At 62.5% G+C, this 84,674-nt stretch carries 77 protein-coding genes and 2 tRNA genes; 40 read left to right on the top strand and 39 right to left on the bottom strand.

All coding sequences use genetic code 11. The annotated features are described in order from the left end of the window. Nucleotides 1-102: 102 nt before the first annotated feature. The 3 genes from MSKU9_RS04945 to MSKU9_RS04935 form a co-directional block, all read right to left on the bottom strand. A complete protein-coding gene (locus MSKU9_RS04945; RefSeq protein ID WP_141260216.1) occupies nt 103-990 on the bottom strand; it encodes a polyprenyl synthetase family protein in 888 nt (295 codons plus the stop codon). A 56-nt stretch (nt 991-1,046) separates the two neighbouring features. After that, on the bottom strand, nt 1,047-1,277 hold the full coding sequence (locus tag MSKU9_RS04940) for an exodeoxyribonuclease VII small subunit (RefSeq protein WP_025438679.1): 231 nt from the start codon (nt 1,275-1,277) through the stop codon (nt 1,047-1,049). 100 nt (nt 1,278-1,377) lie between these two features. Beyond that, the gene (locus MSKU9_RS04935) at nt 1,378-1,644 is read right to left on the bottom strand and encodes a sulfurtransferase TusA family protein (RefSeq protein ID WP_141260215.1); all 267 of its coding nucleotides are present in this window, start codon (nt 1,642-1,644) and stop codon (nt 1,378-1,380) included. A 123-nt stretch (nt 1,645-1,767) separates the two neighbouring features. Here MSKU9_RS04935 and MSKU9_RS04930 point away from each other — a divergent pair, with 123 nt between their 5' ends. Next, nucleotides 1,768-2,676, top strand: a complete 909-nt coding sequence (locus MSKU9_RS04930) for an ROK family protein (protein WP_141260213.1) — start codon at nt 1,768-1,770, stop codon at nt 2,674-2,676. 30 nt (nt 2,677-2,706) lie between these two features. On the opposite strand, the gene MSKU9_RS04925 is transcribed toward MSKU9_RS04930, so the two are convergent. Together MSKU9_RS04925 and MSKU9_RS04920 are read right to left on the bottom strand one after the other, a co-directional pair. Then, nucleotides 2,707-3,471: an RlmE family RNA methyltransferase gene (locus MSKU9_RS04925; RefSeq protein ID WP_141260212.1), complete on the bottom strand. Its 765-nt coding sequence runs from the start codon at nt 3,469-3,471 to the stop codon at nt 2,707-2,709. A gap of 12 nt (nt 3,472-3,483) precedes the next feature. Next, entirely contained in the window at nt 3,484-4,614 is a 1,131-nt protein-coding gene (locus tag MSKU9_RS04920) for a Ppx/GppA phosphatase family protein (RefSeq protein ID WP_141260210.1), read from the bottom strand. Between the two features lie 165 nt (nt 4,615-4,779). Here MSKU9_RS04920 and MSKU9_RS04915 point away from each other — a divergent pair. Beyond that, nucleotides 4,780-4,853 (top strand) — tRNA-Gln (locus MSKU9_RS04915). Nucleotides 4,854-5,227: 374 nt separating this feature from the next. Here the strand turns inward: MSKU9_RS04915 and MSKU9_RS04910 are convergent. After that, complete coding sequence (locus tag MSKU9_RS04910) at nt 5,228-5,956, bottom strand: SDR family oxidoreductase (protein WP_141260209.1); 729 nt, start codon at nt 5,954-5,956, stop codon at nt 5,228-5,230. 226 nt (nt 5,957-6,182) lie between these two features. Between MSKU9_RS04910 and rpmI the strand changes: the two genes are divergently transcribed. From rpmI to lpxB, 6 genes are all read left to right on the top strand, one after another. After that, nucleotides 6,183-6,386, top strand: coding sequence for a 50S ribosomal protein L35 (gene rpmI, locus MSKU9_RS04905; RefSeq protein WP_007400447.1), 204 nt, complete (start codon nt 6,183-6,185; stop codon nt 6,384-6,386). Between the two features lie 14 nt (nt 6,387-6,400). Beyond that, nucleotides 6,401-6,757 carry a 50S ribosomal protein L20 gene (gene rplT, locus MSKU9_RS04900; protein ID WP_010507784.1) on the top strand — a complete coding sequence of 119 codons (357 nt, stop codon included), beginning with the start codon at nt 6,401-6,403 and terminating at the stop codon, nt 6,755-6,757. 190 nt (nt 6,758-6,947) lie between these two features. Beyond that, nucleotides 6,948-8,018 (top strand): phenylalanine--tRNA ligase subunit alpha, encoded by a 1,071-nt coding sequence (pheS, locus tag MSKU9_RS04895; RefSeq protein ID WP_141260208.1) that lies wholly within the window; start codon nt 6,948-6,950, stop codon nt 8,016-8,018. Nucleotides 8,019-8,021: 3 nt separating this feature from the next. Then, a complete protein-coding gene (pheT, locus tag MSKU9_RS04890; protein WP_141260207.1) occupies nt 8,022-10,484 on the top strand; it encodes a phenylalanine--tRNA ligase subunit beta in 2,463 nt (820 codons plus the stop codon). Continuing rightward, a complete protein-coding gene (gene pstS / locus MSKU9_RS04885; protein ID WP_141260225.1) occupies nt 10,465-11,496 on the top strand; it encodes a phosphate ABC transporter substrate-binding protein PstS in 1,032 nt (343 codons plus the stop codon). The genes pheT and pstS overlap by 20 nt, the downstream gene beginning before the upstream one ends. Before the next feature lie 313 nt (nt 11,497-11,809). Next, a complete protein-coding gene (lpxB, locus tag MSKU9_RS04880) occupies nt 11,810-13,039 on the top strand; it encodes a lipid-A-disaccharide synthase (RefSeq protein WP_141260205.1) in 1,230 nt (409 codons plus the stop codon). On the opposite strand, the gene MSKU9_RS04875 is transcribed toward lpxB, so the two are convergent. Genes MSKU9_RS04875 through ygfZ form a run of 3 tightly spaced genes read right to left on the bottom strand, consistent with a single transcriptional unit; the run spans nt 12,978 to nt 14,493 of the window. After that, a complete protein-coding gene (locus MSKU9_RS04875) occupies nt 12,978-13,220 on the bottom strand; it encodes a hypothetical protein (RefSeq protein ID WP_141260204.1) in 243 nt (80 codons plus the stop codon). The two genes, lpxB and MSKU9_RS04875, sit on opposite strands and share 62 nt — an antisense overlap. Beyond that, a complete protein-coding gene (hisI, locus tag MSKU9_RS04870) occupies nt 13,207-13,623 on the bottom strand; it encodes a phosphoribosyl-AMP cyclohydrolase (protein ID WP_141260203.1) in 417 nt (138 codons plus the stop codon). Before hisI ends, MSKU9_RS04875 begins: the two co-directional genes overlap by 14 nt. Nucleotides 13,624-13,662: 39 nt before the next feature. Further along, complete coding sequence (gene ygfZ / locus MSKU9_RS04865) at nt 13,663-14,493, bottom strand: CAF17-like 4Fe-4S cluster assembly/insertion protein YgfZ (protein WP_141260201.1); 831 nt, start codon at nt 14,491-14,493, stop codon at nt 13,663-13,665. A gap of 85 nt (nt 14,494-14,578) precedes the next feature. Here ygfZ and MSKU9_RS04860 point away from each other — a divergent pair, with 85 nt between their 5' ends. From MSKU9_RS04860 to MSKU9_RS04840, 5 genes are all read left to right on the top strand, one after another. Next, nucleotides 14,579-15,493, top strand: coding sequence for a glycosyltransferase family 9 protein (locus tag MSKU9_RS04860; protein WP_141260200.1), 915 nt, complete (start codon nt 14,579-14,581; stop codon nt 15,491-15,493). A 212-nt stretch (nt 15,494-15,705) separates the two neighbouring features. Beyond that, the gene (locus MSKU9_RS04855) at nt 15,706-16,401 is read left to right on the top strand and encodes a hypothetical protein (protein ID WP_141260199.1); all 696 of its coding nucleotides are present in this window, start codon (nt 15,706-15,708) and stop codon (nt 16,399-16,401) included. Nucleotides 16,402-16,441: 40 nt separating this feature from the next. Further along, nucleotides 16,442-17,815, top strand: a complete 1,374-nt coding sequence (locus tag MSKU9_RS04850) for a PQQ-like beta-propeller repeat protein (RefSeq protein WP_141260197.1) — start codon at nt 16,442-16,444, stop codon at nt 17,813-17,815. A 16-nt stretch (nt 17,816-17,831) separates the two neighbouring features. After that, the gene (der, locus tag MSKU9_RS04845; protein ID WP_141260196.1) at nt 17,832-19,253 is read left to right on the top strand and encodes a ribosome biogenesis GTPase Der; all 1,422 of its coding nucleotides are present in this window, start codon (nt 17,832-17,834) and stop codon (nt 19,251-19,253) included. Between the two features lie 218 nt (nt 19,254-19,471). Next, on the top strand, nt 19,472-20,068 hold the full coding sequence (locus MSKU9_RS04840) for a nicotinamidase (protein ID WP_141260195.1): 597 nt from the start codon (nt 19,472-19,474) through the stop codon (nt 20,066-20,068). Nucleotides 20,069-20,206: 138 nt separating this feature from the next. Here the strand turns inward: MSKU9_RS04840 and MSKU9_RS04835 are convergent, their stop codons facing one another. Further along, complete coding sequence (locus MSKU9_RS04835) at nt 20,207-21,550, bottom strand: GntT/GntP/DsdX family permease (RefSeq protein ID WP_141260194.1); 1,344 nt, start codon at nt 21,548-21,550, stop codon at nt 20,207-20,209. A gap of 207 nt (nt 21,551-21,757) precedes the next feature. Between MSKU9_RS04835 and MSKU9_RS04830 the strand changes: the two genes are divergently transcribed. Then, nucleotides 21,758-22,507: a dienelactone hydrolase family protein gene (locus tag MSKU9_RS04830; protein ID WP_141260193.1), complete on the top strand. Its 750-nt coding sequence runs from the start codon at nt 21,758-21,760 to the stop codon at nt 22,505-22,507. Here MSKU9_RS04830 and ubiA read toward each other — a convergent pair. Continuing rightward, nucleotides 22,497-23,414, bottom strand: coding sequence for a 4-hydroxybenzoate octaprenyltransferase (ubiA, locus tag MSKU9_RS04825; RefSeq protein ID WP_141260192.1), 918 nt, complete (start codon nt 23,412-23,414; stop codon nt 22,497-22,499). The two genes, MSKU9_RS04830 and ubiA, sit on opposite strands and share 11 nt — an antisense overlap. 158 nt (nt 23,415-23,572) lie before the next feature. On the opposite strand from ubiA, the gene MSKU9_RS04820 reads away from it, so the two are divergent. From MSKU9_RS04820 to MSKU9_RS04805, 4 genes are all read left to right on the top strand, one after another. After that, a complete protein-coding gene (locus tag MSKU9_RS04820) occupies nt 23,573-24,298 on the top strand; it encodes a 16S rRNA (uracil(1498)-N(3))-methyltransferase (RefSeq protein ID WP_141260191.1) in 726 nt (241 codons plus the stop codon). Nucleotides 24,299-24,392: 94 nt separating this feature from the next. Continuing rightward, a complete protein-coding gene (locus tag MSKU9_RS04815) occupies nt 24,393-25,805 on the top strand; it encodes a glutamate--cysteine ligase (RefSeq protein WP_141260190.1) in 1,413 nt (470 codons plus the stop codon). A 147-nt stretch (nt 25,806-25,952) separates the two neighbouring features. Continuing rightward, a complete protein-coding gene (gene mbfA / locus MSKU9_RS04810; RefSeq protein WP_141260189.1) occupies nt 25,953-26,909 on the top strand; it encodes an iron exporter MbfA in 957 nt (318 codons plus the stop codon). A gap of 74 nt (nt 26,910-26,983) precedes the next feature. Then, complete coding sequence (locus MSKU9_RS04805; protein WP_141260188.1) at nt 26,984-27,628, top strand: LolA family protein; 645 nt, start codon at nt 26,984-26,986, stop codon at nt 27,626-27,628. Between the two features lie 147 nt (nt 27,629-27,775). Here MSKU9_RS04805 and rsmI read toward each other — a convergent pair whose 3' ends face one another. Then, nucleotides 27,776-28,765 (bottom strand): 16S rRNA (cytidine(1402)-2'-O)-methyltransferase, encoded by a 990-nt coding sequence (rsmI, locus tag MSKU9_RS04800; RefSeq protein WP_227002377.1) that lies wholly within the window; start codon nt 28,763-28,765, stop codon nt 27,776-27,778. Here rsmI and MSKU9_RS04795 point away from each other — a divergent pair. Next, complete coding sequence (locus MSKU9_RS04795) at nt 28,750-30,087, top strand: penicillin-binding protein activator (protein ID WP_227000802.1); 1,338 nt, start codon at nt 28,750-28,752, stop codon at nt 30,085-30,087. The genes rsmI and MSKU9_RS04795 overlap by 16 nt on opposite strands. 32 nt (nt 30,088-30,119) lie before the next feature. Here the strand turns inward: MSKU9_RS04795 and MSKU9_RS04790 are convergent, their stop codons facing one another. From MSKU9_RS04790 to pdxH, 12 genes are all read right to left on the bottom strand, one after another. Beyond that, nucleotides 30,120-30,470, bottom strand: a complete 351-nt coding sequence (locus MSKU9_RS04790) for a hypothetical protein (protein WP_141260186.1) — start codon at nt 30,468-30,470, stop codon at nt 30,120-30,122. A 160-nt stretch (nt 30,471-30,630) separates the two neighbouring features. Beyond that, nucleotides 30,631-31,566, bottom strand: a complete 936-nt coding sequence (locus MSKU9_RS04785) for an LpxL/LpxP family acyltransferase (protein ID WP_141260185.1) — start codon at nt 31,564-31,566, stop codon at nt 30,631-30,633. Continuing rightward, nucleotides 31,563-32,549 carry a tetraacyldisaccharide 4'-kinase gene (lpxK, locus tag MSKU9_RS04780; protein ID WP_141260223.1) on the bottom strand — a complete coding sequence of 329 codons (987 nt, stop codon included), beginning with the start codon at nt 32,547-32,549 and terminating at the stop codon, nt 31,563-31,565. The genes MSKU9_RS04785 and lpxK overlap by 4 nt, the downstream gene beginning before the upstream one ends. Next, nucleotides 32,549-33,847, bottom strand: coding sequence for a 3-deoxy-D-manno-octulosonic acid transferase (locus MSKU9_RS04775; RefSeq protein WP_141260184.1), 1,299 nt, complete (start codon nt 33,845-33,847; stop codon nt 32,549-32,551). The genes lpxK and MSKU9_RS04775 overlap by 1 nt, the downstream gene beginning before the upstream one ends. A gap of 97 nt (nt 33,848-33,944) precedes the next feature. Beyond that, entirely contained in the window at nt 33,945-34,436 is a 492-nt protein-coding gene (locus MSKU9_RS04770; protein WP_141260183.1) for a DUF934 domain-containing protein, read from the bottom strand. Further along, nucleotides 34,423-36,111, bottom strand: a complete 1,689-nt coding sequence (locus tag MSKU9_RS04765) for a nitrite/sulfite reductase (protein ID WP_141260182.1) — start codon at nt 36,109-36,111, stop codon at nt 34,423-34,425. The genes MSKU9_RS04770 and MSKU9_RS04765 overlap by 14 nt, the downstream gene beginning before the upstream one ends. Beyond that, the gene (locus MSKU9_RS04760; RefSeq protein WP_141260181.1) at nt 36,101-36,430 is read right to left on the bottom strand and encodes a DUF2849 domain-containing protein; all 330 of its coding nucleotides are present in this window, start codon (nt 36,428-36,430) and stop codon (nt 36,101-36,103) included. Before MSKU9_RS04760 ends, MSKU9_RS04765 begins: the two co-directional genes overlap by 11 nt. A 145-nt stretch (nt 36,431-36,575) precedes the next feature. Continuing rightward, complete coding sequence (gene cysC / locus MSKU9_RS04755; RefSeq protein ID WP_141260180.1) at nt 36,576-38,462, bottom strand: adenylyl-sulfate kinase; 1,887 nt, start codon at nt 38,460-38,462, stop codon at nt 36,576-36,578. A gap of 25 nt (nt 38,463-38,487) precedes the next feature. Then, complete coding sequence (gene cysD / locus MSKU9_RS04750; protein ID WP_141260179.1) at nt 38,488-39,282, bottom strand: sulfate adenylyltransferase subunit CysD; 795 nt, start codon at nt 39,280-39,282, stop codon at nt 38,488-38,490. Nucleotides 39,283-39,362: 80 nt separating this feature from the next. After that, nucleotides 39,363-40,055, bottom strand: coding sequence for a phosphoadenylyl-sulfate reductase (locus MSKU9_RS04745; RefSeq protein ID WP_141260178.1), 693 nt, complete (start codon nt 40,053-40,055; stop codon nt 39,363-39,365). Between the two features lie 168 nt (nt 40,056-40,223). Next, the gene (locus MSKU9_RS04740) at nt 40,224-41,069 is read right to left on the bottom strand and encodes a universal stress protein (RefSeq protein ID WP_141260222.1); all 846 of its coding nucleotides are present in this window, start codon (nt 41,067-41,069) and stop codon (nt 40,224-40,226) included. Nucleotides 41,070-41,199: 130 nt separating this feature from the next. Beyond that, entirely contained in the window at nt 41,200-41,805 is a 606-nt protein-coding gene (pdxH, locus tag MSKU9_RS04735; protein WP_141260177.1) for a pyridoxamine 5'-phosphate oxidase, read from the bottom strand. A 209-nt stretch (nt 41,806-42,014) separates the two neighbouring features. On the opposite strand from pdxH, the gene fabI reads away from it, so the two are divergent. Together fabI and aroC are read left to right on the top strand one after the other, a co-directional pair. After that, the gene (gene fabI, locus MSKU9_RS04730) at nt 42,015-42,854 is read left to right on the top strand and encodes an enoyl-ACP reductase FabI (RefSeq protein ID WP_141260176.1); all 840 of its coding nucleotides are present in this window, start codon (nt 42,015-42,017) and stop codon (nt 42,852-42,854) included. A 19-nt stretch (nt 42,855-42,873) separates the two neighbouring features. Continuing rightward, nucleotides 42,874-43,965, top strand: coding sequence for a chorismate synthase (gene aroC, locus MSKU9_RS04725; protein ID WP_141260175.1), 1,092 nt, complete (start codon nt 42,874-42,876; stop codon nt 43,963-43,965). Between the two features lie 120 nt (nt 43,966-44,085). Here aroC and MSKU9_RS04720 read toward each other — a convergent pair whose 3' ends face one another. Continuing rightward, nucleotides 44,086-44,517: an OsmC family protein gene (locus MSKU9_RS04720; protein WP_141260174.1), complete on the bottom strand. Its 432-nt coding sequence runs from the start codon at nt 44,515-44,517 to the stop codon at nt 44,086-44,088. A 275-nt stretch (nt 44,518-44,792) separates the two neighbouring features. On the opposite strand from MSKU9_RS04720, the gene rpsB reads away from it, so the two are divergent. From rpsB to parC, 4 genes are all read left to right on the top strand, one after another. Beyond that, on the top strand, nt 44,793-45,578 hold the full coding sequence (rpsB, locus tag MSKU9_RS04715; protein ID WP_061271752.1) for a 30S ribosomal protein S2: 786 nt from the start codon (nt 44,793-44,795) through the stop codon (nt 45,576-45,578). A gap of 109 nt (nt 45,579-45,687) precedes the next feature. Then, nucleotides 45,688-46,593 (top strand): translation elongation factor Ts, encoded by a 906-nt coding sequence (tsf, locus tag MSKU9_RS04710; protein WP_141260173.1) that lies wholly within the window; start codon nt 45,688-45,690, stop codon nt 46,591-46,593. A 49-nt stretch (nt 46,594-46,642) separates the two neighbouring features. Then, nucleotides 46,643-47,434 carry a DNA repair protein RecO gene (gene recO, locus MSKU9_RS04705; protein WP_141260172.1) on the top strand — a complete coding sequence of 264 codons (792 nt, stop codon included), beginning with the start codon at nt 46,643-46,645 and terminating at the stop codon, nt 47,432-47,434. Between the two features lie 61 nt (nt 47,435-47,495). Further along, entirely contained in the window at nt 47,496-49,712 is a 2,217-nt protein-coding gene (parC, locus tag MSKU9_RS04700) for a DNA topoisomerase IV subunit A (RefSeq protein WP_141260171.1), read from the top strand. Nucleotides 49,713-49,716: 4 nt separating this feature from the next. On the opposite strand, the gene MSKU9_RS04695 is transcribed toward parC, so the two are convergent. The 3 genes from MSKU9_RS04695 to MSKU9_RS04685 all read right to left on the bottom strand — a co-directional run bounded on the left by MSKU9_RS04695 (nt 49,717) and on the right by MSKU9_RS04685 (nt 53,188). After that, a complete protein-coding gene (locus MSKU9_RS04695; RefSeq protein WP_141260170.1) occupies nt 49,717-50,499 on the bottom strand; it encodes an arginyltransferase in 783 nt (260 codons plus the stop codon). Between the two features lie 140 nt (nt 50,500-50,639). Further along, nucleotides 50,640-51,632 carry a porphobilinogen synthase gene (hemB, locus tag MSKU9_RS04690; protein WP_141260169.1) on the bottom strand — a complete coding sequence of 331 codons (993 nt, stop codon included), beginning with the start codon at nt 51,630-51,632 and terminating at the stop codon, nt 50,640-50,642. Between the two features lie 86 nt (nt 51,633-51,718). Further along, complete coding sequence (locus MSKU9_RS04685; protein ID WP_193557633.1) at nt 51,719-53,188, bottom strand: amino acid permease; 1,470 nt, start codon at nt 53,186-53,188, stop codon at nt 51,719-51,721. Between the two features lie 201 nt (nt 53,189-53,389). Between MSKU9_RS04685 and glyA the strand changes: the two genes are divergently transcribed. Further along, nucleotides 53,390-54,679 (top strand): serine hydroxymethyltransferase, encoded by a 1,290-nt coding sequence (gene glyA, locus MSKU9_RS04680; protein ID WP_305067308.1) that lies wholly within the window; start codon nt 53,390-53,392, stop codon nt 54,677-54,679. A gap of 25 nt (nt 54,680-54,704) precedes the next feature. Here the strand turns inward: glyA and MSKU9_RS04675 are convergent, their stop codons facing one another. Together MSKU9_RS04675 and MSKU9_RS04670 are read right to left on the bottom strand one after the other, a co-directional pair. Further along, the gene (locus MSKU9_RS04675; protein WP_141260167.1) at nt 54,705-55,742 is read right to left on the bottom strand and encodes a M14 family metallopeptidase; all 1,038 of its coding nucleotides are present in this window, start codon (nt 55,740-55,742) and stop codon (nt 54,705-54,707) included. A 160-nt stretch (nt 55,743-55,902) separates the two neighbouring features. Next, entirely contained in the window at nt 55,903-57,006 is a 1,104-nt protein-coding gene (locus MSKU9_RS04670; RefSeq protein ID WP_141260220.1) for a DEAD/DEAH box helicase, read from the bottom strand. 111 nt (nt 57,007-57,117) lie between these two features. Between MSKU9_RS04670 and MSKU9_RS04665 the strand changes: the two genes are divergently transcribed. The 3 genes from MSKU9_RS04665 to MSKU9_RS04655 all read left to right on the top strand — a co-directional run bounded on the left by MSKU9_RS04665 (nt 57,118) and on the right by MSKU9_RS04655 (nt 60,540). Beyond that, nucleotides 57,118-58,083, top strand: coding sequence for a mitochondrial fission ELM1 family protein (locus tag MSKU9_RS04665; protein WP_141260166.1), 966 nt, complete (start codon nt 57,118-57,120; stop codon nt 58,081-58,083). A 38-nt stretch (nt 58,084-58,121) separates the two neighbouring features. After that, complete coding sequence (locus MSKU9_RS04660; RefSeq protein WP_141260165.1) at nt 58,122-60,011, top strand: hypothetical protein; 1,890 nt, start codon at nt 58,122-58,124, stop codon at nt 60,009-60,011. Nucleotides 60,012-60,156: 145 nt separating this feature from the next. Beyond that, nucleotides 60,157-60,540, top strand: a complete 384-nt coding sequence (locus tag MSKU9_RS04655; protein ID WP_141260164.1) for a hypothetical protein — start codon at nt 60,157-60,159, stop codon at nt 60,538-60,540. Between the two features lie 460 nt (nt 60,541-61,000). Here MSKU9_RS04655 and MSKU9_RS04650 read toward each other — a convergent pair. From MSKU9_RS04650 to MSKU9_RS04635, 4 genes are all read right to left on the bottom strand, one after another. Continuing rightward, nucleotides 61,001-61,075, bottom strand: a tRNA-Val gene (locus MSKU9_RS04650). Between the two features lie 69 nt (nt 61,076-61,144). Then, nucleotides 61,145-62,656, bottom strand: coding sequence for a YifB family Mg chelatase-like AAA ATPase (locus MSKU9_RS04645; RefSeq protein ID WP_141260163.1), 1,512 nt, complete (start codon nt 62,654-62,656; stop codon nt 61,145-61,147). 404 nt (nt 62,657-63,060) lie between these two features. Then, nucleotides 63,061-64,578: a replicative DNA helicase gene (locus MSKU9_RS04640; protein ID WP_141260162.1), complete on the bottom strand. Its 1,518-nt coding sequence runs from the start codon at nt 64,576-64,578 to the stop codon at nt 63,061-63,063. Between the two features lie 71 nt (nt 64,579-64,649). Next, nucleotides 64,650-65,750, bottom strand: a complete 1,101-nt coding sequence (locus MSKU9_RS04635) for a glycosyltransferase family 4 protein (protein ID WP_141260161.1) — start codon at nt 65,748-65,750, stop codon at nt 64,650-64,652. Nucleotides 65,751-66,008: 258 nt separating this feature from the next. Here MSKU9_RS04635 and MSKU9_RS04630 point away from each other — a divergent pair, with 258 nt between their 5' ends. The 5 genes from MSKU9_RS04630 (at nt 66,009) to MSKU9_RS04610 (ending at nt 74,536) form a co-directional block, all read left to right on the top strand. After that, complete coding sequence (locus MSKU9_RS04630; protein ID WP_141260160.1) at nt 66,009-67,490, top strand: mannitol dehydrogenase family protein; 1,482 nt, start codon at nt 66,009-66,011, stop codon at nt 67,488-67,490. A 138-nt stretch (nt 67,491-67,628) separates the two neighbouring features. Beyond that, entirely contained in the window at nt 67,629-70,016 is a 2,388-nt protein-coding gene (locus tag MSKU9_RS04625) for a glucose/quinate/shikimate family membrane-bound PQQ-dependent dehydrogenase (protein ID WP_141260159.1), read from the top strand. A 382-nt stretch (nt 70,017-70,398) separates the two neighbouring features. Then, entirely contained in the window at nt 70,399-71,727 is a 1,329-nt protein-coding gene (locus tag MSKU9_RS04620; protein WP_141260158.1) for a cytochrome c, read from the top strand. 21 nt (nt 71,728-71,748) lie between these two features. Next, nucleotides 71,749-72,222 carry a (2Fe-2S)-binding protein gene (locus MSKU9_RS04615; RefSeq protein ID WP_010507850.1) on the top strand — a complete coding sequence of 158 codons (474 nt, stop codon included), beginning with the start codon at nt 71,749-71,751 and terminating at the stop codon, nt 72,220-72,222. Further along, a complete protein-coding gene (locus MSKU9_RS04610; protein ID WP_141260157.1) occupies nt 72,215-74,536 on the top strand; it encodes a xanthine dehydrogenase family protein molybdopterin-binding subunit in 2,322 nt (773 codons plus the stop codon). Before MSKU9_RS04615 ends, MSKU9_RS04610 begins: the two co-directional genes overlap by 8 nt. Before the next feature lie 167 nt (nt 74,537-74,703). Here MSKU9_RS04610 and MSKU9_RS04605 read toward each other — a convergent pair whose 3' ends face one another. Then, nucleotides 74,704-75,186, bottom strand: a complete 483-nt coding sequence (locus MSKU9_RS04605; RefSeq protein ID WP_141260156.1) for a DUF3429 domain-containing protein — start codon at nt 75,184-75,186, stop codon at nt 74,704-74,706. Nucleotides 75,187-75,323: 137 nt separating this feature from the next. On the opposite strand from MSKU9_RS04605, the gene eno reads away from it, so the two are divergent. Together eno and MSKU9_RS04595 are read left to right on the top strand one after the other, a co-directional pair. Beyond that, nucleotides 75,324-76,604 carry a phosphopyruvate hydratase gene (gene eno / locus MSKU9_RS04600; RefSeq protein WP_141260155.1) on the top strand — a complete coding sequence of 427 codons (1,281 nt, stop codon included), beginning with the start codon at nt 75,324-75,326 and terminating at the stop codon, nt 76,602-76,604. A 60-nt stretch (nt 76,605-76,664) separates the two neighbouring features. Next, nucleotides 76,665-76,994 carry an FtsB family cell division protein gene (locus MSKU9_RS04595; protein ID WP_141260218.1) on the top strand — a complete coding sequence of 110 codons (330 nt, stop codon included), beginning with the start codon at nt 76,665-76,667 and terminating at the stop codon, nt 76,992-76,994. 73 nt (nt 76,995-77,067) lie between these two features. Here the strand turns inward: MSKU9_RS04595 and rpmG are convergent, their stop codons facing one another. Beyond that, nucleotides 77,068-77,235, bottom strand: a complete 168-nt coding sequence (rpmG, locus tag MSKU9_RS04590) for a 50S ribosomal protein L33 (RefSeq protein WP_003620129.1) — start codon at nt 77,233-77,235, stop codon at nt 77,068-77,070. Nucleotides 77,236-77,393: 158 nt separating this feature from the next. On the opposite strand from rpmG, the gene MSKU9_RS04585 reads away from it, so the two are divergent. Both MSKU9_RS04585 and lexA read left to right on the top strand, forming a co-directional pair. Further along, a complete protein-coding gene (locus tag MSKU9_RS04585) occupies nt 77,394-78,602 on the top strand; it encodes a molybdopterin molybdotransferase MoeA (protein ID WP_141260154.1) in 1,209 nt (402 codons plus the stop codon). 118 nt (nt 78,603-78,720) lie between these two features. Further along, nucleotides 78,721-79,395 (top strand): transcriptional repressor LexA, encoded by a 675-nt coding sequence (gene lexA, locus MSKU9_RS04580; RefSeq protein ID WP_141260153.1) that lies wholly within the window; start codon nt 78,721-78,723, stop codon nt 79,393-79,395. Between the two features lie 82 nt (nt 79,396-79,477). Here lexA and bioD read toward each other — a convergent pair whose 3' ends face one another. Genes bioD through MSKU9_RS04565 form a run of 3 tightly spaced genes read right to left on the bottom strand, consistent with a single transcriptional unit; the run spans nt 79,478 to nt 82,742 of the window. Then, a complete protein-coding gene (bioD, locus tag MSKU9_RS04575; RefSeq protein WP_141260152.1) occupies nt 79,478-80,887 on the bottom strand; it encodes a dethiobiotin synthase in 1,410 nt (469 codons plus the stop codon). Beyond that, complete coding sequence (locus tag MSKU9_RS04570; protein ID WP_141260151.1) at nt 80,884-81,552, bottom strand: alpha/beta fold hydrolase; 669 nt, start codon at nt 81,550-81,552, stop codon at nt 80,884-80,886. The genes bioD and MSKU9_RS04570 overlap by 4 nt, the downstream gene beginning before the upstream one ends. Next, complete coding sequence (locus MSKU9_RS04565; protein WP_141260150.1) at nt 81,549-82,742, bottom strand: aminotransferase class I/II-fold pyridoxal phosphate-dependent enzyme; 1,194 nt, start codon at nt 82,740-82,742, stop codon at nt 81,549-81,551. The genes MSKU9_RS04570 and MSKU9_RS04565 overlap by 4 nt, the downstream gene beginning before the upstream one ends. Nucleotides 82,743-82,803: 61 nt before the next feature. Here MSKU9_RS04565 and MSKU9_RS04560 point away from each other — a divergent pair, with 61 nt between their 5' ends. After that, nucleotides 82,804-84,069: an adenosylmethionine--8-amino-7-oxononanoate transaminase gene (locus MSKU9_RS04560; RefSeq protein ID WP_141260217.1), complete on the top strand. Its 1,266-nt coding sequence runs from the start codon at nt 82,804-82,806 to the stop codon at nt 84,067-84,069. Nucleotides 84,070-84,122: 53 nt separating this feature from the next. Beyond that, a complete protein-coding gene (locus MSKU9_RS04555) occupies nt 84,123-84,380 on the top strand; it encodes a hypothetical protein (protein WP_141260149.1) in 258 nt (85 codons plus the stop codon). Nucleotides 84,381-84,674: the final 294 nt, after the last annotated feature.

The raw sequence follows: 84,674 nt of genomic DNA, 5'->3' as shown, positions 1-84,674 counted from the left end.
CCGAAAGGTTGCGCATGTCATGCGGCGCGCGCACCCGGTCAAGCTGGGGGTAACGCCCAAGGGTCGGAATCGCGGGCGGGGTCTTGGTGTCGGTCATGTCACTCAGTTCCTGCGCTCGACCACGTAGTGGACCAGATCGCGCAGGCGATCAGCCTCGGGGCCAAAAATATCGATATGGGATTCGGCCTGTTCCGCCACGCGCCGGGCCTCCTTCGCCGCACCGTCCACGCCCAGCAGGGCGACATAGGTGGACTTGCCGGCGGCCTCGTCCTTGCCCGCGGTCTTGCCCAGTTCCTCGGCGCTTGCGGTGGCGTCCAGCACGTCATCGGCAATCTGGAAGGCGGCGCCAAGGTCGCGCCCATAGGCGGAAATGCGCTTGCGCACGTCATCGCTGGCCTGGCCCAGGATGGCCCCGGCTTCTGCCGAATAACGGATCAGGCAACCGGTTTTCAGCGCATGCAGGCGGGCGACTTCTTCCAGCGACAGCGCGCGGCCTTCGCCTTCCATGTCGATCATCTGGCCACCGACCATGCCTGCCGCACCGGACGCATCGGCCAGTGCGCGGACAAGGTTGATGCGCACGTCCGCGCTGTCATGCGTCAGCGGGCTGGCAAGGATGTCGAACGACATGGTCTGCAGCGCGTCACCGGCAAGGATGGCTGTCGCCTCGTCAAACTTGCGGTGGGTGGAGGGCTGGCCACGGCGCAGGTCGTCATCGTCCATTGCGGGCAGGTCGTCATGCACCAGCGAGTAGGCGTGCAGCATCTCGACCGAGGCCGCGACACGGTCGGCCGCTTCCGCGCCAGCCCTGAACAGGCTGGCGACTTCGGCCACCAGATAGCCGCGCAGGCGCTTGCCGCCTCCCAGTGTTGCATAGCGCATGGCGTCGATCAGGCGGGCCTCGCCTCCTTCAACGCGGGGGAGGAGACGGTCGATCATTCCCTCGATCGCCCTGGCGCGCGCGGACATGGATGCACGCAGACGGACCATGCGATCCGTACCGTCTGTTTGGGACGAGGTTGCTGTTGTTTGGCTCATCTGGTGCATCAATCCATCGGTTTTGCATCCAGCGCGCCATCCGCACGCTGGACAATCGCCTGAACGCGGGCCTCGGCCTCGTCCAGTTTTTTCTGGCAGTACTGTCGCAGGGCGGCACCACGTTCATAGGACGTAATCGCGTCCTCCAGCCTGAGCTGGCCGACCTCGAGCTGCCGCACGATGGCTTCAAGTTCGGCCAGTGCGTCCTCGAAGGAAAGGTTGGTCAGGTCGTCGGTCATCTGCTGGTGGTGCTTCCTGAAATAACTTGGCTGGCGCAGGCATTACATCCTTGGGGGGCATCCTGCCAAGGGGACAACTGGTTTTACGCTATTTTGGCACCTATGCGGGGTGCGTGGTGCCTGTGGGCGTCGTGTCGGGATCGGGCCTGCGGCGGATGACAAAGGACAGCGTGCCCCCTTCTTCCCCGAATGCGATCAGGGCATGACCCGTTTCGCGGCAGAAAGCCTGAAAATCCGCAACGGACGCCCGATCGGTCGCAATCACGCGCAGCCGCGCGCCCGGCGGCAGGCCGCGCAGCATGCGGTTGGCCTTGAGCACGGGCAGGGGACATGTCAGGCCGCGCGCGTCTAGCAGGATCTCACTCATGGATGGCCATGTCTCCTTGGTGGTGGGCAGCTATGCTTGTGCATCAGGGTTTGCTGTTGCGTGCAGGTACGATCATAAAAGAAAATGCGCCACTGATAAAACCTGATGAAAGAAAGACTCTGGATGGCCACCTATCGTATTGGAATTGATTTTGGGGGCACCAAGATCGAAATCGCAGCCCTGGCAAAAGATGGGGCCGAACGCGTGCGTCGGCGCATTTCCAACCCCGGCAACTATCCCGCCGCCATCGGGGCCATGTGCGAACTGATCCATGGGGTGGACCAGGAGCTGGGCGGTACCGGCACGGTGGGAATCGGCATTCCCGGTTCCATCAGCCCCGATACGGGCGTCATCAAGAATGCGAATGCGACGTGGCTGAACAACCAGCCGCTGATCCGTGACATGACGGCGGCACTGGGCCGCGATGTCCGGATCGAGAACGACGCGAACTGTTTTGCCCTGTCTGAAGCGATCGACGGCGCGGGTGCCGACCATCACAGCGTGTTTGGCGTGATTATTGGCACCGGCATGGGGGCCGGGATCGTGATCGACAGGAAACTGCTGATCGGCCACAATCATATTGCCGGTGAATGGGGCCATGTGCCGCTACCGTGGCCAAGGCTTGAGGAATTTCCCATGCCCAAATGTTTCTGCGGGAACGAAGGGTGCATGGAACGATTCCTCAGCGGTTCGGCGCTGGCGCAGGACTGGAAAGGGCCAGGCCACCGAAGCGCGGCCCACATCGAACAGGAAGCCGAGGCAGGCGACCTGACCGCCATCGGTGCGCTGGACCGTTACATGGACCGCATGGCGCGCGCCTGCGCCATGGCGATCAACTTTATGGATCCCGACGTGATCGTGCTGGGTGGCGGGGTGTCCAATCTTGAATCGATCTATGAACGCGTGCCGCGCCTGATGCGCCGCTACGTCATCACTCCCAACTGCACCACGCCGATCGTGCGCAACCGCCATGGTGACAGTTCGGGCGTGCGCGGGGCGGCATGGCTGTGGGACGACCATCACGTTGACTGACCCCACGGGGCCAGTCGGCGCGGCCTGTGGTCAGCCTTCGTCGCTGTCCAGGCCGCGGAAGCCCGTGGCCACTACGTAAAGCTCGCTCGATTCCTTGCGGCTGGCCGGGGGCTTGGCGTGGCGGACCTGCGTGAACATGCGTTTGAGATCTGCCAGCATCTGCTTTTCCGATCCGCCTTGGAACACCTTGGCTACGAACGTGCCATCAGGGGCAAGGATGCGGGTGGCGAAATCCAGCGCCAGTTCTGCCAGCCCGATAATACGCAGATGATCGGTTGGCGCATGGCCGGTCGTGTTAGGGGCCATGTCCGACATCACGACATCCGCGCGCCCGCCCAGCAGGCCGGTCAGGCGGTCGGGCATGTCGGGGTCATTGAAATCCCCTTCGATAATGGTGGCGCCCGGCACCGGGTCGACCGGCAGCAGGTCGACGCCGACCACTTCAGCTGCTCCGCGCTTGACCGCGACCTGCGTCCAGCCACCGGGGGCAGCGCCCAGGTCAACCACCCGCGCGCCCGGCTTTATCATGTGGAAGCGGTCATCAAGTTCGATCAGCTTGAATGCTGCGCGGGAACGCCAGCCCTGTTTCTGGGCAGCCTGCACATACGGGTCGTTAAGCTGGCGCTGCAGCCAGCGGTGCTGGGCAGTGGTGCGGCCGCGCGCCTTCTTGACCGTGATGGTCTTGGTGCGGTTGGCCTGTGCGGCGCGTCCGTCCGTGCTGCTGTCACCGGTGCCGGGTGTCAGACTGCTGGTACGGGCCTTGCCCGGTATGCGGGTAGAAGAACGCTGTTTCATGACGGGACGCGGTCAGGTAATGACCCGGTGCTCCATACGATTATGCAGGGGGAAGGAAGGCGGCGGGGCGGAAAGGCCGCCATGTCGCCTGCGGTCCCCAATCATGCGTAAAAGCAGTCCGTCACGCAATCCCCGGTCGGCCACCGTGACTTCGGCCATGGGCCATGTGGTGACGATGGCTTCGAATATGGCGCAGCCGGGCAGCATGTAGCGCGCGCGCTCCGTGCCGATCAGGGGAGTGCGCGCAAGCCCGTCCATGCCTGACCGGCGCAGGCTGTCCACCAGGGCCAGCGCATGGGGCACCGACAGGCTGCTGCCATCAATCCCGGCACGTTCGTAGCGGTCCTGTCCCTGTGCCAGGCTGGCCAGTGTGGTAACGGTGCCGCTGGTGCCCAGCAGCATGACATTGTCGCGCGCGATTTCACGGGTAATGCAGTGTATGTCATCAAACCCGCTCAGCATGTCGCTGATTTCACTGACCACGGCGCGATAGCCGCGGTCGGTAAAGATATCCGCCCCGTGGCGTTCGCCCACGGTCATGATTCCGGTTGGCAGGCTGACATAGCCCGACAGGTCATGCCGTCCGGCAGCGCGGTCGATTCGCGCCCATGCGATTTCGGTTGATCCCCCGCCGATGTCGAACAGCAGTCCGCGCCCGGTGGCGTGGTGGTGGGTCTGTAGCAGGGAATTGCAGGCCGCAAGCGCCAGTTCGGCTTCCTCTCGTGCGGAAATGACTGAAATGTCCAGCCCGGTTTCGTGCAGGACGCGGGCAATGAAATCCATGCCGTTACCCGCGCGGCGGCAGGCCTCGGTCGCGATGGCGCGGTGGCTGTGCAGGTCATACAGCCCCATGCGCGCGACACAGGTGCGCAGGGCGCTGATGGTGCGTTCCATTGCGGCTTCGGCCAGTTGTCCGGAATGGTGCAGCCCTTCGCCCAGGCGTACGGCGCGACTGAAGCTGTCGATGACACGCAGGCCCTGTTCCCCCGCGCGGGCGACCAGCAGGCGGCAGTTATGGGTACCAAGATCAATGGCGGCATAAAGCGGTGCACGCAGGGCACGGCGATTCATCGCGGATGCAAGGGGAGGGATGTTCCCCTGCCGGCGTGTCTTTGCGCTGAGCGTCTGCTGGACCATGTTCATCCAAACCCGTTGACGGCCAAGGTATTACCTATTGTGTTAAGTGTTCTGCGTGAAACGCAAGTCAAAAGAGAAAAATCGCAAAAAAGACAATGTGGGGGTTGCGCCCCAAACGGCTGGCGGCTATATGCCTGATCACCGCAGCGCATCGCGCCGCTTTCTCCTTGCTGGGGGATAGTTTAGCGGTAGAACTACCGGCTCTGACCCGGTCAGCCCTGGTTCGAATCCAGGTCCCCCAGCCACTATTTCCCATAAATATTCAAAATTATTTGTGGAGCCAGTTCATATTCTGGTTCCTGTGCAGGGCACCTTCATACGGTGTCCCGTTTTGTATGCGCGCAGGTCAGGTTATGGGGTGGCCGCTTTTTGGATTGTGGATGCCTGGCGGGACTGGTCCCGGATACATGTTGGGGACACAGGTTGAATGGCGGTGCGGGGCACCCTTGCTGTCCTCATATTCCGTTCACATTTCATCTGGCTGGAGTGCGTGGTTGTGTGAGTAGCCGGAATTTCATGGCCTGATCATGCCATGGGCGGGCGGGCATTTTTTACGACAGATGGCGTCGTGGCCAATGCGCGAGAGACGTGCATTAGCCTCCCGCGCGCATCCGCCCGGTCAGGCGGCCAGGCCGCCATCCGTTGTCAGGGCAGAGCCGGTGATGAAGCTGGCTGCGGGGCTGGCGAGGAATGAGACGACGGAGGCGATATCGCTGACCTTGCCGTATTCCTTGTGGCACATGAAGCTGCGCAGCATGTCGGCGGCGGTGCCGGTGGCGGGGTTCATGTCCGTGTCGATCGGGCCGGGCTGGACCACATTGATGGTGATCCCGCGCGGGCCAAGGTCACGCGCCGCCCCACGGGCAAAACCGTTCAGCGCCGATTTGGACGCCGAATACAGTGAAATGCCGGGGAAGGGGGAGCGGTCGGCAAAGGTCGAGCCGATCAGGATGATCCGGCCGCCCTGTGTCATGTGGCGCGCGGCCTCGATGGTTTCGATCATGACGGCACGGACATTCAGGCCCAGTACCGCATCGACCTGTTCGTCCGTCATTTCGGCCACGTCGCCATAGGGGTAGATGCCGGCATTGCACACCAGCGCGTCGATCCGGCCCATTTCCTTGACCACACGCTGGATGGCCGCGCGGTTGCCATTGCCTTCGCCATCGCAGCGGATGGCCATGCCCCGGCGGCCCAGCGCGTGGACCTCTTCAATCGTCTTCTGTGCCGCCTGTTCGTTGCGGGCGTATGAAATGGCGATGTCATAACCATCCTTCGCCAGTGATTTCGCAATGGCGGCGCCAATGCCGCGGCTGCCGCCGGTAATGTAGGCAACGCGTTGTGTCATTGTGTTTTCTCCTGTTTCCAACCTGTCTTTTCCCCACTACAGCACCGCGCGCATGGGGGAAAGCATGACCGGGCGTGCGAAGGGGCTTGATCGCGGGGTGCGGGTTGTCTATAGCCTGCCTGTTCGCGCGTCCGGGCCTGTAGGGCATGCCCGGCCGCAATGGAGTGTTTATGTCTGCCTCAAACGGCGGACAGAAACACGGGCACTAGACATTCAGGAGAAGAAAATGCCCAAGATGAAGACCAAGTCATCGGTCAAGAAGCGGTTCAAGATCACCGCCACCGGCAAGGTGCTGGCAGGTCCGGGTAACAAGCGCCATGGCCTGATCAACCGCTCGCAGAAGATGAAGCGCACGAACCGTGGTTCGCAGGTGCTGACGGAAATGGACGGCCGCACTGTGAAGCAGTGGGCTCCCTACGGTCTGGCATAAGGAGCACCTGAGATATGGCACGTGTGAAACGCGGCGTAACCACCCACGCCCGCCACAAGAAGGTTCTTGAACTCTCCAAGGGGTTCCGGGGCCGTTCCTCCACCAATTACCGCATCGCGCTGGAACGTCTGGAAAAGTCACTCCAGTACGCCTACCGCGATCGCCGCAACAAGAAGCGTGAATTCCGCGCCCTGTGGATTCAGCGCATCAATGCGGCCGTGCGTGAACATGGCCTGACCTACAGCCGTTTCATCAACGGTCTGGACAAGGCTGGCATCGAGATCGACCGCAAGGTCCTCGCCGCCATTGCTTTTGACGATGCAGCAACCTTCGCTGAAATCGTGAAGAAGGCGCAGGCCGCTCTGGCCTGAACCCTGTCCCACGCCCGCGTGGCGACAGGTCCACGAAACGGGTCGTCCCATCGGGCGGCCCGTTTTGTTTTTAATGCAATGCCCGTGCCGCACCCATTGCCGGTGGCGGGCACAATTTCATGCGCCGGGTCTGGCCCGCCGGTAGATATCCCTTTGCCAGCCCGCCCGACGTGAGCCTGTGCGAGGTGCTATGAGTGACGATCTCGAAACCCTGAGGGAACAGACAGTTCAGGCACTCGCTGCCGCGACCGACCAGCGCGAATGGGATGCTGTGCGCGTCGGCACGCTGGGCAAGTCGGGCAAGCTGACAGCACTTCTTAAGCAGCTCGGTCGCATGACACCGGATGAGCGGCGCACGCGGGGTGCGGCCCTGAACCGGCTACGCGACGAACTGACCCGCCTGATCGAGGCGCGTGGGCAGGAGCTTGAGGCGGCCGCACTGAACGCCCGCCTGGCTGCCGAGCGCGTGGACGTGACACTGCCCTGCGCGCCGGAAGCGGAAGGCGCGCTGCACCCCATCACCCGCACGATCGAGGAAATGGCCGCCATTTTCGGTGCGATGGGGTTCCAGATTGCCGAAGGTCCGGATATCGAAAGCGACTGGCACAACTTTTCGGCCCTGAATACGCCGTCCCACCACCCCGCCCGCACGGATCAGGACACGTTCTACCTGCCGCCCGAAGCCGAGGGCCAGCCGGAACGCGTGTTGCGTACCCAGACATCGGGCGTGCAGATCCGCACCATGCTGGGACATGAACCGCCCATCCGCATCATTGCCCCCGGACGCACCTATCGCGCGGATCATGATGCCACCCATTCGCCCATGTTCCATCAGTGTGAGGGACTGGTAATCGAAAAGGGAATCACGCTGGGCCATCTGAAAGGGTGCCTTTCGGATTTCCTGCGCGCGTTTTTCCAGATGCCGGACCTGCCGGTGCGCTTCCGCGCGTCCTATTTCCCCTTTACCGAACCGTCGATGGAAATTGACATCGGCTGGTCACGTAAAACCGGGCAGATCGGTGCGGGTGACGACTGGCTGGAAGTACTGGGTGCCGGCATGGTCCATCCCCGCGTGCTGGCCAATTGCGGGCTGGATGCACGGGAATGGCAGGGTTTTGCCTTTGGCATGGGGATCGAGCGTCTGACCATGCTGCGCCACGGCATTCCCGACCTGCGGTCGTTTTACGAAAGCGATGTCCGCTGGCTGCGCCATTACGGCACCAATCCCCTGTCTCCCGCCCTGCTGCACGAAGGTCTGTGATCGATGAAATTTTCCCTGTCATGGCTGCGCGCGCATCTTGAGACCACGGCGACGGTGGAAGAAATCTGCGCTACGCTGAATACTATCGGGCTGGAAGTCGAAGGTGCTGAAGATCCCGGCGCGTCCCTTGCGTCCTTCCGCACCGCCCGCATCATCGAAGCGGCCCAGCACCCCAATGCCGACCGCCTGCGCGTGTGCCAGGTCGATGCGGGCGAGGGGTTCGAACGCGTGCAGGTCGTCTGTGGCGCGCCGAATGCGCGTGCGGGCCTGCATGTGATTTTTGCCCCACCCGGCACCTTCATTCCCGCCAGCGGCATTACCATCAAGGCTGGTAAGCTGCGGGGCGAGGCCAGTGGCGGCATGTTGTGTTCGCTGCGTGAACTGGGACTGGGCGAGGAAACCGATGGCATTGCCGAACTGCCCGAAGGCACGGAACCGGGACAGTCCTATCCGCAGTTCGCCAGGCTGGATGATCCGGTCATCGATATCGCGATCACGCCCAACCGTGGCGACGCGCTGGCGGTGCGTGGCATTGCGCGTGACCTTGCCGCGGCGGGACTTGGCAAACTGAAACCGTGGCTTGCGGAAACGGTCGAAGGGCGTTTTGACACCCCCATCAACTGGCGCATCACGTTCCCCGAAGCCTGCCCGTGGGTGCTGGGGCGCGTCATTCGCGGCGTGAAGAACGGTCCCAGCCCGGAATGGTTGAAGCGGCGGCTGGAATCCGTGGGTCTGCGCCCGGTCTCGGCCCTGGTGGACATCACCAATTTCTTTGCCTTTGACCTTGGCCGTCCGCTGCACGTGTTCGACGTGGACAGGCTGATGGGCAATGAACTGACCATCTGCCGGGGGGCGGGCGAGACCTTTACCGCGCTGGATGGCAGCGAACACGTCATGACGCCCGATGACTGCGTGATTGCCGATGGGCGCGGCGTGCAGTCGCTGGCCGGCATCATGGGCGGGGCGGACAGCGGTGTCAGTGACGACACCACGGACGTGTTCGTGGAATGCGCGCTGTTTGATCCCGTGACCATCGCCCTGTCGGGGCGGCGGCACAACCTGCATTCCGATGCCCGCCAGCGGTTCGAGCGCGGCGTGGATCAGGCCCTGCCGCCCGCAGCACTGGAGGCCGCGACGCGCATGATCGTTGATCTGTGCGGCGGGGAAGCGGGCAGCGTGGTCTCCGCCGGGACGGAACCGGCATGGCAGCGGCAGGCGCATCTGGAATTCGCCCGTCTGGAAACGCTGGGCGGACTGGTGGAAGAACCTGACCATGCCGTGCATCTGCTTGAAGGCCTCGGCTTTAAGGTGCGCGAATGCGATGCGCGGCATGTAGTGGTCGATGTGCCCTCATGGCGCAATGACATCGCAACGCCCATGCTGCTGGACCAGCAGCCCGATCTGCCGTCCGCCCGCGCGCAGGCGGCTGCTGAAGGGGCAGCGGTGATTGATCCGGAAGTGGACCTGATCGAGGAAGTGCTGCGACTGCGCGGACTGGACAGCGTGCCTGCGGTGTCCCTGCCGGTGGGTAACGCCGTGCCGGTGCCGGCTTTCACCCCGCGCCAGAGTCGTGTCGCCAGCCTGCGTCGCCAGCTTGCCGCGCGCGGGTTGCTGGAAACGGTGGGCTTTTCGTTTGTTGCGCTGGACCAGGCAGCCGAATTTGGCGAAACGCCCACGGACCTGCACCTGCTCAACCCCATCGCGGCCGATCTGGACCAGATGCGGCCCACGCCGCTGGTCAACCTGCTGGCTGCGGTAAAGAGCAACGCGGCGCGTGGCTATCCCGATCTTGGCCTGTTTGAAGTTGGCCCCGGTTTTGGCCCAGACGGGCAGAAACTGGTGGCCGCCGGTATCCGTAGCGGTCATTCCACCCGTCTGCCCGGACAGGCGGCACAGCCGGTCGATCTGTGGCAGGCCAAGGCCGATGCGCTGGCAGGACTGGCCGCGGCAGGTGCGGCGATGGAAGGCCTGGGCATCACCGCGGATGCGCCGTCCTATTATCATCCGGGGCGTTCGGGCGTGATCCGGCAGGGGCCGAAGCTGGTGCTGGGCCATTTTGGGCAGTTGCATCCCGCCCTGCTGGCCGCGCGTGGCATCGATGTACCGGTCTGTGCGTTCACGCTATATCCCGATGCGGTGCCCGAACCCAAGCGCAAGCGCAAGGCGCCGCCCGCATTGTCGACCCTCCAGCCGCTCAGGCGTGATTTCGCATTTGTGGTGGCGACCGACATCCCTGCGGAAAAGCTGCTGAAGGCCATCAGGGGGGCCGAGCGCAACCTGATTGTGGCCGTCAGCCTGTTTGATGTTTATGAAGGCGACAAGATCCCGGCGGGGCACAAGTCGCTGGGCGTGGAGATAACCCTTCAGCCAATGGACAGGACCCTGACCGATGCGGAAATTGAAGCTGTCTGTGATCGGGTTGTCGCTGCCGCGCAGAAAAGCTGCAATGCCGTACTGCGTGGCTGATCGGTACCGGGTGCATGGCATCGGGCTGGGGACGGCACTTGTGCTGGGCCTGGCGTGCGGTCATGCCCATGCCACGGAAATCACCGGGGCCGGGTCCAGCTTTGGCGCGCCCATTTATGGGGCGTGGGGGGAAGAAGCCGCGCATGCGACGGATATCCGCCTGAATTACCAGACCATCGGGTCGGGTGCGGGGCAGAATCAGGTAAAGGCCCGCACGGTGGATTTCGGTGCATCCGACGCGCCGATGACAGCCGCGCAACTGACGCAATTCCACCTGATCCAGTTTCCAACGGTCATGGGGGCGATCGTGCCGGTGGTGAACCTGCCCGGTGTGGATACCAGTCACCTGCACCTGACGGGGGAACTGCTGGCGCGGCTGTATGCGGGGGACATCACCATGTGGAATGATCCCCGCATTATTGCGGAAAACCCGGATCTGTCCCTGCCTGCCATCCCGGTGGCCCCGGTGCGGCGCGCGGACGGATCGGGCACGACATTCGTGTTTACGTCCTATCTTGGCCGTGTTTCACCCCGATGGGCGAAGGAACAGGGCAGCGGGACATCCATCGAATGGCCGGTGGGCGAAGGCGCGCGGGGCAATGACGGCATCGCGGCTGCCGTGCGCAATACCGAAGGCAGCATCGGCTATCTGGAATATGCCTATGCGGCGGGCAACCACATGGCAATCGCCGAAATGCGCAATCGCCATGGCGATCTGGTCACCGCCGGACCGGACAGTTTCGCACAGGCCGTAACCACCGCACGCTGGGTGTCTGATGACAGTCATTCCGCTGATGTTCTGGATGGCGATGGTCCGGGCGCATGGCCTATCATGGCCGCGACCTATGCGCTGATCCCGGCCGACCGGGCTGACACGCCACAGGGCAGGGCGGTGCGCACGTTCTTTGACTGGAGCATGCAGCACGGCAATGATGCCGCCCTTGCGCTGCGTTATGTCCCGCTGCCGGATGATATCCGCGTCACCATACGCGACCTGCTTAAAACGCGCTGACATGATGGCGGAAAATGCTACGGCAGGTCATTGCCGTGGTATGGTTGCCTGTCAGGCAGATGGCCGGTTGCATTTGCGAAATACCCTGAAAGGGCAGGCAGAAGTTTTTTGATGACGCTTTCATTACTTCTTTAATTGATGGATCTGTCTGAAATGGTTCATGATGGGAAAAACTGACGTATATAGGTTCTGTTCCCTGTCGACATTATCGGCCCGGTCATCCGCTGGTCTGCATAACGGTGCGGGCAACCGGACTGCAATTTTCACAACAGGCATTTGCGCTGCCTGACACGACACGATAAGCCGGTCAGGCATGACTGACACTTCCCTTACGCACGCATCTTCCACGACGGTTCCATCCGGTCCCACCATCTGGATCATGGCGGGGGAGGCGAGTGGCGATGTGCTGGGCGGTCGCCTTATGGCGGCGCTGCGCATGCTGTGCCCGGGTGTGCGGTTTGCCGGAATTGGCGGGGAACGCATGCACGCACAGGGGCTGCATACGCTGTTTCCGTTGCGTGACCTGGCCGTCATGGGCTTGATGGAAGTGCTGCCCAAAATCCGGCATCTGTCCCGCAGGCTGGATCAGGCAGTGGCGGATATTACCAACCGGCGACCTGATCTGGTCATTACCATAGACAGTCCCGGTTTTACCCTGCGGCTGCTGCGCAGGATCGCGCCGCTGTCCATTCCGCGCCTGCATTACGTGGCGCCACAGGTCTGGGCGTGGCGTGAACACAGGGTGCGCGAATTCCCCGGCCTGTGGGAACGCATGCTGTGCCTGCTGCCGTTCGAGCCTGAATTCTTTGCCCGTCACGGGATCGAGGCGCGTTTTGTCGGCCACCCCGTCCTGCAGTCCGGTGCGGATGGTGGGTCTGGCCCCACCTTTCGCGCCCGCCACGGTATTGCCGCGGATGCGCCCGTGCTGGTGCTGATGCCCGGCAGTCGCCGGTCCGAAGCGCCGCGTCTGTTGCCGGTATTCGGGCGCATGCTGGCAATCCTGCAACAGCGGGTGCCCGGTATCGTGCCCGTGGTACCGGTTTCCCCGGTCATTGCGGATATCGTGCGCAGGGGGGTTGCGAAATGGCCGGTGCAGCCCGTTATCGTGACGGATGTGAATGACAAGCATGATGCATTTGCCGCAGCCGATGCGGCACTGACCAAATCGGGCACATCCACGCTGGAACTGGCCATCGCCAATGTGCCCATGGCGGTGACCTACCGCGTCAATCCGCTGACGGCCGCCATGGCGCGGCGGCTGATCCGGGTGCCATATGTGGCCATGGTCAACCTGCTGTCAGGCCACCGGCTGGTGCCTGAACTGCTGCAGGAACGCTGTACGCCTCAACTGCTGGCAAACACCGTTGAACGCCTGCTGGCGGATCAGCAGAGCCGTCGTTTGCAGCGCGCGGGGTTTGGTCATATCCGCGCCGCCCTGCGCGGGCCCGGAGCGGACCCGGCGTCTGCCGCAGCGGCCGAGATCATGGATTTACTGGGGGCTGGCCCGATGAAGGGACCGCAGGCGGGACAGCGCCCGGCGTAGCAGGGGCCGCGGCACCGGGGGGCAGGGGTTCGTTTTCCGTTATCAGGGCATGCAGTTCGGCACGCAGCATGAATATGCCCATGATGATGGTGCCCAGCACGGTAATCCCGATCCAGACCAGCTTGCTGATCTGCTCACGCTTTTCCTCGTCATTCACTACTGTTCTGTCAGGCTTTGCCATAGAGGGTCTCCGCCGCGACTTCCGGTTGGGTTGTTTCAACGATCCCTTCGGGGCGTAGCGCGTTATAGAAGCAGCTGCGTCGCCCCGTGTGGCAGGCAACGCCCTTCTGGTCCACCAGCAGCAGCACGGCGTCACGGTCGCAATCAAGGCGGGCGTCAACCAATGTCTGCACCTGTCCGGATGTTTCCCCCTTGCGCCACAGGCTACGGCGGCTGCGTGAATAATAGCACACATGGCCCGTGCGCAGCGTTTCATCCAGCGCGTCCGCGTTCATCCATGCCAGCATCAGCACCTCGCCACTGTCATGCTGCTGGGCAATGGCTGTGATCAGGCCGTCTTCATTGAACTTGACCCGGTCGATCATGGCCGCGCGAACGGTCTGGTCTGGGGGAATATGGGACATGTCTCTTTACAACCTTGAAAAAACGGGGTGGGCGTATTGCTATTCCGCCTTGGTGGGCAGGGTAAACCACCGGGGTACGTGCACGCGCAGCGCGTGCCCCCCTATGGTCAGGTTCGTATCGTTGATATGTTCGTTGCGGATCATCGCCATGCCCACCTTGTCGCGGGATGAGCGCATCTCCCCCACCGTGGCCGTACCGGACAGGATGAGCGTACCGGGGGCAGGCAGTTCATGGTGCGACGTTACCGGCAGCAGGTGACGGCGCACCAGTCCGCGGTAGCGGGTGCGTGCGGTCAGTTCCTGACCCATGTAGCACCCTTTGGTCCATGAAATGCCGTTCAGCTGGTCGAAATTGGCTTCCAGCAGCAGGGTCTTGCCACTTTCGCAGTCGCGTGCGCCGTCGGGCAGCCCGAGCGACAGGCGCAGATGGTCATAATCGGCATCATCCGCCGAAGGGCTGGCGACGGGATGCCCCATCAGGAACCGCCATCCCGCCTGCGGCAGGCGGGGGTCCGGGGCGGCCGGATAACCTTCGGGTGCAGTGAAGTCTTCCCCCCATGCGGCGTGGACGGCGTATCCGGTCTCACTGATCTCCACATCGGCGCGCAGGCGATAGCGCGACAGGCGCTGGCGCAGCATGTCGGCCTGGTCCGCGTCACAATCGACCAGCAGGCGCACGCCCTCGGGGTCAGCGAAAACAAAGAAATCAGCCAGCCATTTGCCCTGTGCCGACAGGAAAGCGGTCCACACGGCATGGCCGGGCGCGACTGCCGTCATGTCATTGGACACCAGCCCCTGCAGGAAGGAGACACGATCCGCACCCGATATGCTGAGTACGGCGCGATCGGGAAGATGAGCAATTCTGGCCATATGCGCAATCTGGCCATGCCTGTGCCCGCAGGCAAGGGGTAAAGAGAGGTTGGCACATAAGCAAAACCTGACTAGCACCGGGAAAATGCATATCCTGTTCATCACATCCACCCGGCTGGGGGACGCCATCCTGTCCACCGGGCTGCTGGACACCCTGCTGCGGCGTTACCCGCAGGCGGATTTCACCATTGCCTGCGGGCCGGTGGCGGCCGGGCTGTTCGCCCACATGCCGCGCCGCGTACGCACCATCGAAATGGTCAAGCAGCCATGGGACCGTCACTGGCTGGAACTGTGGCGGCAGTGCCGCGGCACGAAATGGGACCTGTGCGTGGACCTGCGCGGGTCGGTCGTCAGCTATTTCCTGCGCGTGGGCAAACGTCATGTCATGCGTGGCGGACGCAGGCCGGGGCGGCGCATTACCCACATCGGCAACCTGCTGGACCTTGATCCGGCACCCCTGCCGGTTGTGTGGACCAGTGCCGCCGAACGCGCGCAGGCGGCGGAAATGCTGCCTGACGGGCCGCACTGGATCGCCCTTGGTCCCACCGCCAACTGGGATGGCAAGATCTGGCCTGCCGAGCGGTTTGTCGCGGTGTTCAGGGCGCTTCATGAAGATGATCCATCCCTGCGTTCCGTCATCCTGTACGGACCGGGTCATGCCGAGCGCGAGCGTGCGCAGACCGTGCTGGAGCAGTTGCCCGGCGCGCTGGATACAGGCGGCAACCTGTCGGTAACACAGGTGGCGGCATTGCTGGGGCGGTGCCGACTGTTCATTGGCAATGATTCGGGCCTCATGCATCTTGCCGCGGCGTGCGGGATTCCCACGCTGGGCCTGTTCGGGCGCAGCCGGGCGTCGGAATACGCCCCATCCGGTCCGTGGGCACGGGTGGCCATGGCCCCCGGCCCGGTGGGCAATGCCCCGATGGAAGGGCTGGATGTGGCGCAGGTCGTCACCACCGCCAGGGCGCTGCTGCGCGACAGGTGGGGGACGAAAGGGTGAAAAACCCGAACTTTTTGCATTTCCACCATGCTTACGGCTGGCGGTGGAAAACGGGCCGGTCTATGTGATCGGACAGGCAGTATGGCCGATAATGGCGCAACCACCCCGACATGGTGGTTTGCCGTGCCGTTTCAGGGCGGATATGGTGGGGCCGACAATCACGACGCGCCGTGCGCATGGCGCCGCGCAAGCGAGCAGGGAACGACAGGAACGTGGCTGACGACATCTTCACGGAAGTCGATGAGGAAATCCGTGCCGAACGCATCCGGGCGCTGGCGCGCCGCTATCTGGTTGTCGCGGGCGCCGTGGTCGCGGTGGTGTGCATCGGAGCCGGGGGATGGCAGTATTCCGTCTCCCGCGCGCATAAGGCGGATGCGGCGGTCTCGGCAGCATATTTCACCGCGATGCAGGATACCGCCCGCGCGCCCGACAGCACAGGCATGGATGGAACGCTGACCGCGCGCCAGAAAACCGGACTGCAGGAACTCGCGGCGCTGGATGGTCGGGCACGGCCGCCGCTGCGCATCCTTGCCCGGATGGAACGCGCGGCCCTGCTGGCCAATAGCGGGAGCCTGCCTGCGGCCCTTGCTTTGTGGGACGGGGTAGCGCAGGAACACGCCACCGATCCGGTCATTGCCTCACTCGCCAGCCTGCTGTGGGTCCAGCACCAGATTGACAGCGGTGATCCCGCCACCCTGCGTTCACGTCTTGCGGTGCTGGATGGGGCAGGCCAGCCATGGCGCGCCCAGGCCATTGAGGCCGAGGCCATGCTTGACCTGCGCACCGGCAGGGAAGCGGATGCCCGTGCACGGCTGGAACGCCTGACCATGGACATGTCCGTAACCGACGGCGTGCGCAACCGCGCCGAAGCCATGCTGCAGACCATGGGGGCGGACGCAGGTGGCTAGCCCGACCCATGACACCCCCATGCCCACAGACAGGAAGACCATGAAACCAGCCCTGAGCCGCCGCCACGCGTTACTTGGTGCCGGGGCCGCGCTGCTGCCCGCCCTGGCTGCCTGTTCCAGTGCGCAGAAAAAGAAGCCGCTGCTGATCGGCCACCGTTCCGACGTGCTGCAGACCAAGGCCGGCCTGACCGTTGACCCCGATGAAACGCAGGTCGTGACCGTGCCTGCCCCCACGGCGCTGAACGCATGGCCGCAATCGGGCGTCAATCCCGACCATGTGGGCATGGACATTGCCTGGCGCGGGGCCATGCGGCATGAATGGACGCATGACATCGGTGCCGGCATTTCCGAACCGGAACCGCTGTATTACGTTGCTCTGGGCAATAGCGGGCGCGGCATTATCCAGGCGCCGCCAGTGGTCCAGAACGGTCGCATTTTCGTAATGGATGCACAGGGCGTGATCCGGGCCTATCGCTGGCCCGCCATGCACAAGCTGTGGGAATACAACCCCAAGCCGCGCAAGATGCGTTCGGACAATCTGGGCGGCGGGATCAGTGTTGATGGCGATACGCTGTATGTCGTTGACGGCATAGGCCAGGCGCTGGCTCTGGACGCCGCGACGGGCAAGCTGAAATGGCGCGTCAATATCCAGACCCCCGGCCGGTCCGCGCCCACCGTTGTCAATGGCCGCCTGTTCCTTGGCACCATTGATGAGCACCTGTACTGCCTTGATGCCGAAAATGGCAACGTGCTGTGGACATACGCCGCAACCGCCGCCGATACCGTCATATATGGCCAGCCTGCCCCGGCCGTGGCCGATGGCGTCGTGCTGGCCGGTTTCGGTTCGGGCGACCTTGTGGCGCTGCGTGCGGAAGGTGGTGAGGTAGTGTGGGCCGACACGCTGGGCAGCACCAACGGGCAGCAGGCGCTGATCGACTTTTCGTGCGTGCATGGCATGCCGGTCATCGCCGATGGCACGGCCTATGCCATAAGCACAGGTGCGGTGCTGGTGGCCATTGACATGCGTTCGGGCCGCAGGCTGTGGGAACGTGGCATTTCGGGGCAGAACACGCCGCTGGTGATCGGGGACTGGATCTTCATCATCTCCATGGACCAGCAGGTGGCCTGCCTTGACCGGCTTTCGGGTCATGTCCGCTGGATCACGCAACTGCGCCAGTACGAAAATTCTGACAAGCAGAAGCGCGGCATCGTATGGAACGGCCCGCTTCTGGCGGGGGGCAAGCTGGTGTTTGTTTCCAGCTTCCCCGAAAACGGGGTCGCCATCATCGATCCGGCGCAGGGGCATATCGAATCCCTGCACAAACTGCCCGGTCAGGTGACGACCGCGCCCATTGTGGTCGATAATCTGCTGTTGCTGCTGGACAATAACGGCTACCTTATCGCCTATAGTTAAAAAGAAAGTTGCCGCAGTGAGTTCATCTTTTCCATCCGCGCCAGTGGATGCGCTGCCGGTTGTCGTGATCGCGGGCAGGCCAAATGTCGGCAAGTCGACCATTTTCAACCGGCTGGTCGGTCGCAGGCAGGCGCTTGTGGCCGACACCCCCGGCGTAACCCGCGACCGTAAGGAAGGGCAGGCCACGGTCCGTGGCCGCGCCATTCGCATAATTGATACGGCGGGGCTGGAAGAAGCGGCTCCCGATACGCTGTACGGGCGTATGCGGGCATCTTCCGAATCCGCGGTGGCGGATGCGGACCTTGTGCTGTTCTGCATTGACGCGCGCAGCGGCCTGACGCCTGCGGATGAGCATTTCGCCAACTGGCTGCGTCGGCAGGGCCGTCCCGTGCTGCTGGTCGCCAACAAGGCGGAAGGGCGGCAGGGGGCTGCCGCCGCCATGGAAGCGTTCTCGCTGGGTCTTGGTACGCCACTGGCCATCTCTGCCGAGCATGGGGAAGGCGTGGCCGACCTCATGTCCGAAATCGCCGACCGCCTGCCCCCCACCGATCTGCCGCCCGTGCAGAAGGCCACGCGCCGCACCCGGCGTGAACAGGCGGAAGGCGAGGAGGAGGATGTCCGGCCCCCCGGTCCGCTGCGCCTTGCCATTGTCGGTCGTCCCAATGCGGGCAAGTCCACGCTGCTGAACCGCCTGCTGGGCGAAGAACGGATGATTACCGGCCCGGAACCGGGGCTTACGCGCGATTCCATTGCCGTCATGCTGCATGACGATCAGGGCCCGATCCAACTGGTTGATACCGCGGGCCTGCGCCGCAAGGCGCGGATTGACGAAACGCTGGAGAAGATGTCCGTTTCCGCCTCGATCGAGGCGCTGAAGATGGCGGAGGTCGTCATCCTCGTGCTTGATGCGACGCTGGGCGTGCATGAACAGGACCTGCAGATCGCCCGCCTGATCGAGCGTGAAGGCCGGTGCTGCGTACTGGCGCTGAACAAATGGGACGCGGTGGAGGACCGGGCCGCGACCCGGCAGGCCATCAAGGACCGTATCGAGACGTCGCTGGCACAGATGCGCGGCATACCCGTTGTCGCGTTTTCCGCCATGACCGGGGCAGGGATCAACAAGCTGCTGCCGACCGTGCGCCGGGCCTATGACATCTGGAACCGTCGTGTTGCGACCGGCGCGCTTAACCGGTGGTTCGAGATGATGATCGAACGGCATCCGCCACCGCTGGTTGATGGCCGCAGACTCAAGCTGCGCTACGTCACGCAGGCCAAGGCGCGCCCGCCCACGTTTATCGTGTTCGGCACCCGCACGGACCAGCTGCCTGAAGATTATCAGCGTTATCTGGTCAATGGCCTGCGTGAGACGTTTGACCTGCCCGGCACGCCGATCCGGCTGCTGCTGCGGGCATCAAGCAACCCCTACGCCAAAAGCTGACTATGATGATCCGGGCGGTTCTTCCGTCCGGATTTTCTGTTTTTGGTAGCCGTCATGGTAACCGCACAAATTATAGAAAGTTTTTGGTAAAGCTTTTTTCGGACAGCTCTGGAAAACGTTGCCCTTTTTCAAAACATCGCCATCCAAAAACTTTTATTTTCTAGTAGTTTTCAAGCGGGCATCGTGCTGTCTCGATAAAAGATAAGGAAAGACGGATCATGTCCCCGCGTATAACTGCCACGGATGCCCTGCTGATTATTGACATGCAGGTCGATTTCATGCCTGGCGGTTCCCTTGGCGTACCGGGGGCGGATAGGCTGCCCACCCTGATCAATCCGTTATGCGACCTGCCATTTGGCGTGATTGTCGCAACGCAGGACTGGCACCCGGCGGGGCATGTATCCTTTGTCGGGCAGGGAGGTCCATGGCCGGTGCATTGTGTGGCGGGCACGCCGGGGGCAGACCTTTTGCCCACATTGGCGCAGGCGCATATCGGCGTGGTGCTGCGCAAGGGACTGAATCCCGATATCGACAGCTATTCCGCATTTGAAGACAACGACCACGCCAGCCGCACCGGGTTGGATGACCTGCTGAAGGGCAGGGGGATTACCCGCGTATTCGTAGTGGGTGTGGCACTGGATTACTGCGTGGCAGCCACTGCACGCGACGCGGTCCGGGCAGGGTTTGCAACCTTCATCCTGCCCGATGCCTGCTGCGGCGTGCGGCAGGCCCCTGCGTCAGTGCTGGCCGCGCTGGGTATGGAAGGGGTGGATCAGGCGCGGGCGGCAGACGTGCTGGCAGATAACCACGATTGAACGATATGCTGAAAATCAAAAGTTTCTGGTGAAGATTTTTTCAAAAAGCATTCGAAGAATGCAGCCTTTTTTTTAAAAAAACAGGATCAGAAACGCACGTGATTTTTATCAATCGGTTATTCTCAAACAGGCTTCAGGTTATCCGATCACCAGCGAGATCATCATCGCGAATGCCAGTCCCAGCACGGCAATCAGGGTTTCGATCACCGACCATGTCTTTATGGTCTGACCAACCGACAGGCCAAGGTATTCCTTGATCTGCCAGAAACCTGCGTCATTCAGCGGCCCCAGCGCCACGGACCCTGCCCCGGTCACGATCACCATCAGTTCGGGGGACGCCGCATGGGTGCGCAGCAGAATCGGGCCAACAATACCGGCCGCCGTACTCATGGCCACAGTGGCGGACCCGGTTGCCACGCGCACCACCACCGCCAGCAGCCACGCCAGCACCAGCAGCGGCACATGCGCGCCCACCGCAAGGTCGGTAATGGCCGACGACACGCCGCTATCGACCAGTTCCTGACCAAAACCACCGCCCGCGCCGACCAGCAGCATGATCAGGGCGGTAGGGGCCAGGCAGTCATTGGTGAATTTCAGGATGGTTTCACGGCTGAACCCGCGGGCTGCGCCAAAGACCTGAAATGACAGCAGCGTCGCCAGTGCCAGCGCAATGTCGGTATTGCCGATGAAATGCAGCGCATTGTTCAGTGGCGTATGCGCTGTCGCCACCAGGTCCGCCATTGATCCCACCAGCATCAGGATGACGGGGGAAAGGATGGTCATGACCGTAATGCCGAAGCCAGGCATGTTTTCGGGCATGTCGTGGTTGACGAACTGTGCTTCCAGCGCAGACGGCAGGACAGGCCCGATCCGCCCGGCGATGAAGCGCGCGTAAATCGGCCCGGCAAGGGCCGCCACCGGCGTGCCGATCACGATCCCCCACAGGATCGCACGCCCGATATCCGCATGATAGGCCGACAGCGCCAGCAGTGTTGCGGGGTGGGGCGGGATCATGGCGTGCGTAACCGACAGCGCCGCACCCATGGGCAGCGCCAGCAGCAGCAATGGCGTATTGGTCCGCCGCGCCAGCGTGAAAGCCAGGGGGATGAGCAGGACGAACCCGACCTCGAAAAACACTGGCAGACCCACCAGCAGGCCGATCACCATCATGGCCCAACTGACGCGCTTTTTACCCGCAAGGCTGGTGATCGTGACCGCGATCCGGTCAGCCCCGCCCGATTCCGCCAGCATCTTGCCCAGCATGGTACCCAGCGCGATGACGGTCGCGACATGTCCCAGCACGCGTCCCGCACCGGCTTCGAACGATGCGATGGCCTTCTGTGGTGGCATGCCCGCTCCCAGCGCCAGCGCAAGCGAGACCGCGAACAGCACGATGAACGGATTGATCTTGAAGCGTGCGATCAGAACCACGACGGCTACGATCGCCAGCGACGCGAGGGAGAGGGCGAACAGGGATGACATTATGGTTTCTGTAATGAATTCATGCCCTATACAGGCCGGGGATGTGATTGAATGTCAACGCTGGAAGCTTTTTTTGCGCAATATTTGAACAAAAACACCCCATTTCCCTGATCTGATATTACACGAATGTGAGGGTGCCCGACCCCTCGGTGGGGGATGCGTATGCTGCTATCATGACCTTTTGCCCTATGGAGCACGTATATTGCCATGATTATCCTTTCAGACGAAACGGCAGACATCCCGACACCATCAGGCATGATGCGGATGCATGTTTTCCGTCCGGCCATTGCGGGACGCTTTCCCGGCATTGTCCTTTTTTCGGAAATCTACCAGGTGACGGGCCCCATCCGCAGGCTTGCGGCCATGATGGCGGGGCTGGGGCATGTGGTCTGCGTGCCTGAGGTCTATCATGAATATGAACCGGCGGGCACCGTTCTGGCCTATGACAAACCGGGTACTGACCGGGGCAATTTCCTGAAACACGAAAAACCGCTTGCGGCCTATGATCATGATGCGCGCGCGGCGCTGGACTGGCTGGAAACCTACCCGCACTGTACCGGTGCCATGGCCACGATGGGCGTGTGCCTTGGCGGGCATCTGGCGTTTCGTGCGGCCCTTGATCCGCGCGTAAGGGCGGCTGTGTGTTTCTATGCCACCGATATCCATGCCCACAGCCTTGGCCATGGGAAATGCGACGATACGCTTGTGCGCGTGGGCGAGATGAAGGGTGAGGCGTTTCTGGTCTGGGGGCGGCAGGACCCGCATGTGCCCTTTGCCGGTCGGCAGATGATCCGCGAGGCGCTGGAACATGCGGGCACCCGTTACGAATGGCATGAATTCAATGCCCAGCACGCATTCCTGCGTGATGAAGGGCATCGTTACGATTCCGCCCTGTTCCTGCAATGCATGGACATGGCCCGCACTTTTCTGGGCCGCACAATGCATCTTAACGCGTAAGCATACCCGTCAGCATGGCCAGTGCGATGACCAGGCCGGTTTCGCGGTTGAAGCGGAACAGGCGCAGGCACCCGGCCGGATCACGCGCGTCCAGGCGGCTGACCTGCCATGCCAGCAGCATGGCAGGCAGGGGCAGCGTCAGCCAGAACCCGTAACCCGTATGGGCAAGCCACCCTGCCGCCGCCAGTCCGGCAACCGTCAGCGCGTAGCATATGCCCACAAACAGCCGCGCATGCCCGGCCATCAGGCGCGACGTTGACCGCACGCCAATGCGGGCGTCATCTTCCATGTCCTGAAAGCCGTAGATCGTATCAAATCCAAGCTGCCAGACGATGGTGGCGGCATACAGCGCGAACAGGGCGGGTTCGATCCGGTCCGCCGCCGCAGTGTAGCCCAGCGGCGCGCCAAAGCCGAACGTGAACCCCATGACCAGCTGCGGCCACCATGTCACCCGTTTGGCGAGCGGGTACAGCCCGACAAGGATAAGCGAGGACGCGCCCAGCACCTGTGACAGGGTATTGAGGCTCATGAGGATATTGAACCCGATCAGCAGCAGGGCCGCGAGGAACAGCGCTGCCTCCCGCATCGACAGCGCGCCAGATGCCAGCGGGCGGCCTGCGGTGCGTGCGACCTGCCGGTCAATGTCACGGTCCCACATGTCATTGACCACACAGCCGGCACCACGCATCACGACGCTGCCGATACCGAACAGCACGATCAGGAAAATACGGTGCGCCACCGGCACGCCCGCCGGTAACAGGATACCCCACACGCCCGGCAGAAACAGCAGCCACGTGCCAATGGGCCGGTCCAGGCGCGCCAGCAGCGCATAGGGACGCAGGCGCACGGGCAGACGGCCGATCCAGCCATCCACCCGGATGTCTGTATGGGGTACAGGCTGGTCCACGGGGCAACTCCTTCGGGCTTGGCAGCGCCAGCGGGGCAGGGTTTGCCGATGACGGATCGCCCCGTGGCTGCTAATGGCGAAACAGATGGGCCGGAAGACCCCGCCGGGTCAAGACCGGCCCCGGCGTTATGATTAAGTGCGAAAGGTTACCGTCAGGCATGAGGGATTGCCCGCGACTGTTCATTGCCCCCGAAACGATTGCCCCGATGGCGCGTGACGCCATGCTGGATCTGGAAGCGGGACAGGCCCACTATCTCGGCACCGTCCTGCGCCGGCAGGTGGGGGCGGAGGTTGCGCTCTTCAATGTACGCGATGGGGAATGGCATGGTGTCATCGACCACCTGCGCCGGGATCGCTGCCGCATCCAACTGGTAGGGCAGACTCGCGCGCCTGTGGCGACACGGGGGGTATGCCTGCTGTTTGCGCCGCTCAAGCGCGATGCGACCGAAACGGTCATCCGCATGGGTACCGAACTGGGGGTCACACGTTTTCGCCCCGTGGCTAGCGAACGCACCAACACCCACCGTATCAATACCGTCCGTCTGGAAAGTATCGCGGTCGAGGCCGCCGAACAGTGCGAGCGCCTTGATGTGCCCGGCATCGACCCGCTGGCGGACCTGCCGATGGTGCTGTCCCGATGGCCTGATGATGTCAGTCTTTTTGCCGCCCTTGAACGTAGCAATGCTCCGGCTGCTCCCGTCGTGGCGCGATCCGGGGACTGCGTGCTGATCGGCCCCGAAGGTGGTTTTTCCCCGCGTGAACATGACATGCTGCGTGCACGGTCGTTCGTACGGCCACTGTCGCTTGGGGATCTTGTGCTGCGTGCGGATACGGCGGCGGCGGCGGCGCTGGCTCTTGTCGGGGCTGGCCTCAAGGCCTTATGAGGGATGGGTCAATAAACACCTGCCCCCTCCGGCATGCGCGTTCAGCCTGTCGCCGGCGTTAATCTGACTGTCATTTGAGGATATTGCCCCCGCCATGTCGAATCCCGGCGCGCATAATTCAACCGTAATCGAAACATTTGACCAGATGGTCGCAATTCTGGCGGCAGGTGCCCGACCCCGGTCCGAATGGCGGATCGGCACGGAACATGAAAAATTCGGTTTTGTCCGGCCCGACACTGCAGCTCCGGGACGCAGGGCCTGGTCCTCGCCCCCTTACGCACCGCAGGGGATCGAGGATCTGCTGCGCGGGCTGGCGGCGGAAGCGGGCGGCAGGCGGTGGGAAGAAATCATCGACCGCGATGCGCTGATCGGCCTGAAGGGGCAGGCGGATGCAAAAGGTGGTTCGATTTCGCTGGAGCCGGGCGGGCAGTTTGAACTGTCCGGCGCGCCGCTGGTTTCCCTGCATGAGACCGAGTCCGAAATGGACCACCATTTTGCCGCCATCCGCCCGATCTGCGACAGGCTGGGTATCGGTTTCGCCCCCCTGGGGTTCCACCCCACCGCAAGACGGTCCGATATACCGTGGATGCCCAAAAGCCGTTACGCCATCATGCGCAACTACATGCCCAAGGTGGGCACGCTGGGGCTGGACATGATGCTGCGGACCTGCACCGTGCAGGTCAATCTTGATTTCGGGTCGGAAGCGGACATGGCGCGCAAGATGCGGGTCTCGCTTGCGTTGCAGCCTGTGGCAACGGCGCTGTTCGCCAGTTCCCCGTTTTATGAAGGCCATCCCAATGGGTTCCTGTCCAACCGTGCGCGTGTCTGGACCGATACCGATAATGCACGTGCGGGCATGCCGCGCCGTTTCATGGAAGAAGGCTTCAGCTTTGCCACTTATGTGGACTGGCTGCTGGATGTGCCGATGTATTTCGTCACCCGCGATGACCGGCTGATTGATGTCGCGGGCAGTTCATTCCGGGACTGGGTGGCGGGACGCTGCCCGCCTGGACTGGAGGGGGAGCGTCCGACGATCGGCGATTTCGAGGATCATATGACTACCGCCTTCCCTGATGTGCGGCTCAAGCAGTTTCTGGAAATGCGGGGGGCCGATGCCGGATCGCCCGCCATGATGCTGGCGCAGTCCGCGCTGTGGACCGGGCTGCTATATGATGACGCCACCGTGCATGCTGCTGAAAAGCTGGTGCTGGAACATGGGTGGGATGACTATATCGCCATTCGTGCCGCGGTGCCGCGCAGCGGTCTGGACACGCCATGGGGGCACGGTACGTTGCGCCCGCTTGTCGCGCGGATGATCGAACTGGCGACCGACGGGTTGCGGGCGCGTAATATCAGGGACGCGCAGGGACGTGACGAGACCCGGCACCTTGCCCCCCTGCATGAAATCGCAGCCGGTGGCCCCACGCAGGCGGAAGCGTGGCTTGCGGCCTACCATGGTCGGTGGAAGCGCGATGTCACCCATATCTTTGCCGAGGCCGCTGTCTGACGACGGGGGCTGTCAGAATGTATTTCCAGTAAATGTAATCGAGAAGCATAATCAGTTTCGATTATTACTTTGGAAATACAACTGATAATTATTTTTAACTTTACAATATTCTTGAGGTGATGAAAGAATTTATGCATAGACTGGATAATGCGTAAATTCTCGTCCCTGACCGATCAGGAAATCCTCGCGCTGGCCATCTCCAATGAGGAGGAAGACGGGCGCATCTATTCCGACTTCGCCTATGCATTGCGGGAAAAATATCCCGATACATCCAAGATATTTACCGACATGTCGGTGGAAGAAGACAGTCACCGCCGCGACCTGATCGACCTGTACGCCAGCCGCTTCGGCCCCCATATCCCGCTCATCCGCCGTCAGGACATTGCGGATTTCATGGTGCGCAAGCCCGCATGGCAGGTCCAGACGCAGGGGATCGAGGCCGTGCGCCAGCATGCCCGGCAGATGGAAATGGACGCCGCGCGCTTCTACCGTCAGGCCGCCCTGCGCACCACGGATGCGGCCACGCGCAAGCTGCTGGGTGACCTGGCCCATGCCGAGGACCAGCATGAACAGGCCGCCAACGCCATAGAACTGGACCGTCTGCCCACCAGCAAGCGCGAAAGCGAGGACGAGGACGCCCGCCGCCGCTTCGTGCTGCAGGTTATCCAGCCCGGCCTTGTGGGGCTGATGGACGGGTCGGTGTCTACGCTGGCCCCGGTTTTTGCTGCGGCGTTCGCCACACACCAGCCATGGAATGCCTTTCTTGTCGGCATGGCGGCGTCGGTGGGGGCAGGGATTTCCATGGGCTTTGCCGAAGCCCTGTCCGATGATGGCAAGCTGTCGGGCCGTGGCGCGCCGCTGCTGCGTGGGCTGATATGCGGGCTTATGACCACGGCGGGGGGGATCGGCCATACGCTGCCGTTCCTGATCGACAATTTTTCCACGGCCATGATCGCCGCCGTGATCGTGGTGGTGATCGAACTGTTCGTGATTTCATGGATACGCTGGCGGTATCAGGAAACGCCGTTCGGTTCGGCCATCGTGCAGATTGTCATTGGCGGGTTGCTGGTATTTGTGGCCGGTGTGCTGATTGGCAGTTCCTGATCCACCCGCCTTGATATTACCCCCGTGATGGGGCACCAGTGGGCGGGTACTCCCCGTATGGATCGTCCCGTATCATGAGATTTGCCCCTACCATCGCCGCCTGCGGACTGGCCTGCCTGCTTGCTGGTGGAGACCTTGTGTCCACCGCCCATGCGCAGGAACAGATGGCCGTTGGCGCATCGGATCAGGATCATGCCCTGCTGGAACGCGTTGAGCGGCACCTGGATGCGATCAGCCTGCTGAAAGCCCGTTTCCGTCAGACAGCACCCGACGGCAAGCAGAGCACCGGGACTGCGTGGATCGACCGGACGAATCGTCGCATGCGCTTCCAGTATGACCCGCCCAGCCCGCTGCTGCTGGTGGCCAATCACGATCAGGTCGTGTTCAACGACAGCCAGCTTGATCAGACCACCACCATGCCCATGGACAAGACGCCACTGGGCCTGCTTTTGCGCCCGCATCTGCAACTGTCGGGGGATGTGACGGTCACCGGCCTGACGCATGAGGGCAATGTGCTGGAGATCACGGTGGTGCGTACCGATTCTCCCGGTGACGGCAGCATGACGCTGATTTTTCATGACAGCCCGCTGCTGCTGCGTGGCTGGATCATTCAGGACGCCCAGCAGGAAACCACCCGTGTCGATCTGCTTGATGCCTCGACCGGAGGTTCCATGCCACCGGATTCCCTGTTCAGCACCGACCTGCCGGAACAGCACTGAACCTGCTCTTGCCCCACAGGGCCGTATAATAAGAAAGTTTTTTGGTGACGCTTTTTTCAAAAAAGCGTTGAAGAATATCGCCTTTTAAAAAAAGGTAGTGCCTAAAAACGTTTATTTTGTATCAATCAGTTGTTTTTAAATTGTTCCTTATGTTTCGCGCGCCAGTTCCAGCGCGCGGGCATAGACGGTGCGCCGGGGCAGGCTGGTAATGCCCGCCACAAGGGCGGCCGCATCCTTGACCGACAGGGTGCGCAGGGCCTCACGTAACTGCGTGTCCAGATCCGTGGCCGTGCTGTCATCCTGCAATGGTGGCCCGATTACTACGGTAATTTCACCACGGGCCGGGTTGTCCGCGTAATGGGCAGCCAGTTCGGTCACCGTGCCCCGGCGTACTTCCTCAAATCGCTTGGTCAGTTCGCGCGCCACGGCGGCGGGACGGTCACTCCCCATGACATCGGCCAGTGTCGCCAGCATTTCCGCCAGCCGGTGCGGGGCTTCATGCCAGATCAATGTGGCGGACAGGCCCGCGCATTCTGCCGCGTGCAACTGCGCCAGTACCTCACGTCGTGCAGCCTCACGCGGGGGCAGGAAGCCTGAAAACATGAACGGATGCGGGGGCAGGCCGGACAGGGTCAGCGCCATGACCGCTGCGTTGGGACCGGGCACGGCGGTGACATGGCCGCCCGCCGCCACGACTGCGCGCACCAGGCGGTAGCCGGGATCGGACATGAGTGGCGTGCCCGCGTCCGAAATCACCGCAATGCGCTGCCCCGTGCCCAGTGCGTCCAGCAGGGCGGGGATCTGCCGGTCCTCGTTATGGTCATGCAGCGGGCGGGTGCGGGTGTGGATACCGTATTCCCGCAGCAGGCGCGCGCTGGTACGGGTATCTTCACACAGGATCAGGTCAACGGTTTCCAGTGTCGCCACTGCGCGGTGGCTCATATCCCCCAGATTGCCAATGGGTGTGGAAACAAGGACAAGTTCTCCCGGCCGGTGCACAACCGGAATGGATTCATCCGCGTTCCCTGCATGACGGAGGGGCGTTTCTCCGCTATGAACCGTTTCTGGGGGAATGTCCGTCGGATGTTCCGCGGCATGTTGAGATTTTGAAGGCGAGGAAGATGAGGCGTCAGACATTCGGAACCCAGATGCAAGGACAGGATGTTGATTCTGCCTCTTCGCGCCTTGCATGCAAGCGCTTATTGTTTGCCGGGCTGGCGCTGTCGGCCCTTACGGCATGCGCCAGCGGTGGTGGCCACCACCACGCCCCCAAGGCCGGGCGCAACGTGGGTGTCCTGCTGCCCCTGACCGGCGCGAATGCCCGGCTGGGCCAGGAAATGCTGACAGCTACCCGTATGGCCATGAACACCCCCACCGCGCCGCCGCTGGATGTGCATGACACCGCAGCCCCGGGCAGCACCGCCGCCACTGCGGCGCAGGCCGCGGTTACGGCAGGCGACGGGTTGATCCTCGGGCCGCTGACCACGGATGATACAGCCGCAGCCGCCCCCGTTGCCACGGCGGCGCATGTTCCCATGCTGGCCTTCACCAGTGACATGTCCGTGGCCCAGCCCGGCGTATGGACGCTGGGCATTGCTCCTGAACAGCAGGTGCGCCGCATGGTGCTGGCCGCCCGGCAGCAGGGACGTCAGCATTTTGCCGCCTTCCTGCCTGAAAACCGTCTGGGTCATGCGTTGGGACAGGCGCTTCAGCAGGTGTGTGCGGAAAACGGGCTGCAATCCCCGCAGATCGTGTATCATGAAAGCCTGCAGGCATCCGTTACGGCGGGCCTGAAAACCCTGTCCGCCTATGAAACCCGCGCCGCTGCCGTGCCGCAGCCAGATGCCCAGGCCGAATTGCCGCAGACCGATACGGCCGTCGATCCCGCAAACCCCGATGGTGCCCCCCCGGCGGCGGCATCCGACCAGCCCCCCGCAGTACCTGCCGCCACACCGGATTTTCCGGCACCGCCGTTTGATGCCCTGCTGCTGGGCGATACGGGGCTGCAACTGGGTATGGTCATCAACGCTCTGGCCGAGACGCATGTGGACAGCACGCATGTGCAGATCATGGGGCCGGGCCTGTGGGGCGCTTTCGTCTCCAAGCTGTCGGCATTGCAGGGCGCGTGGTACGCAGCACCTGATCCGGCAAGCCGTCAGGCCTTCGTGCAGCAGTTCATGGCGCGGTACCACCATATGCCGACGCCGCTGGCGGACCTGACCTATGATTCAGCGGCATTGGTCAAGGCACTGGACCAGAACCGCCCCGCAGGCAGCACCAATGGCTATTCCGTGCAGGCACTGACCCGACCGGAAGGTTTTGGCGGGGTGGATGGTGCCTTCGGTTTTCTTGAAGATGGCAAGACGCGGCGTGATCTTGCTGTGTTCCAGATCCTGCCATCCGGTGGCAGCAGGATTGTCATACCCCCCGCAGGCAAGCTGCGCCGCAGCGCCAATTAGGCGCGAAGGGGGATGATACGTGTCGCGGTCGTTCAGGCCGCGACAGTCGCCCCGCAGGACAGCACCGGACGGATCGCATGAAGTGCGGCTTCAAAGCTGCGGTAGGTTGCCAGCGGGCGTTCGTGAATCTGGTCGATCAGCACCCAGCCCATTCCTTTGCCATCGGGGCGAACCATGTAGGCGGGGTTTGCGTTCTCACGTACCCAGACCAGAACGTGTTCCATGTCGATTTCATCATTTTCGTCGCGGTCAGTAATGTCCGCGTCACATAGGCCCATGCAGGCACCGGCCTGCAGCCAGCGCATCAGGTATTCGCGGTGACGGGGCAGCAAGCCCTGCCGCAGGGAAACAACATTGGTGGCATACGCCTGCTGATCCATCATGTGCATTCCGTTGGCCCTCTGACTGTCGTGGTGTGACAATGTAGGAACAACGCTATTCCTGCATGGCTGCTTTGCCAAATTGAATTTGGGAATGAAAGCCGCAGAAACAGGCAGAAACCTCACCCTGTGATAAAAAAGCAATAATATGTTGCAAAGATGGTTATTTTTTAGGCTTCTTTTTGGGCAAATGCACATTCCATCGGCGGTGAAGCCATAGCCAACTGCCGGGATGCGGGCGAATGGTGCCTTCAATCCAGTCATTCACCATCTGGGTCAGGTCCATCTGGTCCTGACTCCGGTTGCCGCTATCGGGCAGGTCAAGCGGGGGATGGACATGAATCCGCAACCGTGCCGGACCCAGCCGTTCGACATAGCCGGGAATGACCGGACAGCGCAGCTTGACCGCCATGGCCGCCATGGCCCCTGCCGTCATGGCGGGCAGGCCGAAAAACCGGGCGGCGACGCCATCATTCATTTTCTGGTCCACCAGCATGCCCAGATGGCCGCCTTTCAGGATGTGGCCCAGCGCGCTGCGAGCCCCCTTCGCCCCCTTGGCAAACAGGGGAACCGGCTGCCCCATGGCCGCATCACGCAGGTCACACAGGATACGGTCCACCAGCGGGTTGTTTGGCGCACGGTAGAACGATGAAAAAGGCAGGCCGTACCGCGCCACGGCGGGCGGCAGCATTTCCCAGTTACCGATATGCCCGGATACGAAAATGGTCGGGCCGCCGCGCTCCGCCTGTGCGGTCAGGTATTCTTCGCCCACTACGTCCCATCCCGGGCCGCTGCCCGGATTGCGGGGCAGGGTGGCGAGGTGGGGGAACTCGCCAGCGTTGCGGCCGATATTATCCCACATGTCCACTATCACGCGGCGGCGCATGGTGGCGTCCAGTTCGGGCATGGCCATGCGCAGGTTGGCGTCCGCAATGCGGGACACCGGCAGGCGTGGCCCCACCATGCGGCACAGGAAACCACCCAGGTTGGAGGCCCTTACCGGGCCAATACGGCGGAATATGGCCAGTAGTCCACGCACGAAAGCGGCTTCCAGATGCATCTGCCGGGTGGCGGGGCGTGTGGAGGGTGCTGCTGTCATGCGTCTGTCCTGCCCAGCCATTGGTCAAGTATGTGTTCGGGCATGGCTGGCGTACCCCATGCCAGTTGCACCCCGGCGGTCATGACCTGCGCCCGCATGGCGGGGGGCAGGCGTACGGCGTCCTTTTCCGTGGTGACAAGGCACGCATTCAGTTGCGCAGCCAGTGCCAGCATGGCGCAGCATTCCGTCCGGGTATAGGGATGGTGGTCGGCAAATGCCACGCAGCGCAGGGGGGGAAATCCCGCCCTGGCAAGTCCGTCAAAGAACTTCGCGGGCCGTCCGATCCCGGCAAAGGCGATAAGGGGCCTGTCACGCGGCAGATTGCCCACATCCTGTTGCAGCATGGCTGTAAAACAGGGCGGCCTGTTTTTCATGCCGGCCAGAATGCCCTGCCGGTCAGCACCGATCATGACCATGCCCCCCGCACGCGCCAGACCGGCATGGACCGGTTCGCGCAGCGGCCCTGCGGGCAGGACCCGTCCATTGCCGAAACCGACCGTGCCATCCACCACCACCAGGGCGAGATCCTGATGCAGCGTGGGATTCTGGAACCCGTCATCCATCAACAGGCAGTCGGCCCCGTCCCGTATGGCCTGCCGGGCTGAAACCGCCCGGTCCGCGCCGATATAGCAGGGTGCGATACGGGCCAGCAGCAGCGGTTCATCCCCAGCTTCGCGCGCCGTATGCTGGTCCGGGTCAACCCGTGTACCCGCAGGCAGGTTTCCACCATACCCCCGCGATAGAAAGGCCGGGCGATGCCCACGGGCAATGGCGCGTTGTGCAAGGTCAAGCCCAAGTGGCGTCTTGCCCGTGCCGCCTACCCCGATATTCCCGCAACACAGCACGGGTACTGGCGCGCGCCATCCGCTGCGTCCGACCCGACGGGCCGTCGCCTTCGCGTACAGATACGACAGGGGGGATAGCAGGCGGGCGGCCCACCCCGGATGGGCAGGTGCAGTCCACCAGAAGGCCGGAGCGCGCATCATCGTTGCCCCAATGCCAGAATCGCAAGGGCAACCTGCCGGGCCATGTCAGGATTGGAGGGGGCAGTGTCAGGGGATGTCCCACTACCCCTGTCGGGATGCCGCAGTTGCGTGATGACCCATCGGGCGATGTCCCGCGTGGTGTGCACGTTGTGGACGCGGTCCCCCAACCGGGCATAGGCCTGACGAAAATTGCCAGTTTTCGGGCCGGCCGCAATCGGGCATCCCGCCCGTGCCGGTTCAACGGGATTATGGCCGCCACCTGTGCAACCGGACAGGCTGTTACCCATGAACACCGGTGCGCCAAGGGCATAGAACAGTCCCGTTTCCCCCAATGTATCGCATATCCATATCCTGTCCCGCGTGGTGGGGAACCGCCCTGCCGCCCGGCGGGGGGGATAATCCGCCAGTGCCGCGATATCCGCCCCGCGTTCGGGGTGGCGGGGAATGATGATGGTCAGCACGTCAGGCACGGCCTGGCGGATGATGGCGCTGGCGGCAATGATTTCGGCTTCTTCCCCGGGATGGGTGGAGGCCGCCACCCAGACCGGGCGCCCACCAAGATGGCGACGGATCAGCTCAAGCTGTGCCGGGTCGCAAGGCAGCGGAGTGGCAGCCTCCTTCAGGTCGGCGATCAGGTCGATCCGCCTTGCACCGCCCTGTCGCAGGCGGCGGGCATCTTCCGGGCTGCGCGCCATGACCCATGTAAAAGTGGACAGCATGCGCGCCAGCAGGCAACGCGCCTTGCCCCACCGGGACAGTGACCGGTCCGACAGGCGTCCGTTAAGCAGCGCCAGCGGGATGCGCCGCCGCCTGCAGGTCGCGAACAGGTTGGGCCAGAGTTCACTTTCCACCAACGCTGCCGCATCAGGACGCCAGAAATCGACAAACCGCGTAACCCAGTGTGGCACATCCAGCGGCGCGAACTGATGCAGGACCCGCTCATGCCCATCCATGCCCGGCAGGCGCGCGTGCAGGATTTCGGCACCCGTAACGGTTCCGGTTGTTATCAGGATATGATGGAAAGGACGGGCGGCAAGAAGCTGGCTGATAACCGGCAGCACCGCAATACTTTCACCAACGCTTGCGGCATGCAGCCAGACCAGCGGACCATGCGGGCGGCTCATACCGGCAATGCCACGGCGTTGCGGCAGGCTGGCCGGTATTTCCCTGCCGCGTTTCAGGCGACGCGACAGGTTCAGGCGCAGGACGGGCGGCAGCAGGCTGGCGACACCCCACCATCCTGCCGCAAGGACGGCACCGCACAGGCGCGCGCCCGTCATGTCCCGGCGCTTCATGTCTGTATCAGTCCAAAAGCACGGTGGTTGCGCATGCCCTGCGGTAACACGCCCTGTCAGATGGGAAAAGGATACAGAACCTTTTCCCATCGCATGGTCAGGACAGGAAGCGGCGCAGCCCCAGCCCCTGCGTGCGTTCATGCAGGACGGAGGGCTGATAGGCGACGGAAATGATTTCGTGCGCCTGCTGCCATACGCTTATGTCTTCCGCGCGTTCGGTCTGCACGGTGGTGATGCCGCAGCGCAACATGAATTCGTACTGGTCCGGCAGCGGCTTGCCCGTCGCCCGGATTTCGCCAGAAAACGACAGATGTTCGCGCAGCGCACGGGCCTGCGTGAAGGCGCGCCCGTCACGGAAGGTGGTGAACGTGACTGCCACCAGACCAAGCCGCGGCAGGGCAGGGCGCAGCAGGGCTGCATCCACATCCGGCCCGATGGCGACACCCAGCGGCGCATCACCAGCGCGCGCCAGTCCTTCTTCCAGCCGTGCGAAGGGCACGATCACGGCACCCGTCGCGGGAAGGGGCGCATCTTCGGCTATCGTGACCCAGGTGTCATCCTTGATGTGGCCATTCTCAAGCAGGGGCATAGACGGCATCCTTGAAGCTGGCGGCGCCAAGACGCCGGTAGGTATCGATAAACTGCTCATCGCCCTGACGCAGCACCAGATAGGTATCAATCAGGCGTGCGATGGCATCGACCGTCTCGTCTTCAGGTAGCGCCGGGCCGATGATCTGGCCAATGGCCACGTCATTGGCCGCCGAGCCACCAAGGGTCAGCTGGAAGAATTCCTCGCCGCGCTTGTCTACGCCAAGGATGCCGATATGGCCCGCATGGTGGTGTCCGCAGGCATTGATGCAGCCCGAGATGTTGATATGCAGCCTGCCGATGCGTTCCTGCAGTTCCGGATCGGCGAAGCGGGCGCTGAGCTTCTGTGCGATGGGAATGGACCGCGCATTGGCCAGTGAGCAGTAATCCAGTCCAGGGCAGGCAATGATATCGCCCACCAGCCCGATATTGGGCGTGCCCAGACCAGCCGCGACCAGCCTGGTCCACAGTTCGCGCAGGCGGTCCTTGCGTATATGGCCCAGCACCACGTTCTGCATATGGGTCACGCGGATTTCACCAAACGACCAGCCATCGGCCAGATCGGCGATCAGATCCATCTGGTCTGCCGTGATATCGCCGGGGATGCCGCCGTCGGGCTTGATGGAAACAACGGCGCTTATGAAACCGTCATTGCGGTGGGGATGGGTGTTGGTGCGCACCCAGCGGTCAAAGGCGGGATCGGCCTTGCGGTCGGCAGCAAGCTTCTGCGCCGCATCAGCAGGGGCCACCAGCTCTGGAATGCCGAAACGCGCACGGATGCCATCGACAATGGCGGGATCAAGGCGGTAGTCCGCGCGGTTCATCAATGCGAATTCCGCATCGACCTTTTCACGGAACAGGTCAACGCCCAGTGCCTGCACAAGGATCTTGATACGGGCCTTGTACATGTTATCGCGACGGCCATAGGCGTTGTACACGCGCACGATGGCCTCAAGGTAGGCTACGAGGTCTTCTTCCGGCAGGTTGTCGCGCAGCTGCACGCCAATGATTGGCGTGCGGCCAAGCCCACCGCCCACGAACACGTCAAACACCGGACGCCCCTGCGGCCCGGGACGGGCGACCAGACCGATGTCATGGAAGCGGGCCGCGACGCGGTCATGCGGGCTGCCGCTGATCGCGATCTTGAACTTGCGCGGCAGGAACGAGAATTCCGGGTGCAGCGTGGACCACTGGCGCAGGATCTCGGCATGGATGCGCGGGTCCAGCAGTTCATCGGCGGCAGCGCCTGCAAACTCGTCACACGTCACGTTGCGGATGCAGTTGCCACTGGTCTGGATGGCATGCATGTTCACGCCCGCCAAGTGTTCAAGGATATCGGGCGTATCCTCCAGCCGGATCCAGTTGAACTGGATGTTCTGGCGCGTGGTGAAGTGCCCGTAATCACGGTCATACGTGCGCGCGATACGGGCCAGCGCACGCATCTGGTCGGACCCCATCATGCCATAGGGCACAGCCACGCGCAGCATGTAGGCATGCAACTGTAGGTACAGGCCGTTCATCAGGCGGAGCGGCTTGAATTCATCCTCGCTCAGGTCACCCGCAATCCGGCGGTTTACCTGTTCGCGGAACTGCGCCACGCGCTGGGACAGGAAGGTACGGTCCACCTGGTCATAGGCATACCGGCCAACCGGCAGGGTTGCGGTGTCAGTGGACATTGGATGTCTCCACAGGGGCAAAATCAGGGTGGACGCTCGGCCCGAACGCACGGATGCGTTCACGCACCGTAAGCGGGGACAGGCCGGTAGCCGACGGGTCAAGCTGCACGCCATAGATACCTACCAGCTTGCGGGCATCCGGCGTGGCCTTGGCCTGCTTTATCGCGCCTTCGATATCCGCATTGTCGAAAACACGGGCATGGCCGATATGTTCCGACCACCCCTGCTGTGTCAGCCAGACAATGCGGCCATCAAGCAGGCGGTTGGCGGTAATGACGCTGGCACCGGTCGTATCCCGGCGGTTGTTCCTGACATCCACTTGTGAACCGATCCTTTTCCAGACAACAGGCAATCTGCCGTGACTGGTACAAAAAGGCGCCAGACATGTAAACTGGTGCCCGTAACCTAAATCCGGTCCTGTGTGGGGTCAGGCGGCCACGGCTGGCGGCCTGACCCCGCTGGTATCAGGACTTCTGGCGCCGGGTCGCCCCGTCAAGGCGGGTTTCCTCGCCAATGAAGGCGGCGAGGCGCGCTGCGGTCTCATCGCTCGACGCATGGGCCGTTTCCAGCCGCAGGTCGGGCTTCACGGGTGCTTCATACGGTGCGTCGATGCCGGTGAAGCCTTCGATCTTGCCCGCGCGCGCAGCGGCATACAGGCCCTTGGGATCACGCTGTTCACACGTGGCCTGCGGCGTGTCGATGAAGATTTCATGGAAACCTTCACCCACGATCTGGCGTGCCAGTTCGCGGTCTGCAATGGTGGGCGAAATCAGGGCGACGATTACAACCTGTCCGCTTTCCGCAAGGATGCGGGCCACGGCCGCGGCACGGCGCACGTTTTCACGACGGTCCGCTTCCGAAAAGCCGAGGTCCGAACACAGGCCCGCGCGCAGCGTGTCCCCATCCAGAACCGACACATCGACCCCGCGTGAGAACAGGCGCGTTTCCGCGCCGCGCGCCAGCGTGCTCTTGCCCGCGCCCGGCAGGCCGGTCATCCAGAACACGCCCCCACGATGGCCCTTCGCCTGCGCGCGGTCCCATACCGACACGGCGCTGCCGGTCGGGTGGATGGCGTTGCGGCCCGCGACACTCTCGGCAACCCCGATCAGCGGCGCGCCACCGACGATCTGCTGGTTGCGGTCCACCAGCACGCCACGCCCGTCCGACGTGCCAGGCACGAACGCATCGAACAGCATGGTTTCGGACACCGCCAGCGTGATTTCGGCAAAGCCCTCGGGCGGCACTTCCTCGGCAGGATGTTCGGTCAGGTCTTCCAGGCGCACCACGGAATCAATGGCCGCCACCGTGACCTGATGTTCCGCCGTGGCAAGACGCAGCTTGAAGCTTTCGCCCACGCGCAGCGGTTCCTGACGCAGCCAGAACAGGCGCGTGCGGATGCGCGCCGCACGCAGCGGTGCCGCAGATGCGGGATACAGGAAGTCGCCACGGTCAGGAATGACATCGGGTTCCAGCGTCACGGCCACGGACTGGCCTGCAATCGCGGCTACCTGCGGCGCCGTGTGCCAGCTTTCGATGGTGGCGATGCGGGCACGCGCGCCATGCACGCCAATCACCACCTCATCCCCAACGCGGATGCGGCCACGTTCGATACGGCCTACGACAATGCGCTTGGTATCGAAGCGGTAGACATCCTGTACCGGCAGGCGCAGCGGCAGGTCGGCGCGCGACGACGGGGCGGGGACCGCGGCCAGTGCCTCGGTCAGGGTCGGGCCCTTGTACCACGGCATCTTGTCCGAACGCGACGCCATGTTGTCGCCTTCACGCGCGGAAGCGGGGACGAACACGGTCGGCTCGATTTCCAGCTGGTGCAGCAGGGCGGTGATGTCGCGCTCGGCCGCTTCGATCTTCTTCTGGTCGTAGTCGAGGATATCGACCTTGTTCATCAGCACGATGACATGGCGGATACCGATCAGGCGCAGCAGCATGGCATGGCGGCGGGTCTGTTCCTGCGCGCCTTCGTTCGCATCAACCACCAGTACTGCGGCTTCCGCATCGGCCGCACCGGTGATCATGTTGCGCAGGAACTGGCGGTGGCCCGGCGCATCCACGATCACGAACTGGCGCGTGCCCAGCCGGAAGGGGATACGGGTGGAATCAACGGTAACACCCTGGTCGCGCTCGATCTGCAGGCTGTCGAGCAGGAAGCTCCATTCAACCGTCAGCCCGCGCTTCTTGCTGGATTCAATGATCTGCGCGACACGCCCTTCGGGCAGGCTGTCGGTATCATACAGCAGGCGACCGATCAGGGTGGACTTGCCATGGTCGACATGGCCCACGATCACGATGGGGGTGGCGGCGTCCTGCGGGGCAGGGGTCGGGATTGTACTCATTGTAATATAACTCCGTCCTGTCCGATCAGAGGTAGCCGGCCACGCGCAGGCGTTCGAACGCGTCCTCGGATTCATGATCCATGGCACGTCCCGCGCGTTCGGACGTGCGCGACGTTTCCAGTTCCGCAATCACTTCGGCCACGGTGGTCGCGTTGCTTTCGACCGGGCTGGTGATGTCCTGGTCCCCCAGCGAGCGGTAGCGCTTGCCATCCTTCGCGAAATACAGGTCAACCAGCGGGATGCCCTCACGCTCGATATAGCGCCAGATATCAATCTCGCGCCATGACAGCAGGGGATGGACGCGCACATGCATGCCGGGTTCGTGAGGGGTGGCGTACTGGTCCCAGAATTCGGGCGGCTGGTTTCGTACGTCCCACTTGTGGCCTGCACCTCGGGGGCTGAACACGCGTTCCTTGGCACGGGTGGCCTGCTCATCACGGCGGATGCCCGCGATCACGCCTGCCAGCTTGTACTTGTCGATCATCGCGGCAAGACCCGCGGTCTTGCGCGCGGCGGAACGTGCGGCAGGCGGCAGGGTGGGATCGATGTCTTCCACCGGGGGGCAGTCACCCAGCAGCAGTTCAAGGTTCCATTTCTTGCTATATTCATCGCGGAACCTGTACATTTCCGGGAATTTCTTGCCGGTATCAACATGCATGACCGGGAACGGCACGTTGCCAAGGAACGCCTTGCGCGCCAGCCACAGCATGACGTTGGAATCCTTGCCCAGCGACCACAGCATCGCCAGCGGCTTCAGCTTCCGGTAGGCTTCACGCAGGATGAAGATGCTCTGGGCCTCTAGTTGGTCGAGATCGTCCATGGAATTACAGACCTTCCGTAACAGGAAAGAAAACAAAGGAAACTGGCGGCCTCAGCCCGGCCGGTACGGCGGCGCCCGCCTCAGGATGCCTTGCGGACATGGATACCACATTCCGTCTTGCTCTGCCCGGCCCATCGACCCTGGCGGGGATCCTCGCCTTCGGCCACGGGACGCGTGCACGGTGCGCACCCGATGGAGGGATAGCCCCGCAGCGTCAGCGGGTGGCGCGGCAGGTTGCGACGCGTCATTTCAGCGTCCAGTTCACGCGGTGTCCAGCTTATCAGCGGGTTGATCTTGATCTTGCCGCCGGGCGCGTCCTCCACTACCGGCAGGCCCTGCCGCGTTGCGGCCTGGGTACGCTTGCGGCCCGTGATCCACGCATCAAAGGGGATCATGGCCTCATCCAGCGGTTCGACCTTGCGCAGCGCGCAGCAGGCGTCGGGGTCAAAAGCCCATAGCTGGCCTTCGGGGTCGCGGCGTTCGATCTGTTGGGGGGCGGGGTGCAGGTCGCGCACGTCGCGCAGCCCCAGCACTCGGGCCAGTTCCTGCCGGTATGCCAGCGTTTCGGGGAAATGCTGGCCCGTTTCAAGGAACAGTACCGGAACGGCGGGATCAATTTCTGCCGCCAGCGCCAGCATGACGGCAGATTCGGCCCCGAAGGATGAAACCAGCGCAATACGTCCGCGCAGCCGCGTCAGGGCAACACGAAGCACGTCGGAGGCATTTTCTCCCGCCTGCTTCAGTTCTGCCATAATGTCCGCATTGATGCGCATAATCTCCCCCAGGCCGGATTTTACACTAGGCTATGGCGTTCTTTTCTCCGCCACACCTAATCCCCGCGGTTTGTAAAATCAAGGCGTCGCCTAGCATTTACACATAATAATACGCATATTCCGTGACGGGGGTACGAATGTTGCGGGATATGGCGGCGGATGTATCCCTCAGCGGCTCATGATAACGATAATATCGCTGTTTTCCAGCATGTGACGGGTCACGCCACCCAGAATCATCTGACGCAGGCGGGAGTGGGAATACGCCCCCATGACCATTGTATCCGCGCCCAGCGTATGGGCCATGCCCAGCATGTCTTCGCCGACCGGACGGGAATCACTACCGAATTCGTGAATATTGGCCATGATGCCATGCAATGACAGGAATGACCGTACATGCCGGGCTTCGGGGCCGGGGCGCTGGTAGGCGGGGCTGTGCAGGATATGCACGGCTTCCGCCCGTTTCAGCAGCGGCAGGGCATGGTGGATGGCGGATGCGGCTTCCGACGTGCCGTTCCAGCCGATGCAGATGCGTCTGCCTATGGTCGGCGGGGCCACGGGCGGCACGATTATTACCCCGCGCCCGCTTTCAAACAGGATGGCATGCAGCGTATCGGATGAGGAGACATCTCCCTCCGGGTTGGGCTGGCGCAGGACCACGATATCGGACAGGCGCGCCTGGAAGGACACGACGCTGCGGGTATGGCCGTTATGGGCAATGAAGCTGGCGGACAGGCCGTGCATGCCCACCGGCGAAAGGGGAGAGTCCACCGCCACCACCGGGATCTGTTCGCGGGTGACAAATGCATCAAACAGTCCACGCACGCCATTGAGGCGCGCGGCACTTTCCTTCAGGGCAGATGCGATCATTTCCTGCACCATGGCGCCCGACAGGCCTTCACCTACCAGCGGCCCGACTTCCTGCATGTCGGTGCCCACATGCAGTACGGCGAGATGTGCATCGAACATGCGTGCAATCGCGCCGCCAACGTCCAGCGCGCTTTCCGCATGGCTCATCCCGGCCAATGGCAACAATATCCTGCGTATGCACATGCCCCGCCTCCTGATCCGTTCATGGGGCGCGCGGTCCGTCTGGCGGGTGCGACACGCCCCTTAATAAATAAAAACGGATCAGGTGGCGTTAAGTTCAGGGGTAAAGGCGCTCCGTCGTCCAGCCATCGGCTGTCCGGTCCCATACGGCGCGGTCATGCAGACGGTAGGGACGGTCCTGCCAGAATTCGAAATGCTGTGGCACGACGCGAAAACCGCTCCAGTTGGCGGGACGGGGAATGACGGCCCCGGGATCGGGATAGCGGGATTCAAGTTCGGCCACCGCCTTCTCGAACACCGCGCGGTCGGGCAGGGGGCGGGACTGGTCCGATGCGATGGCGCCCAGTCGGGAAATCCGGCTACGGCTGGCGAAATAGGTATCGGCCTCGGCTGGAGTGACGGGTTCCACCGCACCTTCGATGCGGATCTGGCGGCGGATGCTTTTCCAGTGGAACAGCAGGGCGGCGTGCGGGTTGGCTTTCAGTTCGGCGGCCTTGCGGCTGTTGAGATTGGTATAGAATACGAACCCCCGCCGGTCCGCGCCCTTGAGCAGGATCATCCGCACCGAAGGCCGCCCGTCAGCCGTGGCGGTAGCCAGCGCCATGGCGTTCGGGTCGTTGGGTTCGTGCGCCGTGGCGTCCCGCATCCATGCGTCAAACAGGTCGAACGGGTCGGCATCAAGGTCGATCAGGGGAAGGGTCATGGGGCGGGGTTCCGTAACGCTGCATGCCTGGTACCGGCCTGCACCGGGCGCGACCGGGGCAGGGATACGAAACATATGGAAACATAAGGTAAGTTACCATGTGACAATTATTGGCTACAATTAGCGCAATCGGCATCTTGTCCAAAACGGCAGCTTGTGCAACCACGAGGCCGAAATTTCATCCGTCATTTACCATTAAGGATACCAGCATGTCAGACGGCGCGCCCAAAATCGCCATCAAGGGTTCATTGATGAAAGGCAAGCGGGGCCTAGTCATGGGTGTTGCGAATGACCGCTCCATCGCATGGGGCATCGCGCGCGCCGTGGCCGAGCAGGGGGGCGAGCTTGCCTTTACCTACCAGGGCGAGGCGCTGGGCAAGCGCGTGCGCCCGCTGGCCGAAACCGTGGGATCTTCGCTGGTCCTGCCATGTGACGTGACCGATGACGCGGCCATGGATGCGACATTTGCCGCGATCGAGAAGGAATGGGGCAAGATTGACTTCCTCGTCCACGCCATTGGCTGGGCGGACAAGCAGTTCCTGCGCGGACGGTATGTTGATACCCCGCGCGACGCCTTTCTCAAGGCGATGGACATTTCGTGCTATTCCTTCACCGCTGTCGCCCGGCGCGCTGCGGCCATCATGAACCCGGGCGGTTCGCTGCTGACCCTTACCTATCTGGGGGCCGAGCGCGTCATGCCGCATTACAACGTGATGGGTGTGGCCAAGGCGGCGCTGGAGGCTTCGGTGCGTTACATGGCGGTTGACCTTGGTGGTGATGGCATCCGCGTCAACGGTATTTCAGCGGGGCCGGTCATGACGCTGGCGGCCAATGGCATTGGCGATTTCCGCTATATTCTGAAGTGGAACCAGTATAATTCCCCGCTGGAACGTAACGTGTCGCTGGAAGAAGTGGGTGGCGCGGGCCTGTACATGCTGTCCGACCTGTCGGGTGGCGTTACGGGTGAAATTCACCATGTTGATTCCGGCTATCATATTGTCGGCATGAAAAACCCCACCGCGCCGGATATCACGGTCGCGGGTAACTGATCGCGGGAATCCTGCCCCCATGTCGTACAATACCTTTGGCCATCTGTTCCGCGTCACCACGTGGGGCGAAAGCCATGGCCCGGCCATCGGCTGCGTGATTGACGGCTGCCCGCCGCGTATCCCGCTGGATGTGGCGGATATCCAGCCCTGGCTGGACCGTCGCAGGCCCGGACAGTCGAAATTCACCACCCAGCGTCAGGAAGCCGATCAGGTCGAGATCCTGTCCGGTGTGTTTGAGGGCAGGACGACCGGCACCCCGATTTCGCTGGTCATACGTAATACCGACCAGCGTTCGCGTGATTATGGCGATATCGCAACCCGTTACCGTCCCGGCCACGCTGATGTCGCCTATGACATGAAATACGGCATCCGCGATTATCGCGGTGGCGGTCGTTCCTCGGCGCGGGAAACGGCCATGCGGGTCGCGGCGGGGGCCGTGGCGCGCAAGGTGCTGGGGGATATGGTCAGCATCCGCGGTGCGCTGGTGCAGGTCGGGCCGCATGCCATCGACCGTGCGCGGATGGACTGGGACATGGTCAATGACAATCCCCTGTTCTGTCCGGATGCAGCGATACTGCCGGTATGGGAAGGCTACCTTGCCGATATCCGCAGGAAGGGATCGTCCATCGGTGCCGTGATCGAGGTCATGGCCGAAGGCGTGCCGCCGGGGCTGGGCGCGCCGATCTATGGCAAGCTGGATTCCGACCTTGCCATGGCTTTGATGAGCATCAATGCGGTCAAAGGGGTCGAAATCGGGGAAGGGTTTGCATCTGCCTGCCTGACGGGGGAGGAAAACGCGGACCCGATGCGCATGGAAAATGGCAGGCTCCAGTTCGCTTCCAATCATGCCGGTGGCGTGCTGGGTGGTATTTCCACCGGACAGCCGGTCGTGGCGCGTTTCGCGGTCAAGCCGACCAGTTCAATCCTGACCCCCGTGCCCTCCGTCACGCGTGAAGGGGAGAACGTGGATGTCATGACCAGAGGGCGGCATGACCCCTGCGTTGGTATTCGCGCCGTACCGGTGGGGGAAGCGATGATGGCCTGCGTTCTGGCTGATCACCTGCTGCGCCATCGGGGACAGGTGGGCTGTCAGGACCCTGTGATCCTGTAAGATTTCGGGTCGCTGCATGCGCCCCGTCCAGCTCTCTGCAGCCTGCTCACGGGACGTTCGGCAAAGCGTGCCCATGGTCTGGCGCGGGGTGGCCGGTCCACCCCCGCGCCATCCGTTGGGTCAGCCTTTCAGCTTTGCGTCCAGCGTGACCGTTGTGTTGAACAGTTTCGAGACCGGGCATCCGGCTTTTGCCTTTTCCGCCAGTTCCCTGAACTGTGCTTCGGTGGCGCCGGGAATTTCGGCCTCCAGCGTCAGTTTCGCATGGGTGATGGCAAAGCCTTCGCCCTGCTTGTCCAGCACGATTTCGGATTTTGCATCCAGTGATGTGGCCGTCAGGCCCGCGCCACCAAGAATGCCCGACAGGGCCATGGCGAAACACGCGGCATGGGCGGCGCCCAGAAGTTCCTCGGGGTTGGTGCCGGGCCTGTCCTCAAAACGGGTGTTGAAGCCGTAAGGCTGGTTCTTCAGCGATCCGCTCTGGGTCGAAATTTCGCCCTTGCCGTCCTTCAGTCCACCTGACCAGTGTGCCGTCGCAAATTTCGTGATCGCCATTACGCCTTGATCCCTGTTTTCATGTTGCAATGCGGGCATGACACCCGCCGTGGATGATAGCCATCCCTCGCATGAGGCAACCACTCCGCTTGCGAAAAGTTGCATCACGATGCGCCCCGCGTCATCTGCGCCCTTGCAATATGCGCTAAAAACAGCCATATCCCGCCACGGCCCCGCGTTGGGGCCAATTCGCACGTGAAGCCAATACCTCTGGTGTCCTTGAAAAACAGGGCGTGCTTCACGGAGGATAAACCAGACACAAGGATTTAGCCGACATGGCGATGCCTGAATTCACAATGCGCCAGCTGCTCGAAGCCGGCGTGCACTTCGGTCACCACACCCGCCGCTGGAACCCGCGCATGGCGCCGTACCTGTTCGGTGTGCGCAACCAGGTTCACATCATCGACCTGCAGCAGACCGTTCCCATGCTGGACCGTGCGCTCAAGGCGATCCGTGATACCGTCGCCGGTGGTGGCCGCGTGCTGTTCGTTGGTACCAAGCGCGCAGCCGCCGATCAGGTGGCCGAAGCCGCCAAGCGTTGCGGCCAGTACTATGTCAACCACCGCTGGCTGGGCGGCATGCTGACGAACTGGAAGACCATCACCGGTTCGATCAAGCGCCTGCGCGGCATTGACGAAATGCTGGAAAACGGCACCCAGGGCCTGACCAAGAAGGAAGTCCTGGACATCACGCGCGACCGTGAGAAGCTGGAGCGTTCGCTCGGCGGTATCAAGGAAATGGGCGGTCTGCCCGACATCCTGTTCGTGATCGATACGAACAAGGAAAAGCTGGCGGTTGAAGAAGCCAACAAGCTGGGTATCCCGGTTGTGGCCGTGCTGGACAGCAACTCCGACCCGCGTGGCGTAACCTTCCCGATCCCGGGCAACGATGACGCCATCCGCGCCATTGCCCTGTATTGCGAACTGGTTTCGTCCGCTGTCCTCGACGGTATCTCCGCCGAGCTGGGTGCGTCGGGCGAGGACTTTGGTGCGTCCGAGGAACTGCCGGTCGACCCCGCCGTGGAAACGGCCGTGACGGAAGCCGCCGCAAGCGCGGAATGAAAATGGACGCCGGGGCAGGCTGAAACAGGCCACCCGGCGTAACTGACACAGCAAGGACACGCCCTGCAGTCATGCGGGGCGTGCGCCTGTCGTGAGGAGTATCAGGATAATGGCGCAAATTACCGCAGCCCTCGTCAAGGAACTTCGTGAGAAGACCGGCGCGGGCATGATGGATTGCAAGAAGGCCCTTAACGAAGCCGAAGGCGACATCGAAGGCGCGATCGACTGGCTGCGCAAGAAGGGCCTTTCGGCTGCCGCCAAGAAGTCTGGCCGCGTTACGGCCGAAGGCCTGGTTGGCGTGGCGCAGGCTGACAGGAAGGCCGCCATGGTCGAAGTCAACGCCGAGACCGACTTCGTTGCCCGCAACGAGCATTTCCAGAACTTCGTTTCCGAAGTGGCCCATGCGGCGCTGAGCGTTGGCGACGATCTGGAAAAGCTGAAGGCTGCCGTGCTGAAAAGCGGCCGCACCGTTGCCGATGAACTGACGCACCTGATCGCCACCATTGGCGAAAACATGTCCATCCGCCGCGCGCGCGTGCTGAGCGTGCCGTCGGGCGTGGTTGCGACCTACGTGCATTCCGCCGTAAGCCCCGGCCTGGGCAAGATCGGCGTTCTGGCTGCTGTTGAAGCGCCGACCGCCAGCGAAGCGATGGAAGACCTCGGCCGCCGTATCGGCATGCATGTCGCCGCCACCCGTCCGGCTGCGCTGGATGTGGACAGCGTCGACCCGCAGGCGCTTGAGCGTGAGCGCGCCGTACTGGTGGAGCAGGCCAAGGCTTCGGGCAAGCCCGACGCGATCATCGAAAAGATGGTCGATGGCCGTATCCGCAAGTTCTATGAAGAAGTCGTGCTGCTGGAACAGGTCTGGGTGCATGATGGCGAAAGCCGCGTGCGCAAGATCGTGGAAAAGGCAGGCGCCAAGCTGACCGGCTTCGACCGTTTCCAGCTTGGTGAAGGCATCGAAAAGGAAGAAAACGACTTTGCCGCTGAAGTGGCAAAGGCTGCCGGCAACTGATTTCGTTGCCGGTTTCCGGTTTTCTTTTCGCAAGGGCGGGTACTTCCTGATGGAATGGGAGGCACCCGCCCTTGTGCTTTCCGCCACCCCGTATGGGGAAGGCAGCGCGATTGCGCATGTCCTGACCGGTGAATACGGCCTGTATCATGGTCTGGCCCGTGGGGGGGCATCCAGCCGGGGCCGGGCGGTATGGCAGACCGGCAACCTTGTCCGCGCGCGCTGGACCGCCCGCCTGCCTGAACAGCTGGGCAACATCACGGCGGAAACGGTCCATGCCTCCAGCGCGCGCATACTGGACGCCCCGCTGCCACTGGCCATGCTGGCATCATTATGTGCGCTGGCTGATGGCTGCCTGCCTGAACGCGAACCCCATCCCGCCATCTTTCAGGGACTGGCCAGCCTGCTGGCGCGAATCAGCCTCGACCCGCAATGGGCGGTGGCCGGGGCCATGCCCGAAATCGTGCGGTGGGAACTGCTCCTGCTGTCCGAACTTGGCTTCGGCCTGGACCTGACACACTGTGCCCTTGGCGGTAGGCGGGACGACCTGTGCTGGGTATCGCCGCGCACCGGGCGGGCGGTATCGGACGAACGCGCAGGCGAATGGCGCAGCCGCCTGCTGCCGCTGCCCGGTTTCTTGCTGCATCCCGATCAGGTCGGTACACCTGTGGACTGGTATGACGGGTTGCAGCTGACAGGGCATTTCCTGCAACGCGACGCCTTTGGCCAGCGGCATCGTCCCGTGCCCGAAGCCCGGTGCAGGCTGCTGGACATGATCGCGCGGGAGGCGGACATTCCCCCGCCGGATGCGTCGCCCGACGGGGCGACAGCCACCACCGAGTGATTACTACCATTGGACAAAGCGTAAAGTTTCGCTATCTGTTCACCTGCGGGAGGAAGATTGCATGCCTGTGGACACAACAGCTGGCCATATTGAAGATACCAAGCTGGCCGATGCGCTGAGTGAACGTTACCTGGCCTATGCCATGTCAACGATCATGTCGCGTTCGCTGCCCGATGTGCGTGACGGGCTGAAGCCGGTGCATCGTCGCATGATCTATGCGATGCAGCAGCTCAAGCTGGACCCGTCCGCCGGGTTCAAGAAATGCGCCCGCGTGGTCGGTGACGTGATCGGTAAATACCATCCGCATGGCGATGCTTCGGTTTACGAGGCGCTGGTGCGGCTGGCCCAGGATTTTGCCGTCCGCTACCCGCTGGTGGAAGGGCAGGGCAATTTTGGCTCGATCGACGGCGATAACGCCGCCGCCATGCGGTACACCGAATCCCGCCTGACCGAAGTCGCCAAGGCCCTGCTTGAAGGAATCGGTGAGGACTGCGTTGATTTCCGCCCCACCTATGATGGGGAAGAACAGGAACCTGTCGTCCTGCCTGCTGCTTTCCCCAACCTGCTGGCCAACGGGGCAGCGGGGATCGCGGTGGGCATGGCGACCTCCATCCCGCCTCATAACGTGGGTGAGATCTGTGCAGCCGCCCTTGCCCTGATCCGCAAGCCCGCCATGACCACGATCGAACTGCTGAAACACATGCCCGGTCCGGATTTCCCCACCGGCGGCAGTATCGTGGAAGACAGCGACGCTATTGCCCGCGCTTACGAGACAGGGCGCGGTTCCTTCCGCATCCGCTCGAAATGGGAAGTGGAGCAGGGGCGTTTTGGCACATGGCAGATCGTGGTGACCGAAATCCCGTATCAGGTGCAGAAATCCCGCCTGATCGAACAGGTCGCAGACCTGATGGAACAGAAGAAGCTACCCCTTCTGGCCGATATCCGCGATGAAAGCACAACCGATATCCGGCTGGTGTTGGAACCCAAGTCGCGCGGGATCGAACCTGCGGTGCTGATGGAAACCCTGTTCCGCGCAACGCAGCTGGAAAGCCGCTTTGGCCTGAACATGAACGTGCTGGGTGCCGATCAGGTGCCCGGCGTGCGCAGCCTGAAGGATGTGCTGCAGGCATGGCTGGACCACCGTCATGACGTGCTGCAGCGCCGTAGCGCCAACCGGCTGGCGGCGGTCAACCGGCGTCTGGAAATCCTTGACGGGTTCCTTGCAGTCTATCTCAATCTTGATGAGGTGATCCGCATTGTCCGTGAGGAGGACGACGCGAAGACGGCCCTGATCGCGACTTTCGACCTGACGGAACTGCAGGCGGAATCGGTGCTGAACATGCGCCTGCGCAGCCTGCGGCGGCTGGAGGAAATGGAAATCCGCGACGAGCATGCCAGGCTGAGCGCGGAAAAGCAGTCCCTGCACGACCTGCTGGAACAGGAAGGGTTGCGGTGGAAGCGCATCGCATCCGAAATCAGGGATATCCAGAAAACTTTCGGCAGTGGTGCCCTGGGCAGGCGGCGCAGTCTGCTGGCTGATGCGCCGGTTGAGATCGATGTCGAAGCCGCCCTGCCGGTCGAGCGTGACCCGCTGACGGTTATCCTGTCGCAGAAGGGCTGGATCCGTACCGTCCGTGGCCACGGGCAGGACCCCGAGGCCCTGAAATTCAAGGAAGGCGACGGTCTGGGCATGTCGGTCGAATGCCATAGCAATGACCGGCTGTGTGTTTTCGCGACTGACGGGCGCGCCTTTACGCTGCGTGTGGGCGACCTGCCGCGTGGACGCGGTGATGGCCAGCCCCTGCGCCTGATTATCGACCTCTCCAATGATGAGGACATCATTACGATGTTCCCCGTTGAGGACACGCGCAAACGCCTGCTGGCGTCCAGCACCGGGCGCGGCATGATCGTGGCGGAATCGGCCATGACGGCGGAAAAACGCACCGGCAAGCAGGTGCTGAACCTGAAGGATAACGAAAGCGCTCTGGTCTGTGTGCCAGCTACAGGCGACCATGTGCTGGTACTCGGCCAGAACCGGCGCATGCTGGTCTTCCCGCTGGATCAGCTGCCGGAAATGACGCGTGGCCTTGGCGTAATCTTGCAGAAATACAAGGATGGCGGCCTGCGTGATGCCGTCGTGTTCGCGGCTGATGTGGGTGTCGCGTGGCCCGATCCTGCCCGTACGCGTTCCTTTGCGGATCTGAAGGATTACCTGGGCAAGCGGTCTGACATGGGCAAAACGGCACCGGCCTGGGCCACGCGCAGACCGCGCGCCTGACGGGCTATTCCACCGGGCGGAACAGCCCGTCAGGCAGGAAGGCGCTTTCATGGGACTGATATTGCGCCAGGTCCAGATCGTGCCAAACGCCGCGGGTCATGATCTGGGCTGGGCGGAAACGGGCCTTGTAAGCCATTTTCCGGCTCTCACTGATCCAGTAGCCCAGATACAGGTGGGGCAGGCCAAGCGTGCGGGTGTATTCGATCAGGTGCATCACCGCGAATGTACCCAGTGAACGCTGCTGCAATGCGGGATCATAGAAGTCATAGACGGCGGACAGTCCGTCATCCAGCTGGTCCACCAGTGCCACGCAGGTCAGTCTGCCGTCACCATCGCGGAATTCGATCATGAAGGTCTCGATTGGCGTATCCTCGACCATGGCCCGGTAATCGGGAAAGGTCATGGACGCCATGTCGCCACCTTCGTGTCGGGTGGACTGGTACGCACTGAACAGGCTGAACTGTTCGGGTGTGGCGGCAGGGGGGATGCGTTGCGCGCGCAGCCCGGCATTGCGGCGCAGGGCGCGCAACTGAGTGCGGCCGGGGGTAAAGCGCGTCACGGGCACGCGTATGGGCGTGCAGGCGGTGCAGCCCGCGCAGACCGGGGCATAGGCAATGGTGTGACTGCGGCGGAATCCGGCCCGTGACAGGCGGTTATGGAACGGCACGGCGTCCGGTCCGCCAATCTCGGTCACGACCTTGCGTTCCATCCGTCCCGCCAGATAGGGACAGGGCATGGGGGCCGTCGTATAGAACAGCTGTGGATGCCGTGGCGATGTGTAGGTCATGCGCTCTCACCAGCCGGAAAACAGGAAACGGCAGTCCTGTAAACAGGAAAGACTGACTGCCCGTGGTTCCTGAACGGTTATCATATCCTTCCTGTTGCAGGCATCAACTATCCGGTCGTGCGCGCGTGGTTTTGTCGCGTTCAGGCGCGCAGCAGGCGGGCAGCGTCCAGCGCGAAATAGGTCAGGACGCCATTGGCACCCGCGCGGCGGAAGGCCATCAGGCTTTCCATGATGACGCGGTCACGGTCCAGCCAGCCATTCTGGATTGCAGCCATCAGCATCGCGTATTCGCCCGACACCTGATAGGCGAAGGTCGGCACCGCGAATTCCTGCCGCACGCGCGCGATGACATCCAGATACGGCATTCCCGGCTTGACCATCACCATGTCGGCCCCTTCGCTCAGGTCCATGGCGACTTCACGCAGGGCCTCATCCGTATTGGCGGGGTCCATCTGGTATGTCTTCTTGTCACCCGTCAGCAGGCCGCCCGACCCCAGCGCATCACGGAACGGGCCGTAGAAGGCGCTGGCATATTTGGCGGCGTAGGACATGATGCGGGTATTGACCAGTCCGCCCGCGTCCAGCGCGGTGCGGATGGACCCGACGCGCCCGTCCATCATGTCGGACGGCGCGATGATGTCGATTCCGGCCGCGGCCTGGTTCACGGCCTGTTTCACAAGGATTTCGACCGACGGGTCATTGACCACGTAGCCGTCTTCGATCAGTCCGTCATGGCCGTGGCTGGTATAGGGGTCCAGCGCCACGTCACCGATCAGGCCGATTTCAGGAAATTCCTTTTTCAGCAGGCGTGCCGCCCGACACATGAGGTTGTCGGGATTGGTTGCTTCCGTGCCTGCTTCATCGCGCAGGCTGGCCGGCGTGATGGGGAACAGCGCAAGGGCGGGAATGTCCAGCTTTGCCGCAGGTTCCACATGGGCTGCCAGCCGGTCGAGGCTGACGCGCTGCACGCCGGGCATGGAGGACACATCGGTGACCGAACCCGTGCCCTCGGTTACAAAGATCGGCCAGATCAGATTATCGGTCGATAGCGTGTTTTCAGACACCAGCCGCCGTGTGAACCGGTCGTGCCGGTTACGGCGCAGCCTTGTTTGGGGAAACTGACCGATATTCATCCAATCCAACTCCATCAGGGAAGGGGCGACTATGATCCCGTAGCCGCCCCGTGCCAAATTATGATCCGGTAATCCGTCCCGCGCGTTCAGGATTTCCCGCGCATGGCAGGTATGACCGCGCCCAGCCGGCTGTGGCGTATGCCATACAGCCCATACACAACCAGCCCGATCGCCAGCCAGACAACCAGCCGCAGCCATGTCAGCCCGTCCAGCGAGAGCATCATGATCCCGCAGCTCAAGATACCCGCCACCGGGATTGCGCTTCCGCCGGGCACCCGGAATGCACGCGGGCGGTCGGGTTCACGTACCCGCAGCACGATAACGCCCACGCATACGATGACAAAGGCCAGCAGCGTGCCGATGGATGTCATGTGCGCCAGCTGTTCGATCGGCAGGAAGGCGGCCAGCGTCCCCGTTACCCCCATGAAGAACAGGTGGCATACAACCGGGGTGCCCAGACGCGCATGCGTGCGTCCGAACATGGGTGGCAGCAGCCCGTCGCGCGCCATGGCAAAGAAGACCCGGCTCTGCCCCAGCAGCAGGACAAGGATGACCGACAGGAAGCCACATATGACGCCGATCTTGACCGCCGCCTGCAGCCAGCCAAAGGGCGTGTGGTCTATGGCGGTGGCCACGGGGGCGGCGTCGCCAATCATGTCGCGGTAATTCACCAGCCCGGTCAGCACGAAGGAAAAGGCGATATAGACCAGCGTGCAGATCGCAAGGCTGCCCATCAGGCCGATGGGCATGTCACGCCCGGGATTGCGCGTTTCCTGCGCCACGGTGGAAACGGCGTCAAACCCCAGATAGGCGAAGAAGATCGTCCCCGCCGCGCGCAGTATGCCCGACAGGCCGTAATGCCCGAACTCGCCGGTATTGGGGGGAATGAAGGGGGTGTAGTTCGCGGTCCTGATATAAGGCAGCCCGAAGCCGATCACGGCGGCGATGACCGTAAGCTTGATCGCTACTATGACGGCGTTCAGCCGCGCGGATTCCGAAATCCCGCGCATGAGCAGCACGGACAGCACCACGATGATGATGACGGCAGGCATATTGGCGATGCCATGGACGGGCTGGCCACCTGCCATGCCCACGACCTCGAACGGGGAGGCCGTGAGCCGGGGTGAAAGGTGGATGCCCCATCCCTCCAGCAGGGAGCGCATGTACCGCGCCCAGCTGACCGATACGGCGGACGCCCCCACCGTATATTCCAGCACGAGATCCCAGCCGATGATCCAGCCCATCAGTTCGCCAAGGGCTGCATAGGCATAAACATAGGCGCTGCCCGCTGCCGGGATCATGCCCGCCAGTTCCCCGTAACACAGTCCGGCAAAGGCGCACGCCACCGCCGCCAGCACGAACGATATGAGTACGGCAGGCCCGGCATTGCTGCCCGCGGCAACACCGGTCAGCGAGAAAAGGCCCGCCCCGATCGTGACCCCGACCCCCAGCGCCACCAGGCTGCCGGCGCCCAGGACGCGTTTCAGTCCCGCATCATCGGCTGGCGCGCCAACGGGCAGCCGACGCAGCAATGCGCGTGTAATGCCTGTGTTCATATTGCAACGCACGGGGCGGTATGGATGGGGGAAGGTAATGTAACAGGGGTCAAATCAGCCGGTCTCCATAATTTTGGCGTTGTCTTGACGCCACGATATGGCGCACATAGCAGGCCTGTTCCCATACGTGTCATGTCCGTTTGCCTACCCGGAAATGACAGGTGATCCAATGAATGGAGAGACATAACGGTGCCGGACCCCATCAGCCAGACTGACCTCAAGCAGTTTTTCCGCGCCCCACTGACCCAAGCCGACCCCGATGTCGCCGCGATTATCGATGCGGAACTGGTGCGTCAGCGTGACGGGATTGAACTGATTGCCAGCGAGAACATGGTCTCCGCCGCCGTCATGGCAGCACAGGGCAGCGTTCTGACCAACAAATACGCCGAAGGTTATCCCGGTCGCCGTTATTATGGTGGCTGCGTGGAAGTGGACAAGGTCGAGACCCTGGCCATTGAACGCGTCAAGACAATGTTCGGCGCGGAATTCGCCAACGTGCAGCCCCATTCGGGCGCCAATGCCAATCAGGCGGCCTTCATGGCCATGGTCAAGCCAGGTGATACCGTCATGGGCATGAGCCTTGCTGCCGGTGGCCACCTGACCCACGGTGCTGCTCCCAACTATTCCGGCAAATGGTTCAATGCGGTCCAGTACGGCGTGCGCAAGGAAGACGGCCTGCTGGATTATGAGGAAATGGAACGCCTTGCCCGCGCCGAAAAGCCGAAGCTGATCGTTGCCGGTGGGTCCGCCTATCCCCGTATCATCGATTTCGCCCGCTTTCGCGCCATTGCGGATGAAGTCGGCGCGTATCTCATGGTGGACATGGCCCATTTCGCGGGGCTGGTCGCGGCTGGCCTGTACCCGTCGCCCGTGCCACACGCGCATGTCGTGACGTCCACCACGCACAAGACCCTGCGCGGGCCGCGTGGCGGGCTGATCCTGACCAATGACGCGGATCTGGCGAAAAAGATCAACTCCGCCGTATTCCCCGGCCTGCAGGGCGGTCCGCTCATGCATGTGATCGCGGCCAAGGCCGTGGCGTTTGGTGAGGCGTTGCGTCCCGACTTCCATACCTATCAGGAAGCGGTGGCGAACAATGCCCGCGTGCTGGCGGAAACGCTGGTTCAGAGCGGCTTTGACATCGTGACCGGCGGTACGGACTGCCACCTGATTCTGGTAGACCTGCGGCCCAAGGGGGTGACGGGGCGTGCGGCGGAGCGTGCGCTGGAACGCGCGGGCATTACCGCCAACAAGAACGCCATTCCGTTCGATCCCGAAAAGCCCGCTGTCACATCGGGCATCCGCCTGGGCAGCCCGGCGGCGACGGCGCGCGGCTTTGGTGAAGAGGAGTTCCGTGAAGTTGGCCGCATGATCGACGATGTGCTGACTGCCCTTGCCAAAACTCCCGGGGAGGAAGGTTGCGCGACGACGGAACAGGCCGTGCACGAACGCGTCAAGGCGCTGTGCGCACGCTTCCCCATCTACGCCTGACCATGCTGATGGCCGCCTGTCCCGGTTACTGATCCGGGGCGGGCGGTTGCGTGCCCGTATCCACGCGGGCGAACCTTACGGCCGTATGACCACGGGCGGGACGCAGGTTGGGCATGACCAGCATGCACCGGTCATAGGGCGTGCGGATTTCATCACCGCCGTCATGCGCCACCACCGTGCCTGCATCAGCCACGACATGTCCGCTGTGAAAGGGCATAACGAAGCGGAACAGTCCCGTCCGCGCCGTTATCACATCCGTCACCATCATCTCCCGTCGCGGTAGCACGCCATCATTGGCGGGCAGGCCACAGCATGGCCCGATCAGGGATACGACCGCCTGCATGGTGCGTGTAACGGTTGCTTCGTGCCAGTGCTGGCCTGCTTCCAGCAGGCAGGCGGCGGCACTGCCGTTACTGAAGCGTGGATGATCGATCAGCCTGCATCCGCTACGGTGCCCCCGGTCGGCCACGCATACATCCACGCCACGAACGCGCCGCGCCATGGCCCGGCTTGTGGGCGACAGGCCTGAGAGTACCAGCGGATCCCCCGGCCACAACATGGAATGCAGGTCCAGCAGCCTGTCCGCCGTCAGGATGACCGGCAGCAGGATGCGCGCCCGGTCGAGTTCATATGACGTCTGTCGGCTGTCCAGCATGGCGGGGAACCAGACACGGTTCATGTCCTCGTCCACGCAGCGCGCGCGTACCGGGTCGCATGGGTCGAACTGGCGCATGGCCTCGGGGTTGGCGAAGACCAGCGACAGCCGTCCCGCACGCGGGCGGACGCGACGACGCAGCAGGCGGTCGAGCACGGTCGCACCCGCGAATTCATTGCCATGGATCAGGCTGACACAGACGATATGCGGGCCGGGCCTGCGCCCTTCGTAATGCATGACGCCGGGAATGCCGCAGTTACCCGCCAGCCACGGTGACAGGTCGGGTGGCGTGATGCCGATTTTCCATCGTGGCAGGCTGGATACTGGCGGGGGCAGGCGTTCCAGAAACGTGGTGGGCCGTGCCACGCGTACAGGCAGGCGTGGTGAATCATCCGGCCCATGTGTCATGCCCGGCAGGTCCGGTCGGTGGCCGTGCCACTCCCGTCATGCGCCGGGATATGTGACTGCATGGCATCGGTGTTCATCATGAAATCCAGTTTATCCAGCCTTTACTCCACGGCAAGACCATGGGGGCGGAGGGCGCATGACAAATGCATGAACCGATCCGTCATTCCGGCAGGCTGGCGATGCGGATGCGCTGTCCCGTCAGGCGTTCGATTTCCTTCAGCGCCTGACGTTCCTCCGGTGCGCACAGGGCGACGGCCACGCCGCGTCGCCCGGCACGCGCGGTGCGCCCGATGCGGTGGACATAGGCTTCGGGCTGTGCGGGGATGTCGTGGTTGATGACAAGGGCGATGTCATCAATGTCGATTCCCCGCGCCATGACATCGGTCGCCACCAGCACGCCCACGCGCCCCTGACGGAAGTCGCGCAGCATGCGCTCGCGCCGTGCCTGTGAATGTTCGCCATGGATCGCGACCGCAGGTGTCAGCGCGCTTATGCCGCGGGCAATGGTATCGGCTTCCTGTCGGGTGCGCACGAACACCATCACGCGCTGCATCCCATACTGTTTCAGGCAGGCCAGCGTCGCCTCCGCCTTGTGGCGGGTGGGCACGAAAATGGCGTATTGTGCAATGCGTGGCGCGGGGGCGTCCGCCACCTCCATGCTGATGCGCAACGGCCGGTGCAGCAGGCGGGCGGCCAGTTCGGCCATGGCCGGTGGAATGGTGGCGGAAAACAGCAATGTCTGGTGCTGCGCTGGCAGGGCGGCGGCAAGGGCCAGCATTTCTTCCGCAAATCCCGGCTCCAGCATGCGGTCGGCTTCATCCAGCACGAACTGCGCCACGGCGGACAGGTCCAGCTCGCCGCCACGAGCCAGATCGATCACCCGGCCCGGCGTGCCGACCACGATCGCGACCCCTTCGCCCAGCGTCCTGGCCTGCGCCACCCGCGCCGTGCCGCCAGTGGCCTGCAGGATGCGCAGGCCACTGCCACGGGCAAGGCCACGCAGCACGCCCGCCGTCTGTCCCGCCAGTTCGCGCGTGGGCGACAGGATCAGGCAGCGTACGCGGGTATTGTCCGCATCACCCGGCCGCATGAGGGTCGACAGGATGGGGGCGGCAAAGGCCATCGTCTTGCCGCTGCCGGTGCCCGCGCGGGCTTCCACATCCCGTCCGGCCATGACAGGGGGAATGACTTCGCGCTGGATCTGGGATGGCTGGTGCAGTCCCATGCGTGTCAGGGCGGCCACCACGCGGCCATCCAGCCCCATGCCGGAAAATGTCGGTTCTGTCTCACTCATTGTAGCCACTTAGCGTGCCTGAGCGATTGACAAAAGGGGCGGGGCATTGACGCCCCGGCCCCCGACCCGTCACATGGACGTATGGCAGCTTCCATTCCTACCGCCACCGTGATTGCGGCGGACCTTGCCGGCATGCGTTCACAGACCTTCGGACTGGCGCAACGTGCGGGGCTTGATCCCCACCTGCATGCGCTGGTCCCCCGCGGAATATGGCGACATGTCCCCGCCGCATGGTGGCCTGCTCCTTTGCGGGCGATCATGCCGCTTGGCCTTGGCCCGGATTACCGAGACCATCCGGTCATCAGCATCGGCGGCAGCGGGGGGGCCGTAGGTGCCGCGCTGCGCAGGCATGGCGCGCGCGTGATACAGGTGCAGAACCCGCGCCTGTCGCCCGCCCGCTTCGATCTGGTCATCGCCAATCGCCATGACCGGATTTCCGGCCCCAATGTCGTCCTGACGCGCACGGCGCTGCATGGGGTAACACCTGCGCTGCTGGATCAGGCGCGGCGGGAATGGACGCCGTTCCTGGCCCATCTCCCGCGCCCGCTGGTTGCCGTTCTGGTTGGTGGGGGAAATGGTCGTTTCCGTCTGGGGCGGGCGGAGGGGGCTGCCCTTGCCACACAGTTGGCCGCCATGATGCGGCGTGACCGGGTGGGCATTGCGCTGACGCCATCGCGTCGGACGGACCCGGAAGTATGCGGTGCACTGCAGCGCGCCCTGGCCGGGCCGGATGCGTGGGTATGGGACCAGACCGGCCCCAATCCATATATGGGCCTGCTCGCCTGTGCTGATGTGGTTGTCGTGACCATGGATAGCGTTTCCATGATTTCTGAAGCCGTGGCGACATCCGCCCCGGTCATGGTCGCCAGCCTGCCGGGCCGGTCGCGGCGGATCGGGCATTTCCTGCATGACCTGACACAGGCCGGTCGTATCCGGCCCTTTGCCGGGCGGCTGGAAACATGGCCTGTCACACCATTGGATGATACCGTCATGGCGGCGGAAGCCGTACGGCATTATCTGGGACTTGCAGCGGTGGTACAACAATAATTCTCCCGCTTGCGCCAGAAGTGGAATAAAACAGGCACATGCTAGGTATCCGGACTTTTGACCCGCGTTCAGGCGGCAATATGGCCTACAAGGCCCTGACCCATCCGCTGGCTGCGGAAAAGCTCGCTATCCTTTCCCGGTCCCTGCACGATGCGGGACCGGTTGCGATCTATGATCCGCATGACATGGTGGAAACCGTCATGGCGCTGCTGCCTGCACCCATTACGGTGGCAGGGGTGTACACCCATGATTCGCTGAAGGTCGGGCAGTCGCGTGCGGGCATGGCCCTGCGGCCGGTGGTGGATATGGCGCAGGGTGGGGTAAAGACCGTCTGGGCGCTGGATTTCAACCATGCCGTCATGGAAAGCCGTCTGTCCCGGCTGCTGCCCGAAGGCGGCGCGCTGCATACGCTGGAGGCGGTACGCCTGCCCCGGCATATGCTATCGGTCGGGCATGACTATCTGGACCGGCTGAACTTCGCCACCAATCTTGCCTTTTTCCGGGATACGGCGGCCCTGTCCACCCGTCTGGTCACCGCCAATTACTGGGCACGTTATGGTGCGCGGGCCGTGCGGCTGTGGCTGCGGCTGTTCGATCACGACGGGCAGGTGCTGAAGACATGGGATTACGATGTGCCGGGCGATGGTCAGGCCATCATCATCGACAGCGCCGATATCCGCAGTCGGTTCGGCCTGCCGGAGTTTACCGGGCAACTGTTCATCCATGCGCAGGGCATAGCAGGCCACGACGTGGTCAAATATGCGCTGGAGACACGTGGGGATGGCACGAACGCCAGCCTGTCGGTCACCCACGACGCCAATGCCTGGCCCGCCAACCGTTATGCCAACCTGCCTGCCCCGGCGGAGGGGGAGGACGTGGTCCTGTGGGTCCAGAACAGCCATGCCCTGCCCATTCCGTCCGGCAGCATGACGCTTAACCGCATGGGGCAGGATACACACATACCCATCCTGTCCGAACTGGCCCCGTACCAGACCATGGCCGTGCATATGCGCGACGTCTTTCCCGGGCTGTCATGGCCTGAACAGATCGAATTCCGTGCCGGTGGTCATGTCGTGCGCTCCCGTTATGAAATCACGCAGCACAACCGCACACGCATCGCCCACCTGAACGTGCAGCGCGCCGACCTGCAGCCTGATCCGGGCATTGCACGGCTGGACCCGCGTTTCTTTGGCCGGGGCTATCTGCTGCCGTTCCCGGTGCCCGATCCCGTGCGTTACCGTACGCTGCTGCTGCCATCACCCATGGCGGAAAGCCTGACCAGCCTGCCGGTAAGGGTGGACTGTTTCGATGGAGAGGGGACGGCTGGCCCGTCGCGCTTCATGGGCTGCCTGCCACGTGACCATGCGGTAGCGCTGGATGTCAGTGCGCTTGCAACCGGTTCGGGTCATGGGGAACTGCTGTACGATTTCCGTGACGGCGGGCAGGCGGATGGCTGGCTACATGCCCTGATCCGTTATGAGGACAGGCAGACCGGTCACGCATCAGAAACCAGTTTCGGGTCGCACATATTCAATACGGTCATGACCTATAAGGGGGAGCCGCAGTCCTATGTCGGCTCGCCCCCGGGGCTGAGCACGCGGCTGTTCCTGACGGCGGCGGGATGTGAGCCGTTCAGTTTCTGCAGGCTTATCTATCCCGTTTCGGCGACATGGCGCGCGTATTCGGATACGTCGCTGTACCTGCACGCGGCCGATGGTACGGTAATCGCACACGAAAAAATTGCCATTCCCATGTCCGGCTCGCGTGAGATATGGCCCCACCGTGTCTTTGGCCTGTCCACGCTGGTGCGTGCAGGAGAGGGTGCCTATGTCATCATCCGTGACACCACCTGCCGCCTGTTTGGCTATCACGGTCGCATGGCGGAGGGGGAGGGACGGTTTTCAATCGACCATATGTTCGGGTTCTGACCCTGACATATGGCCTGCCCGGTTCCATATGACAATGCGGGTGGCAGACCGGTTGCCAAAATCCGTGCCATGCTGCACGGATCGGGCCAGTAGAGGATGATCCGCCTGCCATGGCGAACTGACCGGAAGGGAACCTGACTGGACCATGATCGTACAGGACACCAATTTTTTCTGTGACATGCCTGCCGACATGAAATACCTGCGCGATCGTAATCCGCCGCAGAATTTCCTTGAACAGAACATGATATTCGTCCTGCCGCAGCGGCTGCGCAAGTTCCGGAAAAACCTGTTTCATGTCCGGCGGACAGATGCGGATGCCACCGTCTATGCACCCCTGTTTCAGGTGCGTTGCGTGACGGAACATGACCCGGTGCCCGAGGGCTATGACGGGCCGTTTGACGTCTTCCCGTTCTATACCAATCCCACCCGCAAACGGCGGCGTACGCTGGATTATTATGTGCTGTTCCTGTTCCAGGACAAGCTGTCCTATGTCAAATGCCGCGATGCGCTGGAAGATGTCCCGTCATGACGGAAGTGATGCGGGGAAACCGGACAGGATCTCCAGAAAGCAACAGGTCCGGCGTTTTCGCCGGGGCTGTCTGAAAAGGCTACAAATATAAAGCAGTTTTGGGTGACGCTTTTTTTAAAGTCAGCTCTAAAAAAATATTTCTATCAATAATTTAACGAAATTCAGCCCGTGCTGAATACGCGATCTGTCTGGAAGGCATCAGGGGCAGGCGGGCCATGAACCTAACGTATCAATTCATGTCCGCCATGGAACGACAACGGCAGAAGGCTGACAGTAGGGTTCTGGAATGTCCTGTGATCCGATCAGAATCGATGGAAGACGCGAATAATCCGGTATGACAGATCTGCCAGCGAACATGCAGTCAACATAGGGGATACGGGTTCGTACCCGGTCAACCGGATGGACCATTTGCTAACATGGTCTGCCTGACAGATGGCTTTAGGAAAGGAGAGAGACCGGATGGTGGGTGCGACAGGGATTGAACCTGTGACCCCCGCCGTGTGAAGGCGATGCTCTACCGCTGAGCTACGCACCCATCCGCTTCGGTGGGGCCTTATTAATCCAGCAGGGCATGGTGCGCAAGGGGGAAAAGATACAGAGGCGGCTATTTTCGACCCGGACGGCGGATACGGTAGGCCAGGGCTTCGGCAATATGGGGACGTTCGACATCTACGGTGCCGGACAGGTCGGCAATCGTCCGCGCCACACGCAGAAGACGGGTAAAGCCACGGGCGGAAAGATGCATCTTTTCAGATGCCTGCACCGAAAAATCACGGGCTGCAGCGGTTATGCGGAAATCATCTATCGGGGCTTCGGCATTGCGGGCTTCGCCCTGTCTGTCGTGCTGACGGGCCACGGCTTCCCTGACACGTGCGGCAACGGTGGCGCTGGGTTCGCCACCCGTGGTTTCGGCAATGCGGGTCAGGGGCATCGGTTCGACATGGACCGCCATGTCCACACGGTCCAGCAGGGGGCCGGACAGGCGGGCCTGATAATCCTCGCCACAACGCGGGGCCTTGCGGCATTCCTGCGCCGCATCACCCAGATAGCCGCATTTGCATGGATTCATCGCCGCGATCAGTTGGAAGCGGGCAGGGTAGGTAACATGGGCTGCGGCGCGGGCAATGGATATGGACCCCGTTTCCATGGGCTGGCGCAGGATTTCCAGCGCGGAGCGCGAGAATTCCGGCAGTTCATCTAAAAACAGCACACCGCGATGCGCCAGACTGACCTCGCCAGGGCGGGCGCGGGCGCCGCCACCACTCAATGCCGTGGGACTGCTGGAATGATGCGGGTCACGAAAAGGGGGACGGCAGACGGGCTGCCCATCTTTCAACAGGCCGCCAATGCTGTGGATCCGGCTGATTTCCAGCATCTCGGTGGGGGTAAGATCGGGCATGATGCCGGGCAGGCGCGCGGCCAGCATGGACTTGCCCGCACCTGGCGGTCCCACCATCAGCAGCGAATGCCGACCGGCGGCGGCAATTTCCAGCGCGCGGCGCGCGGTTTCCATGCCACGAATGTCGGCAAGGTCGGGCAGGGCGGTCAGCCCTTCATTCATGCGCGCAGGCAATTCAACCGGGTCGATGATCTGCTGCCCGCGGAAATGGTTCAGCAGTTCGGGCAGGGAACGGATGGCGAGGATATTCATATCCTCGCTGGCCCAGCGCGCTTCCACGCCCTGGCTGGCGGGGCAGATCAGTCCCAGCGACAGTCCGGCCGCCGTCATGGCGGCGGGCAGCACGCCGCATACGGGATTGACGCCGCCATCAAGCGACAGTTCACCCAGTGCAGCATAACGCTGCGCCATGTCACCTGGCAGCAGGCCCATGACCCCAAGCAGGGCAAGGGCGATGGGCAGGTCGAAATGCGATCCTTCCTTCATCAGGCTGGCGGGTACCAGATTGACCACGATCCGTTTGGCCGGCAGCGCGAGCCCCATGGCGGACAGGGCGGCGCGCACGCGTTCACGGGATTCATTGACGGCCTTGTCTGGCAGGCCCACGACAAGAAATGATGGCAGGCCAACGGATAGCTGGACCTCGACCTTGACCGGAACGGCTTCGATGCCGGAAAAGGCAAAGCCACAGATGGATGCAAGCGCCGTATCAGTCATGGTGTAATGATGCCGGATTGCGGACGGCTTGACCATTATGGAACATGGCCGAACGGGCCAGATTCTGGCGCGCAAGGAAATGCACGGCTATTTTTGTTGGCATAATATTTCTTATAAAACTTTTTGGTGCGGACGGGAGGGGACATGCCTGACGCCCCCATATCCTGTCCATCCCATTCCCTGTGCGCTTTCCTGCACAACACGGTCCCAGTTGACGTCATTCAGGATCTGGCACCTGTGATCCCTGTGACGGATAAGGCACAGTGACACGCGATGGCCACATCGCGTGTCACTTAAGTAAGATCCTTAACAGACAGTCTGAAATCCCTGCCTTTGAGAGGTGCTGTTTCAGACGCAGCCTCGTTGAAAAAAGCGGCATCCAAAAACGTTTATTCATTCAGGCTTCAGGCATCGTGAACCATGTCCAGATCGGCAAAACGCGTGAACTCCCCTTCGAAGAACAGGTGCACCGTCCCTGTCGGCCCATGACGCTGTTTTTCCAGAATCAGTTCAGCGCGGTTATGCGCAAGGTCCATCTTGCGCTGCCACTCCTCCATCGCCGTGTGGTACTTGTCCTGTGAGTCATAGGATGTTTCCTTGGGCTGGCGCTGCTGCAGGTAGTACTGGTCACGATAGACGAACATCACCGCATCGGCGTCCTGCTCGATCGATCCCGATTCACGCAGGTCCGACAGCATGGGACGCTTGTCTTCCCTGCTCTCCACCTGACGTGAAAGCTGCGACAGGGCTATGACCGGCACCGACAGCTCCTTGGCCAGCGCCTTGAGGCCCTGCGTGATCATGGAGATTTCCAGCACGCGGTTTTCCGCCCTGCTCCCCACCGATGGCCGCATGAGCTGCAGGTAATCGACCACCACCAGGCTCAACCCCTTGGTGCGCGCCAGCCGGCGGCAGCGCGTGCGCATGGCCGACAGCGTGATGGCGGGCGTGTCGTCAATATGCAGCGGCAGTTGCGCCAGTTCACGGCTGACCTGCACGAAGCGGTCGAATTCCTTCTGTCCCAGGTCGCCACGGCGGATCTTTTCGCCCGATACGCTGGCCTGTTCGGACAGGATACGCGTGGCCAGCTGTTCGGACGACATTTCCAGTGAAAAGATGGCAACCGATCCCTTGGGTTTGGCATCGGGCGGGGCGTCGCGTATCTCCTCCATGATCGCGCGCGCGGCGGAAAAGGCGATTTTGGTGGCAAGGGCTGTCTTGCCCATGGCCGGACGGCCCGCAAGGATCAGCAGATCGGACGGGTGCAGGCCGCCGGTTTTCTTGTCCAGGTCGCGCAGTCCGGTGGTCAGTCCCACCACGTCACCGCTGCGGTTGAAGGCCTGCTGCGCAATTTCCAGCGCATCCGCCAGAGCGCGGTCAAAGGACTGGAAGCCGCCATCCTGACCCTTTTCCGTCGCCAGCTTGAACAGGGCTTCCTCACTGGCGGCGATCTGGTTGGGACCATCCAGGTCGGGACGTGCGCCAAAGGCGTTGTTGACCACATCCTGCCCGATGTCGATCAACTGGCGGCGTATCCACGCATCATGGATCACGCGCCCGTAATCGGCGGCATTTATGATGCCGACCATGGATGTCAGCAGCTTGGCCAGATACGCCGTGCCGCCAACGGAATCCAGGACGCCGGTGTTCTCGAATTCGGCCCGCAGCGTAACCGGATCAGCCAGTTGCCCGCCTTCGATACGGCGGGAAATGGCGTCATAGATGCGGCCATTGACCTCGTTGGCGAAATGCGCGCCGGTCAGGAAGTCGGACACGCGGTCATACGCACGGTTATTGGTCAGCAGGGCGCCCAGCAGCGCCTGTTCCGCCTGCACGTTGGCAGGCGGCAGGCGTTGCGAGACGCCAAGGAGCGAGTCCTTTTGTCCGGACTCAGCGGAGGGGGGATTCTTGATCGTATTCACCCGCCCATCCTACCTGATCCGCCCATGCGACAGGAAGGGGCATGATGGGCTGCGTATGGGCGTCGCACGCGTCAGCCGCGACGTGTGCGCACCAGCCCTTCAGCGCGGCGGATGACGGAAGTGGCCATGGCATGGACCGTATCCGGCCCGTACCGTTGCAGGATATCGTGTCGGGCCGCCCTGCCAGTCCGCATGCACAGGTCGGGACGTGCGTAAAGGTGGAGGATCTGTGCGGCAAGGGTTTCTGGCGTCGAGGCAGCCAGAAGAAACCCGTTGGCCCCGTCACGGATGATGTCGGGAATGGCGCCCACGGGTGTGGCGATGACCGGCAGTCCCATCTGCATGGCTTCATGGACCGCGATGCACAGTCCCTCGAAATGGGAAGGCTGTACATATACATGTAGCTTGCGGCAGAATTCCAGCGGGTCCGGCTGAAAGCCTTCGAAACTGATGGCGTCCGCAGCCTCCCGGGCCGCCAGCGCCTGCAGCGCCATCATCTGCGACCCGCTGCCACACAGCGACAGGTGAATGCGTGCATCGGGTCGGGTGGCGCGGATGACGCCCATCGCGCGCACCAGCAGCTGCATGTTTTTTTCCGATTCCAGCCGTCCCAGCGACCCGACATGAAAGACCGCGTCCCCCTGCCCGTCCCATGGCGTGGCCGGTGGTATGTCCGCTTCGGCCATGAACAGCGGCCATGTGCAGATCCGCTCCGGTGGCAGGCCCAACTGGCTGCGGGTGACGCGGGCCACGTATTCGGAATCGGCCACCCAGAATGCGCTCAGGTGACGGGTGCGGCGCAGCATGAAGCGGTTGGCGGGCTTGAGGAACGCGCTGTGCTGCCAGCTGACCACGGGAATGCGCAGCATCCTGCCGATGGCCTGACCATACAGGGTCGCGCGGGTCAGCGATGTCCATAGCAGGTCGGGCCGGTTGGCGCGGACATAACGCAACACCTGCCCCAGTGATGCGAAGCGTGCGGGATCGCGGTCATCCACGATGTGGTAATCGATTCCGGCAGCCTCCAGCCAGGCAACGGCGTTGCCGGCCTTGCGCGCCAGCGCCACGACCCGGACCTCGTGCCCGCAGGCGCGCATCATCCCGATCACGGCAGGCAATGGTCGCTCGGCCCCGCCGCCATTCAGGCTGTTAATAAGATAGAGGATACGCATTCATTACCAACAACAGATCCGGCCAGGGCTGTCCCTGCCGTCATTTTTCGGGACCGGAACACCGGATATGCAACGGCGGAAAGGCTTAATAGGGCAGTTTTCCCCATTAGAAAACAGCGACCGGGTATTGGAAGTGCAAATTACCCGCCCGCAATGCCTGCCCTGACCTGTGTCAACCGCAGGTTCGCAGTATTGACGGGTTGTATGATCCTGCGTTTCTGATTACGCGTCGTGGATACTTTCCGTGGAAAATGGTTCATGACCGTACTCAATAATACGACCCTGCCCCATCTGCCGGGCAATATCATCGTGCCTGCCTATGACCGCAGCAGGGTAACGCCCGGTATTGCCCATATCAGCGTGGGCAATTTCCATCGTGCCCATCAGGCGGTTTACATGGACCGTGTGCTGGACCGTCCCGGTCAGGCCGACTGGGGGCTGCTGGGCATAGGGTTGATGGAAAACCCGCACGAGGCCGAAAAGGCACAGGACATGGCGGCACAGGACTGCCTGTATTCCCTGACCGAATGCGCCCCCGACATGCCCAATGTGGTGCGGGTGATCGGTTCCATTACAGAATACATGTATGCACCCGCCGACCGCGCGGCCACCATCGCGCGGCTGGCTGATCCCGCGATCCGCATTGTCAGCATGACCGTGACCGAAGGCGGCTACTATGTTGATGAAAACGGTGTCTTTCCCATCGATCATCCCCTGATCGCCGAGGACCTGAAGCGCGAGGTGCCGCATACCGTATTCGGCCTGCTGACCGAGGCGCTGCGCAAACGGCGCGAAAGTGGTGCCGGCCCGTTTACCATCCTGTCATGTGACAACCTGCCCCAGAATGGCCATGTCGCCCGCACGGCCGTCCTGGGCTGGGCGCGTGCGCGTGACGCGGGCCTTGCGCAGTGGATGGAGGAAAACGTCACCTTCCCCTGCACCATGGTCGATCGCATTACGCCTGCCGTCCATCCCGATGATATCCGTCGGCTTGATGCGGAAAGCGGGATTGATGACCGCATTCCCGTTTTCTGCGAGGATTTCATCCAGTGGGTGGTGGAGGACAAATTCTGCGCCGGTCGCCCTGAACTCGATGCTGTCGGTGTGCAGTTCACGGATAATGTCCAGCCGTATGAGGAGGTGAAGCTGCATATGCTCAATGCCTCCCACTCGCTGCTGGGGCTGTCTGGCGTGCTGTCGGGCTATCGTGTGGTCAGTGAAATCATGGAAGACCTGAACGAAGTCACGCTGGTCGAGCAGTACCTCGCCTTTGACGCGGAACCCCTGCTGCACGCGCCACCGGGCATGGCGCTGACCGAATACGGCCGGCGCCTGCTGCACCGCTTCCGCAACCGGGCAATCAGTGACCAGCTTCTGCGTATCGCATCCGACAGTACGTCCAAGCTGCCCATGTTCATCAAGAGCACGGCCATGGGCGTGATCGCGCATGAGCGCCCCGTGGAGCGCATCGCCTTTGTCGTGGCCTGTTACGCCGAATACCTGCGTGGCCATGATGACAGGGGACAGGCCTACGCCATTGTCGAACCGCACCTGACCGATGACGACCGGGTGAAAGCGGCCTCGCCACGGCTGGGGGATGCGCTGGACATGAGCGCCTTTGCCGGGTGGGAACTGGGTGACAGTCCTGGATTCGTGCAGGCTTACCTGACCATGCGGCAGTCCATCCGGGCCAATGGCACGCGGGCGACGCTGGCGACAGTTGTATCCAGTGGGAAATAGCCGTTCAGGGTGCTGAAAATGCATCCTGAAATATTCGGACACACGATTTATTCATAAAGTTAGGCTTGACCCGGAGGGAAGTCCTACGTTTTCTCATGGGAGAATGTTCGGATTGTATCACGGTAATCAGGAAAACTTATGAATAGCCTTATACGCTCGGCTCCCCTTCTGGTGGCTGCCATAGCCGTCTGCGCACTGACAGGTCTTTACCTGTTGGGCGGTGGTCTGTGGCTGTGTCTCATTGGGGGTTCATTTTACTATGTTGTCGCGGGTGTCCTGCTTCTGGTGACGGCATTCCTGCTGTTCCGGCGGCAGGCATCCGCGCTTACGGTCTATGCGGTCCTGCTGCTCGGCACGATGGCATGGGCCGTCAATGAAGCCGGGTTTGACTTCTGGGCGCTGGCGCCGCGTGGGGATATCCTTGTCCCCATCGGTATCGTGCTGGCGCTGCCGTGGGTGACGCGGCACCTGCAGCCTGCAGGCATGGGCGCGCGCGTGCCGCTGCTGGGGGCCATTGGCGCTGCCGTGGTCGTGGTGGGTTTCGCCCTGACGGGTGATCCGCAGGATATCGCGGGCAACCTGCCGCCGGTGGCCAAGGATGCCCCCGAACCCGGTGATGCCCACCAGATGCCTGATGGCGACTGGCAGGCCTATGGGCGCACGCAGTTCGGGGACCGTTTCTCTCCGCTCAAACAGATTAATGCCGATAATGTCAGCAGGCTGAAGGTTGCGTGGACATTCCGCACCGGCGACCTGCGTGGCCCCAATGACCCCGGTGAAATCACCGATGAGGTCACACCCATCAAGATCCGTGATACGCTGTACCTGTGCACACCCCACCAGATCCTGTTCGCCCTTGATGCAAAAACGGGCAGGCAGCGGTGGAAGTTCGATCCCAAGCTGGCGTACAACCCCACCTTCCAGCACCTGACCTGCCGTGGCGTGTCCTATCACGAGGACAGGGCCGAAGCGCAGACCAATGAAGCCGCCACGCCCCCTGTGGAATGCGCGCGCCGCATTTTCCTGCCCACCAATGACGGGCAGCTGTTCGCTCTGGATGCCGAAACCGGCGCGCGCTGCGCCAGCTTTGGCAACAACGGCGTTGTGGACCTGCGTGACGGAATGCCCGTCAAGACGCTGGGTTTTTACGAACCCACATCTCCCCCTGTCGTGACCGATACCACCGTGATCGTGTCCGGTGCGGTGACCGACAATTATTCCACGCATGAACCCTCAGGTGTCACGCGCGGGTTCGACGTGCATACCGGCGCGCTGAAATGGGCGTTCGATCCCGGCAATCCCGACCCGAACGAAATGCCGTCCGAACACCACACTTTCGTGCCCAATTCCCCCAATTCGTGGATCACGTCGTCCTATGACGCCAATCTGGACCTGATCTACATCCCGATGGGTGTGCAGACGCCCGATATCTGGGGCGGCAACCGCGGCGCGGATGCCGAACGCTATGCCAGTTCGATCGTGGCGCTGAATGCCTCCACCGGCAAGCTGGTATGGTCTTACCAGACCGTTCATCATGACCTGTGGGACATGGACATCCCCGCCCAGCCCAGCCTGGTCGATATCCGCAACGAACAGGGTGAGGTCATTCCCACGCTGTATGCCCCGGCCAAGACCGGCAACATCTTCGTGCTGGACCGTCGCAATGGCCATCTGGTCGTGCCTGCGCCCGAACGGCCCGTGCCGCAGGGGGCTGCACCCGGCGATCACCTGTCGCCCACGCAGCCTTTCTCCCAGCTGACCTTCCGTCCCAGCAAGCTGCTGACCGATGCCGACATGTGGGGCGGCACGATGTATGACCAGCTGGTCTGCCGCATCATGTTCCACCGCCTGCGCTATGATGGCACGTTCACGCCGCCGTCCCTGCAGGGTACGCTGGTGTTTCCCGGTAACCTGGGCATGTTTGAATGGGGTGGCCTTGCAGTTGACCCCGTGCGCCAGATCGCGATCGCCAACCCCATCGCCATCCCGTTCGTGTCCAGGCTGATCCCGCGTGGCCCGAACAATCCGGCAACGCCTGACAAGTCCCTGCCCTCGGGCAGCGAAAGTGGCGTGCAGCCGCAGTTTGGCGTGCCCTATGGTGTAGACCTGCACCCGTTCCTGTCGCCATTCGGCCTGCCGTGCAAGCAACCTGCATGGGGTTACATGTCCGGGATCGACCTGCGTACCAACAAGATCGTGTGGAAGCACCGCAACGGCACGATCCGCGATAGCGCGCCGCTGCCCCTGCCCATCAAGATGGGTGTGCCCAGCCTTGGCGGCCCGCTGACCACGGCGGGTGGGGTCGCGTTCCTGACCTCCACACTGGATTACTACATCCGTGCGTATGACGTGACCAACGGCCGCGTGCTGTGGCAGGACCGCCTGCCCGCAGGTGGCCAGTCCACCCCCATGACCTATGCGGTGGATGGCAAGCAGTACATCGTGACTGCCGATGGTGGCCACGGATCATTCGGCACGAAGCTGGGTGACTACATCGTCGCCTACAGTCTGCCTGACCAGAACTGAGCCGTGCAGAGCCGGGGAAGGATTTTTTCCTTCCCCGGCTTGACATGGCCGGTTCTATCTATATTCATTGGTATATAGATATTGCTGTGACAGGACACTGCAAACCCATTTATTCAGGGGTTTGCGGTGGTCCTGCTATATTCATATTATAAATAAATAACTCTTATTACAGCTTTGATCTTACGCGCCCCCAAACGGCTTGATTAGGAAACGGTAATACAAAGTTTCCGCCGTGGCGCCGATGTTCCCGCACATCCGGCAGTTCCGGTGCCTTCAGGACGGCGCAACGATGCGCTGTTTCTTGTGTTTCGCGCCATACCGGCACTGGAACCGGGCGGATGATACGGGGTGATATGATGACTTTCACAACCGCGAGAACATCGTGATTAAGCGTATTGCAGCAGCGATTGTGGGGATCGGTGTCGCCGGCGGCGTCGGGTTCCTTGCCTATGCGTGGTATCCGGCCATTGCACCGGTTGCACCGCCTCCTCCTTCCTCTTTCTCCGCAGCGCAGATCGAGCGCGGGCGCGTGCTGGCCGCTGGCGGCTACTGCGCCGAATGCCATACCCGCACGGATGGCAAGCGTGGCGTGGAGCTTGCGGGCGATTACAAGATGGACACGCCCTTTGGCGCCATCTTCTCCTCCAACATCACGCCTGATCCCGAAACGGGTATCGGCCACTGGTCGGAAGCCGCCTTCAAGCGCGCCATGCGCAAGGGCATTTCGCGTGACGGCACGCAGCTTTTCCCGGCGTTCCCGTTTGACCACTTCACGCACATGACGGATCAGGACATCGATGATGTCTATGCCTTCCTCATGACGCGGGAGCCGGTGCATTCGGTCAAGCGTGACAACACGGTGGGCTTCCCCTTCAACATCCGTCTGGAGCAGGCTGGCTGGAAACTGCTGTTCCTGCACGAAGGACCGCTGAAGAACGATCCCGGCCAGGATGCCGAGTGGAACCGTGGTGCATATCTGGCCGAAGGGCTGAGCCACTGCTCCGCCTGTCATACTCCGCGTAACCTCATGGGTGCGGAAAAGGCCAGCGCGCCGTATGATGGCGCCCCGGTGGACAACTGGATCGCGCCCCCGCTCAATGAACATAACCCGACCCCGGTTGTCTGGACCGAAGACGAGTATTTCAAATACCTGCGCTTCGGTTCCGCTCCGCTGCATGGCAGTGCCGCCGGTCCCATGTCGCCTGTCGTGCATGGCGGCCTGAGCGAGATGCCGGAATCCGATGTGCATGCGATTGCACATTACCTGGCCCAGATCGACCATTCCGCAACCCGCGTCAGTCAGGACCCCAAGGCCATTGCATGGGCCATGCAGGCATCCATGAAGGATCTGGTCGGACCGCAGGTGAACCCGAATGCGAAGCTGTATGCAGGCGCCTGCGCCGCATGTCACGCCAATGCCGGCCCGCAGCCGGTTGAAGGTCGCCCCGACCTGGCGCTGAACAACGCGCTGTGGCTGGATGAGCCGACCAACCTGTTCCAGGTGATCCTGCGCGGTATCGGGACGACGGAAGGCATTTCCACCGTTTCCATGCCCAGTTTCTACCATTCCTTCTCGGATGCGGATCTGGCCCGCCTGGCGGCCTACCTGCGTGCGACCCGCACGACCCTGCCGCCGTGGACCGATCTGGAGAAGAAGGCGGGCGAGGTTCGCAAGACCCTGCCCGTCCCCCCTGTCGCGTCGTCCCATTGAGCTGAAAGACGGAGCTAGAACATGACGACCTTTCGCCTCAATGGACGGGAAGTAACCGTTGACGTACCGGGTGATACCCCCCTGCTGTGGGTCATCCGTGACGAAGTTGGCCTGACCGGAACGAAATTCGGTTGCGGTATCGGTATGTGTGGTGCGTGCACCATCCATATCGGTGGCCGGGCCACCCGTTCCTGCGTGACCCCCGTCAGCGCCGCCGAAGGCGCTGACATCACCACGATCGAAGGCATCGATCCCGAGGGTAACCACCCGGTCCAGCAGGCCTGGCGTGAAATCCAGGTGCCGCAGTGCGGCTACTGCCAGTCCGGGCAGATCATGCAGGCCGTGAGCCTGCTGAAGGATTACCCCTCTCCCACGGATGAGGAAATCGATGCCGTCATGGCTGGCAGCCTGTGCCGGTGCATGACCTACATTCGCATTCGTGAGGCCATCAAGAAGGCCGCGGCCACCGCACGCGGAGATGCATCAAATGGGTAGATTAAACCGCTTCCGCCTTGGCAAGGACGGACGCCGTGAACAGGCTTCCCTGTCACGTCGCGGCTTCCTTGTCACCTCGCTTGGCGCCGGCGTCATGTTTGGCTTCGCACGCCCCTCAGCCGCCAACCAGATTTTCCCGCTCGACAGATCATTGCCGGGTGACGGAGCGTTCGAACCCACCATCTGGTGTTCGATCGCACCTGATGGGGAAATCACGGTCAACATCATCCGCGCGGAAATGGGCCAGCATATCGGCACCGCCCTCGCCCGCATCATCGCGGATGAAATGGAAGCCGACTGGAGCAAGGTCCGCATCAACTATGTGGACACCGACCCCAAATGGGGCCTGATGGTCACTGGTGGCAGCTGGTCGGTGTGGATGACATGGGATGTCTTCCGCCAGGCGGGTGCGGCGACGCGCACGGCCATGGTGGAAGAAGGCGCACGCCTGCTGGGTACCACGCCGGACAAGTGCACGGTTGCCAACAGCATTGTCAGTGCCGGTAACAGGCAGATCAGCTTTGGCGACATCGTGGCCAAGGGGCATCCGTCCCATTCCTTCACGCCCGAGGAAATGGCCAGGCTGCCGCTCAAGCCCGCAAGCGAGCGCAGGCTGATCGGCAATGCCGAACTCAAGGCGCTGGACATTCCCGCCAAGACCAATGGCACCGCCATCTATGGCATCGACGCCAGGGTGGAGGGCATGGTCTATGCTCGTCCCAAGATGCCGCCGACACGCTATGGTTCCAAGGTCCGTTCGGTTGACGATACCGATGCGAAGAAGATCAGGGGCTATATCCGGTACCTGCTGATTGATGATCCGTCGCAGGTTGTGCAGGGCTGGGTCGTGGTGCTGGCTGAAAGCTACAGCGCCGCCATCCGCGCGACCGATGCGCTGAAGGTTGAATGGACGCCGGGCGAGACGATCCACACGTCAGAACGCGACATTCAGGACCGTGGCCGGGAGCTGATCAATAACAAGGAAGGCGGCGTCTACATCTTCAATGATGATGGTGTGGATCAGGCCTTCGGCAGCGCGCACACGGTCATGGAACAGGAGTATACCTGTGCATCCGTGCTGCATTACCAGCTGGAACCGACCAACGCGCTGGCCTTTGAAAAGGACGGCGTCTACGAGATCCATGCAGGCAACCAGTGGCAGAGCCTGATCCTGCCCACGCTGGCCAAGTCGCTGCAGGTGCCGGAATCCAAGGTCATCCTGCGCAGCTATCTGCTTGGTGGCGGGTTTGGCCGCCGGCTGAACGGGGATTACATGATCCCGGCTGCCCTTGCGTCCAAGGCGCTGGGGGGCAAGCCGGTCAAGCTGATCCTGACACGGTCAGATGACATGCAGTTTGACTCCTTCCGTTCGCCTTCGGTCCAGCGCCTGCGCATGGCATTTGACGCCAGCGACAGGATTACCTCCATGGACTATCAGGCTGCCGCTGGCTGGCCCACGGGCGTGATGGCCGAAGCGTTCATGGAAAAGGGCGTGGATGGCAAGCCGTATGACCAGTTCGCCATCGCTGGTGGTGACCACTGGTATGAAGTCGGTGCCTTCCGGGTGCGGGCGCTGCGCAATGACCTGGCGGAAAAGACCTTCCGTCCCGGCTGGCTGCGTTCGGTCAGCCCCGGCTGGACCAGCTGGGGGATCGAGTGCTTCCTTGATGAAGTCGCGCACCGCCAGAAAAAGGATCCCGCGCAGTTCCGTCTTGAACTGCTGACCGCGCAGGGTCGTAACAAGGGACAGGCCCCCGATTCCGTCGGTGGCGCGCTGCGTCAGGCCGCAGTCGTACGCAGGCTTATGGAAAAGGTGAACTGGGGCAAGGCCAACCTGCCCAAGGACACCGCGATGGGCCTTGCCACCACGGCGGGTCAGGAACGCGGCATGCCGACATGGATCGGCTGTGTTGCGCAGGTGCATGTGGATCGCAGCACCGGCGTGGTGACATGCCAGAAGCTGACCATTGTTGTCGATGCCGGCACGGTGGTCGACCCCGATGGCGCGAAGGCCCAGACCGAGGGCGCCGCGCTGTGGGGCCTGAGCATGGCCCTGTTCGAGAACACGGAAATCGTCAACGGCATGCCGGTTGACCGTAACCTGAACACCTATACGCCGCTGCGTATTGCCGACACGCCGGAAATGGACATCGAGTTCCTGCCCAGCACTGAAAAGCCGATGGGCCTGGGTGAACCCGGCACGACGGTGGTCGGTCCAGCAATCGGCAACGCCATCTTCAATGCCGTGGGCGTGCGCCTGCGTCATATGCCGGTCCGTCCGGCGGATGTGCTGCGCGGCCTGCAGAACGGTTAAGCGGTTACAACCTGAACACGAAAAACCCCGGGATGCGATGCATGCCGGGGTTTTTTATTGTCCGGGATAAAAAACAAAGGTTTTGGGGTGTCGCTTTTTTTCACCAGGCTGGCGTTCTCTGAAGCTTTTTGAAAAAAGCTTCCTATGGTTTGCAGCCCCCCGATTTATCAATGGGGCCGCATGCCCATGCAGGCGGCCAGTATGGCCAGAAAGCATAATTCCGCCAGGCATATGACAAACCACTGCAATGTCATGTAACCGCGCGGCATGGCCCCGCGTTGCCATGCCATGCGTTCGACGACAGCAGTAGCAGCAAATCCCACGATCAGGATCAGCAGCCCGATCAGTTCATGCACTGTCGCCGCACACAGTCCCACCCAGCCGATACAGGCAGGCGTCCCCCCCATGGCAAGGCGCAGGTTGCTCAGGCGCTGCGTGCCGCCTGCGGGGATGATGTCGGGCTGTTCCAGCGCCAGTCCCCAGTGTACTGCGCCAAGAAAGGACAGCATCACCGCGCCATACCCAACGGCGGCCGTCAGCAGGCGTGGCGTGTGGTCGGGGGTCAGGAACAGGATCGCGCATGTGCAGCCAACCAGTGGCAGCAGGCTTGCCAGCGCGGTGACGATGGCAAGCAGTGGCAGGCGTTTCACGGCGGGTCTCTCCTATCTTGTCATGTTGTGCATAGCCTACTCTGGCATGATGCGTTGCATCTGTTATCGTGGGGGCAGGATATGCATGCGGTCGTATGCCGTATCCCCATAATGTCAAATCTGAGGAAACAGATACCATGAGCGCCATTATCGATATCATCGCCCGGGAAATACTCGACAGTCGTGGCAATCCCACCATCGAGGTGGATGTTGAACTGGCGTCCGGCGCAAAAGGCCGGGCCGCGGTCCCTTCGGGCGCGTCTACCGGCGCGCATGAAGCTGTTGAACTGCGTGACGGTGATCCCAAGCGTTATGGCGGCAAGGGCGTGCTCAAGGCCGCAAGCCATGTCGAGCATGAAATCCTTGAAGCCCTGCAGGGCGTGGAATCGACCGATCAGGTCGCCATTGACGAGGCGATGATCGACCTTGATGGCACGCCCAACAAATCCCGCCTGGGCGCCAATGCGATTCTGGGTGTATCGCTGGCAGTGGCCAAGGCATCGGCCGAAGAACTGCAGACCCCGTTATACCGCTATGTCGGCGGTGTGTATGCCCGCACCCTGCCGGTGCCGATGATGAACATCATCAATGGCGGCCAGCATGCGGACAATCCCATCGACATCCAGGAATTCATGATCCAGCCGGTGGGTGCCCCCACGGTGACGGATGCGATCCGCATGGGGTCGGAAATTTTTGCCCAGCTCAGGAAAAGCCTGTCGGGTGCCGGTTACAACACCAACGTCGGGGATGAAGGCGGGTTCGCGCCCGCGCTGAAATCAGCCGATGAGGCTCTGGGCTTCATGATGCGCGCGGTCGAGGCGGCAGGATACCGGCCAGGTGATGACGTGACCTTCGCGCTCGATTGCGCCGCGACCGAGTTCTACAGGAATGGTCGTTATGAACTGAAAGGTGAGGACAGGAGCCTGGATGCCGCTGGCATGATCGCCTATCTGGCCGACCTGTCCGCACGCTACCCCATTGTCTCCATCGAGGATGGCCTGGCGGAAGATGACTGGGAAGGCTGGGCCGAACTGACTGCCAACCTTGGGCACAAGCTGCAGCTGGTGGGGGATGATCTGTTCGTGACCAATCCCGACCGCCTGCGCCGTGGCATCAAGGCCGGTGTCGCCAATTCCCTGCTGGTCAAGGTCAACCAGATCGGCACGCTGAGTGAGACGCTGGAAGCCGTTCAGATGGCCCAGCATGCCGGTTATACGGCCGTGATGAGCCATCGTTCGGGAGAGACGGAAGACAGCACCATCGCCGATCTGGCGGTGGCGACCAACTGCGGGCAGATCAAGACCGGGTCGCTGTCCCGTTCGGACCGGACGGCGAAGTACAACCAGCTGATCCGCATCGAGAACGAACTGGCCACGGCCGCGCGTTATGCCGGGCGCACGATCCTGAAGAACGGGTGACATCCCGTGCCGGACGGGGTAATCCCGTCCGGCAACAGGACATGGCGGGAAAGGGATACGATGCAGCTGGGCAAGATCATAAAGCGCGTGATGGGTGCAACCATCCCCCCTGCCCTGTTTATCGGGCTTACGGCTTATTTCGGCTGGAACGTGATGCGGGGCGAACATGGGCTGCACAGCTATGCCGCACAGCTGCACCTGCTGGATGAGGCCCGTTCCGCCCAGAAAGATGCCTCGGCGGAACAGGAAGTCTGGTTGCGCCGCGTGCGCGGGCTGAAGGAAGGCGCACTGGATACCGACCTGCTGGATGAACGTGCGCGTTCCATGCAGAACCTGGCCCGGCAGGATGAAATCGTCGTTCCTTATGGGGAACACGACCATCTGTACTGATTGCTCACATGACAGGCACAAAAAAACCCCGGCACGATTACCGGGGTTTTTTTATATCCGTTTGAGCGGAAGATTATTTGATCTTCGCTTCGCGGAAGGCCACGTGCTTGCGGGCGACGGGGTCATATTTGCGCATTTCCATCTTGCCGGTCTGGGCGCGGGCGTTCTTCTTGGTCACGTAGAAGTAGCCGGTGTCCGCCGTGGAGACGAGTTTGATCTGGATGGTGTTGGTCTTGGCCATGATATCCTCAGCACTGCTTTGCCGCTGCTGGAACATTCAGGTACAGCAGTGGTTCAAGTGGGCGGAAAATGCGCATACACAAGGCGCAGGTCAAGCGCCTTGGCCGATATTTCTGATTAAATTCGCACACAATGGGTAAAAAAGGAGCGCAGTGCACGATGTTGAGCGTCCCCGAAGCGCGCAAACGGATTCTTGACGGGGTGTTTCCCCTACCATCCGAGGTCGTGGCCCTGACTGATGCCTGTGGTCGCGTCAGCGCGGCTCCCGTCATCTCCCGGCTGTCCAATCCCCCGGCCGATGTCTCGTCCATGGATGGCTATGCCGTGCGCGCAGCCGACCTGTCAGCGCGGGGCGCGCGCCTGTCCTGCATCGGGGCAGCGCCTGCGGGCCATCCCTTTGACGGCACGGTGGGGCCGGGTGAATGCGTGCGCATATTCACTGGCGCGGTCGTGCCACCTGGTGCGGATGCCGTACTGATACAGGAAAACGCACAGGCGGAGGACACATCCGTCACCACCACGACCACCCTTGCCCCTGGCACCTATATCCGGCGCAGGGGTCAGGACTTTGCCGAAGGCCAGGAAATCATTCCCGTCGGGCGCAGGCTGTCGGCGCGCGATATCGGCCTTGCCGCCGCCGCCAACCATGCCTGGATACAGGTAACGCGCCGCCCGCGCGTGGCCATCGCCGCGACGGGGGATGAACTGCTGCTGCCCGGAAGCGGGATCGGAGCGGGACAGATCGCCAATTCGAACACCCCCATGCTGGCCGCCCTGCTGCGCGCGGCGGGGGCCGACCCGGTCATGCTGCCGGTGCTGCGTGACGACATGGCCGACCTTGCCATGCTGGAACGCATGGTTGATGGCGTGGACATGCTGGTGACGGCTGGGGGCGCAAGTATCGGCAGCCATGACCTTGTCCGGCGCGGGCTGGAACAGGTCGGGCTCAAAACCGATTTCTGGAAAATCGCCATGCGGCCGGGGCGTCCGCTTATGTATGGGCATCTGGGCCGCCTGCCATTTATCGGCCTGCCGGGCAATCCGGTGGCGGCGTTTGTCTGTTCGGTTGTGTTTATCCTGCCCGCGCTGCGCCGCATGGCGGGGCTGACCACGCCGGTCGTGCCGCCGGAACGCGCGGTACTGGGGGCAGACGTGCCCGAAAACGACCGGCGCATGGACCACCTGCGCGCGCGCCTCGGGCATGACGCGGATGGACGGCTGGTGGCGACTCCCTTCGCCGTACAGGATTCGGCCATGCTGCATGTACTGGCGGAAAGTGGCGCCCTGATCCTGCGTGCGCCCCATGCGGCACCCGCAAAAGCGGGCGATCCGTGCGACGTGATCCGTATCGACCGCGTTATGGAATAGGTACTGGATGCCGGTTGACGCGGCATGGGGAACCAATATAGAACACAGGAACAGGTTTTTGGTTTGTTCCATCACGTTTCGGCCCGGGCGCCCCGGTAACGGCAAAAGGACATGTGGCATGCTTACGAAGAAACAACATGAACTTTTGCTGTTTATCGATAGCCACCTGCGCAGGACGGGTTTCTCCCCATCCTTTGATGAAATGAAGGACGCGCTGGGCCTGCGTTCCAAATCCGGCATTCACCGCCTGATTTCGGCGCTGGAGGAACGCGGTTTCCTCCACCGCAGGCATCACCGCGCCCGCGCGCTGGAAATCCTGCGCCTGCCTGATATCGAAGTGCCGCCTCGGCCCGCTCCGTCCGATTCGCCCGCGCCAGTTCCCGACCTGCCTTCCCCCGAAATGCTGGCGGGGGTGGTGGATGTGCCCTTTGTGGGGCGGATTGCCGCAGGCAACCCCATTGAAGCCATCACGGCGGAAACCGCCCGCATCACTGTCCCGGCCGACATGTTGGGCAAGGCCAGCCATTATGCGCTGGAAGTCACGGGTGATTCGATGCAGGAGGCAGGGATTCTGGATGGTGACATGGTCATCATCCGTGAAGGCGCGCACGCCACGGATGGGCAGATTGTCGTTGCCCTGATCGATGGGGAGGAAGTCACGCTGAAGCGTCTGCGCCGCGAAGGCGGCGAGATCGCGCTGGTCCCCGCCAACAGCCATTATGAAACCCGCGTGCTGCCTGCCGGGCGTGTCAGTGTGCAGGGCACGCTGGCGGGCCTGATCCGCCGTTACTGAAAAGCCCGCCTGCGAACCACGAAAAGTTTTTGGTGAAGCTTTTTTTTAAACTTCAGGAAACTTGCCCTTTCTGAAACGGCCTTCAGGAAGCGTCCGCTGCTACCTGTTCCCATGTGGGCAGGCGTGCGGCCAGTTGCGTGACTGCATCTGGTCCCATGGGGACCAGGGACGGGAATTCGGCCAGTATGCGGACCTGCCCATGGCGTTCGATGGCGCTGCGGCCATGGGGTTCGGGCGCGCCGTTCAGGATCACGCCCGCTACGTGCAGCCCACGCGCCCGTAATGCTGCAAGGCTGAGCAGCGTATGGTTGATCGTGCCAAGCTGGCTGCGGGCCACCAGCACCACCGGCAGGGCCAGCCGTGCCATAAGATCGATCATCAGGTAATTTTCGGCAATTGGCACAAACACGCCGCCCGCCCCTTCCACAACCAGCGGCCCGTCGCTGGCCGCATGGTGCGGCAGGGTGATGGCGGCGGGGTCGATACGGGTATGGGCCACATGGGCCGCGTCCTCGGGCGATAGCGATGCGCCGAATGTTGCGGCTGGTGGATAAAGACGTGCGGGGTCAAGCTTCGCAAGCTGTCGCACACCCATGCTGTCGGATGGCGCGTCATCCGTGCCGCTCTGCAATGGTTTCCAGTAAGCCGCGTTCCATGCCCGTACCAGGGCTGCGGATGTCACCGTCTTGCCTACATCCGTATCCGTGCCGGTGACGAATACCCCCGGCCAGAACGCGCGGCGGAACAGCCCATAGGCTACCTGATAGGACACGGCAAAAGGACCATCCATTTCCGCAGCAGCCATGACACGACGCAACTGGCCTGCCGTGGCAGGGGCATGGTCCGTATGCGTGGCTCCGATGGTGCGTAGCTCCTGCACGAAAGCCAATGGGGTGTCCGGGGTGTCAATAATCTCGGCATCGTGCCACATCCCCGCGCCACGGGCGGGCCATTCGGCCTGTAGCTGTTCGATGGCGGGGTAATCGGGCGTGGGGCACATGATCCCGGTACGCGCATACGCATCCCGCCACTGCCTGAAGCTACCCGCGCACAGGGTAGCCATCGCCATCTGTCCCCCCGGTATCAGCAGGTCAGCCAGTAAGTGCAGGGTTCGCGCCCGGTCGGAAAACCACTGCATGGCCATGCTGGAACAGATCAGGTCGAACGGTCCCGCCACGTCCGGGGCGTCGGCATCCATGCGGTGCAGGGACAGCCTGTCATCACCGGGCATCCGCTGTGCCACACGGTCCAGCATGGCGGGGGCAATATCGGTGGCGGTGATGTGAGCATCGGGGAACAGCCTGCGTAGTGCACGGGTCAGGAAGCCGGTGCCGCAGCCGATCTCCAGAATGCGGGCGGGGGCACTGCCGGGAGCATGGTGAGTGGCGATGCGGCGTGCCAGTTCGCGGGCCGCAATACGCTGGACCCGGGCAGCCTGTTCATATCCCTGTGCCGCGCCAAAACGGGCGGCGATGCTGTCCTTGCGGGTCATGGTGCGGTTATCCGTCCGGTCATGGCCATAATGGCATGGGTACAGGTTGTGGTGTGGGTCAGCGGCAGCAGGTGGCCGCCATCCAGCCATTGGGTCTGTATGTCGCCACCGGGGGGAAAGCAGGCATGTGTCAGCGTGGGGGGGGCTATGGCGTCGTCCATTCCTGCAATGACATGGACCGGGCATGTGACCTGTTGCAGGTCGGTCCGGCAATCCATGTCCATAAGGGCCAGCAGCCCCTGTTCCAGCCGGTTACGTTCGATGTGGGACGGCAGTGGTGTATCAATCCCGGCACGCAGGCGGAAGCTGTGCAGCAGCCCTTTGGGCGCGCGTAGCAGGCCCGCATGCATGCGCTCGATCACGCGCCGTGGAATGCCGTCGGGAAAGTCCGTGGCGGTCCCGAAGCGGCTGAAACCATTTATCAGCACCAACCCCCGGCATAGGGGCCCATGGTTGCGCAGCAGCCACAACGCGCCCAGCGAATGCCCCACCCCGATATAGGGAACCTGGGGTAACGTCAGCACCGCTTGGGGTGCAAAGAAGCCGAAATCAGTACACATCGTGCGCGCCTGACCCAGGACCGTGCGGGTCGTATCCCAGAATGTCGGGTCAAAGGCCCAGCCATGTACCAGTGCGATCGGGGGGAAGGATGCAGGCGAGGTCATGTGATTACGCGGGCGGCACGGGTGATGGCGTGGGCCAGCTGGTCAATCATGCTGTCGGTATGGGCCGCGCTCAGCGCCAGCCGTATGCGGCTGCCGTTGGGTGGCACCGTGGGGGGACGGATGGCGGTGGCAAGGATGCCGTGGGTCTCCATATGGCCTGCGAACGCCAGCGCCTGTGCGGCTTCCCCTATCATGATCGGTATGATGTGGGTGGTGGACGGTCCCGATGACAGCCCGCACGCCTGTATCACATGCCGGATATGGGCGGCGTTGCGGGACAGCCGCGCCCGGACTTCATTCAGCGTGGGCACCAGCTCCAGCGCCGCATCCATTGCCCCCAGCACCGCAGGTGGCGGCGCGGTCGTGAATACGAAGCCCGAACATGCATTTGCCAGCCAGTCACATAAAGCCCGTGACCCCGCCACGTAGGCCCCGAATCCCCCCAGTGCCTTGCTGAACGTCCCCATGACCAGATCGATATCATGTCCCGCGCACAGTCCGCGTCCCTGCTGACCGAGCACACCGGTGGCATGGGCCTCATCAACATAGGTAAACGCACCATGCCGCCGGGCAATGGCGGTCAGTTGCGCGATATCGGTGCGATCGCCGTCCATGCTGAATACGCTTTCGGTCACGATTACCCGCATGGTGCGTTCGTCCCCTGCATGACGGTCCAGCAGGCTGTCCAGATGTTCAAGGTCATTATGGCGGAAACGGATCTGCCGTACACCGGCCGCCATGCAGCCCTGATGCAGGCTGGCATGGTTCAGCCGGTCGGTAAAAACCAGCGGTGGCGCTCCCTGCCCCGCCGCCAGCCGTAGCAGTGCAGCCAGTACCGACGCATTGGCCTGCCACCCGCTGGACAGAAGCACTGCGGCCTCGCATCCCTTGAATGAAGCCAGCCGTGCCTCGACCTGCATGTGGCGTGGGCTGGTCCCGGTCACAAGGCGGGATGCACCTGCGCCGGTTCCGTCCTGCTGCAGCCATTCGGCGGCGCGTGCACCCAGCGCGGGATGGTGGGACAGGCCCAGATAGTCGTTGGATGAGAAATTGATCAGTTCGCGGCCGCCACGGATAACGGTGGCTGCCCCTACATGCTGTACGGGACGCAGCACGCGGCGGGTATGCGTATCCGCCATATGGTCGAGCGCGGTCTGGAAAATTGGATCAAAACGGGCCATGAAGCGCATTCTCCTGCCGGAGCGCACAGCCCCGGTCAATCCCGCCCACGCAATATCATGGAGTGGCCGCATGCATGGACCCCAATGGCTGGAACGCGGCATGAAGCATGTCTGGCTTCCCTATACCCAGATGCAGACCACCCTGCCCCCCCTGCCCGCCGTCAGCACGCACGGGCGCACCATTACACTGGCGGACGGGTCGGAACTGATTGATGGTATCGCATCATGGTGGACGGCCTGCCATGGTTACAACCATTCCCATATCCGTAATGCCGTCAGCGATCAGCTTGGACGGATGCCGCATGTCATGTTTGGCGGGCTGGTCAATGAACCTGCGCTGACACTGGCCCGCCGTCTGGCCGCCATGCTGCCGGGAGATCTGGAGCGGGTGTTCTTTACCGATTCCGGTTCCGTCGCGGTCGAGGTCGCGATGAAGATGGCCATCCAGTACTGGCTGAACCGTGGCCAGACCGGCCGGACGAAGCTGCTGGCTTTCCGTGGCGGCTATCATGGTGACACGATGGCCACCATGGCCATATGCGATCCCGACGAAGGCATGCATTCCCTGTATCAGGGGGCGCTGCCTGAACATTTCATTGCCGACCTGCCCGTGGATGCCAACAGCGTGCGGGCACTGGATGAACTGCTGGCTCAATCAGGCGACAGTATCGCCGCGATTATTGTCGAGCCACTGGTGCAGGGCGCGGGTGGGATGCTGTTCCATTCCCCCGACGTCCTGCGCAACCTGCGCATGCTGGCGGACCGGCATGGCGTGCTGCTGATACTGGATGAAATATTTACCGGCTTTGGGCGCACCGGCACACTGTTCGCATGTGAACAGGCCGGGATCGTGCCCGATGTCATCACCCTGTCCAAGGCGCTGACGGGGGGGACGATGGCGCTGGCTGCCACGGTGGCGCGCACGCATGTGTATGACGCTTTCCTGTCGGATAATCCGTTGCATGCGCTTATGCACGGGCCGACCTTCATGGCCAATGCCATGGCATGCGCCTGCGCCAATGCCTCGCTGGATCTGTTTGAACGCGAAAACCGTCTGGAACAGGTTGCACATATCGGACAGCAGATGCGTACCGAACTGGAACCGTGTCGCAACCTGTCCCATGTGGTGGATGTGCGCGTGATGGGGGCGATCGGCGTGGTGGAACTGGACCGCATACGTGACATGAATGCGCTGAAGAGCGCCCTGATCGCGCAGGGGGTATGGGTACGGCCCTTCCGTAATATCGTTTATCTGACGCCAGCCTTTAACATAACCACGTCCGAGCTGGGCAGACTGACCGCAGCCATCCGGACCGTACTGGCGCAACCTGTGTAGGAAGGGCCGTATCGGCGCTAGGCCATTGGGGACGGATCTGGTATAGAAAAGACATGACTTTTTTTCAGCATCGATCCTGGCGCATGACAAATCATGATAGCAAGCGACAGATCGTGCTGAAGATCCTGTCGGACGGGAAAGCCCGTTCAGTGCGCGAAATCGGTGACCTGTTCCCCGAGCTGGGCACCTACCATGCCCGGCTGGCGTTACAGGCGCTGCGTAATCAGGGGCTGGTCACGGTGGAAGACGCCCCGGATGCCAGTGATGGACGCAGGCGCAAGGTCTGGCGTCTGGTTAACGCACACGCCTGAAGGCTGTATCCGGACGTTATCCGGTTCCTTACGGTGGTGCGTCGATACACCGTATCGAGACGTCAGGACCACCCTGATCCCTGCGTGCGGACACCTAATTCCCTTCCCGCGTATCAACAAGACAGCACGGCCTTACCGGACGTATTCTGACATCCCATATGAACTTGGGTGGCGGGAGTTCTGGTGATGTTGAAAGTCATGAAGGGTCTGACGGACCTTGAGTTCGAGCGTCTCTACAGCACGGAAGAAGCCTGTATCAAGGCGTTGCTGATGGCGCGTCGGGAGGCATTGATG

This window comes from Komagataeibacter diospyri, from assembly GCF_006538165.1.
GTDB classification, from domain to species: domain Bacteria; phylum Pseudomonadota; class Alphaproteobacteria; order Acetobacterales; family Acetobacteraceae; genus Komagataeibacter; species Komagataeibacter diospyri.
This window is presented reverse-complemented; position numbering and strand designations above follow the sequence as displayed.

Bases quoted from the DNA above. Each gene is read 5' to 3' on its own strand.
- MSKU9_RS04945 (WP_141260216.1), bottom strand. From the start codon at position 990: ATGGTCCGTCTGCGTGCATCCATGTCCGCGCGCGCCAGGGCGATCGAG.
- MSKU9_RS04940 (WP_025438679.1), bottom strand. From the start codon at position 1,277: ATGACCGACGACCTGACCAACCTTTCCTTCGAGGACGCACTGGCCGAA.
- MSKU9_RS04935 (WP_141260215.1), bottom strand. From the start codon at position 1,644: ATGAGTGAGATCCTGCTAGACGCGCGCGGCCTGACATGTCCCCTGCCC.
- MSKU9_RS04930 (WP_141260213.1), top strand. From the start codon at position 1,768: ATGGCCACCTATCGTATTGGAATTGATTTTGGGGGCACCAAGATCGAA.
- MSKU9_RS04925 (WP_141260212.1), bottom strand. From the start codon at position 3,471: ATGAAACAGCGTTCTTCTACCCGCATACCGGGCAAGGCCCGTACCAGC.
- MSKU9_RS04920 (WP_141260210.1), bottom strand. From the start codon at position 4,614: ATGAACATGGTCCAGCAGACGCTCAGCGCAAAGACACGCCGGCAGGGG.
- MSKU9_RS04910 (WP_141260209.1), bottom strand. From the start codon at position 5,956: ATGACACAACGCGTTGCCTACATTACCGGCGGCAGCCGCGGCATTGGC.
- rpmI (WP_007400447.1), top strand. From the start codon at position 6,183: ATGCCCAAGATGAAGACCAAGTCATCGGTCAAGAAGCGGTTCAAGATC.
- rplT (WP_010507784.1), top strand. From the start codon at position 6,401: ATGGCACGTGTGAAACGCGGCGTAACCACCCACGCCCGCCACAAGAAG.
- pheS (WP_141260208.1), top strand. From the start codon at position 6,948: ATGAGTGACGATCTCGAAACCCTGAGGGAACAGACAGTTCAGGCACTC.
- pheT (WP_141260207.1), top strand. From the start codon at position 8,022: ATGAAATTTTCCCTGTCATGGCTGCGCGCGCATCTTGAGACCACGGCG.
- pstS (WP_141260225.1), top strand. From the start codon at position 10,465: ATGCCGTACTGCGTGGCTGATCGGTACCGGGTGCATGGCATCGGGCTG.
- lpxB (WP_141260205.1), top strand. From the start codon at position 11,810: ATGACTGACACTTCCCTTACGCACGCATCTTCCACGACGGTTCCATCC.
- MSKU9_RS04875 (WP_141260204.1), bottom strand. From the start codon at position 13,220: ATGGCAAAGCCTGACAGAACAGTAGTGAATGACGAGGAAAAGCGTGAG.
- hisI (WP_141260203.1), bottom strand. From the start codon at position 13,623: ATGTCCCATATTCCCCCAGACCAGACCGTTCGCGCGGCCATGATCGAC.
- ygfZ (WP_141260201.1), bottom strand. From the start codon at position 14,493: ATGGCCAGAATTGCTCATCTTCCCGATCGCGCCGTACTCAGCATATCG.
- MSKU9_RS04860 (WP_141260200.1), top strand. From the start codon at position 14,579: ATGCATATCCTGTTCATCACATCCACCCGGCTGGGGGACGCCATCCTG.
- MSKU9_RS04850 (WP_141260197.1), top strand. From the start codon at position 16,442: ATGAAACCAGCCCTGAGCCGCCGCCACGCGTTACTTGGTGCCGGGGCC.
- MSKU9_RS04840 (WP_141260195.1), top strand. From the start codon at position 19,472: ATGTCCCCGCGTATAACTGCCACGGATGCCCTGCTGATTATTGACATG.
- MSKU9_RS04835 (WP_141260194.1), bottom strand. From the start codon at position 21,550: ATGTCATCCCTGTTCGCCCTCTCCCTCGCGTCGCTGGCGATCGTAGCC.
- MSKU9_RS04830 (WP_141260193.1), top strand. From the start codon at position 21,758: ATGATTATCCTTTCAGACGAAACGGCAGACATCCCGACACCATCAGGC.
- MSKU9_RS04820 (WP_141260191.1), top strand. From the start codon at position 23,573: ATGAGGGATTGCCCGCGACTGTTCATTGCCCCCGAAACGATTGCCCCG.
- MSKU9_RS04815 (WP_141260190.1), top strand. From the start codon at position 24,393: ATGTCGAATCCCGGCGCGCATAATTCAACCGTAATCGAAACATTTGAC.
- mbfA (WP_141260189.1), top strand. From the start codon at position 25,953: ATGCGTAAATTCTCGTCCCTGACCGATCAGGAAATCCTCGCGCTGGCC.
- MSKU9_RS04805 (WP_141260188.1), top strand. From the start codon at position 26,984: ATGAGATTTGCCCCTACCATCGCCGCCTGCGGACTGGCCTGCCTGCTT.
- MSKU9_RS04795 (WP_227000802.1), top strand. From the start codon at position 28,750: ATGAGGCGTCAGACATTCGGAACCCAGATGCAAGGACAGGATGTTGAT.
- rsmI (WP_227002377.1), bottom strand. From the start codon at position 28,765: ATGTCTGACGCCTCATCTTCCTCGCCTTCAAAATCTCAACATGCCGCG.
- MSKU9_RS04790 (WP_141260186.1), bottom strand. From the start codon at position 30,470: ATGATGGATCAGCAGGCGTATGCCACCAATGTTGTTTCCCTGCGGCAG.
- MSKU9_RS04785 (WP_141260185.1), bottom strand. From the start codon at position 31,566: ATGACAGCAGCACCCTCCACACGCCCCGCCACCCGGCAGATGCATCTG.
- lpxK (WP_141260223.1), bottom strand. From the start codon at position 32,549: ATGCGCGCTCCGGCCTTCTGGTGGACTGCACCTGCCCATCCGGGGTGG.
- MSKU9_RS04775 (WP_141260184.1), bottom strand. From the start codon at position 33,847: ATGAAGCGCCGGGACATGACGGGCGCGCGCCTGTGCGGTGCCGTCCTT.
- MSKU9_RS04770 (WP_141260183.1), bottom strand. From the start codon at position 34,436: ATGCCCCTGCTTGAGAATGGCCACATCAAGGATGACACCTGGGTCACG.
- MSKU9_RS04765 (WP_141260182.1), bottom strand. From the start codon at position 36,111: ATGTCCACTGACACCGCAACCCTGCCGGTTGGCCGGTATGCCTATGAC.
- cysC (WP_141260180.1), bottom strand. From the start codon at position 38,462: ATGAGTACAATCCCGACCCCTGCCCCGCAGGACGCCGCCACCCCCATC.
- cysD (WP_141260179.1), bottom strand. From the start codon at position 39,282: ATGGACGATCTCGACCAACTAGAGGCCCAGAGCATCTTCATCCTGCGT.
- MSKU9_RS04745 (WP_141260178.1), bottom strand. From the start codon at position 40,055: ATGCGCATCAATGCGGACATTATGGCAGAACTGAAGCAGGCGGGAGAA.
- MSKU9_RS04740 (WP_141260222.1), bottom strand. From the start codon at position 41,069: ATGAGCCATGCGGAAAGCGCGCTGGACGTTGGCGGCGCGATTGCACGC.
- pdxH (WP_141260177.1), bottom strand. From the start codon at position 41,805: ATGACCCTTCCCCTGATCGACCTTGATGCCGACCCGTTCGACCTGTTT.
- fabI (WP_141260176.1), top strand. From the start codon at position 42,015: ATGTCAGACGGCGCGCCCAAAATCGCCATCAAGGGTTCATTGATGAAA.
- aroC (WP_141260175.1), top strand. From the start codon at position 42,874: ATGTCGTACAATACCTTTGGCCATCTGTTCCGCGTCACCACGTGGGGC.
- MSKU9_RS04720 (WP_141260174.1), bottom strand. From the start codon at position 44,517: ATGGCGATCACGAAATTTGCGACGGCACACTGGTCAGGTGGACTGAAG.
- rpsB (WP_061271752.1), top strand. From the start codon at position 44,793: ATGGCGATGCCTGAATTCACAATGCGCCAGCTGCTCGAAGCCGGCGTG.
- tsf (WP_141260173.1), top strand. From the start codon at position 45,688: ATGGCGCAAATTACCGCAGCCCTCGTCAAGGAACTTCGTGAGAAGACC.
- recO (WP_141260172.1), top strand. From the start codon at position 46,643: ATGGAATGGGAGGCACCCGCCCTTGTGCTTTCCGCCACCCCGTATGGG.
- parC (WP_141260171.1), top strand. From the start codon at position 47,496: ATGCCTGTGGACACAACAGCTGGCCATATTGAAGATACCAAGCTGGCC.
- MSKU9_RS04695 (WP_141260170.1), bottom strand. From the start codon at position 50,499: ATGACCTACACATCGCCACGGCATCCACAGCTGTTCTATACGACGGCC.
- hemB (WP_141260169.1), bottom strand. From the start codon at position 51,632: ATGAATATCGGTCAGTTTCCCCAAACAAGGCTGCGCCGTAACCGGCAC.
- MSKU9_RS04685 (WP_193557633.1), bottom strand. From the start codon at position 53,188: ATGAACACAGGCATTACACGCGCATTGCTGCGTCGGCTGCCCGTTGGC.
- MSKU9_RS04675 (WP_141260167.1), bottom strand. From the start codon at position 55,742: ATGACACATGGGCCGGATGATTCACCACGCCTGCCTGTACGCGTGGCA.
- MSKU9_RS04670 (WP_141260220.1), bottom strand. From the start codon at position 57,006: ATGGGGCTGGATGGCCGCGTGGTGGCCGCCCTGACACGCATGGGACTG.
- MSKU9_RS04665 (WP_141260166.1), top strand. From the start codon at position 57,118: ATGGCAGCTTCCATTCCTACCGCCACCGTGATTGCGGCGGACCTTGCC.
- MSKU9_RS04660 (WP_141260165.1), top strand. From the start codon at position 58,122: ATGCTAGGTATCCGGACTTTTGACCCGCGTTCAGGCGGCAATATGGCC.
- MSKU9_RS04655 (WP_141260164.1), top strand. From the start codon at position 60,157: ATGATCGTACAGGACACCAATTTTTTCTGTGACATGCCTGCCGACATG.
- MSKU9_RS04645 (WP_141260163.1), bottom strand. From the start codon at position 62,656: ATGACTGATACGGCGCTTGCATCCATCTGTGGCTTTGCCTTTTCCGGC.
- MSKU9_RS04635 (WP_141260161.1), bottom strand. From the start codon at position 65,750: ATGCGTATCCTCTATCTTATTAACAGCCTGAATGGCGGCGGGGCCGAG.
- MSKU9_RS04630 (WP_141260160.1), top strand. From the start codon at position 66,009: ATGACCGTACTCAATAATACGACCCTGCCCCATCTGCCGGGCAATATC.
- MSKU9_RS04625 (WP_141260159.1), top strand. From the start codon at position 67,629: ATGAATAGCCTTATACGCTCGGCTCCCCTTCTGGTGGCTGCCATAGCC.
- MSKU9_RS04615 (WP_010507850.1), top strand. From the start codon at position 71,749: ATGACGACCTTTCGCCTCAATGGACGGGAAGTAACCGTTGACGTACCG.
- MSKU9_RS04610 (WP_141260157.1), top strand. From the start codon at position 72,215: ATGGGTAGATTAAACCGCTTCCGCCTTGGCAAGGACGGACGCCGTGAA.
- eno (WP_141260155.1), top strand. From the start codon at position 75,324: ATGAGCGCCATTATCGATATCATCGCCCGGGAAATACTCGACAGTCGT.
- MSKU9_RS04595 (WP_141260218.1), top strand. From the start codon at position 76,665: ATGCAGCTGGGCAAGATCATAAAGCGCGTGATGGGTGCAACCATCCCC.
- rpmG (WP_003620129.1), bottom strand. From the start codon at position 77,235: ATGGCCAAGACCAACACCATCCAGATCAAACTCGTCTCCACGGCGGAC.
- MSKU9_RS04585 (WP_141260154.1), top strand. From the start codon at position 77,394: ATGTTGAGCGTCCCCGAAGCGCGCAAACGGATTCTTGACGGGGTGTTT.
- lexA (WP_141260153.1), top strand. From the start codon at position 78,721: ATGCTTACGAAGAAACAACATGAACTTTTGCTGTTTATCGATAGCCAC.
- bioD (WP_141260152.1), bottom strand. From the start codon at position 80,887: ATGACCCGCAAGGACAGCATCGCCGCCCGTTTTGGCGCGGCACAGGGA.
- MSKU9_RS04570 (WP_141260151.1), bottom strand. From the start codon at position 81,552: ATGACCTCGCCTGCATCCTTCCCCCCGATCGCACTGGTACATGGCTGG.
- MSKU9_RS04565 (WP_141260150.1), bottom strand. From the start codon at position 82,742: ATGCGCTTCATGGCCCGTTTTGATCCAATTTTCCAGACCGCGCTCGAC.
- MSKU9_RS04560 (WP_141260217.1), top strand. From the start codon at position 82,804: ATGCATGGACCCCAATGGCTGGAACGCGGCATGAAGCATGTCTGGCTT.
- MSKU9_RS04555 (WP_141260149.1), top strand. From the start codon at position 84,123: ATGACTTTTTTTCAGCATCGATCCTGGCGCATGACAAATCATGATAGC.